The 99,576-nt window shown below is 69.8% G+C and carries 90 protein-coding genes and 1 tRNA gene (1 of these 91 cut by a window edge); 51 read left to right on the top strand and 40 right to left on the bottom strand.

The window, feature by feature from the left end:
• From FDA94_RS20570 to FDA94_RS20535, 8 genes are all read right to left on the bottom strand, one after another.
• The coding region (locus FDA94_RS20570) for a glycoside hydrolase family 95 protein (protein WP_137248703.1) at positions 1-1,813 on the bottom strand (1,813 nt) is incomplete at its 3' end.
• Positions 1,814-1,817: 4 nt separating this feature from the next.
• Positions 1,818-3,467 carry a glycoside hydrolase family 27 protein gene (locus FDA94_RS20565; protein WP_137248702.1) on the bottom strand — a complete coding sequence of 550 codons (1,650 nt, stop codon included), beginning with the start codon at positions 3,465-3,467 and terminating at the stop codon, positions 1,818-1,820.
• 14 nt (positions 3,468-3,481) lie between these two features.
• Positions 3,482-5,293, bottom strand: coding sequence for a family 43 glycosylhydrolase (locus FDA94_RS20560; RefSeq protein WP_137248701.1), 1,812 nt, complete (start codon positions 5,291-5,293; stop codon positions 3,482-3,484).
• 65 nt (positions 5,294-5,358) lie between these two features.
• A complete protein-coding gene (locus FDA94_RS20555; RefSeq protein WP_137248700.1) occupies positions 5,359-6,837 on the bottom strand; it encodes a non-reducing end alpha-L-arabinofuranosidase family hydrolase in 1,479 nt (492 codons plus the stop codon).
• A gap of 14 nt (positions 6,838-6,851) precedes the next feature.
• Positions 6,852-8,318 (bottom strand): glycoside hydrolase family 10 protein, encoded by a 1,467-nt coding sequence (locus FDA94_RS20550; RefSeq protein ID WP_137248699.1) that lies wholly within the window; start codon positions 8,316-8,318, stop codon positions 6,852-6,854.
• Positions 8,319-8,405: 87 nt separating this feature from the next.
• Positions 8,406-10,457: an RICIN domain-containing protein gene (locus FDA94_RS20545; RefSeq protein WP_212735410.1), complete on the bottom strand. Its 2,052-nt coding sequence runs from the start codon at positions 10,455-10,457 to the stop codon at positions 8,406-8,408.
• Positions 10,454-13,150, bottom strand: coding sequence for a beta-L-arabinofuranosidase domain-containing protein (locus FDA94_RS20540; protein WP_137248698.1), 2,697 nt, complete (start codon positions 13,148-13,150; stop codon positions 10,454-10,456). The genes FDA94_RS20545 and FDA94_RS20540 overlap by 4 nt, the downstream gene beginning before the upstream one ends.
• A gap of 164 nt (positions 13,151-13,314) precedes the next feature.
• Complete coding sequence (locus FDA94_RS20535; RefSeq protein WP_137248697.1) at positions 13,315-13,602, bottom strand: hypothetical protein; 288 nt, start codon at positions 13,600-13,602, stop codon at positions 13,315-13,317.
• Positions 13,603-14,074: 472 nt separating this feature from the next.
• On the opposite strand from FDA94_RS20535, the gene FDA94_RS20530 reads away from it, so the two are divergent.
• Positions 14,075-15,118, top strand: coding sequence for a LacI family DNA-binding transcriptional regulator (locus FDA94_RS20530; protein WP_137248696.1), 1,044 nt, complete (start codon positions 14,075-14,077; stop codon positions 15,116-15,118).
• 7 nt (positions 15,119-15,125) lie between these two features.
• On the opposite strand, the gene FDA94_RS20525 is transcribed toward FDA94_RS20530, so the two are convergent.
• Positions 15,126-15,938 (bottom strand): MBL fold metallo-hydrolase, encoded by an 813-nt coding sequence (locus FDA94_RS20525; protein ID WP_246060055.1) that lies wholly within the window; start codon positions 15,936-15,938, stop codon positions 15,126-15,128.
• A gap of 329 nt (positions 15,939-16,267) precedes the next feature.
• Here FDA94_RS20525 and FDA94_RS20520 point away from each other — a divergent pair, with 329 nt between their 5' ends.
• From FDA94_RS20520 to FDA94_RS20500, 5 genes are all read left to right on the top strand, one after another.
• On the top strand, positions 16,268-19,582 hold the full coding sequence (locus FDA94_RS20520; protein WP_246060054.1) for a S8 family serine peptidase: 3,315 nt from the start codon (positions 16,268-16,270) through the stop codon (positions 19,580-19,582).
• Positions 19,583-19,757: 175 nt separating this feature from the next.
• Positions 19,758-21,245, top strand: a complete 1,488-nt coding sequence (locus FDA94_RS20515) for a gamma-glutamyltransferase family protein (RefSeq protein ID WP_246060053.1) — start codon at positions 19,758-19,760, stop codon at positions 21,243-21,245.
• 86 nt (positions 21,246-21,331) lie between these two features.
• Positions 21,332-22,111 carry a maleylpyruvate isomerase family mycothiol-dependent enzyme gene (locus FDA94_RS20510; RefSeq protein WP_137248694.1) on the top strand — a complete coding sequence of 260 codons (780 nt, stop codon included), beginning with the start codon at positions 21,332-21,334 and terminating at the stop codon, positions 22,109-22,111.
• A gap of 60 nt (positions 22,112-22,171) precedes the next feature.
• Positions 22,172-23,158 (top strand): right-handed parallel beta-helix repeat-containing protein, encoded by a 987-nt coding sequence (locus FDA94_RS20505; RefSeq protein ID WP_170991038.1) that lies wholly within the window; start codon positions 22,172-22,174, stop codon positions 23,156-23,158.
• Between the two features lie 31 nt (positions 23,159-23,189).
• Entirely contained in the window at positions 23,190-23,483 is a 294-nt protein-coding gene (locus FDA94_RS20500) for a PASTA domain-containing protein (RefSeq protein ID WP_137248692.1), read from the top strand.
• A 37-nt stretch (positions 23,484-23,520) separates the two neighbouring features.
• On the opposite strand, the gene FDA94_RS20495 is transcribed toward FDA94_RS20500, so the two are convergent.
• A complete protein-coding gene (locus tag FDA94_RS20495) occupies positions 23,521-23,994 on the bottom strand; it encodes an SRPBCC family protein (protein WP_137248691.1) in 474 nt (157 codons plus the stop codon).
• The gene (locus FDA94_RS20490) at positions 23,991-24,323 is read right to left on the bottom strand and encodes a metalloregulator ArsR/SmtB family transcription factor (RefSeq protein ID WP_137248690.1); all 333 of its coding nucleotides are present in this window, start codon (positions 24,321-24,323) and stop codon (positions 23,991-23,993) included. Before FDA94_RS20490 ends, FDA94_RS20495 begins: the two co-directional genes overlap by 4 nt.
• A 65-nt stretch (positions 24,324-24,388) precedes the next feature.
• Here FDA94_RS20490 and FDA94_RS20485 point away from each other — a divergent pair, with 65 nt between their 5' ends.
• Complete coding sequence (locus FDA94_RS20485) at positions 24,389-25,489, top strand: carboxylate-amine ligase (protein WP_137248689.1); 1,101 nt, start codon at positions 24,389-24,391, stop codon at positions 25,487-25,489.
• On the opposite strand, the gene FDA94_RS20480 is transcribed toward FDA94_RS20485, so the two are convergent.
• Both FDA94_RS20480 and FDA94_RS20475 read right to left on the bottom strand, forming a co-directional pair.
• The gene (locus tag FDA94_RS20480; RefSeq protein WP_137248688.1) at positions 25,467-25,781 is read right to left on the bottom strand and encodes a nucleotide pyrophosphohydrolase; all 315 of its coding nucleotides are present in this window, start codon (positions 25,779-25,781) and stop codon (positions 25,467-25,469) included. The genes FDA94_RS20485 and FDA94_RS20480 overlap by 23 nt on opposite strands.
• 9 nt (positions 25,782-25,790) lie before the next feature.
• Positions 25,791-26,255 (bottom strand): MSMEG_6728 family protein, encoded by a 465-nt coding sequence (locus tag FDA94_RS20475; protein WP_137248687.1) that lies wholly within the window; start codon positions 26,253-26,255, stop codon positions 25,791-25,793.
• 74 nt (positions 26,256-26,329) lie between these two features.
• Between FDA94_RS20475 and FDA94_RS20470 the strand changes: the two genes are divergently transcribed.
• Both FDA94_RS20470 and FDA94_RS20465 read left to right on the top strand, forming a co-directional pair.
• Entirely contained in the window at positions 26,330-26,863 is a 534-nt protein-coding gene (locus FDA94_RS20470; RefSeq protein ID WP_137248686.1) for a DUF6232 family protein, read from the top strand.
• A gap of 9 nt (positions 26,864-26,872) precedes the next feature.
• Entirely contained in the window at positions 26,873-27,205 is a 333-nt protein-coding gene (locus FDA94_RS20465; protein ID WP_137248685.1) for a hypothetical protein, read from the top strand.
• Here the strand turns inward: FDA94_RS20465 and FDA94_RS20460 are convergent.
• The gene (locus tag FDA94_RS20460) at positions 27,195-28,079 is read right to left on the bottom strand and encodes a helix-turn-helix transcriptional regulator (RefSeq protein ID WP_137248684.1); all 885 of its coding nucleotides are present in this window, start codon (positions 28,077-28,079) and stop codon (positions 27,195-27,197) included. The two genes, FDA94_RS20465 and FDA94_RS20460, sit on opposite strands and share 11 nt — an antisense overlap.
• A 39-nt stretch (positions 28,080-28,118) precedes the next feature.
• On the opposite strand from FDA94_RS20460, the gene FDA94_RS20455 reads away from it, so the two are divergent.
• Genes FDA94_RS20455 through FDA94_RS20435 form a run of 5 tightly spaced genes read left to right on the top strand, consistent with a single transcriptional unit; the run spans position 28,119 to position 31,524 of the window.
• Complete coding sequence (locus tag FDA94_RS20455; RefSeq protein ID WP_137248683.1) at positions 28,119-28,577, top strand: hypothetical protein; 459 nt, start codon at positions 28,119-28,121, stop codon at positions 28,575-28,577.
• Positions 28,574-29,017, top strand: coding sequence for a hypothetical protein (locus FDA94_RS20450; protein ID WP_137248682.1), 444 nt, complete (start codon positions 28,574-28,576; stop codon positions 29,015-29,017). Before FDA94_RS20455 ends, FDA94_RS20450 begins: the two co-directional genes overlap by 4 nt.
• Before the next feature lie 25 nt (positions 29,018-29,042).
• The gene (locus FDA94_RS20445) at positions 29,043-29,435 is read left to right on the top strand and encodes a VOC family protein (protein ID WP_137248681.1); all 393 of its coding nucleotides are present in this window, start codon (positions 29,043-29,045) and stop codon (positions 29,433-29,435) included.
• Positions 29,432-30,367, top strand: a complete 936-nt coding sequence (locus tag FDA94_RS20440; protein WP_137248680.1) for an NADP-dependent oxidoreductase — start codon at positions 29,432-29,434, stop codon at positions 30,365-30,367. Before FDA94_RS20445 ends, FDA94_RS20440 begins: the two co-directional genes overlap by 4 nt.
• A 38-nt stretch (positions 30,368-30,405) precedes the next feature.
• Positions 30,406-31,524 carry an acyltransferase family protein gene (locus FDA94_RS20435; RefSeq protein ID WP_137248679.1) on the top strand — a complete coding sequence of 373 codons (1,119 nt, stop codon included), beginning with the start codon at positions 30,406-30,408 and terminating at the stop codon, positions 31,522-31,524.
• On the opposite strand, the gene FDA94_RS20430 is transcribed toward FDA94_RS20435, so the two are convergent.
• Positions 31,506-33,845 carry a right-handed parallel beta-helix repeat-containing protein gene (locus FDA94_RS20430; RefSeq protein ID WP_170991037.1) on the bottom strand — a complete coding sequence of 780 codons (2,340 nt, stop codon included), beginning with the start codon at positions 33,843-33,845 and terminating at the stop codon, positions 31,506-31,508. The genes FDA94_RS20435 and FDA94_RS20430 overlap by 19 nt on opposite strands.
• Positions 33,846-34,149: 304 nt before the next feature.
• On the opposite strand from FDA94_RS20430, the gene FDA94_RS39980 reads away from it, so the two are divergent.
• Positions 34,150-34,386, top strand: a complete 237-nt coding sequence (locus FDA94_RS39980) for a hypothetical protein (RefSeq protein WP_212735408.1) — start codon at positions 34,150-34,152, stop codon at positions 34,384-34,386.
• Here the strand turns inward: FDA94_RS39980 and FDA94_RS20420 are convergent.
• The 3 genes from FDA94_RS20420 to FDA94_RS20410 form a co-directional block, all read right to left on the bottom strand.
• Complete coding sequence (locus FDA94_RS20420; protein WP_137248676.1) at positions 34,361-34,702, bottom strand: DUF742 domain-containing protein; 342 nt, start codon at positions 34,700-34,702, stop codon at positions 34,361-34,363. The two genes, FDA94_RS39980 and FDA94_RS20420, sit on opposite strands and share 26 nt — an antisense overlap.
• Complete coding sequence (locus tag FDA94_RS20415) at positions 34,699-36,654, bottom strand: sensor histidine kinase (RefSeq protein ID WP_170991036.1); 1,956 nt, start codon at positions 36,652-36,654, stop codon at positions 34,699-34,701. The genes FDA94_RS20420 and FDA94_RS20415 overlap by 4 nt, the downstream gene beginning before the upstream one ends.
• Before the next feature lie 564 nt (positions 36,655-37,218).
• Positions 37,219-37,593, bottom strand: a complete 375-nt coding sequence (locus tag FDA94_RS20410) for a barstar family protein (protein WP_137248674.1) — start codon at positions 37,591-37,593, stop codon at positions 37,219-37,221.
• Positions 37,594-37,814: 221 nt separating this feature from the next.
• On the opposite strand from FDA94_RS20410, the gene FDA94_RS20405 reads away from it, so the two are divergent.
• The 5 genes from FDA94_RS20405 (at position 37,815) to FDA94_RS20385 (ending at position 41,764) form a co-directional block, all read left to right on the top strand.
• Positions 37,815-38,669: an EamA family transporter gene (locus FDA94_RS20405; protein WP_137248673.1), complete on the top strand. Its 855-nt coding sequence runs from the start codon at positions 37,815-37,817 to the stop codon at positions 38,667-38,669.
• Positions 38,666-39,274, top strand: coding sequence for a GntR family transcriptional regulator (locus tag FDA94_RS20400; protein ID WP_137248672.1), 609 nt, complete (start codon positions 38,666-38,668; stop codon positions 39,272-39,274). Before FDA94_RS20405 ends, FDA94_RS20400 begins: the two co-directional genes overlap by 4 nt.
• 69 nt (positions 39,275-39,343) lie before the next feature.
• Positions 39,344-39,685, top strand: a complete 342-nt coding sequence (locus FDA94_RS20395) for a hypothetical protein (protein ID WP_062338484.1) — start codon at positions 39,344-39,346, stop codon at positions 39,683-39,685.
• Positions 39,686-39,756: 71 nt separating this feature from the next.
• Positions 39,757-40,821: an aminoglycoside phosphotransferase/kinase family protein gene (locus FDA94_RS20390; RefSeq protein WP_137248671.1), complete on the top strand. Its 1,065-nt coding sequence runs from the start codon at positions 39,757-39,759 to the stop codon at positions 40,819-40,821.
• A 40-nt stretch (positions 40,822-40,861) separates the two neighbouring features.
• Positions 40,862-41,764: an NmrA family NAD(P)-binding protein gene (locus tag FDA94_RS20385; protein WP_137248670.1), complete on the top strand. Its 903-nt coding sequence runs from the start codon at positions 40,862-40,864 to the stop codon at positions 41,762-41,764.
• Here the strand turns inward: FDA94_RS20385 and FDA94_RS20380 are convergent.
• Positions 41,757-42,689: an LCP family protein gene (locus tag FDA94_RS20380; RefSeq protein ID WP_137248669.1), complete on the bottom strand. Its 933-nt coding sequence runs from the start codon at positions 42,687-42,689 to the stop codon at positions 41,757-41,759. The two genes, FDA94_RS20385 and FDA94_RS20380, sit on opposite strands and share 8 nt — an antisense overlap.
• Before the next feature lie 353 nt (positions 42,690-43,042).
• Between FDA94_RS20380 and FDA94_RS20375 the strand changes: the two genes are divergently transcribed.
• From FDA94_RS20375 to rfbD, 4 genes are read left to right on the top strand one after another with little or no spacing between them, the layout of a single operon-like run.
• On the top strand, positions 43,043-44,488 hold the full coding sequence (locus FDA94_RS20375; protein ID WP_137248668.1) for a sugar transferase: 1,446 nt from the start codon (positions 43,043-43,045) through the stop codon (positions 44,486-44,488).
• A gap of 4 nt (positions 44,489-44,492) precedes the next feature.
• Positions 44,493-45,560: a glucose-1-phosphate thymidylyltransferase gene (locus tag FDA94_RS20370; RefSeq protein ID WP_137248667.1), complete on the top strand. Its 1,068-nt coding sequence runs from the start codon at positions 44,493-44,495 to the stop codon at positions 45,558-45,560.
• Entirely contained in the window at positions 45,557-46,498 is a 942-nt protein-coding gene (rfbB, locus tag FDA94_RS20365; RefSeq protein WP_137248666.1) for a dTDP-glucose 4,6-dehydratase, read from the top strand. The genes FDA94_RS20370 and rfbB overlap by 4 nt, the downstream gene beginning before the upstream one ends.
• Complete coding sequence (gene rfbD, locus FDA94_RS20360) at positions 46,495-47,307, top strand: dTDP-4-dehydrorhamnose reductase (protein ID WP_137248665.1); 813 nt, start codon at positions 46,495-46,497, stop codon at positions 47,305-47,307. Before rfbB ends, rfbD begins: the two co-directional genes overlap by 4 nt.
• Here the strand turns inward: rfbD and FDA94_RS20355 are convergent.
• From FDA94_RS20355 to FDA94_RS20330, 6 genes are all read right to left on the bottom strand, one after another.
• Positions 47,304-48,269 (bottom strand): FkbM family methyltransferase, encoded by a 966-nt coding sequence (locus FDA94_RS20355; protein ID WP_137248664.1) that lies wholly within the window; start codon positions 48,267-48,269, stop codon positions 47,304-47,306. The two genes, rfbD and FDA94_RS20355, sit on opposite strands and share 4 nt — an antisense overlap.
• A gap of 105 nt (positions 48,270-48,374) precedes the next feature.
• Complete coding sequence (locus FDA94_RS20350) at positions 48,375-49,973, bottom strand: PQQ-binding-like beta-propeller repeat protein (RefSeq protein ID WP_246060058.1); 1,599 nt, start codon at positions 49,971-49,973, stop codon at positions 48,375-48,377.
• Between the two features lie 97 nt (positions 49,974-50,070).
• Positions 50,071-51,084: a YncE family protein gene (locus FDA94_RS20345; protein WP_137248662.1), complete on the bottom strand. Its 1,014-nt coding sequence runs from the start codon at positions 51,082-51,084 to the stop codon at positions 50,071-50,073.
• Positions 51,062-52,330 carry an MATE family efflux transporter gene (locus FDA94_RS20340; protein ID WP_137248661.1) on the bottom strand — a complete coding sequence of 423 codons (1,269 nt, stop codon included), beginning with the start codon at positions 52,328-52,330 and terminating at the stop codon, positions 51,062-51,064. Before FDA94_RS20340 ends, FDA94_RS20345 begins: the two co-directional genes overlap by 23 nt.
• Complete coding sequence (locus FDA94_RS20335; RefSeq protein ID WP_137248660.1) at positions 52,330-53,517, bottom strand: GumC domain-containing protein; 1,188 nt, start codon at positions 53,515-53,517, stop codon at positions 52,330-52,332. The genes FDA94_RS20340 and FDA94_RS20335 overlap by 1 nt, the downstream gene beginning before the upstream one ends.
• Positions 53,518-53,593: 76 nt before the next feature.
• On the bottom strand, positions 53,594-54,712 hold the full coding sequence (locus FDA94_RS20330) for a glycosyltransferase family 4 protein (protein WP_137248659.1): 1,119 nt from the start codon (positions 54,710-54,712) through the stop codon (positions 53,594-53,596).
• 72 nt (positions 54,713-54,784) lie between these two features.
• Between FDA94_RS20330 and FDA94_RS20325 the strand changes: the two genes are divergently transcribed.
• Both FDA94_RS20325 and FDA94_RS20320 read left to right on the top strand, forming a co-directional pair.
• The gene (locus FDA94_RS20325) at positions 54,785-55,876 is read left to right on the top strand and encodes a DUF1972 domain-containing protein (protein ID WP_137248658.1); all 1,092 of its coding nucleotides are present in this window, start codon (positions 54,785-54,787) and stop codon (positions 55,874-55,876) included.
• On the top strand, positions 55,873-56,730 hold the full coding sequence (locus tag FDA94_RS20320) for a phosphotransferase (RefSeq protein ID WP_137248657.1): 858 nt from the start codon (positions 55,873-55,875) through the stop codon (positions 56,728-56,730). The genes FDA94_RS20325 and FDA94_RS20320 overlap by 4 nt, the downstream gene beginning before the upstream one ends.
• Here FDA94_RS20320 and FDA94_RS20315 read toward each other — a convergent pair.
• A complete protein-coding gene (locus FDA94_RS20315; protein WP_137248656.1) occupies positions 56,708-57,604 on the bottom strand; it encodes a sulfotransferase domain-containing protein in 897 nt (298 codons plus the stop codon). The genes FDA94_RS20320 and FDA94_RS20315 overlap by 23 nt on opposite strands.
• A gap of 97 nt (positions 57,605-57,701) precedes the next feature.
• Between FDA94_RS20315 and FDA94_RS20310 the strand changes: the two genes are divergently transcribed.
• The 5 genes from FDA94_RS20310 to rfbC all read left to right on the top strand — a co-directional run bounded on the left by FDA94_RS20310 (position 57,702) and on the right by rfbC (position 67,227).
• On the top strand, positions 57,702-58,976 hold the full coding sequence (locus FDA94_RS20310; protein ID WP_137248655.1) for an O-antigen ligase family protein: 1,275 nt from the start codon (positions 57,702-57,704) through the stop codon (positions 58,974-58,976).
• A gap of 10 nt (positions 58,977-58,986) precedes the next feature.
• A complete protein-coding gene (locus tag FDA94_RS20305) occupies positions 58,987-60,618 on the top strand; it encodes a delta-60 repeat domain-containing protein (RefSeq protein WP_137248654.1) in 1,632 nt (543 codons plus the stop codon).
• The gene (locus FDA94_RS20300) at positions 60,615-62,288 is read left to right on the top strand and encodes a right-handed parallel beta-helix repeat-containing protein (RefSeq protein WP_137248653.1); all 1,674 of its coding nucleotides are present in this window, start codon (positions 60,615-60,617) and stop codon (positions 62,286-62,288) included. The genes FDA94_RS20305 and FDA94_RS20300 overlap by 4 nt, the downstream gene beginning before the upstream one ends.
• 118 nt (positions 62,289-62,406) lie before the next feature.
• Entirely contained in the window at positions 62,407-66,579 is a 4,173-nt protein-coding gene (locus FDA94_RS40585) for a LamG-like jellyroll fold domain-containing protein (RefSeq protein WP_246060052.1), read from the top strand.
• Between the two features lie 60 nt (positions 66,580-66,639).
• Positions 66,640-67,227 carry a dTDP-4-dehydrorhamnose 3,5-epimerase gene (rfbC, locus tag FDA94_RS20290; RefSeq protein WP_137248651.1) on the top strand — a complete coding sequence of 196 codons (588 nt, stop codon included), beginning with the start codon at positions 66,640-66,642 and terminating at the stop codon, positions 67,225-67,227.
• Here rfbC and FDA94_RS20285 read toward each other — a convergent pair.
• From FDA94_RS20285 to FDA94_RS20275, 4 genes are all read right to left on the bottom strand, one after another.
• Positions 67,220-68,266 (bottom strand): 2-oxoacid:ferredoxin oxidoreductase subunit beta, encoded by a 1,047-nt coding sequence (locus FDA94_RS20285; protein ID WP_062353843.1) that lies wholly within the window; start codon positions 68,264-68,266, stop codon positions 67,220-67,222. The two genes, rfbC and FDA94_RS20285, sit on opposite strands and share 8 nt — an antisense overlap.
• Complete coding sequence (locus FDA94_RS20280) at positions 68,259-70,106, bottom strand: 2-oxoacid:acceptor oxidoreductase subunit alpha (protein WP_137248650.1); 1,848 nt, start codon at positions 70,104-70,106, stop codon at positions 68,259-68,261. Before FDA94_RS20280 ends, FDA94_RS20285 begins: the two co-directional genes overlap by 8 nt.
• Positions 70,107-70,244: 138 nt before the next feature.
• On the bottom strand, positions 70,245-70,328 hold the full coding sequence (locus FDA94_RS41585; protein WP_353051406.1) for a putative leader peptide: 84 nt from the start codon (positions 70,326-70,328) through the stop codon (positions 70,245-70,247).
• A gap of 28 nt (positions 70,329-70,356) precedes the next feature.
• A complete protein-coding gene (locus FDA94_RS20275) occupies positions 70,357-71,802 on the bottom strand; it encodes a polysaccharide deacetylase family protein (protein WP_137248649.1) in 1,446 nt (481 codons plus the stop codon).
• A gap of 97 nt (positions 71,803-71,899) precedes the next feature.
• Between FDA94_RS20275 and FDA94_RS20270 the strand changes: the two genes are divergently transcribed.
• Genes FDA94_RS20270 through nuoH form a run of 4 tightly spaced genes read left to right on the top strand, consistent with a single transcriptional unit; the run spans position 71,900 to position 74,218 of the window.
• On the top strand, positions 71,900-72,271 hold the full coding sequence (locus FDA94_RS20270) for an NADH-quinone oxidoreductase subunit A (RefSeq protein ID WP_137248648.1): 372 nt from the start codon (positions 71,900-71,902) through the stop codon (positions 72,269-72,271).
• 3 nt (positions 72,272-72,274) lie between these two features.
• Entirely contained in the window at positions 72,275-72,760 is a 486-nt protein-coding gene (locus FDA94_RS20265; protein ID WP_137248647.1) for an NADH-quinone oxidoreductase subunit B, read from the top strand.
• Positions 72,757-73,278 (top strand): NADH-quinone oxidoreductase subunit C, encoded by a 522-nt coding sequence (locus FDA94_RS20260; RefSeq protein ID WP_137248646.1) that lies wholly within the window; start codon positions 72,757-72,759, stop codon positions 73,276-73,278. Before FDA94_RS20265 ends, FDA94_RS20260 begins: the two co-directional genes overlap by 4 nt.
• Positions 73,271-74,218 carry an NADH-quinone oxidoreductase subunit NuoH gene (gene nuoH, locus FDA94_RS20255; protein ID WP_137248645.1) on the top strand — a complete coding sequence of 316 codons (948 nt, stop codon included), beginning with the start codon at positions 73,271-73,273 and terminating at the stop codon, positions 74,216-74,218. Before FDA94_RS20260 ends, nuoH begins: the two co-directional genes overlap by 8 nt.
• On the opposite strand, the gene FDA94_RS20250 is transcribed toward nuoH, so the two are convergent.
• Both FDA94_RS20250 and FDA94_RS20245 read right to left on the bottom strand, forming a co-directional pair.
• Entirely contained in the window at positions 74,215-75,549 is a 1,335-nt protein-coding gene (locus FDA94_RS20250; RefSeq protein ID WP_137248644.1) for a serine/threonine-protein kinase, read from the bottom strand. The two genes, nuoH and FDA94_RS20250, sit on opposite strands and share 4 nt — an antisense overlap.
• Before the next feature lie 39 nt (positions 75,550-75,588).
• Positions 75,589-76,209 carry a ComEA family DNA-binding protein gene (locus FDA94_RS20245; RefSeq protein ID WP_137248643.1) on the bottom strand — a complete coding sequence of 207 codons (621 nt, stop codon included), beginning with the start codon at positions 76,207-76,209 and terminating at the stop codon, positions 75,589-75,591.
• A 156-nt stretch (positions 76,210-76,365) separates the two neighbouring features.
• Here FDA94_RS20245 and FDA94_RS20240 point away from each other — a divergent pair, with 156 nt between their 5' ends.
• The 7 genes from FDA94_RS20240 (at position 76,366) to FDA94_RS20210 (ending at position 83,774) form a co-directional block, all read left to right on the top strand.
• Positions 76,366-77,181, top strand: coding sequence for a 4Fe-4S binding protein (locus FDA94_RS20240; RefSeq protein WP_137248642.1), 816 nt, complete (start codon positions 76,366-76,368; stop codon positions 77,179-77,181).
• Complete coding sequence (locus FDA94_RS20235; protein ID WP_137248641.1) at positions 77,178-77,711, top strand: NADH-quinone oxidoreductase subunit J family protein; 534 nt, start codon at positions 77,178-77,180, stop codon at positions 77,709-77,711. Before FDA94_RS20240 ends, FDA94_RS20235 begins: the two co-directional genes overlap by 4 nt.
• A complete protein-coding gene (gene nuoK / locus FDA94_RS20230) occupies positions 77,711-78,019 on the top strand; it encodes an NADH-quinone oxidoreductase subunit NuoK (RefSeq protein WP_137248640.1) in 309 nt (102 codons plus the stop codon). Before FDA94_RS20235 ends, nuoK begins: the two co-directional genes overlap by 1 nt.
• Positions 78,016-79,842, top strand: coding sequence for an NADH-quinone oxidoreductase subunit 5 family protein (locus FDA94_RS20225; RefSeq protein WP_137248639.1), 1,827 nt, complete (start codon positions 78,016-78,018; stop codon positions 79,840-79,842). The genes nuoK and FDA94_RS20225 overlap by 4 nt, the downstream gene beginning before the upstream one ends.
• 157 nt (positions 79,843-79,999) lie before the next feature.
• Entirely contained in the window at positions 80,000-81,481 is a 1,482-nt protein-coding gene (locus FDA94_RS20220) for a complex I subunit 4 family protein (RefSeq protein ID WP_137248638.1), read from the top strand.
• Positions 81,478-82,893, top strand: coding sequence for an NADH-quinone oxidoreductase subunit N (locus tag FDA94_RS20215; RefSeq protein ID WP_137248637.1), 1,416 nt, complete (start codon positions 81,478-81,480; stop codon positions 82,891-82,893). Before FDA94_RS20220 ends, FDA94_RS20215 begins: the two co-directional genes overlap by 4 nt.
• 65 nt (positions 82,894-82,958) lie before the next feature.
• Positions 82,959-83,774, top strand: coding sequence for a M48 family metalloprotease (locus tag FDA94_RS20210; protein WP_137248636.1), 816 nt, complete (start codon positions 82,959-82,961; stop codon positions 83,772-83,774).
• On the opposite strand, the gene FDA94_RS20205 is transcribed toward FDA94_RS20210, so the two are convergent.
• Both FDA94_RS20205 and FDA94_RS20200 read right to left on the bottom strand, forming a co-directional pair.
• Positions 83,771-84,346, bottom strand: a complete 576-nt coding sequence (locus FDA94_RS20205) for a pyridoxamine 5'-phosphate oxidase family protein (protein ID WP_137248635.1) — start codon at positions 84,344-84,346, stop codon at positions 83,771-83,773. The two genes, FDA94_RS20210 and FDA94_RS20205, sit on opposite strands and share 4 nt — an antisense overlap.
• 19 nt (positions 84,347-84,365) lie before the next feature.
• Positions 84,366-85,346 (bottom strand): hypothetical protein, encoded by a 981-nt coding sequence (locus FDA94_RS20200; protein WP_137248634.1) that lies wholly within the window; start codon positions 85,344-85,346, stop codon positions 84,366-84,368.
• Between the two features lie 104 nt (positions 85,347-85,450).
• Between FDA94_RS20200 and FDA94_RS20195 the strand changes: the two genes are divergently transcribed.
• Positions 85,451-85,969 carry a hypothetical protein gene (locus FDA94_RS20195; RefSeq protein ID WP_137248633.1) on the top strand — a complete coding sequence of 173 codons (519 nt, stop codon included), beginning with the start codon at positions 85,451-85,453 and terminating at the stop codon, positions 85,967-85,969.
• Positions 85,970-85,974: 5 nt separating this feature from the next.
• Complete coding sequence (locus FDA94_RS20190; protein WP_137248632.1) at positions 85,975-86,436, top strand: hypothetical protein; 462 nt, start codon at positions 85,975-85,977, stop codon at positions 86,434-86,436.
• Here the strand turns inward: FDA94_RS20190 and FDA94_RS39960 are convergent.
• The 3 genes from FDA94_RS39960 to FDA94_RS20175 form a co-directional block, all read right to left on the bottom strand.
• Entirely contained in the window at positions 86,390-86,605 is a 216-nt protein-coding gene (locus tag FDA94_RS39960; RefSeq protein ID WP_212735407.1) for a hypothetical protein, read from the bottom strand. The two genes, FDA94_RS20190 and FDA94_RS39960, sit on opposite strands and share 47 nt — an antisense overlap.
• A gap of 271 nt (positions 86,606-86,876) precedes the next feature.
• Positions 86,877-87,368 carry a YajQ family cyclic di-GMP-binding protein gene (locus tag FDA94_RS20180; RefSeq protein WP_062338397.1) on the bottom strand — a complete coding sequence of 164 codons (492 nt, stop codon included), beginning with the start codon at positions 87,366-87,368 and terminating at the stop codon, positions 86,877-86,879.
• Positions 87,369-87,385: 17 nt separating this feature from the next.
• The gene (locus FDA94_RS20175) at positions 87,386-87,868 is read right to left on the bottom strand and encodes a GNAT family N-acetyltransferase (RefSeq protein ID WP_137248631.1); all 483 of its coding nucleotides are present in this window, start codon (positions 87,866-87,868) and stop codon (positions 87,386-87,388) included.
• 93 nt (positions 87,869-87,961) lie between these two features.
• Here FDA94_RS20175 and FDA94_RS20170 point away from each other — a divergent pair.
• A tRNA-Tyr gene (locus tag FDA94_RS20170) sits at positions 87,962-88,046 on the top strand.
• 52 nt (positions 88,047-88,098) lie between these two features.
• Here FDA94_RS20170 and FDA94_RS20165 read toward each other — a convergent pair.
• Positions 88,099-88,929 carry a GAF domain-containing protein gene (locus tag FDA94_RS20165; protein ID WP_137248630.1) on the bottom strand — a complete coding sequence of 277 codons (831 nt, stop codon included), beginning with the start codon at positions 88,927-88,929 and terminating at the stop codon, positions 88,099-88,101.
• A 34-nt stretch (positions 88,930-88,963) separates the two neighbouring features.
• A complete protein-coding gene (locus FDA94_RS20160) occupies positions 88,964-90,475 on the bottom strand; it encodes a sensor histidine kinase (protein WP_137248629.1) in 1,512 nt (503 codons plus the stop codon).
• 197 nt (positions 90,476-90,672) lie between these two features.
• On the opposite strand from FDA94_RS20160, the gene FDA94_RS20155 reads away from it, so the two are divergent.
• Positions 90,673-91,503: a phosphoribosylaminoimidazolesuccinocarboxamide synthase gene (locus FDA94_RS20155; RefSeq protein ID WP_137248628.1), complete on the top strand. Its 831-nt coding sequence runs from the start codon at positions 90,673-90,675 to the stop codon at positions 91,501-91,503.
• Positions 91,504-91,507: 4 nt separating this feature from the next.
• On the opposite strand, the gene FDA94_RS20150 is transcribed toward FDA94_RS20155, so the two are convergent.
• Positions 91,508-92,047 (bottom strand): DUF302 domain-containing protein, encoded by a 540-nt coding sequence (locus FDA94_RS20150; RefSeq protein ID WP_137248627.1) that lies wholly within the window; start codon positions 92,045-92,047, stop codon positions 91,508-91,510.
• 133 nt (positions 92,048-92,180) lie between these two features.
• Between FDA94_RS20150 and FDA94_RS20145 the strand changes: the two genes are divergently transcribed.
• From FDA94_RS20145 to FDA94_RS20125, 5 genes are all read left to right on the top strand, one after another.
• Complete coding sequence (locus FDA94_RS20145) at positions 92,181-92,519, top strand: VOC family protein (protein ID WP_137248626.1); 339 nt, start codon at positions 92,181-92,183, stop codon at positions 92,517-92,519.
• A gap of 55 nt (positions 92,520-92,574) precedes the next feature.
• On the top strand, positions 92,575-94,932 hold the full coding sequence (locus FDA94_RS20140; protein WP_137248625.1) for an ATP-binding cassette domain-containing protein: 2,358 nt from the start codon (positions 92,575-92,577) through the stop codon (positions 94,930-94,932).
• 91 nt (positions 94,933-95,023) lie between these two features.
• Entirely contained in the window at positions 95,024-96,244 is a 1,221-nt protein-coding gene (locus FDA94_RS20135; protein ID WP_170991034.1) for an FG-GAP repeat domain-containing protein, read from the top strand.
• Positions 96,245-96,615: 371 nt separating this feature from the next.
• Positions 96,616-96,801 carry a hypothetical protein gene (locus FDA94_RS20130; protein WP_137248623.1) on the top strand — a complete coding sequence of 62 codons (186 nt, stop codon included), beginning with the start codon at positions 96,616-96,618 and terminating at the stop codon, positions 96,799-96,801.
• A 7-nt stretch (positions 96,802-96,808) separates the two neighbouring features.
• Positions 96,809-99,576: the 5' portion of an ATP-binding protein gene (locus FDA94_RS20125; RefSeq protein WP_137248622.1), read on the top strand. Its footprint extends 472 nt past the window's final position; only the first 2,768 of its 3,240 coding nucleotides appear in the window; its start codon is at positions 96,809-96,811; its stop codon lies off the right edge, out of view.

The raw sequence follows: 99,576 nt of genomic DNA, 5'->3' as shown, positions 1-99,576 counted from the left end.
CGTGGCGGTGGTTGGTCTCCGGCTCGATCCAGTCATACAGCCATTCCAGGATGTTGCCCCGCGAGCCCGTCTTCATCGGGGGGAGCCGGTCGCGGGCGGCCAGCACCTGGGTGCGGAAGGAGGAGTCGACGCCGAGGGTCTGGCTGGCCTGGGCGCAGCCGTTGAACAGGTCGCGCAGGATCTGGTTGTCCATCGTGGGGCCGGCGCAGACGCTGACGCCGTTGTGGTGCCCCAGCTCGGGGCTGTTGGAGGGGTTGGTGACCAGGTAGCCGAGGCTGGGTTCGGTGACGAGGGTGTCGAGGAAGAACTGGGCGGCGCCCTTCATGGCGGGGTAGTAGGTGCGCAGGAAGTCCACGTCGCCGGTGAACAGGTAGTGCTCCCAGATCAGCGTGGCCAGCCAGGCGCCGCCGGTCTGCCACATGCCCCAGAAGGCGCCGTCGACGACTGAGGTGGCACGCCAGGCGTCGGTGTTGTGGTGGGTGACCCAGCCGCCGGCGTTGTACTGCACCTGCGCGGTCCGCGCGCCGGTGACGGTCAGGTCGCTGATCATCTTGAACACCGGGTCGAAGCATTCGGCCAGGTTCGTGGTGTCGGCGTGCCAGTAGTTCATCGGCAGGTTGGCGTTGATCGTGTACTTCGAATCCCAGGAGGGGGTGAGGGAGTCGTTCCAGATGCCCTGCAGGTTGGCCGGTTGGCTGCCGGGCCGGGAGGAGGAGATGAGCAGGTAGCGGCCGAACTGGAACAGCAGCGCGGCGAACTGGGGGTCGTTGACGCTGTTGTGCTGGGCGATCCGCACGTCGGTGGGCTGGTCGGCGGCCGAGGTCCGGCCCAGGTCCAGGGTGGTGCGGTTGAACAGCGTCTGGTAGTCGGCCACGTGACTGCTGCGCAGCTCGGTCCAGGAGCGGCCCGCGGCGGCGTTCAGGTGGCCCCGGGCGATGCCCTGGTAGTCGCCGCTGACGTCGCGGTAGTTCTTGTAGCTCGACCCGATCGACACCAGCACGGTCACGCTGTTGGCCAACCGGACCTGCACCGTGCCGCCGGAGCTGCTGACGGTCCCGCCGTCGGCCACCACCTTGGCCAGGCCGAGGAAGCGGACCTGCCCCGCGATGCCCTCGAAGTCCCCCGAGATCCCGTCCAGCGCGACGGTGGTGCCGTCGGGGCTGGAGCGGGTGACCCGCTGCGGGCTGTCGAAGGTCGCCGAGAAGCTGATCGAGGCCGACCGGTCGGCCGTCAGCCTGATCGCGATGACCTGGTCGGGGAAGCTGGCGAAGATTTCGCGGCGGTAGCGGATGCCGTTCTGGGCGTAGGTGGTCACGGTGGTGGCCGTGGTCAGGTCCAGATAGCGGTTGTACTCCGACACGCCGCTGGTGTTGCCGATGGACAGACGCAGGTTGCCGACCGTCTGGTAGGCCAGCTGACCGGCCGGGCGGCCGAGCATGTTCTGGTCGATCAGGCTCTGCGCCTGGCTCCACTGGTTCTGGAAGACCAGGTTCCGGATCTGGCTCAGCGAGCCCGAATTACGGCCGTTGCTCTGGTCGTAGGGCCCGCCGGCCCAGACGGTGTCCTCGTTGAGCTGCAGCCGTTCGACGTCGACGTTGCCGTAGACCATCGCGCCCAGGCGGCCGTTGCCGATCGGCAGGGCGCGCAGCCAGTCGGTGCCGGCGCTCTCGTCGTACCACAGGGCCAGGTCGCCCGCCTCGGGCGGCGGGGCGGCGGCGGCCCGGGCGACCGCCGTCCACTGCAGGGGCAGGATCGCCGCTCCGGCGCCCGCGGCGCCGAACTGCAGCACTCTCCTGCGGGAGATGTCGGACATTCCCTTACCCCCTGGTCCAGCGCTGGTTCGAGGCGCCGGTGCAGGACCAGATCTGGATCCTGGCGTTGTTGGCGGTGGAGGCGCCGGACACGTCCAGGCACTTGTTCGCGCCGATGGCGGTGATGCTGCCGTCGCCGTTGAAGCGCCACTTCTGGTTGTTCTGGCCGTTGCAGTCCCAGATGAGGACGCCGGTGCCGTCGGCGGTGCCGTTGTTGTTCACGTCGAGGCACTTGTTGCCGTAGACGCGCAGCTCACCGGCGGCGGTGGAGGTCCACTGCTGGTTGCTCTGGCCGTTGCAGTCCCACAGCACCACGGCGGTGCCGTTGGCCTGGGAGGCGCCGCTCACGTCCACGCAGCGGTTGGAGCCCACACCCCTCAGCGGGCTCGTCGAGGCCGTAGGCGTCGGCGAGGGCGAAGGCGAGGTGGGGGTGCCGCCGCTGACACGGTAGACGACCGTGCCGTGGGCGGGCACGCTGGCCGAAATGGCGCCCGTCGTGCTGGTGACCGCGTTGGTCCAGGCGTCGCGCAGGTTGAACGCGTTGCCCGACAGGCCGATGGCGGAGGCGCTGGTGCTGATCGTGGTGGTGCTGCCGCCCTGGTTGAACAGGGCCACCGCGACGTCGCCGTTGCTGAGGCGCTTGGCCAGGATGCGGCGGGTGCCGTCGTTGCTGATCTGGAGCGCCTGCAGGCCCAGAGGGTCCTGGTTGATGGCGATCAGGTTCTGGTTCTTCATGATCGTGGAGGTGGCGCTGTCCATGTTCCGGACGTCGTTGCCCGCGATCAGCGGCGCGGCCATGATCGCCCACAGCGCGAAGTGGCTGCGCATCTCGGTGTCGCTCATCCCGCCCCGGCCGACCACCATCATGTCGGGGTCGTTGAACGAGCCGGGCGCGGCGTAGCCCGACAGCGGCGCGTTGACGTTGACGATGTTCTGGATGCCCATCGGATAGCCGTTGGTCTGGCCCGAGTTCCAGACGTTGGTGATGTCCTCGGTGGTGCGCCAGATGTTGGCGACGTCGCCCCAGTTGCGGCGCGGCCCCGTCTTGTCGTGGATGCTGTTCGGGTTGATGCTGTACAGGATCGGGCGGCCGGTGGCGGCGAGCGCGTCGCGCATCTTGGCGAAGGCCCTGACCTGGTCGTCCATGGTGCCGGTGGGGGAGCACCAGTCGTACTTGAGGTAGTCGACGCCCCAGGCGGCGAACTGGCGGGCGTCCTGCGCCTCGTGGTTCAGCGCGCCGGTCGAGCCCGGGTAGGCGTTGAAGTACTGGGCGCAGGTCTTGTCGAGCGGGGCCTGGTAGATGCCGAACTTCATGCCGCGGGCGTGGATGTAGTCGCCCAGCGCCTTCATGCCGCTGGGGAACCGCGACAGGTTGGGCTGGAGGTTCCCGGACGAGTCACGGTTGGGGTCCATCCAGCAGTCGTCGACGACGACGTACTGGTAGCCGAGGTCGCGCATGCCGTTGGCGACCATCGCGTCGGTGGTCTGCTTGATCAGCGTCTCGTTGATGTTGCACCCGAAGGTGTTCCAGGTGTTCCACCCCATGGGCGGGGTGCGACCGACTCCGTTGTTCAATGCCTGCGCCTGGGTCAGAGGGGTCAGCGCGACGGCCACTACGGTCAGGGCCAGCAGCGCGCGGGTTCTAGTCCTTTTCATGGAGCTCTCGGTTCCTATCCCTGGAAGGAGGCGTCGTCGACGTAGAGCCCGTCCGTTCCGGCGGCCGTCTCGACGTAGAAGGAGGCGTTGGTCAGCGTGCCGGTCCACGAGACGGTCGCGGTGCCCGTGAGCTGGGTCCAGCCGTTCGCGTTGACCGTCTGCGCGGGGGTGAGCTGGAGGTAGCTCGTGGTGCCGTTCGCGGTGAGCGTCAGCGTGGCCTTCGCGCTCGGGGTCCCGCTCTGCGAGCGGACCCAGACGCTCGTGGTGTAGGTCGAGCCGTTGGTGAGCTGCGCGGTCACGTTCTGGTGCGGGCCCTGCCAGGAGGCGGTACGCCCGGAGTTGAGCAGCGACCGGCTGCCGGCGTGGGCCACGTTGGTGGCGGAGGAGATGGTGCCGCCGGAGGAGGTCCAGCCGGTGGTGCCGTCCTCCATGGCGCCGTTGGTCAGCAGGTTTCCGCCGCTGCTGCCGCCCCCGCCGGTGAACTGCCACCAGTTGAGGTTGAACAGGTAGCCGCTGTTGCCCGCGAAGCGCAGGTAGAGGTCACGGGTCCCGGTCGCGCCGGAGACGGGGCAGGTGACCGTGCTCCAGTTCTGCCAGCCGCCGGTGCCGGGCACGGTGCAGGTGCCCACGAGCGTGCCGGTGGCGGAACCGAGCCGGACCTCGATCCGGCCTCCGCTGGTGCCCGAGGCGACCCGGGCGGTGAAGGAGGACGCCCCGGTGCCGAAGGCCGCACCCTTGACCTTGATGTAGTCGCCGTTCTCGATGAACCCGACGTTCATCCCGCCCTCGCTGGAGGGTTCGGTCTCCACCCCCGAGGACCAGGCGATCGTCTCGCCCTCCTGGCGCACGTAGGGGTTGAGGGTGCCGACCTGGGGAGGCCCGGCGGTGGTCATGTTCATGGTCGGGATGGTGCCGTCGCCGTTGTAGGTGAACTTCTCCACGGCCACCGACCTGGTGTAACCGCTACCGCCCGGCAGCGCGCCGTTGTGGTAGAAGAAGTACGACCCGCCCGCGAAGTCGATGACCCCGGCGTGGTTGGTGAAGCTCGCCCCCTGCCTCGGCATGACCGTTCCCCGGTACGTCCACGGCCCGGTGGCACTCGGAGCCGTCGAATACGCGATGAACTCCGAGCAGCACTCGGCGGCGAACACGTTGTAGTAGAGGCCGTTCCGCTTGTAGACCCAGGGCCCCTCTTCGTACAGGGTCGGCCGCTGGGCGTTGCCGCTGCGCGCGCCGAAGCCGGCGGCGGTGAGCGAGACGTAGTTGATCCCGCCGGAGTAGGAGATCATGTCGCTGTTCAGGCGGACGTACGCCAGTCGCGGGTTGCCCCAGTAGAGATAGGCCTGGCCGTCGTCGTCGATGATGACGTTGGGGTCGATCTCGTTGTTGTCGACGAGCGGGCGGCCCAGCGCGTCGGTGAAGGGCCCGGTGGGGCTGTTGGACACCCCCACGCCGATGACCATGCGGCCGGTGGAGCGCTGGCGGACCGGGACGTACCAGTAGAACTTGTTGTTGCGGTAGGCCACGTGACCGGCCCACGCGTTGGCGTCGGCCCAGGAGAAGGTCGCCAGGCTCATCGGGGAGCCGTGGTCGGTCCAGTTGGCCATGTCGGAGGAGGAGTAGACGCGCCAGTCGCGCATCGTGAAGTAGGTGGAGCCGTCCTCGTCGTGGCCGGTGTAGAGGTACACGCGGCCGTTGTGGACGAGCGGCGCGGGGTCGGCGGTGTAGATCGTCTGCACGATCGGGTTGTCGGCCCTGGCCGACGTGGCGGGTAGCAGGGCCGTCAGGCAGAGCAGGCCCGTGATCCAGGCCAGCCGGGCTCTCATGGTGCTCCTTTCCACGTGGCGGGCGGTGGGCCCGGCCGTGCGCCGGGCCCACCGCGGTCACGTCGTCAGCGCTGGAGGGTCAGCAGGCCCGGCCGGTAGGGCAGGAGGCCGTAGTCGACGCCGTTGGAGCTGGGGCTGCGGCCCTGGTAGAGCAGCTGCAGGTTGCAGGGGTCGACCGTCATGGTCTGGTCGGCGCTGGTGCGGAGCAGTTCGCCGTGGCTGATGTCGTTGGTCCAGGTCGCGCCACTGTTGGCCTTGCCCGCGAACGGGTTGGACTCGGTGGTGGCGTTCGGGGTCCACGAGCCGCCCAGGCTGGTGGCGGTGAAGGACCGGAAGTAGCGGCCCTGCGAGCCGATCGCCTCGACGATCATCAGGTAGCGCTGCTGGCCGGCCAGCTTGTAGACCTGGACGGCCTCGAACAGGTTGTTCGTGGTGTCGGTCATGATGGTCTGGTAGCTGGTGCCGAAGCTGCCGGGGAAGTTGCCGATCGGCATGCTGGCCCGGTAGATGCGGCCGTTGTCACCGGCGAAGAACAGGTACATGTTCTGGTCGTCGCCGATGAGCGCCTGGTCGATCGGGCCGGTTTGCGAGTTGGAGATGCTGCCCGAGAACAGCGTCTGCGGCGACGACCAGCCGTTGGCGTTGGTCGGGTTGGTGGAGGTCCGGTAGGAGAACGCCGGGCCACCCCACTGGTAGGCCAGCACCCAGATGTTCTTGGGCGCGTGGTAGAACAGGGTCGGCGCGACGGTGCCGGAGTTCATCGCGTTCTGGCTGGCCGAGCCCATCTGCGAGTAGTTGGTGAACAGGCCGAAGTTCATCGAGCCCCAGCTGGAGCCGAAGTCGTGGGTGGTGGCGTAGACGAGCTGCTGCCCGTTGTAGGGGGCGACGGTGAAGTCCTTCAGCGACACCCAGCCCGAACGCGGCTGCGCGAGCGCGCCGGTCGAGGTCCACCGGTAGGTCGTGGGCAGGTTGCAGCCGCCGGTCGGCGAGGGCGAGGGCGACGGCGAGGGCGACGGGCTGGGGTTGCCGCCGCCGATCGGGACGAGCTGCCACTGCTGGTTGTTGCCGCCCCAGTCGTCGTACTGGACGATGTTGGCGTTGTCGGCCGTGGACGCGCCCTGCACCTCAAGCGCCTTGTTGCTGTGGCGCGCGATGAAGCGCACGTAGCCGCCCGCGCTGTCGGCCAGGCGCCACTGCTGGTTGGTGCCGTTGCCGTCGCTCCACTGGATGATCGCCGCGCCGTTGGCGGTGGAGACGCCGGAGACGTCCAGCACCTTGCCGCTGTGGCGGGACTTGATCCGGTAGTAGCCGCCGCCGGAGTCGACGAACTGCCACTGCTGCTGGTTCTGGTCGTTACGGGTCCACTGGGTGATGCGGGCGCCGTCGTTGGTCGCCAGGTTGTACACGTCCAGGGCCTTGCCGCTGTTGCGGTTGACCAGGACGTACCAGGCGTTGGTGTCGACGGTGGCGGCGTTGGCCGAAGGTAAGGCCACGAACAGCGCCGCCACCAGAGCGGCGATGACGGCAATGGGTTTGAACTTCACTCTTTACTCCGATTTCATCCGACGCGGACGAGTTGCCACTGCTGGTTGGCGCCGTTCCAGTCGTCGTACTGGACGACGTTGGCGCCGTCTGCCGTGGAGGCTCCCTGAACCTCCAGGACCTTGTTGCTGTGCCGGCTGACGAGGCGGAGGTAACCGCCGCTGTCGGCGACACGCCACTGCTGGTTGGTGCCGTTGAGGTCGGCCCACTGGACGATCGCCCCGCCATTGGCGGTGGAGAATCCGGAGACGTCGAGCACCTTGCCGCTGAGGCGCGACTTGAGCCGGTACCAACCGCTTCCGGAGCTGACGAACTGCCACTGCTGGTTGTTTCCGTTGTTGCGGGTCCACTGGGTGATGCGGGCGCCGTCGGCGGTGGACTGGCCGTAGACGTCGAGCGCCTTGCCACTGGTGCGGTTGAGCAGCACGTACCAGGCGTTGGTGTCGATCCCGCCGCCCGGCGTCGGGGTGGGGGTCGGCGTCGGGGTCGGCGTGCTGCCGTTGTTCAGCGCGCTCAGGACCGAGTTGTACGCCGCCTTCTTGTTGCCCGAGGAGTCGAACAGCAGCGGGTTCTCGCCGGTACGCCAGGAGTCGCTGTCGCGGATGCCCCAGACCGTGATGCCGTTGCAGCGGGCCACGTTCAGGCAGGCGCGGGTGACGCCGGCGAAGATGTTGGCCTGGTTGGAGCCCTGGGCGACGTCGAGTTCGGTGATCTCCACGTCGACGCCCAGGTCGGCGAAGCGCTGCAGGTTGGCCTGGTAGTCGCTGGACAACGAGGTGCCCAGGTGGGACTGGAAGCCGACGCAGTCGATCGGCACGCCGCGCGACTTGAAGTCGCGGACCATGTTGTAGATGCCGGTGCTCTTGGCGTTGATTCCGTCGGTGTTGTAGTCGTTGTAGCAGAGCTTGGCGTTCGGGTCGGCGGCGTCCGCGGCCCGGAAGGCGGCCTCGATCCAGTCGTTGCCGGTGCGCTGGAGGTTGGAGTCGCGGCGTCCGCCGCTGCCGCCGTCGGCGAAGGCCTCGTTGACGACGTCCCAGGAGTGGATCTTGCCCCGGTAGTAGGTGGCGACCCGCGTGACGTGGTTGATCATCGCGCTGCGCAGGTCGGAGCCCTCCATCCCGCGCGCCCAGGTGGGCATCTGCTGGTGCCAGAGCAGGGCGTGGCCGCGGATCTTCATGCCGCGCGAGATGGCGTGGTTGGCGATGCGGTCGCCATTGCCGAAGCTGAAGCTGTTGCGGGACGGCTCGGTGGCGTCCCACTTCATCTCGTTCTCGGCGGTGACCTGATTGAACTCCCGGTTCAGGATGTTCATGTACGTCGAGTCGCCCATCCGGCCGGCGGCGATGGCCGCGCCGAAGTATCGGCCGCCGCGTTCGGCCGCCGAGGCGCCCAGGGTCGAGGCGGCGTCAGCCGGCCCGGTCAGTGTCACCGACAGGCCGGCGCCGAGAAGCGCCGCGGTGACCATGGACAAGATTCGTTTCATGAACGGGGTCGCCTTTCTTGGGTAGGTGGTCGCCCGGTCGCCCGGTCCGGTCGTCCTGCCACGAACGGACCGGGCGGCTGAGAACGGCTAGGGAGTGGTGAGGTCGAAGCGGTTCACGGTGACCGCTCCGCCGAGTGCGCTGGTCGCGTAGTTGAAGATCCCGAATCGGTAGCCCATGAAGAACTGCCAGGCGTTGTTCAACGTGAAGGCCGGGCCGAGGGCGGTGAAGTTCGTCCCGTCGGTGCTGTACGAGAAGCGGGCCTGCCTGCCGGAACCCGGCCGGATGTCGGCGTTCACCCGCAACCAGATCTTGCCGCCCGAGATGTTCGCGCCCGCCTGTTCGCTGCCGGTGCCGGTGGTCGCCCAGCTGCTGTTCATGGTCAGCCCGTTGGTCATCGAGACCCGGTAGGCGCCGTTGTCGCGTCTGACCCCGATCCAGGCCGACTGGTCACGCAGCATCGCCAGGCCGGCCCGGTCGCCGTTGGCCATCTGCGAGTAGTCGAGCTCGATCGTCGCCGTGGACGTCGGTCCCTGGATGCGGTGGGTCAGCGTGTTGCGGGCGTTGTAGAGGTCGCTGGTCACGGTCGCGGTCTGCAGGCGCAGGCCGTTGCCGGTGGAGAAGCGGCTCGTGTCGGGGTTGTGGTTCCACTCCCACCGGTGGCCGAGGCTGCTCCCGGAGAAGGTGTCCGGGCCGATCATCGACGCGACCGTGCGGTTGGTCTGGATGTTCGGCTTGGGGTAGTTCACGCCCCAGCCGCCGTTCACCGTCTGGATCACCGGCCAGTCGTTGACCCAGTTGATCGGCGCGAGCGCCGGCACCCGGCCGCCCGGGTAGGCGTCGACGAAGGACATGTAGTACCAGGCGCCGCTCTGGGTCTGGACCAGCCCGCCCTGGTGCGGCGTGCCGCCGCCGGAGATCGGGCTGGGCATGTTGAGCAGGACCTGCTGCATCGTGTACGGGCCCCACGGCGAGGTGGAGCGCAGCACGTACTGGCCGTTGGCGGGGCGGGTGAGCCAGATGTAGTAGTAGTTGCCGCGCTTGTAGAAGCGCGCGCCCTCCAGGGTGCCCACGCTGCTCGGGGTCTGGAAGACCTGCTGGGCGCGCACCTGGCTGAGGCCGTCGGCCGACAGCTGGGCGACGCTGATCGTCCCGTTGCCGTAGGCGACGTACATGGTGTCGTTGGTGTCGATGAGCAGGCCGGCGTCGTAGTAGCACTGGTTCATCCGGGCACGCTTGGTCCACGTGCCGTCGACGGCCGAGGCGGTGTAGACGTAGGTGCGGTTGAACTCGGTGCAGCCGTACCAGTAATAGGTGCTGTTACTGGGCCGGTAGTTCAGCGTGGAGGCCCAGATGCCCTTCACGTACGCGCGCCCGCCGTTGAGGTCGTAGGCGCCTGAGTCGAAGTCGAGGCGCGGCACCGAGTGGCCCGCGTACTCCCAGTCGACCAGGTTGTAGGAGCGCAGGATCGGCGCGCCCGGCGAGTAGTGCATGGTCGAGGCGGAGTAGTAGTAGGCATCGCCGACCCGGATGATGTCGCCGTCGGCGAAGTCCTGCCAGACCACCGGGTTGGTGTAGTTGCCGCCCGGGTTCGGCGTGGGAGTGGGCGTGGGGGTCGGGGTGGCACCGCCGACCGGCACGAGCTGCCACTGCTGGTTGGTGCCGCCCCAGTCGTCGTACTGGACGATGTTGCCGCCGTCGGCGGTGGAGGCGCTCTGCACCTCAAGGGCCTTGTTGCTGTGGCGCGCGATGAGCCTGACGTAGCCGTCGGGGGAGTCGGCGAGCCGCCACTGCTGGTTGGTGCCGTTGGTGTCGGTCCACTGGACGACCGCCGCGCCGTTGGCGGTGGAGACGCCGGAGACGTCGAGAACCTTGCCGCTGAGGCGCGACTTGACGCGGTAGTAGCCGCTGCCCGAGTCGACGAACTGCCACTGCTGCTGGTTGCCGTTGTTACGGGTCCACTGAGTGATGCGGGCGCCATCGGCGGTGGACAGGTTGTAGACGTCGAGGGCCTTGCCGCTGTTGCGGTTGATCAGGACGTACCAGGCGTTGGTGTCGACCGTCGCGGCCGACGCCTGCTGGGTGGTGATGAACGCCCCCACCAGCAGTAACGAGGAAATTATCGCCAGCAGGCGTCTCACAGGAACCTCCAGAGGTTGTTGGCCGAGCCGTTGTCGTCGGCGAGCACCGCCTGCGCGCCCTGAGCGGTGCCGCTCAGGCCGAGGACGCGGCCGCCGTTGGCGCACTGGATGCGGAAGGCGGCGTTGGACCCGTACCGCAGCCGCCAGCGGTGGTCGCTCGCCCCGTTGTCGGCCCACTGGAGGATGCGGGAGCCGGCGGCGGTGGCGGCGTTCTCCACGCCGAGCACCTTCTGGCTGTTGGAGTTGCGGAAGCGCAGGTAGCCGCCGGTGTCGACGATCGCCGTCCACAGGTGGTCGGCGGTGCCGGTGTCGCCCCACTGCAGGACGAGCGCGCCGTCGGCGGTGGACATGTTCGTCACGCCGAGGACCATGCCGGTGCCGACGTTCTGGATGCGCCGCGCGCCGTTCGGCACGAACCGCCACAGGTTGTCGCCGCTGCCGTTGTCGGAGTCCTGGACGGCCTGCGCGCCGTTGGCCGTCGAGCCGTTCTGGGTGCCGAGCAGCTTGGAGCTGTTGACGTTGCGGATCTTGACCGCGCCGTCGCCGTTGTCGGTGATCGTCCAGCGGTGGTCGGCGGTGCCGTTGTCGGCCCACTGGAGCACGCGGGCGTTGTCGGCCGTCGACATGTTCTCGACGCCCAGCACCTTGTTGCTGTTGACGTTGCGGAAGCGCAGGGCGCTGCCGTCGACGATGGGCACCCAGTCGTGGTCGGCGGTGCCGTTGTCGGTCCACTGCAACGCGAGGCCGCCGTCGGCGGTCGACATGTTCTGGATGCCGAGGGCCAGCCCGCTGGCCGCGTTGATCAGGCGGAAGCTGGTTGCGCCTCCGCCGCCTCCGCCGCTGGTCGCGAAGTAGACGACGTAGTTGTGATTGTGCGCGTCGTAGAACGGGCCGAGGTTGATCGACCCGTTGGCGGTGAAGGCCAGCGACGACGTGCTCGTTCGGGTGATCGTCGAAGGGGTCAGGGCCGGGGCCGCCGACAGGGACGTGTTGCCGTAGTTGCCCGACAGCACGACCGGGCCGTACACGACGGCCTGGAGGTTCGGGTTGTCGTTGGCGGCCTTCATGATCACGCGCATCGGGAGCTGCACGGTCACGGTGTCGCCCGAGGTCCAGGTGCGGGTCAGGGCCGCGTAGGTGCCGGGCGTGGTGGTGATGCTCTGTGGCACGCCGTTGACGCTGATCGTCGCGCCCAGGGTCCAGCCCGGGATGCGGATCTGCATCGTCCACGAGCCGCTCACGTTGCCGGTGACCTGCAACGACGTGGTGTCGCTGACGGGGTAGGAGGTGGTCTGGGTGACCGTGATGCCGCGCTGCGACCAGTTGAGCGTCGAAGGCTGGAAGAGGTTCACGTACAGCGTGGTGCCGTTGTGGAAGTAGATCGAGTCCATCAGCTTGGTGTTGGTCTCGATGCCGGTGCCCTGGCAGCACCACATGGAGTTGTAGTCGGTGCTCCACGTGCCGCCGCCCCAGGCCGGGCCGACGCCGCGCCGCCCCCCGGGGTTGAGCGGGGTGAAGTAGGTGACGTGACCCCTGCCGTCGGCCGGGTTCTGCTGGCCGATCAGGTGGTTCATCAGCGCGTTCTCGTAGAAGTCGAAGTAGTCGGCCCGGGAGGGGTTGAGCTGCCAGAGTTCCCGGGTGAGCTTCAGCATGTTGTAGGTGTTGCACGCCTCCCCGGTGTCGCGGCTCAGGTAGCCGGCGATGGCGTTGGGGGAGCGGAAGTGCTCGGCCTGGCTGTTGGAGCCGTTGACGTAGCTGTGCGCGTTGACGGTCATGGTCCAGGCGTTGGACGCGATGTCGCGGTAGCGCGTCGTGCCGGTGGCCTTGTACTCGCGGGCCGCGCCGATCCACTTGGGCACCTGGGTGTTGGCGTGCAGGCCGTTGAGCTGGTCCTGGTTGTTGGCCAGCGGGTTGAAGACGGCGGCGTGGTCGAACCGCTGGGCGGTGACGAGCCAGCGGGAGTCGCCGGTCATCTGGTAGATGTCGGTCAGCACGGCGTTCATGCCGCCGAACTCGGTGCCGAGCATCGACTGCATCTGGCTCGACGACAGCCGCGAGGTCCGGGTGTCGACCCAGCCGGCCAGGTTCAGCAGCACCGTCCTGGCCTGGGTGTTGCCGATGAGCCGCCACACGTCCAGCAGCCCGGCGAGCGTCTTGTGGATGCAGTAGTAGGGCACGTTGCCGTTCGACAGGGTGCGGTTCTCCACCGCGGTGATGTCCGACTCGGGGAAACCCGACAGGTAGCCGTTGGACGCCTGGCATTTGGCCAGCTCGGCGACCATGTAGTTGGCCTTGTCCCGGCAGGTCGTGTCGCCGAGCACGGCGTAGGCCTGCGCCCAGGCGGTCAGGAAGTGGCCCTGCATGTGCGAGCGGAAGGGGAAGTTCGGGGCGTCCCACCCGCCGTTGGACGCGGCGCCGTTGGTGGACCGGCCGTGGTTGGCGCGGAAGACGTACAGCAGGCGGTCGACGTCGACGAACCGCAGGTAGGCGAGGGTGCGGTTCTGGTTGTCGAGCCAGCGGCCCGAGGTCAGCCGGACCTGGCCGAGATCGAATTCGTAGGCGGACACGCCGATGTCGGCCCGCGCCCAGGGCAGCGCCGCCTGGGCGGCGGAGGCACCGATCAGCTGGCCGGCGGCCGAGAACGCGACGGACGCGCCCGCGGCCTGGAAGAGCTGGCGACGGCTCAAGGACATGAGGGGAGCTCCTTGGGGATGGGGTGTGACGACCGGCGGGTGGTCTGCACGGCCGGTCGCCGTTTTTTCACCTGGTCAGGCCGGGTACCGGCCTGCAGATTCTGTTAGCGATAACATTCAGCGCCCGGAAACGCCCGGCGGAACTGTGATCTTCGCCGCGGTGCTCAGGTGTGGAAGCGCCTGCACCGGTGGGGTGCGAAGGTCGCCCGCGCGGCGAGGTCGCGTTCGGGAACTGTCTGGGGGCCGGTCTCGGTGACGCTCTGGTGTGCGTCCGACGTGTCGGCCCGCCTGTCCGCGGTGGGGGTGGCGCGGATGAAACCGTCGTTCCGGCAGGTGGCAGAGGCGGAAGGCGGTGCGGTCGCCGGGGTGCCGGCTCTGGAGGCGCGGGCGGCGGCGAGGATGAGGGGTGGTCGAGAAGAGGGCGCGATGGTCAGGATCGCGGAGGGGAGCATGCCGGTTCCTTGGGGGGTGAGGAGTCAGCAGGTAGGTCGGGCCGGTCAGCGGGAATGATCACCGAAAATCTGTTATCGCTAACATTCGTGATCTCAGTGATCCATGGTCTGCTCCTGCGAGGGTTCGCGGTTGCCTGAGTACACCCAACTGCCGATTCGGCGTCAACAGTGCCGCCACCCTCGCTGAGCTGGGCATTGCCGCCGAGGCAGCGCCCGGCCTGGTTATTCGCCCTGAGGGGGGCCGCACCTTTCGGTCCGTGCATGTGAAAATTTCATAGAAGTTACCTGTTGGCAACCGTAGATTTCCGGCATGGTTCGGGCGGCTGTCAAAGGCGGTCCGGCCGGCCTTGGAAAGATTTCAGTCAAGTTGCGAAAAGTTTCGGCCCAGCTCTCGGGTCGGGGCGGGAAGTGTTCGCACCAGCAGCGCAAACGGCGCCGCGTAAGGTCCGAAAACACCCATAGAATTCCGCTTATGACCTCGACCGACGATGCCCCCCATGCCGGTCCGGCGTCCTCCGAAGCCCTGACTCTCTCCCAGCTGGCCGAGATGGCGGGGGTCTCGGTCGCCACCGTCTCCAAGGTCGTCAACGGGCGCTCCGAGGTCGGGTCCGACACCCGGGCACTGGTTGAGCGCCTCATCAGGGAACACGGGTTCCGGCGGCAGCGGCGGCGCGTGAAGCCCGCCGGGCTGATCGAGCTCGTCTTCCACGAACTGGCCGGCGACTACCCGATAGAGATCGTCAAGGGCGTCAAGTCGGTGGCTGGGCAGCACGGCCTGAGCGTGGTGGTCTCCGAGCTCGGCGGCCGGCACGTCCCCGGTCAGCAGTGGATCCAGGACGTGCTCAGCCGCCGTCCCGCCGGGGTCATCACGGTCTTCTCCGGGCCCACAGAGGAACAGCGCGTGCTGCTCGCGACCCGCGAGGTCCCGCTGGTCGTGCTCGACCCGGCGGGGGATCCCGGCCGGGGGGTGCCGTCAGTCGGGGCCACCAACTGGAGCGGCGGGCTGGAGGCCACGCGCCACCTGCTCGAACTGGGGCACCGGCGGATCGCCATGATCACCGGCCCCGACTTCGCCCTCTCCAGCCGGGCCCGCCTCGACGGCTACCGCGCCGCCCTCGACGCCGCCGGCGTTCCGATCGATCCCGACCTCATCCGCGTCGGCGCCTTCCAGATGGACGACGGCGTCGTCCACACCCACCGGCTGATGGAGCTGGCGCAGCCGCCCACGGCGATCTTCGCCGCCAACGACGGGCAGGCGATCGGCATCTACCACGCCGCCCACCAGCTGGGCCTGCGCATCCCCGACGACCTCAGCGTGGTCGGCTTCGACGACATGCCTCCGTGGAGATGGGCCATCCCGCCGCTCACGACCGTACGCCAGCCGCTGACCGAGATGGCGGCGACGGCCGCCCTCATGCTGATCAACCTGGCCGAAGGGGAGCCTCTCCTCCAGCGGCGGGTGGAACTCGGGACCGAACTGATGGTCCGGGGGAGCACCGCCCCGCGCCGGGGCTGACCGCGCGTCAGGTCCGCAGCGCCGACCAGGCGCCGTGGTCGGCCACGCGGAGCACGGCCGACAGTCCGGCCTCGTCGAAGGCGGTCTCCACCTCGGCCCGGCCCTCGGAGAAGTGGGTCCAGCCGTCGTAGTGGGCGGGGATCACCGCGCCGACGCCCAGCACCGCGGCCGCCGCCGCGACCCGCCGGCCGTCCATCGACACCGGGCGTTCCCGGAACTTGCCCCGCACCCGCGCCGCCCCCGCGTTCAGCACCGCGGCGTCGATCTCCGGCACCCGGCGGGCGATCTCGCCCACGACGCGCATCGAGGCGTTGTCGCCGCTCACGTACACCGTCGGCAGGCCCCGGCCCGACAGTACGAAACCGGTCACCTCGCAGTTGACGAAGCCGTCGGCGTCGCGTTCGCCGTCCTCCGGACCGTGGACGGCGGGCACCGCCAGCACGAACAGGTCGCCGCCGCCGTCGGGGCGGGGCGCGGTGAAGGTCGTCCAGGGCTCGAGGCCCGTCGCGCCCAGCCGGGCGGCGGCGCCGGGCGTCGTCAGCGTGAGGACCGCCTCGGAGGCGAACGCGCGGCCCCGGTCGTCAAGGTTGTCAGGATGCGCGTCATGGCTGACCAGCACCATGTCGATGAAACCCAGTCCCGTCTCATCGACCACAGGCGGAAGGGTTTTGGTCAGATAGCCGTGCGGGCCGGGAGCGTCGAAAGTGGGATCCACGACTATCCGCAGGCCACCCATGTCGATGACTGTCGTCGGACCGCCCAGAACCGTCGCCGCGCACTCCTGCCTCGGCAGGTTCTGCTCATCAACTCGCTCGCTCACGGTCCAATGCTGCCGGTCGGCAAGTCCCCCCTGTGGCCGACACACCGCCCTGACAGTCCACCGAACTGCAGGTAGAAGGCCATTTATCAGCGAAAGCGCGGGGCGTCCCAATCTGGACAGCCCACTTGGCAATATCTCATCTAGCGGGACAAATAAGAGCTAACTAAACTCCCTGACAGATCGGAACGTTCTAAGGCGAACGGTCCGGTTATCGTCAACCAACCGGGGAGGGTTGCAGCCCTTTTGCGCGTCCAATTTCGGACGCTGCCCGGGGGGTGGCGCGATTCCTCCTTGTGCGGTGACGAATCCCCAGCACCCATGGAGGTTTCGTGTCAAGGTTAAGACTGACCGTCGCCACGGCCGCCGCAGTCGGCCTGGTGGCTGCGTTGGTCCCGGCTGGGTCGGCGATCGCCGATCCCACCCCGACTCCCACGCCCTCGTTCACCGCCGTACCGCTGACCAACCCCGAGGTGGTCACCGGGGCCAAGTCGCTGACCGGCCAGCTTGCCCAGAGCGACGAGGCGCTGCTCAAGGCGACCTCGACCGACCCGGTGAACGTCGTCGTCAAGCTCGACTACGACTCGCTGGCCGCCTACAAGGGCGGGGTCAGCGGCTACGCCGCGACCAGCCCCAGCGCCACCGGCAAGGGGCTCGACCCCGACAGCGCCGCGGCCGAGAAGTACGTCGAGCACATCGAGGGCATCGAGAACAAGTTCCTGGCCGCGCTGCCCGGCGAGGTCGCCGGCGCCAAGGTGGGCCAGAAGCTCCGCACCGTCTACGGCGGCGTCGCGCTGACCGTTCCGGCCAACGAGGCCAAGGACCTGCTGAAGCTGCCCGGTGTGGCGGCCGTGCAGGAGGACGGTCTCGAGAAGCCGCTGACCGACTCCAGCGCCGAGGCCATCGACGCCACGCCCGTCTACAACTCGCTCGGCGGCGCGCCGAACTCGGGCAAGGGCGTCATCGTCGGCATCCTCGACTCGGGCGCGTGGCCCGAGCACCCCTCCCTCGCCGAGAAGCCCAACCTCCCGGCCCCGCCGGCGAAGGCCGACGGCACGCCTCGGACCTGTGACTTCGGAGACAACCCGCTGACCCCGGCGGCCGACGTCTTCGTCTGCAACAACAAGCTGATCGGCGGCCAGCCGTTCCTCGACACGTACAACATCGTCGTCGGCGGGGACGTCTACCCCGACTCGGCGCGTGACTCGAACGGCCACGGCACCCACACCGCCACCACCGCCGCCGGCGGGCCGGTCGAGGACGCCAACCCGCTCGGCATCTCGCGCGGCCCGATCCACGGCATCGCCCCGGCCGCGCACGTGTCCGTGTACAAGGTCTGTGGCGCCGAAGGCTGCTACCAGACCGACTCGGCCGCGGCCGTCGGCCAGGCGATCCTCGACGGCGTCGACGTGATCAACTTCTCGATCTCCGGTGGCGCGAACCCGTACACCGACCCGGTCGAGCTCGCCTTCCTCGACGCCTACGCCGCCGGCGTGTTCGTCGCCGCCTCGGCGGGCAACGCCGGTCCCGGCGCGGCCACGACCGACCACCGCTCCCCGTGGGTGACCACGGTGGCGGCCAACACCCAGAAGCGGACCTTCGAGTCGACCATCACCTTCACCGGTGGCGGCCCGACCCTCAAGGGCGCCTCGATCACCGCCGGCATCTCGACGCCGACCCAGGTGGTGCGCGCCTCGGCGCCGCCGTACAGCGACGCGCTCTGCCTCACCCCCGCTCCTCCCGGCCTCTTCACCGGCAAGATCGTGGCGTGTGAGCGTGGCCCGAACCGCGTGCTCAAGGGCTTCAACGTGAAGCAGGGCGGCGCGGTCGGCATGATCCTGTACAACAGCACGCCGCTCGACATCATGACCGACAACCACTGGCTGCCGACCGTCCACATCGACAAGCCGGCGACCGACGTCCTGCTCGCTCACCTCGCCGCCTCTCCCGGGGCGACGGCGACCTTCACCCAGGGCACCAAGACCAACTGGCAGCGCGACGTCATCACGACGTTCTCCTCGCGCGGCCCCGGCGGCGACTTCCTCAAGCCCGACGTCACCGCTCCCGGTCTGCACATCCTCGCCGGTCACACCCCGACCCCCGAGTCCCCGCTGGAGGGCCCGCCCGGGAACCTGTTCCAGGTGATCGCCGGCACCTCGATGTCGTCTCCGCACGTCGCGGGCGCGGCGGCGCTGGTGTTCGCGGCCAACCCCGGCTGGACCCCCGGCCAGGTCAAGTCGGCCCTGGAGACCACGGCCCGCACCAACGTCACCAAGCAGGACCGGGTCACCCCGGCCGACCCGTTCGACATGGGCGGCGGCCGCATCGACCTGAGCCAGGCGTACAACTCGGTGCTGACCATCGACGAGACCGCGGCCGATTTCGCGATCTCCGCCGACGACCCGCTGAACCGCATCGACCTGAACATCCCGTCGGTGAACGCGCCCACCATGCCGGGCCAGATCACCACCACGCGGACCGTGAAGAACGTCACGGGCGAGGAGGTCGAGTACACCTCGCGCGGCAAGACCACCACCGCCGGCACGCACATCACCGTGACGCCGGAGCGCTTCACCGTCCCGGCCGGCGGGACCAAGGAGCTGACCATCACGATCAGCGCCCCGGACGTCCCGGACGGCCAGTACTTCGGTGAGATCGACCTCCGCCAGGAGGACGGCAACAAGGACCACCGCATCCCGGTGGCGTTCTACCGCCAGGAGGGCGCGATCCCGGTCGACCAGACCTGCGCCCCGACGACCATCCCGAAGAACGCCGAGACGACCTGCACCGTCACCGTCTCCAACGGCACCCTGAACGACACCGAGGTCACCGCCACCAGCGTGCTCGACGGCCGCCTGCGGCTGAACAGCGTCACCGGCGCGACCCAGGTGAGCAGCCAGGAGGCCACGGTCACCACCACGCTCGACGGCCGCCAGCCCGACGCGCCGGTGATCACCCCGGGCGGTCTGTTCGGCTACCTCCCGCTCGACGCGTTCGGCACCACGCCGACGCCGGTGGGCGACGAGCAGGCGGTGAACTACAACGTCCCGGCGTACCGGTTCGCCGGGCAGACGTTCACCCGGATCGGCATCACGTCCAACGGGTACCTCGTGGCGGGCGGCACCAACGGCTCGGCGGACATCCAGTTCACCCCGCAGACGCTGCCCGACGACACCCGCCCGAACGGCGTGCTCGCGCCGTTCTGGACCGACCTCGACGGCACCGGCGCCCCGGGCGTCTACGCGACCACGCTGACCGACGGCGTGTCCGACTGGATCGTCGTCGAGTGGCGACTGCGTCTCTACGGCACCAACACGCTGCGCACGTTCCAGGCGTGGATCGGCGTCAACGGCGTCGAGGACATCAGCTTCGCCTACCCGGGCCCGCTGCCCTACCCGGGCGACGCCTACGGCCTGACCGTGGGCGCGGAGAACTCCGACGGCACCGCCGGCAGCCAGATCCCGGCGGGCACCGGCGTGACCAGCGACTACACCATCACCAGCACGCCCGGCGCGCCGGGCGAGACGCTGACCTACACGATGAAGGTCAAGGGCGCCATCACCGGCGTCGGCTCGGTCACGACCTCGGTCGTCACCGACCAGGTCAAGGGCGTCACCCAGGAAGTCGACAAGATCACCGTCCAGTAGCACGTGAACGGTGAGCGGGCCCGGCGGTTCTCCGCCGGGCCCGTTGTCGTTCACCGACGCCAGGTGTAGGCGGCCCTCCGCCGTGAGGGTGAAGCCGCGGTTCTCGACGAAGCGGGCGATGAAAGCCTCATCGTAGAGTCCTGGTATGACTTCCACCCGGTATGCACCAAACGGCATGGTTTGCACCATTGACCACCTCGCGTCTGCCGCGGGTCTGGTCGTACTGGACAAGGGAGGGAGCGCCGCCGACGCCGCCGTGGCGGCGAACGCGGTGCTGGCGGTCACCGCGCCGCACATGTGCGGCCTGGGGGGTGATCTGTTCGCGCTGGTCCACGACGGGTCGGGCGTCCACGCCCTGAACTCCTCGGGCCGCGCCGGCAGCGGCGCCGACCCCGCCCGGCTGCGGGCGGAGGGACACGACCGGATGCCGCACCTGTACGACATCCGCTCGGTCCCCGTGCCCGGATGCGTCGACGGCTGGCTCGCCCTGCACGGCAGGTTCGGCCGGTTGCCGCTCGCCGAGGTGCTGGCCCCCGCGATCCGCCTGGCGGACGAGGGCTTCCCGGCCTCGCCGCTGCTGGCCCCGGGGGCCGCGTTCATCGGCACGCTGCAGAGTGACTACGCGCACGTGCAGAGCATCGGCGACCCGATCAGGAGGCCGGGCGCGGCCAGGGCGCTGCGGGCCGTCGCCGAGACCGGCCGGGCCGGCTTCTACCAGGGCGAATTCGGCCAGGGGCTGCTCAAGCTCGGCGGCGGCGAGTACACCGAGGACGACCTCGCGAGAGACCAGGCCGACTGGGTCACCCCGTTGTCGGCGAGCGTCTTCGGCCACGGCGTCCACACCATCCCGCCCAACTCCCAGGGCTACCTGCTCCTGCTCGCCCTCAAGATCCTGGAGGGCCTCGACCTCCCCGCCGACCCCGCCGACCCGGCCTGGGCCCATCTGCTGATCGAGGCCGCCGTCGCCGCCGGGCACGACCGTCTCGACGTCCTGTACGAGAACGCGACCGCCCCCCTCGACGCCGCCGAGGCCCGCCGGGCGCTGGTCGGCACCCCGGGCCTGACCGCTCCGGCGAACAAGGGCGACACCACCTATCTCTGCGCCGTCGACGCCGACGGCATGGGCGTCTCGCTGATCCAGTCGAACGCCGCCGGGTTCGGCAGCCTCCTGTTCGAACCGTCGACCGGCATCAACCTGCACAACCGCGGCATCGGCTTCTCCCTGACCGAAGGCCACCCGGCCGAGTACGGCCCCGGCCGCCGCCCGCCGCACACGCTCGCGCCCGCCCTGATCACCCGCCCGGACGGCTCGCTGCGCACCGTCGTCGGCACCATGGGCGGCGACGCCCAGCCGCAGATCCTGCTGCAGCTGGTGACGCGGCTGCTCGTCCACGACCAGACCCCCGGCGAGATCATCGACGCCCCGCGCTGGGTGCTCGGCTCGGCGACCGGCTTCGAGACCTGGCGGAGCGCGGAGCACGTCGTCGAGGTCGAGGACGGCGCCCCCTGGGAGAGCGGGCTGGCCGAACGGGGGCACCGGACCGTCAGGGAGAGCTACGGCGACGGGTTCGGGCACGCCCACCTGATCGACGTGCTGCCCTCCGGCGTGCTGGCGGGGGCGACCGACCCGCGGGCGAGGATCGGCGCCGCCCTCGGGCGGTGATCGGTCACAAACGGGGATGATTCGTGGGATCGGTGGTGTTCGCGTTGTCGACGCCACCGATCCCCCGTACACGGAGAAACCCACCTATGACCGACCAGGCGACCAAGACCCTGCGCTCCACCTTCGACGAACTCGCCGCGCAGGTCCGCGCCTTCGCGCCGGAGGACCTCGTCCGACAGTCGGGGGCCTCCGACTGGGACGTCTCCCAGGTGCTCAGCCACCTCGGCAGCGGCGCCGAGATCAACCTCGCCGCCCTCGAAGGCGCCCTGGACGGCACCGGCGCCCCGGAGGGTGACGCGATCCGCGCCATCTGGGCCCGCTGGGACGCGATGTCCCCCGTGGAGCGCGCGAACGCCTTCCTCGACGCCAACGAGAACCACATCGCCCGCCTTGAGGGCCTCGACCCGGACACCCGCGAGAGCCTGCGGATCGCCCTGTGGTTCCCGACCGACCCGCTCGACGTGGAGACCTTCGCCAAGTTCCGGCTGAGCGAACTCGCCCTGCACACGTGGGACGTCCAGGTCACCTTCGACCGGGCCGCCGGGCTGCGCCCGGACGCCACCGACATCCTGCTCGACCGGATCGGCGGGATGCTCGGCTGGACCGCCAAGCCCGACCGGCTCGGCCGCGCGGCCACCCTGGCCGTGCACGTGACCGCCCCCGAGCGTTCGTTCGGCCTCGCGATCGGGGAGCAGGCCGAGATCGTGGACGTCCCGGCCGAGCCCGACGCGGTGCTGACCGCCCCCGCCGAGTGGTGGCTGCGGCTGGTCACCGGGCGGCACGCGCCCGAGCACACCCCGCCGGTCGTCGAACTCACCGGTTCGATCACATTGGAGGAACTGCGTCGGGTTTTCCCTGGTTTCTGATCATTAGAGCGGGCCGGCGAAACTTGTGACACCTGTGACTCCACTGACAGGATGGTCAAGGTGGAGATCAAATATGTGGTGGGCGCGTTGCTCGTGGCCACCAGTGGAGTTTTAGTCGCCGGCCCCGCTCAGGCCGCCGCGCCCACCGGCCCGGGAATGGTGAAATGCCCACGTGCGACGACGACCGTGGGCACCGCGAGCCAGCTCAAGACCGCGCTGGCCAAGGCCCGCGCGGGTGATGTGATCAGGCTGCGGCCCGGCCTCTACCGGGGGAATTTCGTCGCCCAGAAATCGGGTACGAAGAGCCGTCCCATTTTCGTCTGCGGCACCGCCGGATCGGTCATCGAAGGCGGCGGTCCGAAGGGCGGCTACGGTTTCCACATCAACAAGGGGAACTACTGGCGCCTGGTCGGTTTCACCGTCAGGAACAGCCAGAAAGGCGTGATGGCCGACCGCACCCACGGTTCGGTCATCCAGTCGCTGACCGTGCACTCCATCGGCGACGAGGCCATTCATCTGCGCGATTTCAGCACCAAGAACATCGTCCAGTACAACCGCATCTACAACACCGGTCTGCGTAAGCCGAAATTCGGCGAAGGCGTCTACATCGGCACCGCCGAGTCGAACTGGAAGAAGTACACCGGCGGCCGGATGGACCGCAGCGACGGCAACTGGGTGCGCGGCAACGAGATCAAGTCGACCGCCGAGGCCGTCGACATCAAAGAAGGCACCAGCGGCGGCTGGATCGTCGGCAACACCTTCGACGGCTCCGCCTTGGTGAACGACGGCACCAACGATTCCTGGGTCGACGTCAAGGGCAACGACTACGTCATCGAGGGGAACCGCGGCCGGAAGACCCCGCTCGACGGATTCCAGACCCACGAGATCGTCGACGGATGGGGAACCGGAAACGTCTTCCGCCGGAACGTCATCAATCTTTCCGGTGCAAAGGGCGTCGGGATCAACGACACCGTCGGCGGAAACACCATCACGTGTGACAACAAGGTGACCGGCGGGCCACTCCTCAAAAAGGGTGCATGTTCGTAATTGACACTTACGATCGGGTTCGGGAGGTTGCATGAACCTGATCGAAGTGGAAGTCCCGGACTTCCGGGGCATGCAGGCACTCAACGCATGGCTGGTGGGCCACGACGCGGGCGTTCTCCTGATCGGCCCGTCCCCCGATGGACCCGAATCGGTCATGCACGGCATCGTGACCAGACAGGAACCACTCCCCGGCGCCCGGGTTTCGCGCTGGGACACCGTCAAGGTGTGGATGAGAGACGGCGGTGGCGGCTCGGCGGGAGTCCGTGAACCGCGCACCCCGAAACCGCCGGTCGGCGGACTGGCGGAGGAACTACCGGAACACTGAGGCGAACAAGACGGGGAGCCGCGGCTCCCCGTCTGCTTCAGCCAGCCCCGAGGCCGTCGTAGTAGGGCTTCATCTCCGGGTAGTAGTCGGCGAAGTCCGGCGCGGGCGCCCCTTCGCGGGCCGCCACCAGACAGTCGAGGTAGTACTCCCAGCCCGGCCCGACCTCTCCGGCGCCCGCCGGGTCGATCCGGTGGTGGACGAACAGGAGCTCCGTCACCCCGTCGGTCTCGGTGACGATCAGCTCCACGTGCCAGGCGCCGTGCTCGTCGAGCGACGAGAGCGCCAGCCGCCGGGGCGGCTCGCACGCCTCGACGCGCACGTCGACCCAGGGCGCGCCCTCCTCGGAGGTCAGCTGCACCTGGATCATCGGGTCGGCGTCGCCCCGCCAGGGGCCGAACCAGCGCGCGGTGCGCTCCGATTCGGTGACGCTCGCCCACACGTCGGCGGCGGGGGCCTTGAAAGTGCGGGTCAGATGGAGGTCGGCGCCGAATAGCCGGCCGGTCGGGTTCACGCGGTCTCCCTGTTGTCGCGGCGGGCCCGGTAGACCTCGGTCTCCAGGGCGTCGAGGCGCTGCTCCCAGCCCGCGGGGGTCATGAGGGCCGACAGCCAGTGGTGCAGTTCGGTCAGGCCGTCGGGGTTGAGCGAGTAGTAGCGGTGCCGGCCGGACAGATCGTCGGTGACGAGCCCGCTCTCGCGGAGCACCCGCAGGTGCCGGCTGACGGCGGGCCGGCTGACGGGGAACCGGGCCGCGATCTCACCGGCGGTGAGCCGCTCGTCGCGCACCATGCGCAGAATCGCCCGTCTGATCGGGTCGGCGATCGCCTCCGCGGCCTGGTCCATGGGGTAAAGCGTAACCCATAGGTTACGCGTTCACATAACCTGCGCAGACGGGGTAGGGGACCGGAATGGGCCGGACATTGGGTGTCGAAGAAGAGTTCCTGCTGGTCGACGGGGTGACGGGAGAACCCGCTCCGGAGGTCGAGAAGGTGCTGGCCGACGCCGGTCCGCATCCCGGCTCCGGCGGGGTCTTCAGCGCGGAGCTGTTCCAGACCCAGGTCGAGGCCGCCACGGGCATCTGTACCGACCTCGCCGACCTACGCGACCAGCTGTCGGGCGCTCGCGCCCGCCTGTCCGAGGCCGCTCGGGCCCACGGCCTGCGCCTGGTGTCGGTCGGCACGCCGGTCCTGCCCGGCTCCACCCCGCCCGTCTCCGCCGGTGACCGCTACGCCGACATCGTCCAGACCCACCGGGCGACGATCAGCGACTACCAGTGCTGCGGCTGCCACGTCCACGTGGGCGTCCCCGACCCCGCGACGGGGGTGGCGGTGCTGAACCACGTGCGCCCCTGGTTGCCCACGCTCGTGGCTCTGGGGGCCAACTCCCCGTACGACAAGGGCCGCGACTCCGGTTTCGCGAGCTGGCGGATCGCTGAACAGCTGAGGTTCCCCGGAGCCGGCCTACCGCCCCGCTTCACCGACGTGCCCGACTACGAGGAGACCGTCGGCCAGCTGGTCGACTGCGGCGTCCTGGTCGACACGGCGATGACCTTCTGGCTGGCCCGGCTGGGCGTCCGCACCCCCACGATCGAGATCCGCGCCGCCGACGCGGCCGGCCACGTCGACGACGCCCTCCTCCAGGCCCTGCTGACGAGGGCCCTGGTGTCGACCTCCCTGACCGAACTGGCGGCGGGGCGGGAGGGCCCCGACCTGCCCGAGCCCGTCTGCACGGCGGCCCTGTTCAACGCGGCCCGCAACGGCCTGTCCGGAGTGGGGATCTGCCCGATAGAGGGGCGCGAGGTGCCGGCGACGGCCCTGCTCGACCGGCTGCTGGAGCACGTGGGCGACGCGCTGGAGGAGTCGGGGGACAGGGGCGAGGTACGACGGCTGCTGGAGTGGATCGGCCGGACGGGCACGGGAGCCGACCGGCAGCGGCGGGCGGGCCGGCGGGGGGCGAAGGCGGTCGTGGAAATGCTGGCCGGGCAGACTACGCCTTCGGCGGATACCTGATCTCCACCTCGGTCATCTTCGTGTGGATGGCGTCGATCAGGTCGACGCCCAGGATGTCGGCCAGCCTGATCAGGTACGTCGCCACGTCGGCCATCTCCGACCTCACCCGGCCCAGTTCCTCCTCGCCCAGCGACGCCGACTCCTCCGGGGTCAGCCACTGGAACTCGGCGAGGAGTTCGCCCGCCTCGCCCGCCAGCGCCATCGCCAGGTTCTTCGGCGTGTGGAAGGACTCCCAGTCGCGCGCCGCCGCGAAGGCGCGCAGCCGGGCCGTCACCTGTTCGATCTCCGTCACGCCACCAGGCTAGGGCCGGTCGGAATCGGGCCAAACATAGGGGAGATCGTCGGGTTCGTCGCCGAACAGCGGGCGGTAGAAGTCCGGGTCCTTTCTCAGCAGGGCCGACCGGTGGCTCAGGTGGAAGCCGGGGTCGCCGAGCCACGGCGGCAGTTCGCCGGCCTCGGCCAGGGCGGCCTGGGTGCGGATGGTGGCGATGCCGGTGAAGCGGCCGAGGTCCTGTCGCAGGGTGGCGGCGCAGGTGTCGGCCCGGCCGGTCGAGCACCAGCGGTCGCAGATCGCCAGGCCGTAGCGGACCAGCGCCTCCTCGTAGCCCCGCCACATCTTGGCCGCCGGGTGGTGCCGCCAGCCGTAGTCGTCGATCGACGTCGCGCGCAGCACCTGGATGGCCTCGACCCGCTGTTTGCCCAGGCGGCGGGCGTCCAGGACCTCGGCGGTCGCGGTGAAGTCGGCGTAGGGCAGGAAGGTCTGCACCCCCTTCACGCTAGGGCGAGATGAGTAGGGGGCTACTCAAGCGCGCCGAGGGGAGGCGCGCCGACCATGGCGGCATGGCCAAGAAAAGGGTCGGGGAGATTCGCATCAGCAAGCGGGTCGTGCGGATCGCGCACGAGGTGTATCCGCTGGCGAACATCTCCCGTGTGCGGACGCTGCGGGTCGTCTACAACGGACGCTTCTCCACCTTCTATCCCCTCGGTCAGCTCGTCGTGGTGGCGGCGCTGGCGGCCGCGGCGTCGTTCGTGGCCGAGGAGGTGCTTCCGGAGGCGCGGGAGTACCTGCCCGTCGCGCTGGCCGTCGCCGGGGTCTGGGGCGGGCTGCTGGCGATCCAGTTCCTCTACCGTCTGATCTTCCGGCGGAACAGGTACTCGCTGATGATCGAGACCGCCGGGACGCAGTACACCGCCCTGTGGGGCACCGACCTGGCGGAGATCCGCCACATCGAGGGCCTCATCGTGGACGCCATCGAGGATCCCCCGCCCACGGAGAAGTCCTACACCTTCAACAGTCCCGTCTACGTCGGCAACACCTTCGCGCGGGACACCTTCAACGTCAGCGGCGGCGGCCGCGCGACCGTCAACAACTAGGAGCCGGAGATGGGCGACACCTACTACGGCCGCGACACCTTCAACGTCCGCGACCAGGGCAACGTGACCGTCAACAACCGGGGTGACGACCGGGTCGACGTCGCCGCGGCGGTGGCCGAGCTGCGGGCGCTGATCGCCGAGCTCGGCCGCGAGGGAGCCGTCGCCCCGGACGGGTCGGTCGCCGACCCGGGGGCCGTGGTGGCGGCCGTACAGGAGCAGCCGGGACGGCTCAGAGCGCTCGGGGCGGCGGTCGCGGGCGGGGCGAAGGACGCGGTGCTGTCGATCGTGCAGGGGGGCGTGGCGTCGCTGATCGTGGCGCTGGTGTCGCGGGCTACGGGGTAGGGCGGTAGAGGGCGGCCACCTCGGCCGCCAGCCGGGCCACCTCGTCGCGGAGCTCGCGGGGTTCGAGCACCTCGACCGACGGGCCCTGCGACAGGAAGTGGCGGGCCGCCTTCGCGATCGACTCGATGGGGACGGTCCGCTCGACGCCGTCGGCCCGGATGACGGCCTCGCCCTGCTGCAGGAAGGCGTGGAAGCGTTCCTGGTGATCACGCCAGTAGGACGGGAGGTCGAAGTCGCCGGGCGGCTCGAACTCCTCGGCCGAGGTGCGCAGCGCGAGGATCTGGTCGACCCGGTAGGTGCGCGGGCCCGGCCCCGCCACGAGATACCAGCGGCCGGCCTTCAGCACGAGCCCATAGGGCTCCAGCACCCGGTCGACCTCCTCGGGCGCCTTCCACCTGCGGTAGCGCACGTGGAGCAGCTGCCCGCGCCAGACGGCGTCGGCGACCGCGCCGAGGAACGGGACCGAGGTGTCCTTGGCGTACCAGCCGGGCGCGTCGAGGTGGAAGCGGGCCCGCATGCGGTCGGCCTGGGCGCGCAGGTCGGGCGGCAGGGCCGCGCGCAGTTTGAGCTGGGCCCCGGCCAGCGCGTCGCCCATGCCGAGTTCGCCGGCCGGGCCGGGCAGCCCCGACAGGAACAGCGCCCCGGCCTCCGACGGGTGCAGCCCGGTCAGGTGGGTGCGGTAGCCCGCGACCAGCTGGTAGCCGCCCTGGTGGCCGGCGTCTCCGTAGATGGGGACGCCCGCGGCGTGCAGGGACTCGACGTCGCGGTAGACGGTGCGCACCGAGACGTCGAGCTCCTCGGCGAGCTGGGCGGCGGTGCGGCGGCCCTTCGTCTGGAGCAGCAGGACCATCGCGAGCAGTCGGCTCGACTTCACTGACACACCTTGGCAGTGGATCCTCCTTATCGTCCAGACATGGCTTTCGCGGAGAAGATCCTCACCGTGCCGCCGCCGATCGAGGTCGGTGGCCGGCACGTCAAGCGCTACCACGTGGGCTCGCCGGAACCCCACGTGGAGAAGGCCGCCTACGCGCTGCTGCCCGACCTGCTGCCCGAGCCCGACGGCACCCCGCCGGCCTCGTTCGTGGTGCTGCACCGGGGCGGCGACACCGGCGCCTATCTGAACGTCTACTCCTGGGCCTGGGACAACGCGCTGCGCTTCACCGGCGCGGCCGGGGGCCAGCGGTTCCTCGGCTGCCCCGACGACGACCCGGCCCACTTCGTGCGGCTGGCCCCCGACTTCATCGGCTGCGTGTACGAACTGCCGCCGATCACCCACGAACGCGACGCCTGGGTGCGGCACGTGCTCGCCCCCGAACGGCCCGACCTGGCCGCCTACCTGACCGACTCGCTCCCCGAAGGGATGACCGGATGACCGGCTTCGATTTCCTCATCGGCGACTGGACCGTCGCCAACCGCCGCCGCCTGAACTACGTCGACCCGGACAGCGCGTGGGAGGAGTTCACCGGCCACTCGACCTGCCGGCCGCTGTTCGACGGCGCCGCCAACATCGAGGAGATGGTCTGCCCGACTTTCAGCGGCATCACGCTGCGCCTGTTCGACGTCGAGAAGAAGGAGTGGTCCCTCTACTGGTCGAACTCCAAGTACGGCGTCCTCCAGCCGCCCGTCGTCGGCGCCTTCACCGACGGCGTGGGCACGTTCTACGGCCGCGACCTCTACGCCGACGAGGAGATCCACGCCCGGTTCATCTGGAACGCCATCACCCCCGAGTCGGCCCACTGGGAGCAGGCCTTCTCCCAGGACGGCGGTCAGACCTGGCTGACGAACTGGACCATGGACTTCACCCGCCGCTAGATCATCGGCGGGTAACGTAGATCACGTGACTGAGGTTCGGGAACTGCGGCTGGTCGTGACGGCCGAGAACTACGAGGAGGCCCTCCACTTCTACCGCGACGTGCTCGGCCTCCACGAGATCGCCGACTTCTCCTCCGACGACGGGAGGGTCCGCCTGCTGTCGGCGGGGCGGGCCACCGTCGAGATCGTCGACGTACGCCAGGCGCAGTTCATCGACCGCGTCGAGGTCGGCCGGCGGGTGGCCGGGCACATCAGGGTCGCCCTGGAGGTCCCCGACGCCGAGTCGACGACGGCGCTGCTGGAGGAGCACGGCGCCGACGTGCTCGCACCGCCGACCCGCACCCCATGGAACTCGCTCAATGCCCGGCTGACCGCCCCCGACGGGCTGCAACTCACCCTGTTCGAGGAGCTCGAATGAAGGCCATCAGCCAGGACACCCTGGGCGGACCCGACGTCCTGCACGCGATCGACCTGCCCAAGCCGGCCCCCGGGCCGACCGAGGTGCTGGTCAGAGTGCACGCCGCCGGGCTCAACCCGACCGACTGGAAACACCGTTCGACCGGCTATCTGATCGGTGAACCGCCGTTCGTCCTCGGCTGGGACGTCTCGGGCGTCGTCGAGGCGGTCGGCAGAGGGGTGGCGATCCACAAACCCGGCGACGAGGTCTTCGGCATGCTGCGCTACCCCGTCGGACACGGCGCCTTCGCCGAGTACGTCGCCGCGCCGGCTCGCACCTTCGCTCCCAAACCGGCCGTGTTCGACCACATCCAGGCCGCTGCGGTGCCGCTGGCCGGGCTGACCGCCTGGCAGGCGCTGGTCGACGTCGCCAAGGTCCGTGAGGGCGGCGAGGTGCTGGTGCACGCCGCGGCCGGCGGCGTGGGGCATCTCGCGGTCCAGATCGCCAAGGCCCGCGGCGCTTACGTCTATGGCACCGCGAGCGCCGGCAAACACGACTTCCTGCGCCGGCTCGGGGTCGACGAGGTGATCGACTACCGGTCGACCGACTTCACCGCCGCGTGCGACGGGCTCGACGCCGTGATCGACACCATCGGCGGAGACTACGGGCCGCGTTCGCTCAAGGTGCTGCGGCCCGGCGGTGTCCTCGTCTCCCTCGTCAGCTCCATGGAGGTCGCCGACCTGCCGGAACAGGCGGAGAATCGCGGCGTGCGGGTCGAGTCGATGATCTGCGAACCCGACCTGTCGGCGCTGAAGAGCCTCGCGGCGCTGATCGAGGCCGGGCGGCTGCGGGTCGCGGTCGCGGCGGTCTTCCCGCTCGACGAGCTCGGCAAGGCCATGGAACTCGGCGAATCGGGCCGCACCACCGGGAAGATCGTTCTCACCGTGCCCTGATCTGGCGCGCGGCGGCGCGGGGACGGACACTGGCTGGCATGGTCATCCAGCGGACGTCCACGCGCCGGCCGGAACTCGATCTGATCCGGATCATCGTGGTGTTCGGGCTGATCTTCTTCCACGCGGCCCTGGTGTTCGACGCCGAAGACGACTTCTACGTGAAGAACGCCGAGACCACCTCGATCACGATGATCCTCGCCGGGTTCATGGTCATCTGGGCGATGCCGATGCTCTTCCTCGTCGCCGGGGTGGCGTCATGGCACGTCCTGAGAAGACGCACCGCCGCCGGGTTCGCGGGCGACCGGCTGCTCCGGCTCGGTGTGCCGCTCCTGGTGGCCGTCGTGACGATCATCCCGATCCCGCAGTGGATCAGAGCCGGGACGAGGGAGAGCTACTGGGAGTTCCTGCCGAAGTTCTTCGACGTCCACATCGATCTCGGCAACTTCCCCCTCATCGTGCGCGGCGACCACTTCGAGACCGGCCACCTCTATTTCGTGGTGATGCTGATCGCCTGGTCGCTCATCCTGGCGCTGATCGTCCGATGGATGCCTTCCGACTATGGCTTCTTCGCCCGGCGGGGCCTGATCCTGCTGCCGTTCCTGCCGATCTCGCTGGTGTGCGCGTTCCACGGCCTCGAAGAGGAGTTCGCGGCCTGGAGCCGGTGGGCCTACCTGCTCTTCTTCCTGTACGGCTACATCCTGGCCGCCGACGATCGGCTGAGGGAGGCCATGCGCCGCGACGCGCCACTGGCCGCCGGGATCGGCGCGGTCCTCTTCGCCGTCGGAGCGCCCAGCTTCATGCTGCTCGACGGCGATCCGATGCTCGACATGGGGCCACTCCACATCGTCGTCCGGGCGCTCTACGGCGCGGCCTCCTGGTGCATCTGCGTGGCCCTTCTCGGCTTTCTCGACCGGCGCGAGTGGAGCGCGAAGAACGAGGGCTACCTGGCGCGCGCCGCCCTGTTCGTCTACGTCGTCCACCAGCCGGTCGTGGTGGTGGCCGCCTATTACGTGGTCCGGTGGCAGGCGCCGATCCTCGTCAAGTACGCCGCCATCGTCGCGGTGTCGTTCGCGGTGACGCTGGCGGCGTACGAGGTCGTGCGGCGCATTCCCTACCTGCGGGAACTGTTCGGGGCGCGTCAGGCCGGGCGGGCGTAGAACGCGATGTGCTCGTACGTCCAGCCGTCGGCGACGGCCGCGTCGCGGGCCTGCGGGCCGACGACGTAGTTGTGGTAGGCGCCCTTCCTGAGGCGGTAGACGGCGATCGTGCCCGGGGTGTTCTGGTTGACGGCGTAGAAGGTGACGCCCTCGTAGACGTAACCCGAGCGGTTCACCGCGTTGTCCCGTTCGACCGTGCTGCGGGCGAACAGGCGGTCACCCGAGGTCGGGTGGACCAGCCGGTGGATGGGGACCAGCCCGTTGGCCGCGCGCCCGGAGACGAACAGGGTCACGCCCTGGTCGACGTAGCCGTAGCGGGCCACGGCCTTGTCGGCCTCGCCTCTGCTCAGGGTCAGCAGCGAGTGGCCCTGGGTGGGGTGCGTGACGACGTACAGCTGCCTGCGCAGCAGATCGAGCACCGGCGCGACCGTCTGCGACGGAGAGGGCGTCGGCGTGGGCGACTTCGTGGGCGTGACCGACGGCGTGACCGACGGCGTGACCGACGGCGTGACCGACGGCGTGACCGACGGCGTGACCGACGGGCTGGCGCTCGGTGAGGCCGTGGGCGACTTCGTGGGCGTGACCGACGGCGTGGCGCTCGGTGACACCGTCGGGGTGGGCGGCGGGGGAGTGGTCTCCACGCTCGGGCCGCGCAGGGCGCCCAGGGGGACCTTCTTGCCCGCGTCGACGCCGATCGCCGCTGCGACGTCCTCGGGCAGCGGGGCGCCGGCCGAGGATGCGGGGGAGCCCGACTTCAGCTTGTAGTCGCCGCCGTTGAAGTAGCCCTCCGCGCCCTCCTGGTAGTGGGCGTTGCTCTCGCGGCCGGTCGACTTGAGCTGGGTCAGGCTGGTGAACGCCTGGTCGTTGCCGGCCGGGAGCGCCCACTTGGCCACCTGGGAGGCGGTCGTCGGGCGGTAGTAGCCGTTGTTGTCCATCTGCCCGGCGGGGATCATCTTCGCCGCGCCGACCCGCTTGCCCGACGACGCGCTGTTGGCGTCGACCGTGTCCACGAGGGCGCCGCCGCCGGAGCGGCCGGAGAAGATGTTGTTGATCAGGGTCACGTCGGCGGTGTCCCAGGTGACCCCGCGCGCCACCGCGTCGGGAGCGGGACAGTTGTCGGCGTTGCAGCGATCCAGGTGGGGACGGGGGTCCTCGGCGACCTGGATCGGGGAGGCGTTGTCGGCCATGGTGTTGTTGTAGACGCGGACCTTGTTCGAGCCGCTGATCTTGAGCCCGAACTGCCCGTTCCCGGCGAGCAGGTTCGAGGCGATCAGCCCGCGCGAGGACACCTCGTAGTACATGCCGTGCTTGGCGTTGCCCCTGGCCACGTTCCGGACCAGCCGGACGTTCTCGCACGACAGGTCGCACCAGAACCCCGCGCCCTGGTTGCCGTCGAACACGTTGTCGCGGATGTTGGCGTTGACGAGGAAGGTCGCCTTCATCCCGGCCCCGGCGAGGCTGGAGACCGCGACCAGGCCGATCTTCTCGGTGTTGTTGCCCGAGACGACGTTGCCGTACATGGTGAGGTTGGCGGCCTTGTGGGAGCTGATCCCGGTGAAGCCGTTGGCGGTGATGGTGTTGCCGGCCAGCCGCATGTCGTCGGCCAGGGCCGACACCCCGGCCGCCGCGTTGAGGGTGACCGTGTTGTTCTCCAGGAGCACGCCCCTGGCCTGCGAGATGATCGCGGCCGGCTTCTTGCGGTAGTCCTGGCTGGTCGCGTAGTGGGCGAAGCCGAGGCCCCGGAGCACGGAGTTCTCCGAACCGGGCAGGAAGTGCACGGCGTAGGCGATGGAGGCCAGTTCGACCCGCGCACGGGCGGGGTCGCTGCCGAGGTAGACGGTGCCGCGGCCGTCCCAGAAGAAGGTGCCGGCGGTGACGGCCGCGCGGGAGGTCACCTGCCGGAGCGGCTTGCCGCCGTAGAAGGCCATCTCCGGATCGCCGCCGATGACGTTGCCGGACGTGATGTCGGGCGGGTACACGCAGGCGGTCCGGCAGATGTCCGGGTTCCAGCCGTCGAGGCGCCAGGCGGTTCCGTCGCGGACGAACTTCGCGGGCGCGATCTCGGTGCTGCCCTTGAACCAGGCCTGCTCCCCGGGCGCCGACTGGATCGTCACCGGCTTGGCGATGCTGCCCAGGGACTCCCGGTATTCGCCGCCGCGGAGGACGATCGTCGTCATCACCCCGCCCTTGGCGCGCTTGAGGGCGGCGGCGACGGTACGCAGCGGCGCGCTCTCTGTTCCCGGGTTGGCGTCGTCACCCGAGCTCGCCGACACGTGAACCGCGTCCGACGCGGGCGGGGCCGCGATCGCCTGAGTGGCCACGTCGACTCCGATCGCGCCGCTGACGGCAAGCGAACAGATGACGAATCTTCTATAACGAAGAGGCATAGGCCCTTTCATACCGAGAGGGTCGTGATCGTGTACACAGAAGTTACAAAAACGGCCTGAGTCCCTCAGGTCACAGTGAATGCCTGTATTAACGAGGATTAACCGAGCCGTGCACGACGATCTTCTCCGGGCCGTTATGGCCGCTGCCAGCGCTTTTTCCGAGGCCGGTCGCGACCTTTACCTCGATTTCCATCCCGACATCCGGCGCTGGTCGCCGATCACCGATCTCGTGGGGAAGGTGCGCCTCGGGGTTTCGTACACCCTTCCCGACGGCCGTGAACTGGTCTGTGAGGTGCGGCTCCGCCCCCACGGCCCGGCCTGGACCGTCGACGGGACGGTCGACCTCGACGGCGAGGAGTTACTTCTGTTACCCGAAGGTCCGGAAGACCTGCTCGGCCACTACACCGAGCAGGTGCTCGAACCGGCGCGCCGGCATCTCGACGAGGCCCTCAGAGGGCTCGCAAACCCTGGATGACCTCGCGCAGGATCCGCTCCTCCGGCAGCTGGGCCACGGTGGCCTGCGGCCGGGCGGTGATGATGTTCCGGTCGCGCAGACCGCTCAGCAGGATCCTGACCACGTTCAGCGACAGACGCACGTCGGAGGCGAGGTCGGCGACCGACGCGGGCGACTGGCAGATCCGGACGATCTTGAGCTCCTCCGGTGTGAGGCCCCCGAGCGGCGCGCCCGGCACCGCCCGGATGATCGTCATGAGCTCGAACTCCGGCCCGGTGGGCCGGGTCCGCCCCCGCGTGAGGGTGAACGGGCGCAGCAGAGGTGGTTCGTCACTCACGCTTTGTCATCCTCCGCTCGGCGCCAACCGGCCTGGAAGGAAGAGTACAAGTCGGGCTTGCCCTGCTCCTCCCGCAGTTGCGGCGCCATGTTCGCCTGCCTCACCCGCCGGGGCAGGTTCGTCTCGGCCGTCGGCTTGGGCCCCGCCCCGTGCCGCCCCGATACCGGCGACAGCACCGGCGCCTCGGTCGGCTGGGCCGGCACCAGGCGCTCGGCCGCCGCGATCTCCGCGGGGTCTGGCATGACGACCAGCTCGGCCGGGATCAGCACGATGGCCGCGGTGCCCCCGTACGGCGAGGGCCGCAGGTTGACCGTGATGTCGTGCCGCTTGGCCAGCCGCCCGACGACGAACAGGCCGAGGCGGTCGCTGTCGGCCAGGTCGAACTCCGGCGGGTCGGCCAGCCGCGCGTTGATGGCGGCCATCTCCTCGGAGTTCAGCCCGAGCCCCCGGTCCTCGATCTCCAGGACGAACCCGCGCGCCGCCAGGTCGCCGTGGACGCTGACCCGGGTGTGCGGCGGGGAGAAGATCGTCGCGTTCTCGACGAGCTCGGCGATCAGGTGGATGGCGTCGGTGACGGCCGGGCCGACCAGCTTGGCGTGGTGCGGCACGTTGACGTCGACCCGCAGGTAGTCCTCCACCTCCTCGACCGAGGCGCGGACCACGTCGAACAGGGCGACCGGTTCCCGCCAGCCGCGGCCGGGGACCGCGCCCGACAGGATGATCAGGCCCTCGGCGTGGCGGCGCATGCGGGTGGTCAGGTGGTCGAGGCCGAACAGCTGCTCCAGCAGGTTCGGGTCCTCGGTCTGCCGCTCCAGGCCGTCGAGGATGCCGAGCTGCCGGTGCAACAGCGATTGGTTTCTGCGGGCCAGGTTGAGGAACACCTTGTTGACGCCCTGCCGCAGCTGCGCCTGGCCGACCGCCGCTTGGACGGCGGTCGCCTGCACCGAGGTGAAGGCGTTGGTGACCGTGGCGACCTCGGCGGTGTTGCCGGGCACCTCGACCGGCGGGGTCTCGGCCCTGACGTCGACGTCGTCACCCCGGCTGAGCCGCCGCACGATGTCGGGCAGCCGCCGGTCCGACAGGTCGACGGCGGCGTTCTGCAGCGCGCCCAGCTCGGCGGAGATCCGGCGGCCGAACCTGACCGACACCAGCAGCGTGACCACGAGGGCGATCAACCCGACGACCGCGAGCACGCCGAGCCGGATGAGCACGGTCATGACGGCCGGCTGCATGCGGTTGCCGATCTCGACGCTGGCCTGGCCGCCCAGCTTGTCGAGGGTGATCGAGAGCGCCTCGGCGGTGGCCTGCCAGCGGCCCGCCTCCGGGGGCAGCGCCGCCTCCGGCCTGATCTTGTCGCGGACCGCCCCTTCGAGCTTCACGAAGTCGAGGTAGGCCGCGGAGCCGTTCAGCTTCACGTACGGGTCGCGCATCGACCCTTCGAGGTCGGTGAAGCCGAGGCTGTAGAGCATGGAGCGCTTGGCGGCCATCTCGACGAACACCTCTTGCTCGCGTTCGCTCATCCGGCCGGTGCCCAGGGTGCCGGCGAGGAGCGCCGACTGCTGGCTGACGATCTCGCGGGCCCGGCCGACCATCACGACGGCCCTCGTCTGGCCGATCAGGTCGAGGTCGGGAGCGATCATCATGCGGTCGTAGACCTGCCAGCCGACCTCGGCGATCTCGCTGTACTGGGTGAGCGCGTCGAGGCGCCCGATCTCCCGGTTCTCCACCTGGCTGCGCAGCGAGTCGAGCCGGTCGAGCTGCCGGAGCAGTTCCTGTACGCGGTCCCAGAGGGCCGGCGGCGCGGCCTCGCGGCCGGCGACGGCGTGCCCGGCGAGGCCGGCCGCGATCTCGTCGGTGCGCTTCTGCTGCGCGTCGAGGTCGGCGTGGAAGGAGGAGCTGCCACCGAGGTAGGTGACCGACATCAGGCGCTCGTGCTGTAACTCGGTCAGCACGGCGCGTGAGGGGAGGACGATGTGCTCATAGACCCTCCCGACCCGGAGATATTCCCGTCCGGATGTGAGGGTAATAGCCGCGGTCAACGCCCAGATGACCGCGAGAGCGGTCACGGGCGCGAGCAAGACCGCGAAGATCTTGAACCGGATGGAGCGTTTGCGGCCAGCCATGAGACCTCAGCAGAGGGCGAACACATGCGTTAATAGTGGCGAAACAATAGCAACGCGTGAGCTGTGGAACTAGGTGGCGTTCGCAACAAAATGGGGGCTATTCGGGTTTGACACCGATTCGCGGCTTTCTCTGTCGCGGCGCCGAATGAAGTTCCGGTCGATGATGACGCTCTGTCGCCTTCCAGCCCGCTCTCTACCTGCATCGATGGCCAATCGAGGTGAAACGGGCGTGACGGCGGTCACACTCCGCCGTGTAGCCCCCTGGTTGCGGATGTGAGGTAGGACACCACCCGAAAGCAACGTTTCGGTCAACGTAGTGGACGCATCTGGTCAGCGGTGACCCCCGGATGGCCGTCTGGAGGACGGCCGGAGAATCTGCGGGCTCCGAGGCGTTCAGTTGTCCAGCATGATCACGGTCAACGTCGCCTCGCCCTTGGTGCCGTCGGTGGCGGCGTCGGAGAGGGCGGAGCCGAGGCCGTCATAGGACGTCGCGTCGCTCTTGCGGAGGACCGACGGCTTCGACCAGATCAGGACGTGCTCGCCGGGTGACAGCCACGAGAGGTCCGTCAGGTGGTCGTAGAGGGAATCGAGGCAGTGACCGAAACCTTCCGGAAAATCGAGGGCGCGGGCGATGGCTTCGAAAGCGGCGGCGGAGGTGACCATTTCGGCGCCGTCGAGGAGGTGGGGGGTGGCTCCCCGCTCCTTGACCTCGGCGATGGCGGCGGCGACCCCGACGGTCCGGGGAGCCCGTACAAACCGACTCAACATGGTTGCGGTCTTCCCCGAGAGAGGCACTTCCCACGTCTCCGGGAATCTTCTGGGTAAAAACAACTCTTTTTATTGGCTTATCCGCTGCTTTTTCGCTGCATTGTCATGGGCTCTGGCCTGGCACGTCAATGATTCCTGTCAGATCTTTACTGGGGGTCATAAAGGACAGTCGGCGGTATATGGCTTGCGATCGAGTGTCTAGTTGTCAGACAATCTGACGCATGCGCACCTCCGCTCTCCTCGTCGTGCTCGCCGCCGTGCTCTGGGGGACCGCCGGCACGGCCGGCACCTTCGCCGCCGCCGGGGCGGTCGCGCTGGCCGCCGCCCGCCTCGTCATCGGCGGCTCGGCGCTGGCCGGGTTCGTCCTGCTCCGGCCCGGCGCCAAGGTCCGGCCCAGCCCAACACTGTTGCTCGGCGGCCTGTGTGTGGCCCTCTACCAGCTCTGCTTCTTCGTCGCGGTGAACATGACCGGCGTCGCGATCGGCACCGTCATCCTCATCGGCAGCGGCCCCGTCTTCACCGGCCTGCTGTCGTGGGCGCTCGACCGGCAGGCCCCCAGCCGCCAGTGGATGTGGGGGACCGCCGCCGCGATCGTCGGCTGCGCCGTGCTGCTGCTCCCCGGCGGCGGCACCGTCGACCCGCTCGGTGTCGGCCTGGCGCTGGTCGGCGGCTTCATCTACGCCTCGTACGCCGTCATCGCCGCCCGAGCCATCGTCGCCGGCCACCCCAGCGACGAGGTGATGGCCGTCATGTTCGGCGTCTCGGCCCTGATCATGATCCCGATCCTGCTGGCCGGCGACCTCTCCTGGGTCACCGACCCGGCCAGCCTCGCCACCGTCTTCTACCTGGGCCTGGCCACCACGGCCCTGTCCTATGTCCTGTACGGCCGGGGCCTGCGCGGCACCCCCGTCGCCACCGCCAGCACCCTGGCCCTGGCCGAACCGGCCGTCGCGGCGCTGCTGGGCGTCGCGGTCCTGGGCGAGACCCTGAGCCCGACCTCGTGGGCCGGCCTGGCGATGCTGGCGGTCAGCCTGCTCGTGGTGGCCCGGCCGGAAAAAGTAGGCTCTCCGGCGTGAAGCTGCGCCCCGTCTCCACCGTGGAAGCCCTCGCGGACGCCCTGCGCACCCGCATCCTGTCGGGTGACGTCGCCCCGGGCACCCAGTTCCCCGAACAGGAGATCTCGGCGACCTACGGGGTGGCCCGCCCGACGGTCAGGGAGGCCATCGCGGCGCTCGTCCACGAGGGCATCCTGCGCCGGGAGCGCAACAAGTCGGCGTACGTGCCCGACTTCACCCGAGACGACCTCGACGACCTGCTCTACGTACGCCGCCCGCTGGAAGACCTCGTCGGCGCCGCCGTGGCCGGGCGGCGGATCGAGGAGGCCCGGCGGGCCCTCGACACCATGGCCGCGCTCCCCGACGACGCCCCCTGGGCGGGCATCGTCGCCCAGCACATGGCCCTCCACGAGGCCCTCGCCCGCGCCGCCGGGAGCCCTCGGCTGCTGCGCCTCTATCTGTCGCTGTCGGCCGAGACCCGTCTCGGGGTGGTCCGCCTGCGGGAGGCGTACCCGGATCGAGACGAAATGGTGACGGAGCACCGCGAACTGCTCGAACGACTGGAGGCGGGAACCCCGCAGGACGCGGCGGAGGCCGCCCGCGAACATCTCGTCTGGCGCATCTAGGCAAGACGTGGGCGACCGCGAGAACGGGCCATCTTGCCGGACCACTCAAAGCCCGACACAATCGCGCCCATGCACGTGCCGGATACCTACGTGTACGTCACCGAAGAAGGCGTGACCCGCCACTACGCCGACGGCTCCGTCGAGGCGCTGGCGTGGGAGGACGTCATAGAGGTCAGGGTCGGCGGCGTCACCGAGTCCGACGTGCTCATCGTCCTGGAAGACCGCGCCGGCGACAACTGCGTGGTGCCCCGGTCGGCCACCGACGCGACGTTCCTGGCCCGCCTCCGCTATCTCCCCGACTTCGATCTCGACCGTCTGTCGTGGGCCGTCGAGAACGCCGACGACGGCTTCGTCGTGGTCTGGCGCAGCCCCGATCCGCCACATCCGCTCCCAGATTTGGAATACGACTAGCCAAGATCACCCCTGAATCCGACATAGAGTGACAAAGAGCGTCTGTTGTCACCTGGGTTTGGATTCAGAGCATGAACGCCGATCTGCGCAGTCTCATCGCGCGCGTCTGGGAACCGTCCGGCGACGTCGTCCGCGTGACCACGGGAGAGATCCCACCGGGCTACCGCGAGGCCGAACGCTACTCCTACACCGGCGGTCAGCTCCGTCCACGCGGCGTGTTCGCCCTCCACCCGGTGGTCGTCAGCCTCCGCGCCGACGCCGACCCAGGCGAGAACCTGCTCGTCTCCTGGCTCACCGGCCTCCTGGGCCGCGGCCCCCTGCGGGCCACGTTCTCCCTGCGCCCCGAGCGCCCCTATGTGTGGCTGCACGCCCGGGGCCGCGCCGTCGCCCGCGCGACGGTCGGCTGGAACACCGCGACGAGCGTCCTGGCCGTGAACGAGGCCGTGACCGTGTCGGCCCTCGACGGCCACCGGCTGGCCCCCCGCCTGCTGGCCGAGTCGGAGTGGCAGGGCCACCCCGTGACCGTGACCTCGTGGACCGGCCGCCCTCACCGCCAGGGCGATCCCGCCCCGTCCCCCCAGATCATCAGGGAAGTCGCCTTCAGCGGCCCCCGCAGCCGGGTCATCCTGTGCGAGGCGGCGTACTGGAAGCGCCTGCGCGCCGAGATCGCCGCCCTCCGCGAGGCCCCCCGCCTGGCCGCCGTCGCCGACCGCCTGGCCGAACGCCTGGAACGCTGCTACGGCGACGTGGCCCTGACCTTCGGCCGCTGGCACGGCGACCTGGTCCCGGAGAACGTCCTGTGGACGGGCGGCAGGCCGCGCCTGGACGGCTGGGGCCTCAGCGCCCCCGACGTGCCCCTGGGCTTCGACATCCTCCACTGGCACTTCCACGAGGCCCTGACCGCCCGGGGCGCGTCGCTGCACGAGGCGTCGTCGGCCGCGGGTGACGCGGCGGTCCGGCTGCTGGGCGAACTGGGCGTCCCAATGGAGGCCCGCCCGCTGGTGGCCTGGCTGTTCCTGCTGGAGACGGCCCTGCGCGCCTACCGGGAACGCCTCGACGGCTCGTCGTGGAACCCGGCGATCTACCCCGCGATCATCCACGTCCTGTCGGAGGGCGGCGTCTACGCAGCTCCCTGAGGCTCCGTATGATCACAGAGAGTGACATAGGGGGTTGGCGGTGGCCGGAAAGCTGGTTCTCGTCCCGGGGTCCCGGGGGCTGGGGCGGAAGGTCCTGGAGCGGTTGCACCGCATGGACGTGCCCGTTCGGGCCATGGTCCGCCGCAACGACCAGCGGGCCGAAGACCTGCGGGCCCTCGGTGTCGAGGTCGTGATCGGCGATCTGACCAAGCCAGACACCGTCGCCGCGGCGCTCGACGGCGTCTCGCGGATGTACTTCGGGATGGCCGTCTCGCCCGACCATCTTCTGGCCGCCGCCGTCGTGGCCTCGGTGGCCAAGGACATGCGGGTGCTCGACGGGCTGGTCGACCTGTCGCAAATGACGGTGTCGCAGATGACCGCGACCAGCACCGCCGAGTCCGACCAGCAGCGCCTGCACTACCTGGCCGAGCGGGTCTTCGACTGGTCGGGCCTGCCGGTGACCCACGTCAGGCCGACCGTGTTCCTCGACAATCCGCTGTTCACCACGCTGGCCGCGCGGTCGATCCGCGAGAACGGCACCATCGCGCTGCCGTTCGGGTCCGGCCGGACCTCGCCCATCGCGAGCGACGACGTCGCCCGCGTGGTCGCGATGATCCTGCGCGATCCCTCGCCGCACGTCGGCGAGGTCTACCAGCTGACCGGTCCGCACACCCTCGACATGCACGGCGTGGCCGAGGAGTTCGCCAAGGCGCTCGACCGGTCGGTCACCTACCGCGACGTCCCGCTCGACCGGTGGGTCGCCGAGGTGCTGCCGAAGACGGGTCTGCCGGCGCACACCCAGCAGCACGTCGCGACGATGGCCAGGCTGCACCGCGAGAACCGCTACGACCGCGCCACCGACGACGTCTTCCGCGTCACCCGGCAGCCGGCGCAGACCGTCGAGCAGTTCGTGGCGGCGCACCGGAGCGTCTACCTCAGTTGACCTGCTTGGTGTTCGACGTCCCTCCGTGGTCGTCGAAGTACTGCTCCAGCTTGTCGTCTCTGATGGCGGCGTACATGATCTTCGCGGCCTTCTCGTCGAGGCGGACGATGCTCGCGCCCTTGACCGTGTCGGTCCCGGCCAGCGGCACGGTCGAGGCCACCAGGCTGCCGCCGCGGATGTTGCGCAGTTCGATCGCCAGGTCGCGCAGGGTGCCGATGGAGACGCCCGAGTCGACGCTGATCGACGTGGTCAGGGCGCCGAGGAAGTCGTTGAGGGCGAACGGGTCGGTCAGCACGCCGCCGTTGATGAGTTTGTCGGCGACCGCGCGCAGGAACGCCTGCTGGCGTTTGATGCGGTCGAAGTCGCCGCCCGGCAGGCCGTAGCGCTGGCGGACGAACAGCAAGGCCTTCTCGCCCTCCAGATGCACCGTTCCCTGCGGCCAGGTGATCTTGTTGGCCGAGTCGTACGTCTCCCGCGAGACCTCGACCTCCACCCCGCCGATGGCCTTGCTCATGGCGACGAAACCCTTGAAGTCGAGTGCGGCGAAATGGTCGACGCGCACCCCCGTCAGCTTCTCCACGGTCGAGATGAGGAGTTTGGGGCCGCCGTACGCGTACGCGGAATTGATCTTGTCACTGCCGTGACCGGGGATCGGCACATACGAGTCGCGCGGGATGCCGACGAAGAACACGCGGGCCCGGTCGGCGGGCAGGTGCACCAGCATGATCGAGTCGGCGCGGTTGAAGCCCTTCTCGCCCGGACGGCTGTCCGAGCCGATGAGCAGCCAGTTCTGGGCCTCGCCCACGGGCTTGGCGGGACGTTCCGGCTCGGCCGGGAAGACGTCGTCGATGCGGGTGATGTTGCGGTCGTAGGTGTACTGCCGCTCCATCGCGATCGTGAACAGGGCGGCCAGCGGAAGTGACAAAACCAGTAAGGAAACAATGAAAATGTTACGTCTGCGTGTAGAACGCTTTTTCGGTACTGGCTCGTCTGTGATTTGGGTCACGTCAGGTCGCTCCGGGTGGAGAGCTGCGGGGATGCCGAGAAAATCCAGGTCGAAGCGTGTACGCGCGCAGCTGTCCAGAGCCGCGCCTGAAGTATAAATGGCCTTATGTGGACATTCAGATGAACTTTCCCTCTAAGTTGCGGCGATCTTACGATCGTTCCATCGTTCACAGACTTCAAGGTCAACAAGATCAGTCAGTGATCTAGGTAAACCAACGGTACAGGTGGGGCGTCCGTCAGGTAACAAGTGTGGGGGAAAGGCGCATCTGCGACATGGATGTTGCTCTTGAAGAGGTGGTTCGCTCCGGGGTCAACGATCCCGGCTGGTCACGGCGCTACATCCGCGCCGCTGTCGCCATGGACGCCCTGAGTGGCGCCGCGGCGATCCAGGGGGTCCTGCTGGCGCGGTTCGCGCTCGGGATCGCCCATCCCGTCGAGGTGCCTCTCGGGCTGGCCATCGCCACCGGCTGGCCGCTCACCGTGGCGCTCGTCGGGGGGTACGACCGCCGTCACATCGGTGACGGCGCCGACGAATACCGAAAGATCATCCACTCCGCGGCGATCCTCGCGTCGGTCGTCGCGATCAGCGCGTACGTCACCCAGACGTCGATCGCGCGCTCCTATGTCATGGCCGGCATCCCGATCTGCGCGCTGCTCACGCTCGGCGTCCATTACGCCCTGCGCAAGCGGCTGCACCGCCGCCGCCGCAACGGCGAGTGCCTGCGGCGGGTGGTCGTGGTCGGGCACTGGACCTCGGTGCTCGACCTGCACGCGCAGTTCTCCCGGGAACGCCACCACGGCATGCGGATCGTGGCCGCGTGCGTGCCGCCCGACCAGGCGGGGCAGCTGCCCTCGCAGGTCGACGGCTTCCCGGTGCTGGGCGACTTCGGGAACGTCCCGGAAGTGGTCGTGGCCTCGCAGGCCGACAGCGTGGCCGTGCTCGCCTGCCCCGAACTCGACGGCCACGCGCTGCGGCGGCTGGCCTGGCAGCTGGAGGAACGCGGCACCGAGCTGCTCGTCGCCACGGCGCTCATGGAGGTCGCGGGGCCGCGCATCAACATCCGGCCGGTCGCCGGGCTCGCGCTGCTGCACGTCGAACACCCCGACATCAGGGGCATGCGGCAGGCCGTGAAGAGCGTGTTCGACCGGGTGGTGGCGAGCATGGTCCTGCTGATGCTGCTGCCGTTCATGCTCGTCATCGCGGCGGCGATCAGGGTCAGCAGCCCGGGGCCCGCGCTGTTCCGGCAGGCCCGCGTCGGCAAGGACGGCGAGGTCTTCACCGTCTACAAGTTCCGCACGATGACGGCCGACGCCGAACACCGCAAGATCACGCTTCGAACGTTCGGCGACGACGGCAACGGGGTGCTCTTCAAGCTCAGGAACGATCCAAGGATCACCCCCCTCGGAACGTGGCTCCGGCGCTACTCCATCGACGAGCTCACCCAGCTCATCAACGTCATCAAAGGAGAGATGTCCCTCGTGGGACCACGCCCGCCGCTGCCCGAGGAGGTCGCCCAGTACGGCGACGACGTCCGGCGGCGGCTGCTGGTGAAGCCCGGCATGACGGGCCTGTGGCAGGTCAGCGGACGGTCCGACCTGACGTGGGAGGAGTCCGTGCGGCTCGACCTGCGCTACGTCGAGAACTGGTCGCTCACCCTTGACGTGCTCATTCTCTGGAAGACGTGGTCGGCCGTGTTCGGCGGACGGGGAGCGTACTGAAGACATGAAGGCCCTGGTTCTGGCGGGAGGCTCGGGCACCCGCCTGCGGCCCATCACGCACACGTCGGCCAAGCAGCTCGTACCGGTGGCGAACAAGCCGGTGCTCTTCTACGGCCTTGAGGCCATCGCCGACGCGGGGATCCGCGAGGTCGGCATCGTCGTGGGCGACACCCAGGCCGAGATCGAGGCGGCGGTCGGCGACGGCTCGCGGCTCGGCCTCAACGTCACCTACCTGCGGCAGCAGGCGCCCCTCGGGCTCGCGCACGCGGTGAAGATCGCACGTGACTTCCTGGGCGACGACGACTTCGTCATGTACCTGGGCGACAACTTCATCGTGGGCGGCATCCGCTCGCTGGTGGCCAGGTTCGGGCACGACCGTCCGGCCGCGCAGATCATGCTCACCCAGGTCCCCGACCCGACGCAGTTCGGCGTCGCCGAACTCGACGGGCAGGGCCGCGTCGTCGCGCTGGAGGAGAAGCCGAAGGCCCCCAAGAGCGACCTCGCGCTGGTCGGTGTCTACCTGTTCACCGCCGCCGTGCACGAGGCGGTGGCCGAGCTCAAGCCGTCGGCGCGCGGCGAACTGGAGATCACCGACGCGATCCAGTGGCTCATCGACGACGGCCGCCGCGTCGAGTCGACGGTCATCTCCGGCTACTGGAAGGACACCGGCAACGTCGCCGACATGCTGGAGGTCAACCGGCTGGTGCTGGAGTCGCTGCAGCCGGAGGTGCGCGGCCAGGTCGACGCCGCCTCCGAGCTCATCGGGCGCGTGGTCGTCGAGGAGGGCGCGGTCGTGACCGGGTCGCGCATCGTCGGCCCGGTCGTCATCGGGCCGGGCGCCCTCGTCCGCGACTCCTACGTCGGGCCGTTCACCTCGGTGGCGGCCGGCTGCGTCATCGCCGACAGCGAGATCGAATACTCGATCCTGCTGGCCCGCTCGTCCATCACCGGGGTACGCCGGGTCGAGGCGTCGCTGATCGGCCACGACGTCGAGGTCACTCCGGCTCCCAACACGCCCCGGGCCCACCGGCTGGTGCTCGGCGACCACAGTAAGGTGCAGATCTCCGCATGACACGTGTCCTGGTCACCGGCGGCGCCGGGTTCATCGGCTCCCATTTCGTGCGCACTCTGCCCGACGCGAAGATCACCGTCCTCGACAAGCTGACCTACGCGGGCAACCGCGCCAACATCGAGGGCGTCGACCACCAGTTCGTCCACGGCGACATCTGCGACCCCGATCTGCTGGCGGAGGTCGTGCCGGGCCACGACCTGGTGGTGAACTTCGCCGCCGAGAGCCACGTCGACCGGTCGATCGACGGCGCGGCCGACTTCGTGCGCACCAACGTGCTGGGCGCGCAGACCCTCATGCAGGCCTGCCTCGACGCCGGGATCCCCAGGGTCGTGCAGGTCTCCACCGACGAGGTCTACGGCACCATCGAGACCGGCTCGTGGGACGAGAGCGCCGCGGTGAACCCGCGCTCGCCCTACTCGGCGGCCAAGGCCGGCGGCGACATGATCGCGCGGGCCTACGCGGTCACCCACGGCCTCAACGTCTCGATCACCCGCTGCGGCAACAACTACGGCCCCTACCAGTACCCCGAGAAGGTCATCCCGCTGTTCGTGACCAACCTCCTCGAAGGCCGGCGGGTGCCGCTCTACGGCGACGGCGGAAACGTCCGCGACTGGGTGCACGTCGACGACCACTGCCAGGGCATCCGCCTCGTGGCCGAACACGGGCGGCCCGGCGAGGTCTACCACATCGCCGGCACGGCCGAGATGTCCAACCGCGAGCTCACCGAGCACCTGCTCACCGCGTGCGGCGCGACCTGGGACAGCGTCGACTTCGTCGAAGACCGCAAGGGCCACGACCGCCGCTACAGCCTCGACGACGCCAAGCTCCGGGCGCTCGGCTACGCCCCGCGCTGGACCTTCGACGAGGGCCTGGCCGACACGGTCGCCTGGTACCGCGACCACGCGGCCTGGTGGAAGCCGCTGAGAGGCTGGGCATGACCCGCTGGCTCGTCACCGGCGGCGGGGGCATGCTCGCCTCTGATCTCGTACGCGTCCTCGACGGCGCCGACGTCCGCGCGCCCTCCCGCGCCGAACTCGACATCACCGACGAGGCCGCCGTGGACGAGGCCGTGAACTGGGCCGACGTGGTCGTGAACTGCGCCGCCTGGACCGCGGTCGACGACGCCGAGACCCATGAGGAAGCGGCCCTCAAGGTCAACGCGCCCGTCAGGCTCGCCGAGACGGCGGGCCGCAAGCTCGTCCACCTCTCCACCGACTACGTCTTCTCCGGCGAGGGCGCCGAGCCCTGGCCGGAAGACGCCCCGACCGGCCCGATCAACGCCTACGGCCGCACCAAGCTGGCCGGCGAGCGGGCGGTCCTCGCCCACCACGGCACGGTCGTCAGAACCGCATGGCTGTACGGCGCCCACGGCCCCAGCTTCGTGCGCACGATGACCCGCCTCGAACGGTCCCATGACTTCGTGAACGTCGTCGCCGACCAGCACGGCCAGCCCACCTGGACCCACGACCTGGCCCGCCAGATCGTCGACCTGGTGAACTCGGGCGCGCGGGGGGTCTTCCACGGCACCAACTCCGGCGCCACCACGTGGCACGGCCTGGCCCAGGAGGTCTTCCGCCTGCTGGGGGCCGACCCCGAGAGGGTGCGGCCGGTCACCTCGGAGGCGTTCCCCCGCCCCGCGCCGCGCCCGAAGAACAGCGTCTTAGCGCACGGCGCGTGGGCGTCGGCGGGCCTCAAGCCGATGCGCGACTGGCGAGAGGCCCTGCACCGGGCCTGGCCCGAGCTCTAGAGGGCGCCGGCCTTCTCGGCCGGTACGACGATGACGTCCCGGGAGCCGTAGCGCGGCAGCGGCTCCTCGGACGCCAGCTCGGCGTCGGTGATGACGTGCAGCGCGTCGTGCCCGATGGCGCGGATCTCGTAGTTCTCCGCGCGCAGGTCGCGCAGCACTTGGCGCAGCGCCGGAACGTTCCGGAGCACCTCGACGACGATCGTGGGCCGGGCGGCCAGCAGCTGCGGCCAGACCGCGCGCAGCACGCCGGCCTCGTAGCCCTCGATGTCGAGCTTGATGAGGTCGGCGCCCTCGATCAGGTCCGACATCTTCACCGTCGGGACGGTGATCGTCCGGGACGCCGGGCGGTTGCTGATGCCCTCGCCGCCCTCCGACAGGTAGGCGCCCGTGGGGGCGACGTAGCTCTCCTGGTCGGGCAGCGACAGTTCCAGCGTGGCGGGGGCGTCGTCGGGCACCACGGCGGCCTGGACCACCTTCACGTGGGCGAGCCCGTTGAGGTCGGCGTTGCGCGACACGATGGCCGCCGCCTCGGGGTTGGCCTCCACCGCGACGTAGGGCGTGGTGCCGGCCGCCTCCGCGCCCTGGACGGTGTAGTAGCCGATGTTGGCGCCCAGTTCGAGGATGCCGGTGGCCTTGGCGCACAGGTCCCGCCAGCAGGCCGTCTCCATGCCCTCGTAGCCGCGCTCGCCGTACCAGAACAGGATGCGCACCAGCCGCGACTCGACGGCGGCCAGCCGGATGCGGGGGTTGTCCGGCAGGGCGAAGTCTTCGACGAAGCCCAGCGGGCGGTGCCGCAGCACCTTCACCACCTGGCCGAGCACGGTGCGGGAGAGCCCGGAGGAGGAGTGGAATCCCGAACGGGTCTTCATCGTCACTCCGGGCGGCACCACGACGAGGGCGCGGGAGAGCAATTCTCGGGCCCGCATTCGGGCGCGCAGAACAGGCGAGAGCTTTTCGGCCATGGACTTCTCTCGAATCGGGGCAAAAGGTATCGACCCACAATAAGGCTGACTATGGTCGTTTTTAGAGGCCCAATTCGATCAGAAAAATCCGGATTCGCTCCGCCGTCAGCGCGCCCGCAGGCGCAGGTCGAAACTGATGTCGCTGGAGTCGGGCCGATCCTGGTGGATCTCGACGGTGATGGTGTTCTGGCCCTGCTGGAGCTGGCCGGGCGACAGCGGCACGTCGGTCCACTGCGACTCGGCCGCGCCCGAAATGGTGGACACGGCCCGGCTGGCGGCGGTGATCGTGCCGGTCGGCAGGTTGTCGCGCCAGATCTCGGTCCCGTTCAGGTAGACGACCGCGCCGTCGTCGCGGATCACGCTCATGGTGACCTGGCCGAACGTGGCGGCGACGCCGAAGCTCGTGCGGAAGTAGTAGGTGATCCGGCCCGGCGCGACCTGCTGCCGCTCGTCGCCGTCGCCGAAGCCGAACTGGGCGGCGCCCTGCGGCCAGCCGGAGTCGTCGAACCCGGCCGCCCGCCAGGCCGTGCCCTGGTCGCTGCCGTCGTCGAGGTAGCGCCACGAGGAGCCCGCCGGTACCAGCGTCACGTCGCCCGACGCCGGGAGCAGCGGGAACTCCGTGTAGTTGGGCCGGGAGACCCCGTTGAGCTGGCCGTAGCCGCCGCCCGCGCGCAGCGCGTCGGGTCCGGCGTGCAGCGCGAACACCTGCCCGTTGGCCGTCGGCGCGAAGTCGGTGTCGACCGCGCCGGTCCCGGCGTCGACGGCCACGAAGTCACACCGCTGGAACCCGGAGAAGTCGGGGCAGAAGTGGCCGGCGGCGTACACGTAGGAGCCGCGCACCGCGACCGACTCCACGTCTCCGTCGGCGGTGCGCTCCCAGCGGCGCGACCCGTTGCTCAGGCGGTATGCGGCCAGCCGTCCGCCGACTCCGGCGATGGCGGCGTAGACGTTGTCGGCGTCGGCGGCCAGGTCGAGCACCCAGCACTGGTTGCTCGGCAGGTCGCAACTCGGGGGCGGAGCCCAGCCGGTGACCGTGCCGTTGAGCCCGACCGACCCGAGGAACAGCCGCGTCGCGCCGCCGAGGGTGCGGAACTGCCCGCCGACGATCACGCTGCCGCCGTCGGGCGCGGCCGCCATGGCCATGATCGTGTTGTTGGCGCCCGGGTTCCAGGCGCGCAGCGCGCCGCTGCCGAGGTCGACGGCCGCCAGCCGGGTCCGGTTCTGCCCGGCGACCTGCGTGAACGCCCCTCCGGCGTAGAGCGTGTCGCCGATCACGGCCAGCCCGCGCACCGTGCTGTTGGCGGCGGGCGTCCAGCCGCCGACGACGTTGCCGGTGGCCAGGTCGACGGCCGCCAGCCGCGTGCGGGTCTGCCCGGCGACCGTGGTGAAGTCGCCGCCGAGGTACACCCGGCCGTTCCCGACCGCGAGGACCTGCACCGCGCCGTTCACCGCGGGCGACCACGTGCGGATGAGGTCGCCGCTGGCCGCGTCGAGCAGGGCGACGCGCTGGCGGCCGACGGTCTCGCCGGTCGCGGAGTGCCGCAGGGTGGTGAACTCGCCCGCGATCACCACCCGGTCGCCCGTGTGGGCGATGGCCAGGACCCGGCCGTTCGGCAGCCAGTTGGCGCGCGGCTGGGCCGAGTAGTCGGCCGCCCACGCCGGGGCCGCGAGCAGCCCGGTCAGCAGGAACGAGAGCGATAACACGGCCAGCAAGCGAGACGCGGACGGCCGAAGGCCGGCCGTGGCTCGCGTCGGGAATCTGCCGTGAACAAGCGTGCGCATGGCCGGAGTATGAACCCGATTAACGCCTCAGTCGACGGACGAGCGCGCCGAGCCCGATCAGCGCGGCGATTCCGGTCAGCCCGCCCAGCATGAGCTGCGGCAGCTTCGTCGGCTCCTTGGCCCTGGCGGTCTGCTGGATCGCGTTCGGGTCGGGCTGCGGGCCCGGTTTGCGGATCGGGCCGGTGACCAGATCCTTCGGCAGCTGCCACGCGAACACCGCGCTCTTCTCGCCCTCGCTGCCGACCAGCAGGGTCGTGCCGTCGGCGCTGAGCGCCATCGACTCGCCCTGCGGCTGCTTGGGCGCGTCGATCGTCTGCACCACGTGGCCGGTCACGTCTGAGAAGACGCGGATCTTGTTGAGGCCGCGCAGGTACATGCGGCCGTCGTAGCCGATCAGGCCGTCGGAGATGACGTGGGGGACCGCCACCAGCCGCTCCAGCCGGTTGGCCACGCCCGGTACCAGCGACGCGGGGGCGCCGTAGACGGCTCCGCCGGTCGGGGTTTTGCTGACGAAGTAGAGGTTGCCGTTGGTCGGGTTGACCAGGACGGCCTCGGAGTCCTGCGGGCCGTCGGGGTAGATGATCGGATAGCGCTCGGCGGTCACCGTCGTGTCGGCCAGGACCTTCGGCTCGGGGAAGACGAACAGGGTCACCCCCGCCTGGCGGGTCTTGTCGTTGTCGCCGGTGTCGGCCAGGTAGATGAGGGCGTTGCCGCGCTGGTCGACGTAGCCGCCCACGGCCTCGGTGTCGACGGCCGCCGCGCCCTCGACGGTGACGGTCGCCCGGGTCGAGCCGTCGGGGCCGATGGCGTAGAGGGTGGCCGGTCCGGCGCCGTCGTTGTGGGTCCAGACGACGCCGGGGTGGAGCGGGGAGGCGTACAGGCCGCTGGATTCGGTGATCTTCGGGTTGTCGATGACCCGATCCTGCTTCCAGGTGGCCTTCACCGGCGCCGGAGGGGCCGGCGCGGCGTACGCGGGCGCCGCCGCCGTCAGGGCGAACGCCACGGCGGCGCTACTCAGCAGCGTGCGTCTCATGGGGGATCTCATTCCGTGACGGGACGGGGGCCTTGCGGCGAAGGTGCCACCATAGGAGGAATCCCGAGGCCAGGCCGCCGAATCCGATGCAGTAGGGGGCCAGGTGGGCCAGGTCGGGGGCGACCGCGAGCACGACCAGCATGGCCGTCAGGCCGATGGCGGTCTCGGCCGCCCTGACCATGAACACCAGGCGGGACAGGGTGTAGGCGGCCGCCATCATCGCCAGCGGCAGCGTCGCCGAGAAGCTGACCGTGTAGGCCACCCAGCCGCCCACGGTCACCGCGTCGAGGGTGAACGCGCCGCCGGTGATGAGCGGCCCGACGTGTCCGAGGACCGCGATGGCCGCGACCCCGCAGGCCAGCGTGCCGGCGATGAGCACCAGCGAGGCGGTCAGCGCGTTGCGGGGCCGGATCGGCACCCCGGCGTCACGCCGCCGCACGAACGTCGGCAGCAGATAGGAGCCCGCGCCCTGGACGACCGTCAGCGCCGGCGACATCAGCAGCCGCCCGGCCTCGACGGCCGCCAGCACCGTACGCGACGCGAACGTGTCGATCGCCACCCGCATGATCAGCAGCGCCACCGGCCGCAGTGACGCCTGCGCCGATCGCCACGCGGCGAAGGTGGTGACCTCGCCGAGCCCGGCCAGGCTCGGACGCGGCAGCCGGTATTCCACCGACGGCAGCAGCGCCAGCGTCAGCCCGAGTGACACGAGCTGCCCGGCGCACATCGCGCCCAGGATCCACGTCAGCGTGAACGGCGTGCCGGTCAGCCAGAGCCCGGCCAGGATCGCCAGCGTCACCCCGACGTAGACGAGGTCGTTGAGCACCAGGCGGCCGAACTCCAGCCGCGCGTTGAGCAGCCGCCGCGCGCTCTCCTGCGGCAGCCATAACACCGTGAGCAGGGCGAACGCGGCGACACCCGGCCCGTCGGCCAGGTGGAGCGCCAGCGCGAACGCGACGCCGACGACGGTCCCGGCCGAGGTCAGCCCGAGGATCGAGGCGCACAGCGCGGCCCGCACCCGCGGATTGAAACGGTCCAACACGGTGAGCGAGTCGCCCACCCATGAGGAGAAGACGGTGGTGACCGTGACGAGCACGGCCATCATGATCGCGTAGGCGCCGAACGCCTCGGGGCCGAGGAACCGGACCGCGATGAGCTGTAAGACGACGCTCCCGCCCGCCGTGACGGCCTGGGAGGTGACGGAGCCGCCCGCCCGCGCGACGAGCCTGCGCAGCGAACCGGCCATCAGGAGGTGGCGCCGGTGTCGATGGTCACCACGGGCTCGGAGTCGTCACCCGGGGGTTCCTCGGCGGCCGGTTTCTTCGCCGCGGGCGTCTTGGCGGGCGTCTTGGCGGGCGTCTTGGCCGGCGGCGGTTCGGGCCAGCTCCGGATCGGCGGCGGAGGCGTCGTCCTTTCCGGCCCGGGCTTCCCAGGTGCGGATTTCTCGGATGCGGGTTTCTCGATCGCGGCGGCCGCGGGCTCCGGTGGCCGGGCGGGCAGGCTGATGCGTTCGAAGGCGGCCGTCGGGCGGTCGTCGTATTCGGCCCTGGCCGGCGCCGTGCCGTTGACCTCGGGCCGGGGCAGCAGCGGGCGCCGGGGCTGGGCGGGCTTGTGGCGCTGGCCGGTCGGGGTGGTCACCTCGCGGATCGTGCCGATCGGGTTGGTGGCGCGCAGGAACGCGAGGACGATGGCCAGCAGCGTGCCGACCGCGAGGCCGATCGCGATGTTGGTCGGCACCTTGCTCGGGGTGATCTTCAGCGGGTTGGCCTGGTCGACGAACCGGACACCGCCGCCGAACTGGGCGAGGTCGATCGTCGCCTCCGACTCCTTGAGCTGGAGCTGCACCAGCGCCTCGGTCAGCGACGACTCGGTGGCACTGCCGTCGGGGGCCCGCTTCAGGTCGTCCTGTACGCGGGTGCGGGTGGACCGCACGCTCTTGAGCAGCTTCTCCTGCTCGCGCTGCGCGTCGGCCTCGGTGAGGATCTGGTAGGCCGCCACGACCGAGTTGGCCATCTGCGCGGCCAGTTTGTCGGTCTTGGCCGTCGCGGTGACCACGACGATGCCGCCGGCCGTGCCGGGCGAGGAGGTGACGCTCTGCCGGAGGGTCTCGAGGTCGACGACGACCTTCTGCTCGTTCTCGAGAAGCTGCCGGGCCCGGTCGAGCACGCCCGCCGACTGCGCGAACGCGGCCCGCTGGGCGGTGTAGGCGATGTAGCTGCTGTCGGAGGACACGCCCATGCGCAGGTAGGTGGTGCTGCGCGGGTCGACGACCGCGAACCGGGCGGTCGCCTCGACGTTGCCGAAGACGAAGAAGGTCGCCGCCCCCGCGGCGACCGCGGCGACGAGGATCAGTGCGAGCGACGACCACCGATAGCGCCACACGGCCTCAAGAAGACCGACCTCGGGGGTCTCGTCACGTTGGTCTGTGGCCACGAATGCCTGTTCTCCCCGCTTGTGCAATTCCTCTTCGCGCTGCGAATCTGCCGTAAAGACAGGGTCGATTCACAGTTTAGACATCAGCGTCCGGCCCGAGAATCGCCCGCTCCATCGCCGTCGTGTAACGCATTAGGCCGAACCGGGACGTCGCATCGTCGAAACCCCTGTTCGCGAGGGCTGTCGCGGCGGTCCAGTCGTTAAGCAAGGTTTCGACGGCGTCGGCGAGCGCGACCGGGTCGCCCGGCGCCACGAGCAGGCCGTTCTTCCCGTCGTTGACGATTTCCGCCAACCCCTGCACCTCGCTGGCGACCACCGGACGACGGGCCAGCATGCCCTCGACGGCGACCAGGCCGAAGGGCTCGACCCGCGAGGGGACCAGCACGACGTCGGCCGTGGCCAGAAGTGGCCACACCGGGTCGGTGAACCCGGCGAAGACCACCTCGGGCCCGAGCTCCGCGGCTTTCGCGCGGAGTTCGGCCTCGTACCACTCGTAGCCGGGGAAGATGGTGCCCGCCAGCGTCAGCTTGATCGTGTGACCCCTGCTGACCAGGAGTTTCGCCGCCTCGACGGCGACGTCGTTGCCCTTGCGGGGAGACAGGCGGCCGACCAGGACAAGGTGCCCCTCGTGCTCCGGGCGGGGGTCGGTGGGCGGGGGACCGGCGACGCCGTTGTGGATGACGGTCGTTTTGCCGTCAGGGCCTCCGTCGGCCACGATTCGGTCGCGCACGCTCCGGCTGATCGCGATGATCGTGTGCGCCAGCCGCAGCGGCAGGGCCAGCGCCCGCCTGATCGGACCGGGAACGCCGTCTTCCGCCTCGTGGACGTGACACACCACCTTCGGCACCCGCGCGAGCCGCCCGGCCAGCAGCCACCAGGGGATGGTGACCGTGTTGACGTACAGCACGGCAGGACGTTCGCGCCGCAGGTAGGACACCATGCGGGGGAGTGTGGTGGCCAGCGTCCAGGTCAGCTTCACGAGGCCGGCAGGCTTCAGATAGGCCTTGCGGAGCACCGGCACGGGCAGGATCTCCACCTCGGCCCCGGCCGCGCGAATCAAATCGGACAAAGGGCCGTCGGTGGGCAGTGTGACGGTGATTTCGGCCTTTTCGGCCAGGGCCCGTACCGATTCGACGAGCATGCGGTCGGAGCCGTACAGATCGGGCGACGGGTGGGCCATCACCACTCGAACCATCGTTGCCGCATCCAAATGTTTGATTACCGTTTACGGTTGGATGTTCATCTTGTCATCCATCGAAGGAAACGCATGCGGATCGCCATGATCGGGACTCGCGGGGTGCCGGCCCGTTACGGGGGCTTCGAGACCGCCGTCGAGGAGATCGGGGCTCGCCTGGCCGACGCCGGGCACGACGTCCGGGTCTACTGCCGGGGGGCGGTGGAGAAGCTCCCGGCGTACAAGGGGATGACGCTCGTCCACCTGCCGGCCGTGCAGCACAAGATCATGGAGACGCTCAGCCACACCGCGCTGTCGGTCGGCCATGTGCTGCTGCATCGCACCGACGTCGCGCTGGTGTTCAACGCGGCCAACGCGCCCTTACTCCCGTTCCTCAAGCTGGCGCGCATCCCGGTGGCCACCCACGTCGACGGGCTGGAGTGGAAGCGGGCCAAATGGAACGGTGCAGGGCAGCGCTACTACCTGGCGGTCGAGAAGCTGTCGGTCCGCTGGTCGAAGCAGATCATCGCCGACGCCGTCGCGATCCAGGACTACTACCGCGAGACCTACGCCGCCGGCAGCGTCATGATCCCCTACGGCGCTCCCGTCCAGGAGCGCTGCGACGACGACCTGCTCAGAGCCGAGGGCTATGAGCCCGGCGGCTACCACCTGGTGGTCGCCCGGTTCGAGCCGGAGAACCACGTCGACCTGATCGTCGAGGGCTACTCGCGCAGCGCCGCCCGGCTGCCGCTGGTGGTCGTGGGCTCGGCGCCCTACGCCGAGGAGTACGTGAAAAAGATCAACGACCTGGCCGCCAAGGACGAGCGCGTGAAGCTGGTCGGCGCCGTCTGGAACCAGGACCTGCTCGACGCCCTCTACGCCGGGTCGGCCACCTACCTGCACGGCCACTCCGTCGGCGGCACCAACCCGTCGCTGCTGCGGGCCATGGGGGCGGGCGCCCCGACGATCGCCTACGACGTGGTGTTCAACCGGGAGGTCCTCGCCGAGTCGGGCGCGTTCTTCGCCGGCCCCGAAGACCTCGCGACCGTGATCGAACAGGCCGAAGACGACCCCGCCGCCTGCCGCCGCCGTGGCGACCTGGCCCGCGAGCGCGCCCGCGTCCACTACACGTGGGACGACGTCGCCGCCCGCTACGAGAGACTCTGCCTGGACCTGCGCGGATGAGTTTCGTGCGCTACCCGCCGGGCCGGGCCAACGTCTGGATCCCGGTCGGCGACGCCCGGTCGGCCGCCGCCGGGCTGTCACTGCTGACCTTCTCCAAGCCCCTCCCGCTGCTGGCCCAGCGGATTTTGCACCGGGCGGTGCTGGTCGCCGGGCCGTGGCTGCTGCCGGGCCGGCGTGAACGCTGGGCGCCTCCGGTCGAGCGCTGGGAGCAGATCCTCGCCGAGGTCTCCGAGGTCGTCGGCCCGGTCGACGAGGTCGCCCTCTACCTGCGCCCGCAGGCGTCCCGGCCGGGCGCCGCGGCGCTGCTCATCCAGAAGGGCCGGCCCGTCGGGTTCCTGAAGGTGCGCGAGGGGCTCGACCGCGAGGCCCAGGTGCTGCGGCTGCTCGACGGCGGCGACGGCTTCCGGGTGCCGGTCGTCTTGGGCGAGGGCCCCTCGTGGCTGCTCATCTCGGCGATGGAGCCGGTCCCGGCCCGGCCGGTCCGGAAGATCGACGTCGTCGACCTGACCGGCCGCATCCAGCGCCTGCTCGCCGGGCTGCCCAAACCGGCCGGCACCCCCGGCCACTGGCTGCCGATGCACGGCGACCTCACTCCGTGGAACCTGCGCCGCACCCGGGGCAGGGTGCCGTGGCTGATCGACTGGGAGGACGCCGCGTGGGCGCCTCCCGGCGCCGACGAGGTCTACTACCGGGCCGCCGAGACGACCCTGTTCGGGGTCGACCCGGTGCCCACGGGCTACGCCGAGGCGGCCGCCCACTGGGAGGCCGTCATCTCCAAGCGCCACGACGACCTGCCGCTCAACGGCGGCATGCTCGCGGCGCTGGAGGTGCTCAGCCGGCCGTCCAGTCGCTGAGCCTGCGGCCGAGCATCTCCTCCAGCCGCCGGTTGTGCGGGGCGAAGTGGCGGGCCAGTCTCTTGCGTACGTCGTCGGGGATGTCGCCCGGGGCGGCGGCGTTCCAGACCTTGCCCGCCGCGGGCAGGGGCGCGGGCGGCAGCCCGAGGAACTCCGCCGCCCGGTCGCAGGCGGCCTGCGGGTCGCGGTAGAAGTCCTCGCTGGTCAGGATGTGGAACCGGTCGCGCGGGTAGTGGGCGAACCACCGTTCCAGACAGCGGGCGTACTCGCTCTGGGCGACGTACGACTGCTGTTCGTGGGCGTAGGACAGGTACGCCGGATCGGCGATGATCTTCGCCTCCTCACCGGAGGTCCGGGACTCCTCGGCGGCCAGGGCCTCCTCGAACGTCAGGGTCTCCGCGCCCGCGCGCACCCGCTCGCGGTAGTGGGAGAACGTGCGCTCCACCGGGTCGCGTAACACCAGCAGGATGCGCGCCTTTGGCACGTTCCCGGCGGCGCGTTCGGCGGCCAGGGGATGGTGGAGGTAGTAGGGCGAGCCCTCTCCGGCGACCACCGGGCCGCCCGCCCTGCGCCCGGCCCGCGCTCGGCTCGACCGGCTCGGCAGGTGCGAGCGGTACCACCGCATCCCGCGCGCGTAGTTCGAGTCGAAGTAGTGGACGCCCTTCGTGTGGTTGGCCTTGGGCAGCAGCCCGGCCGCCGGGAACAGCGGGATCACCCTCGGATGCTCCAGCAGGGCGAAGTAGAACGACGTCGACCCGCCGCGCTTGGCCCCGATGAGCAGGAAGTCGGGGTCGGGCCGGAACGCCGCCGTCGCCATGCCCCAGCCCCGGATGGCGGTCCGGCCCGCGTTCATCACGGGTTCAGGGAGCTTCATCTGACTCGTCCTCTCAACCGGTCCATAGTGAAAAGTTATTAACCGCTCGTATGCTGGCACACGTCACCAAGCGGAGCGGCGATTCGGGGGGACCGGCGTGAGAGGTGCGCGCCACCGGCGGCTCCGCACGCAGTGGTGGCCCACGCTGTTGCCTCTCGGCATGATCCTCGCGAGCGACTACAAGTTTCGTTCGCGTGACGTCTCCGAAGCGGTCGGCGGCGGCATCGACGCCACCGTGCTGCTGGAGATCGGCGTCTACGGCCTGTGCGCGCTCTACCTCTACCGCCGGTTCGGCCTCCGGGCGCCCCGGCGGGCGGCTCCGGCCGCGCTGATCCTGGCCTGGCTGTTCGCGGCCTACTGCGCCCTGTCGGTGCTGTGGACCCCGTTCCCCCCGTTCGCCGCCGTGCGGGCGAGCCAGCTCCTGGTCACCGCGATCGTCTGCCACGTGATCGCGACCCGGGCGCGGCGCGAGGACCTCTACCGGCTGGCCCACGTGTTCGTCGGCCTGGTCGTGATCTCGGTGGCGTTCGGGGTGGCGGTGCCGCTCAAACGCACCCCCAACACGCAAGACCGGTTCAACTGGCTCTACGTGCATCCCGTCACGGCCGGCATGTTCCTGGGCGTCGCGCTGCTGCTGTGCCTGGCGTTCCTGCTGCCGAACGGGCTGCCGCGACGCTTCCCCTGGCCGGTCTACGCCGGCTCGGCGGCGGTCTCGGCGGCGGCGCTGGTCGCCACCGGCACGCGGGGCGCGGCGGTCGGCATCCTCGCGGGGGTGGCGGCGTTCCTGCTCACCGCACGGGGCACCCGGGGCCGGGTCGAGGTGATCATGGTCGGCACGCCGATATTGGTGCTGCTGCCGCTGCTGTTCGGCGACAAGCTCCTGGAGTTCGCCACCCGGGGCGAGACCGTCGAACAGCTGGAGAGCCTCAACTCGCGTACCGACCTGTGGACCTTCGCCTACCAGGCGGTGATGAACCGGCCGGTGTTCGGCAACGGCATGTCGTCGGCGCGCGGGCTGTTCCTCGACGCCCTGGGGCTCGGCGGGGGTCACAACATCTTCGTCAACGTGCTCGTCGAAGGCGGCCTCGTCGGCGGGGCGATCTTCTGCCTGCTCCTGATCGTGGTGCTGACGGTGAACCTGGCGTTCACCAGGGTCGGAGAGGTCCGGGTCGAGGCCGCGCTGCTGCTGGGTCTGATGACGTTTCTGGTGATCGACGGCCTGACCGCCGATCAGATGGCGGGTGCGGCGAACGTCGCGTCCATCTGGATGTTTCTCATAGTGGCGTGGACTTGTGTTATCACACGTAAACCTGTGAGACGTGAGGAGCGTCACGATACGCGTGAGGCCGGTGTGGTCTCACCTGTGCCCTGAAGGGGACCAAATGCGCAAGACCCTGATATCGGGCCTGATCGCCGCGTTAGCGGTGACGCCCGTCCCCGCGGCGCTGGCCGACACGGCCCCCGCCGCCGGGGAAGTCGCCACAGTCACGGCCGACGCGCTGCCCACCTGGCAGACCGACGGAGTGGTGCTGACGATCGAGATCGTCAACGGGGTGACCTACGTGGGCGGCAACTTCGACAACGTCCGGCCGCCGGGCGTCCCCAAGGGGGGCGCGGGTGAGGTGCCGCGGGTCGGATTGGCCGCGTTCGACACCGCCACCGGCGACCTGCTGCCGTGGAACCCGGTGGCCTTCTCGCCGACGTTCACCGACGACCAGGCGCAGAACGAGTGCGACAAGATCGCCACCGACACCTACCGCTGTGACGCGGTGTGGGAGATCAAGGCCTCGCCCGACGGCTCGAAGATCTACGTCGCCGGCGACTTCAACAAGATCGACAGCTCGCGGCGCGACCGCATGGCGGCCTTCGACACCGCGACCGGCGCCCTCGACCCCGACTTCAAGCCGGTGTTCAACAACCGGGTGCGCGCCATCGCCGTGTCCGACACCACCGTCTACGCGGGCGGCCACTTCACCACCGTGAGCGGCGAGACCCGCACCCGCCTGGCCGCCTTCGACGCCGCCACCGCCGCCCTCACCTCGTGGGCCCCGACCGCCGACAAGCGCGTCAACGCGATGGCGCTGACCCCGGCAGGCAACCGGCTCATCGTCGGCGGCGACTTCGACCGCATCAACGGCGTACGGCAGCACGGCCTGTCGGCCGTCAACGTGAGCGACGGCTCCAAGGGCACGTTCAACAGCAACGACATCCCGGCCAACAGCTCCACCAGCCGCTCGTGGGTGACCGACATCGTCTCCGACGGCACCCGCATGTACGCCAGCGCCAACGGCGAGGGCACCTTCGACGGCCGCCTGGCCTTCAACCCCGACAACGGCTCGCGCATCTGGATCAACAACTGTCTCGGCGCGACCCAGGCGATCTCGGTGATGGGCGGCGTGCTCTACAGCGGCAGCCACGCCCACCGCTGCAGCATGCAGTCCTACTACGGCGGCGACGGCTTCCCCGAGACCAAGCCCCACCGCCGCTACCTCGCCGAGCCGGCCGGCACGGCCCAGGGCGCCAAGCAGACGATCCTCCACTGGTTCCCCAACTCGGCCCCCGGCACCACCTACCCGTGGGTCCAGGGCCCGTGGGCGATGGCCAACGACGGCACCTACCTGTGGGCCGGCGGTGACTTCACCGAGGTCAACGACGTGGCGCAGCAGGGCCTCACCCGCTGGACCTTCCACGAGACCCGCCCCGACGTCGGCGGCCCGATCCAGGCCGGGTTCGGCGCGCCGACCCTGCAGGCCAACGGCGGCGGCAAGGTGACCGTCCGCTGGGGCGCCACGTGGGACCTCGACAACCGCAAGGTCCGTTACGAGGTGCTGCGCAACGACGGCCAGGTCGCCTGCACCGCCGAGGCGTTCTCGGTGTTCTGGAACCTGCCGAACCTGTCGTGCCAGGACACCGGGCTCACGCCCGGCGCGTCGCACACCTACCGGGTGCGCGCGATCGACCCGTACAACAACCGCGTCTCCAGCCCGACCAGCGCGTCGGTGACGGTTCTGTGAGACGGAGGCTCGCCGCCGCGGGGGCCGTCGCCCTCGCGGTGGCGGGCGTCCTGATCTGGGCCGCGCTGATGCGGCCCGACCCCGGCCGACCGGCCCAGCCGTCGTGGCAGACGGCCGGGCCGGCCCCGCTGGGCACCGCCGACTATCCCGTCCCCGAGGGCGCCTTCTTCGTCGCCACCGACGGCGACGACGACGCGCCGGGCGACGGCGCGAAACCCTGGCGGACCCTCGGCCACGCGGTGAAGACCGCCCCCGAGGGCGCGACGATCGTCCTGCGCGAGGGCGTCTACCACGAGAAGGTCGAGATCTTCCGCAAGCGCCTGGCCATCCAGAACCACCCCGGCGAGGTCGTCTGGTTCGACGGCAGCGAACCGGTCGGCGACTGGGTCCGCGACGGATCGCGCTGGCGCCGCGACGACTGGGACGTGCGCTTCGACAACACCGACTTCACCGCGGGCGGCGGTGAAGACTGGCACATGGTCGACCCCGCCCACCCGATGGCCAACTGGCCCGACCAGGTCTTCGTCGACGGCCGGCCGCTGACCCAGGTCCAGACCGCCGATCAGGTCGGCCCCGGCGCCTTCTTCGTCGACTACCAGGCCGGCCGCCTGTTCATCGGCGACGACCCCACCGGCCGCGACGTCCGCGCCACCACCCTCGACGAGGCCCTCTACTTCGAGGGCGCCGACGGGTCGTCTCTCAAGGGCGTGGGGGTACGCCGCTACGCCACCTCCCTGGCCAGGATCGCCGCCGTGAAGGCCTTCGCCGACGACATGACGATCGAGAACAGCGTCTTCGCCGAGACCTCGGTCACCGGCCTGGCCCTGAAGGGCGCCCGGATCACCGTCAGGAACAACCTGTTCGAGGGCAACGGCCAGGTGGGCATCGGCGGCCACAAGTCCGACGACGCCACGATCATCGGCAACGTCAGCCGGGGCAACAATGTGGAGCGTTTCATGATGGCCCCGGTCTCCGGCGGCCTGAAGATCACCGAGTCGAAGCGCATGACGGTCGTCGGCAACCTCATGGAAGACAACCGAGGCCCCGGCATCTGGCTCGACGAATCGATCGTCGGCGCCGTGGTCGCCCGCAACCTGGCCCGGAACAACGCCCACCACGGCATCCATTTCGAGATCTCGGCCGGCGCGCTCATCGCCGGAAACGTGGTGACCGGCAACGGCACCCACGGCGTCTATGTGAACGAGTCGAGCGATGTACGGGTCTGGAACAACACCGTAACCGACAACAAAGGCCGCCAGATCTATGCGATCGACGGCGCGCGCCAGCAACTCGTGCCGGGAGTGACCTGGAATGTGAGTGGCGTCGAGGTGCGAAACAACGTGCTTTCCTCGGCCGGCGCCGAACCTCTCGTGGCCGTCCGCGATCTGACCCGCCGCAAGGGCGCGGCCGACATGGCCAGCCTCGACCACAACGTCTACCACCGGCGCGGACCAGGGCCGCTCGCCGACTGGGCCGACTGGACGCGAGCGGACGCCGACGTGGCCACGCTCGCCGATCTGCGCCGGATGACCGGTCAGGAAATCCATGGCAGCGAGCCGGAAATTGGCGATTTGCCCGACGGAGCGCCGTTGCCATCCGACGTCGCCGACTTGTTCGGTCTGGAAGCCGGAGCGGTGCTTAAAACCGGCGCTCCAGAAGGTGAACTTTAATCGTTACTTCATGTCCCATCGGTTACTCCTTGCTGGATTAAACCGTTCCATTACTCTGGCATCGATGTGAGAACGATCTCCTGAGATGTAGGTAACCGTGGTAATTCGATCATCGCGAGTGGCCGCCTTCCTGGCCGCGTCATTACTGGGGGCGTCGCTCGCGGCGATCCCCCTTCCCGCCCGGGCCGACATCGACCCGCCGCCGGGAGTCCCCGAGACCGTCACGGCCGACGCCCTGCCCACATGGCAGATCAACGGCGTGGTCTGGAAGATGGCCACCGTCGGCAACACCGTCTACGCGGTCGGCAGCTTCACCCGCGCCCGCCCGCCGGGCACCGCCCCGGGGAACGCGGCCGAGGTGGTGCGGTCGAACATCCTGGCCTTCAACATCACCACGGGTAACGTCACCTCCTTCGCGCCCACGCTCAACGCGCAGGCCCGCACCATCGCCGTCTCGCCCGACCAGACGAAGATCTACATCGGCGGCGACTTCACCCAGGTCAACGGCCAGACCCGCAACCGGGTCGCAGCCTTCGACGTCGCCACGGGCAACCTCGAATCGTGGGCGCCCTCGGTCGGCAACGTGGTCCGCGCGATCACGGTCTCCAACTCGACCGTCTACATCGGCGGCAACTTCTTCAACGTCAACGGCCAGAGCCGCAACCGCCTGGCCGCGGTCAACCGGAGCAACGGCGCCAACCAGCCGTGGGCCCCCGACACCGACGACGAGGTCTTCGCCCTGATCATGTCGCCCGACCAGAGCCGGGTCATCGTGGGCGGCAAGTTCCAGCAGCTCAACAACGCCACCCGGGTCGGCATCGGCGCCCTCGACCCGGCCACGGGAGACTCGCTCCCGTGGAGCAGCAACCCGATCCCGGCCCGGATCGGCAACGACTACTCGATGACCTACGACCTCACCACCGACGGCACCAACATCTACGCCGCCGCCGACGGCGAGGGCTGGCACTGGTTCGACGGCCGGTTCGCGGTCGAGCCCAACACGGGCGACCTGATCTGGCTCGACAACTGCTACGGCGCCAGCTACAGCGTCTTCCCGATCAACCAGGTGCTCTACAGCGTCGGCCACGCCCACGACTGCGAGTCGCTGCGCGGCTTCCCCGAGGTCTCGCCGACCCGCTGGCAGCGCGCCCTGGCCACCACGCTCGTCCCGACCGGCACCGACCCGATGCCGCCGTCGAACAACAGCCAGTACAGCGGTCAGCCCACGCCGACCCTGCTCCACTGGTTCCCGCAGGTCAACGCCGGTTCTTACACCGGCATGAACCAGGGCGGCTGGGCCCTGTCGGGCAACGGCAACTACCTGGTCATGGGCGGCGAGTTCACCACCGTCAACGGCAGCGCGCAGCAGGGCCTCACCCGGTTCGCGGTCAAGGCGAACGCGCCGAAGACCGCCGGGCCGATCCCGACGGCCGACCTGACCCCGACCGCGGTCTCGCTCAACGCGGGCACCGCCCGGCTCAGCTGGAAGACCACCTGGGACCGCGACCACGCGAAGCTGAAGTACCAGATCCTCCGCGACGGCGGCACCACTCCCGTCGGCGAGGTCGAGGTCGACTCCAACTTCTGGACCCTCCCGTCGGCCGGCTTCATCGACGAGGGCCTCGCGCCCGGGTCCGTCCACACCTACCGGGTCCGCGCCGTCGACCCGCAGGGCAACGCCGTCGGCAGCGGCACCTCCGACCCGGTGACGATCTCCTCGGCGGGGGCGCTCAGCGACTACGCCGAAGCCGTCATCGACGACGGAGCCGCCGCCTACTGGCGTCTCGGCGAGGCCTCCGGCACGACCGCCTTCGACTACGCCGCCTTCACCGACGCCACCCGTGACGCGGGCACCTCCCAGGCCAGCCCCGGCGCGATCAACGGCGACGCCGACGCCGCGGCGGCCTTCAACGGCACCGGCACCGGCCTGGTGAAGACCAACAGCACGGTCCCCACCACCCCGGCCTTCTCGATCGAGGCCTGGGTCAAGACCACGTCGAACCAGGGCGGCAAGATCGTCGGCTACGGCAACGCGCCGACCGGCGAGTCGGGCAGCTACGACCGCCACGTCTACATGGACAACGCCGGCCGCATCTACTTCGGCGTCTACCCCAACGCCGTCCGCACGGTGAACAGCGCCCCCGGCTTCAACGACGGCCAGTGGCACCACATCGTGGCCACCCAGGGCAGCGGCGGCATCGCCCTGTACGTCGACGGCCGCCGCGTCGGCCAGGACCCCTCGGTCACCACGGCCCAGGGATACAACGGCTACTGGCGGATCGGCGGCGACAACCTCAACGGGTGGCCGAACCGCCCGACCAGCCTCTACCTGAACGGCCAGATCGACGACGTCGCGATCTACCCGGCGGCCCTGTCGCCGGCCAAGGTCGACGCCCACTTCGTCGCCTCGGGCCGCACCAGCCCGATCCCGCCGCGTCCGGCCGACGACTACGGCCGCGTGGTCTACGACGACGAGCCGGTGACCTACTTCCGGTTCAACGAGGCCAACGGCCCGGCGGCGATCGACGCCAGCACCAGCGGCGTCAACGGCACGTTCAGCAACACCGGCGTGACCTACAACCAGTCCGGCGCGATCGTCGGCCTGGCCAACAACGCGGTCCGGGTGCAGAGCGGCGGCCGGGCCGTCTCGGGCAACGCGACGAGCAACCCGACGACCTACTCGGCCGAGACCTGGTTCCGCACCTCGTCGAACCAGGGCGGCAAGATCGTCGGCTTCGGCAACGCCGCGAGCGGCACCAGCTCCAACTACGACCGCCACGTCTACATGCGCAACGACGGCCGCCTGGTCTTCGGCACGTACACCGGCGCCTTCAACCTGATCACCACGACGGCCGCCTACAACAACAACCAGTGGCACCACCTCGTGGCGACGCAGGGCGCCGACGGCATGAAGCTCTACGTCGACGGCGCGCTCGTGGGCACCCACGCGCAGACCGGCGCCGAGAGCTACTCGGGCTACTGGCGCTTCGGCAGCGACACCCTGAACTCCTGGCCCAACCGCCCGAGCTCCGACAACTTCAACGGGTTCCTCGACGAGGGCGCGATCTACGCCAAGGTGCTGACCCCGGCCGAGGTCGCCCAGCACTACCAGGAGGGCAGCGGCACCGGCCCGGCCAACCAGCCGCCGACGGCGTCGTTCACCTCGACCTGCACCGACCTGGAGTGCTCGTTCGACGCCTCGGCGTCCGCCGACGCCGACGGCTCGGTCGACGGGTACGCCTGGGACTTCGGCGACGGCCAGACCGGCACCGGCGCCACGCCGAGCCACACCTACCCGGCCGCCGGTGACTACCCGGTCACCCTGACGGTCACCGACAACGACGACGCCACCGCCACCAGCGGCGACGTGGTCGTGCCCCGCCCGGCCCCGAACCCCCCGTCGATCATCGCGAACGACACGTTCGGCCGGACCCTCAACGGCTCGCTGGGCACCGCCCAGACCGGCGGCCCCTGGACGCTCGTCGGCGGCGCCGGCAACTTCTCCGTCGACGGCAACGCGGCCAAGCTCGCCCTCCCGGCGACGACGGCCAACCCGCGCGCCTACCTCGACGGGGTGTCCAGCACCACCTCCGACCTGTCGTTCTCGATCGCGTCCGACAAGGTGGGCACCGGCAACGGCACCTACCTGTTCGCCACCGGCCGCCGCGTCGCGGGCGTCGGCGAGTACAAGGTCCGGGCCCGGCTGCTCCCGTCGGGCGTCGGCCTGGCGCTGATCCGCACCACCGGGGCCAGCAGCGACACCCTGATCACCACCGAGACCACCATCCCCGGCCTGACCTACACGCCGGGCCTGGTGCTCAACATGCGGGTGCTGGTCACCGGCACGAACCCGACGACGATCTCCGGCAAGGTCTGGAACGCCGCCGCGACCGAGCCGGCCGCCTGGCAGGCGACCACCACCGACGCCACCGCGAACATGCAGGTCGCGGGCGGCGTGGGCATCGGCGCCTACCTGTCGGGCACCGCGACGAACGCCCCGATCACCCTGACGGTCGACGACCTCGCCGCGAGCAACCTGGCCGCCGCCCCGACGGCCGCGTTCACCCCGACCTGCGCCGGCCTGACCTGCGACGTCGACGCCTCGGCGTCGACGGCCGGGTCGACGGCGATCGCGAGCTACACGTGGAGCTACGGCGACGGCGGTGCGCCCAGCACCGGCCAGACGGCGTCCCACACGTTCGCCGCTCCGGGCACCTACAACATCACCCTGACCGTGACGGGCACCGACGGACGGACCTCTGTCGTGGTCCATCCCGTGACCGTCGCCTGACAATGCGCTGATGCCCCGCCGGTGCAGACCGGCGGGGCATCTGTCATGTAAGGAGTCCGCATGGAAGAACTGCCGATCAAGGGCGCCTACCTCTACACCCCGAGGCTGTTCCGCGACGACCGGGGCACGTTCATGGAGTCGTTCCGGGGCGCCGAGTTCGCCGAGGCCACCGGCCACGGCCTGCGCCTGTCCCAGGCCAACACCTCGATCTCGGCGCGAGGGGTGATCAGGGGCATCCACTACGCCGACGTGCCGCCGAGCCAGGCCAAATACGTGACCTGCCTGTCGGGCCGGATCCTGGACGTGATCGTCGATCTGCGCGTGGGCTCACCCACGTTCGGGCGGCACGAGAAGGTCGTTCTCGACGCGGAGAGCTTCCAGAGCGTCTACATCTCCGAGGGCCTCGGCCACGGCTTCGCCGCGCTGACCGACCACGCGACGGTCTTCTACCTGTGCTCCGAGCCCTACGCCCCGGCCCGGGAGCGGGGGATCAACCCGCTCGACCCGGTGCTCGGCATCGAGTGGCCCTTCGAGCAGCCGCTGCTCTCTGAGAAGGACGTACGGGCGCCGACGATGAAGCAGGCCCTCGACGAGGGCCTGCTTCCCGATTTCGCGACCTGTACGGCCTTCTACAGAACGCTTAGTTGATCTTCCAGGTGTCGCCGCCCTGGAGGAGTTCGTCGAGGTCGCCGGGGCCCCGCTGGGCCACGGCCATCTCGAGCTGCTCGCTCATCAGGTGGTCGTAGGAGGGCCGGTCGACCGACCGGAAGATGCCGATCGGCACGTGCTGGAAGGCCGGCTCGTCGAGCCGGCTCAGCGCGAACGCGAGCGACGGGTCGGGGTTGTGCACGTCGTGGACGAGGATCTCCTCCGGGGAGATCGAGTCGCGCGCCACGACCTCGAGACCACCCGTCGGGGCGAGCCTGACCGCCTGGGTCGCGTTGGCGATCGGCTGCCCGTGCTCCAGGCGCAGCGTGATCACGTCGCGCTTCTCGGGGTCTTTCAGGTCTTCGAACGCGTTGTCGTTGAAGATGTTGCAGTTCTGGTAGATCTCCACCAGCGAGGTGCCCCGGTGGGCGGCGGCCTCGCGGAGCACGCTGTGCAGGTGCTTGCGGTCGGAGTCGATGGTCCGGGCGACGAACCCGGCCTCGGCGCCGACGGCCAGCGAGATCGGGTTGAACGGCTTGTCGAGCGAGCCCATCGGGGTCGACTTGGTGATCTTGCCGACTTCGGAGGTGGGCGAGTACTGGCCCTTGGTCAGACCGTAGATCCGGTTGTTGAACAGCAGGATGTTCAGGTTGACGTTGCGGCGCAGCGCGTGGATCAGGTGGTTGCCGCCGATCGACAGGGCGTCGCCGTCACCGGTGATCACCCACACCGACAGGTCGGGGCGGGAGGCCGCCAGACCGGTCGCGATGGCCGGGGCGCGGCCGTGGATCGAGTGGAACCCGTAGGTGTTCATGTAGTAGGGGAACCGCGAGGAGCAGCCGATGCCCGACACGAACACGGTGTTCTCGCGCTTGATCCCCAGCTCGGGCATGAACGACTGCACGGCCGCCAGGATCGCGTAGTCACCGCACCCGGGGCACCAGCGCACCTCCTGGTCGGACTTGAAGTCCTTCAGGGTCTGCTTGCCCTCGGCCTTCGGCACCAGGGCCAGGCCCTTGCCGTTCAGGGATTCACTCACTGTCGATCACTTCCTGGATCACTCCGGCCAGTTCCTCGGCCTTGAACGGAAGTCCGCGCACGCGGTTGTAGCTGATGATGTCGACCAGGAACTTGGCCCGCAGCAGCAGCGCGAGCTGGCCCAGGTTGATCTCGGGCAGCAGGACCTTGTCGTAGGACTTCAGGACCTCGCCGATGTTCTTCGGGAACGGGTTGAGGTGACGCAGGTGGGCCTGCGCGACCTTGCCGCCGCCCCGGCGCACCCGGCGGGCCGCCGCGGCGATCGGGCCGTAGGTCGAACCCCAGCCGAGCACGAGCACCCGGGCGTCGCCGTCGGGGTCGTCGACCTCGAGATCGGGCACGTCGATGCCGTCGATCTTGGCTTGGCGCAGCCGGACCATCAGGTCGTGGTTGCTCGGGTCGTAGGAGATGTTGCCGGTGCCGTCGGCCTTCTCGATGCCGCCGATGCGGTGTTCGAGCCCCGGAGTGCCGGGGATCGCCCACGGACGGGCCAGCGTCTCGGCGTCGCGCTTGAACGGCAGGAAGGTGGTGCCGTCGTCGCCGTTGGGCTCGGTCGTGTAGGGCACCGAGATGTCGGGCAGCTCGGCCTGCGACGGGACCTTCCACGGCTCGGAGCCGTTGGCGAGGTAGCCGTCGGAGAGCAGCATCACCGGGGTGCGGTATTTGATCGCGATCCGGGCGGCCTCGACGGCGGCGTCGAAGCAGTCGCTCGGCGTCGCCGGGGCGATCACCGGCACCGGCGACTCGCCGTTGCGGCCGAACAGCGCCATCAGCAGGTCGGTCTGCTCGGTCTTGGTCGGCATGCCGGTGGAGGGGCCGGCGCGCTGCACGTCGACCACGATCAGCGGCAGCTCGGTGGTGACCGCGAGGCCCACCGTCTCGGCCTTCAGCGCCACACCCGGGCCCGATGTGGTGGTCACGCCGAGCGCGCCGCCGAACGCCGCGCCCAGCGCCGCGCCGACGCCGGCGATCTCGTCTTCGGCCTGGAAGGTGCGGATGCCGAACCGCTTGTGCTTCGACAGCTCGTGGAGGATGTCGGAGGCCGGGGTGATCGGGTAGGAGCCCAGGAACAGCGGCAGCTTCGACTGGACCGACGCCGCGACCAGCCCGAGGGCCAGCGCCTGGTTGCCGGAGATGTTCCGGTAGACGCCGGCGCTCAGGGGGGCGGGCTTGATCTCGTACGAGACCGAGAACGCCTCGGTCGTCTCGCCGTAGTTGTAGCCGGCGTTGAAGGCGGCCACGTTGGACTTGGCGATCGCGGGCTTCTTGGCGAACTTGGTCTCGATGAACTTGATCGTCGCCTCGACCGGGCGGCCGTAGAGCCACGACAGCAGGCCGAGGGCGAACATGTTCTTCGCGCGCTCGGCGTCCTTCTTCGAGATGTCGAACTCTTCGAGCGCCTTGACCGTCAGCGAGGTCAGCGGCACCGAGTGAAGCCGCCACTCGGCCAGGCTCTCGTCTTCGAGCGGGTTGACGTCGTAGCCGACCTTCTGCAGGTTCCGCTTGGTGAACTCGTCGGCGTTGGCGATGATGTCGGCGCCGCGCGGGAGGTCGGACAGGTTCGCCTTGAGGGCGGCCGGGTTCATCGCGACGAGGACGTTGGGCGCGTCACCCGGGGTGAGGATGTCGTGGTCGGCGAAGTGGAGCTGGAAGCTCGACACTCCGGGGAGGGTGCCTGCCGGGGCGCGGATCTCGGCCGGGAAGTTGGGCAGCGTCGACAGGTCGTTGCCGAACGACGCCGTCTCCGCGGTGAATCGATCGCCGGTGAGCTGCATGCCGTCGCCGGAGTCACCCGCGAACCGGATGATCACGCGGTCGAGTTGCTGCACCTGCTTGGTCACAGCGCTCAGTCCTCCTCGACAGACCAAGGCGCGGTCTGCTCGTGGCACGTGTGTGAATTCAATGCTAGATCCCTTTGTCGCGCTTATACGAATGCGCGTGGGTTGTGACCTTTGTCGCTCGTGTGGGGGGATGGGGCGTCAGTCGGGCAGGGCTTGACACAGTCCCGACGCGATGCGGCACAGGTCGACGTGCCGGCGAGCGAAGAGGATGATTCGGGTCACGGTGCCTAACTATATGTCCCCGCTGGATTCACGGTAGCGGCCGCCCATAGCGCGAGACGGCGACGTCCACGGCCGATTCGTAGGTTCGGCCTGGCTGCATCGGGCGTGTTCCGTACAACTCGGGAACGGTGACAAAAGAGTATCCGCGGTCCTCGAGTGCCTTGAGGATCAGCGGGATGGCCTCGGGGGTGGCGGGGCCCAGGTCGTGCAGGAGCACGATCGAGCCGGGCTTCACGGCCGAGGTGACCCGCCTGCAGATCTCCTGCGCTGTGGCGTCGCCGTCGTCGCCGGCGTCGACGTCCCAGGTGACCAGGCTGAGCTTCAATTCGCCGGCGATCTTGGCGACGTCGGGGTTGGAGGCGCCGTAGGGGGGCCGCATCAGGGCCGGGAGGCTGCCGGTCGACTGGGCGATGACGTCCTGGGTGCGGGCCAGCTGCTCGTATATGCGGTTGTCCGGGAGTGTCGTCAGGTCGCGGTGCGACCAGCCGTGGTTGCCGACCAGGTGGCCGTCGCGGGCCATCCGGCGCAGCAGGTCGGGGCGGGCGGCCGCGTTGGTGCCGGTGAGGAAGAAGGTGGCGCGCGTGGTGCCGAGCGCGGTCAGGATCCGGTCCGTGTACGGCCCCGGCCCCTCGTCGAACGTCAGGGCGACGCAGCGCGCGACCCGGCAGTCGACCTTCCCCGGCACCGCCGGCGCCGTGGCCTCCGGTGGGTTCCGCAGCTCGGGCGGGGTGGTCGGCCGGGCCGACTCGACGGCCTGCTGGGCGGCCTTGCCGAAGTCCGACAGCAGCGGCGCGGCCTCCTGGCGGGGGATCGCCGTGGCCACCCGGCCCATCGCGCCCGGCCCGATCTCGTAGTCGTCGAACTCCACCACCAGGTCGCCCCGCGAGTTGAAGTCGAGCGAGTCGAACAGCGCCCGGTCGGGCTTGATCGCCCCGAGGTGGACGTCGGTGTCGTCGGCCAGCCGGGTCCCGACCACCCGCGCGAGGTCGTTCAGGTTCTTGACCAGCAGGTCGGAGGTGACGACGCGGGCGCCGTCGTACCAGAGGGTCCGGGTCGAGTTGATCCACGACTCGCCCTCGAAGCGGCCCGTGCGGAGGCGGACGCCGGTGACCTTCGGCGACACGGCGGTGAGCTGCCAGTCGACGTTGATCTCGGACTTGGGGAGGGTGGCCTTGCCCTTGGCGTTCTTCTCGTTGAAGGCCTTGGCCTCGGCGACGAGCTCGGCCCGCATCCGCTCGCTGAGCGGCGTCGCGCCGGGTATCTGAGGGTAGGTCAGGTAAGAGTTGGCCTTGCCCGTCTTTTTGATGATGGTCTGCACCTGCAGGCCGGGGACGACGGCAGGGTCGACGAAGGTCAGCACCGTCGGCTCGGACGACGGCGGCACCTCGTCTGCCGGGGAGTTGAAGGCGACGCCGCACGCGCAACACGCGGCGGCGAGCATCGCGATTCCTCCGGTGAATCGCAAAACGGGCATAAATGTCAGATTATTGGCGCTTGGGCGTGGTTTGCTGTGACTTGGCAGTGTCCGTGAGCTTCTTTGGTTCGGCGTTCAGGTGCGCGATTATCAAGGGGTGGACGGATACTTCGGGTCGTACGCGGTGGTCGCCGTGCTGCTGGCCATCGGGGCGGCGATCTTCGCCGGCGCCCTGCTGATCAACCGGCTGCTGCGCCCCGACCGGCCCACCGAGGCCAAGCTGACCACCTACGAGTGCGGCGTCGACCCCGTCGGCGACGGCTGGGCCCAGTCGCAGGTCAGGTACTACGTCTTCACGTATCTTTATGTCGTCTTCGCCGTCGACGCCGTGTTCCTGTTCCCCTGGGCGACCGTGTTCGCCGCCCCGGGCTACGGCATGACCACTCTCGTCGAGATGTTCGTGTTCCTGGCGTTCATCGCGCTCGGCATCGTCTACGCGTGGCGCAAGCGCGTGCTCACTTGGACGTGACCCATGGTTGATCTGCCCACTCCGACGTTCGGCCCCGCCGCGAGGCTGGCGCCCAAGCCGATGAAGTTCGTGCTGAACTGGGGTCGCCGCTACTCGCTGTGGGTCTTCAACTTCGGCCTGGCCTGCTGCGCGATCGAGTTCATCGCCACCTCTATGAGCCGCCACGACTTCATCCGGTTCGGGGTCATCCCGTTCGCCAACGGCCCCCGCCAGGCCGACCTGATGATCGTCTCGGGCACGGTCACCGACAAGATGGCCCCGGCCGTCCTGCGCCTCTACGAGCAGATGCCCGACCCGAAGTACGTCATCTCGTTCGGGGCCTGCTCCAACACCGGCGGCCCCTACTGGGACTCCTACTGCGTCACCAAGGGCGTCGACCAGATCATCCCGGTCGACGTCTACGTGCCCGGCTGCCCGCCCCGCCCCGAGGCGCTGCTCCACGGGATCATGAAGCTCCAGGAGAAGATCGCGGGGGAGTCGCTGACATGATCTTGGACGAGTTCGGCTCCCGGGTCGTGGTCTCCGAGTCCTTCGGCGAGACGACCGCCGACGTCGGCCCCGCCGACTGGATCGAGGTGCTCACCTCCTGCCGCGACCGGGGCTACTCCTTCTTCGACTGGCTCACCGCCGTCGACGACCCGCCCCAGGGCTTCGCCGTCGTCGCCCACCTCGCCGACCAGGAGAACCACCGCCGCCTGCTGGTACGCACCCACGTGCCGCTGGCCGACCCCGTGCTGCCGTCGGCGGTGGGCGTGTTCCGGGGGGCCGACTGGCACGAGCGGGAGACCTTCGAGATGTTCGGCGTGGTCTTCGACGGCCACCCCGACCTGAAGCCCCTGCTGCTCCCCGACGGGTTCGAGGGCCACCCGCTGCGCAAGTCCTTCGTGCTGGCCGCCCGGGTGGCCAAGACCTGGCCCGGCGCGAAGGAGCCGGGCGAGTCGAGCGCGCCCTCGCGCCGCAAGATGCTGCCGCCCGGCGTGCCGACCGACTGGGGGCGCAATGCCTGAGCTGCTGGAAGTCGCGATCAGGGTGATCGTGATCGTCGGGGCGTTCCTGCTGCTGCCGCTGATCGTCGGCCAGCTGGAACACAAGGCCATGGCCCACATGCAGTCGCGCCTCGGCCCCATGTACGCCGGCGGCTTCCACGGCTGGGCCCAGCTCATCGCCGACGGCGTCAAGTTCATGCAGAAGGAGGACGTCATCCCGGCGGCGGCCGACCGGGCCGTCTTCAAGCTGGCCCCCGCGGTCGCGCTGGTGCCCTACCTGGTCGTCATGGTCGTGATCCCGGTGGGGCCCGGCCTGCTCGGGGTCGACCTCGACGCCGGGATCTTCTTCGTGCTGGCCGTGATGGGCGTCGGCGTGCTCGGGTCGATCATGGCCGGGTGGTCGTCCGGCAACAAGTACTCCGTGCTGGGCGGGATGCGCTCGGCGGCGCAGCTGATGTCGTACGAGCTGCCCCTGGTTCTGGCCGCCTCCAGCGTGGCCATGGCGGCCGGGACCCTCTCGCTCCAGGGCATCGTCGAGGCCTGGGAGCCCTGGTGGCTGGCCTGGCAGGCGATCGGCGCGGTGGTGTTCTTCGTCGCCGGGCTGGCCGAGCTCCGCCGTCCGCCGTTCGACATGCCGATCGCCGAGTCGGAGATCATCATGGGCCCGATGACCGAATACACCGGCATCCGGTTCGCCCTGTTCATGCTGACCGAGTACGCCGGGATCGTGGTCCTGTCGGCGCTCACGACGGTCCTCTACCTGGGCGGCTGGCAGGGCCCGCTGCTGCCCGGCCCGGTCTGGACCCTCATCAAGATCTTCGCCCTGGCCTTCGTGGTCATCTGGGTCAGGGTCAGCTTCCCCCGGATGCGGGAAGACCAGCTCCAGCGGCTCGCCTGGGTCGGCCTGGTGCCGCTGGCGCTGGTGCAGCTCGCGCTGACCGGGGTCGTGAAGGTCCTCTAGTGCACGATCCGCAGCATGATGTCCGAGGCGGTGGGCCGGTTCGCCGGGTCCTTGTCCAGGCACGACGCCGCCAGGGCCCGTAACGACACCGGCAGTTCGGTCAGGTCGGGCTGGTGGTTGATGATCCGGTTGAGGATGGCCGGGATCGTGTCCTGCCCGAACGCGTTCTTGCCCGACGCCGCGAACACCATCGTGGCCGCCCACGCGAAGATGTCGGTCTCCGGCCCGACCGGCCGGCCGCCGACCTGCTCCGGCGACATGTAGGCCGGGGTCCCCATGACCTGGCTCGCGGTCGCGTTGACCTGGTCGAGGGCCTTGGCGATGCCGAAGTCGATCACGCGCGGGCCGTCGGAGCCGATCAGCACGTTGCTCGGCTTGAAGTCGCGGTGCACGATCCCCGCCTTGTGGATCGCGGCCAGCGCGCCGGCCGTCGCGAGGGCGAGCCGGGTCAGCCCGTCTTCGGTGCGGGGGCCCTTGTCCTTGACGAGCTGCTCCAGCGACACCCCGTCGACGTACTCGGACACGACGTAGGCCAGGTCGTCGGTGATGTTCACGTCGAGCACCCGGGCCGTGGAGAACGGCGCCACCCGGCGGGCCGCGTCGACCTCACGCAGGAACCGCGCCTGGGCGTCCCGGTCCTTGGCGATGTGGGCGTGCAGCACCTTGATGGCGACCTTCTGCCCGCGCTGGTCGACCCCCAGGTAGACGGCGCCCTGCCCGCCCTGCCCGAGGTCCCCGATCACCCGGTAGGGCCCCAGCCACTGCGGCCCCTGGCTGCGCGGCTGCACCCCCATCGTCGAGGGGTGGGTCGGCTGCGTGAACGGCCGGGGCGGCGGCGGGGTGCTCAGGTGCGGCTGCGGGACGTGGGTCGGCCGCGGGGGCTGCGGCTGCTGCTGCGGGTAGGCCCTCGGCGGCGGCATGGGCATCGGCCGCTGCGGCTGGTACTGCGGCTGCTGCTGCTGGTGGTGGACGGGCTGCTGCTGGACGGGCTGCCAGGCGTACCCCGGCTCGAACACCCCCCGCCGGATGATCAGGGTGTGCGCGAGCCCGCCGAACCAGTTCAGGCACAGGCCGATCGTCGTCGTCGTGTCGAGCCACACGGGCCACGTGTTGACGTCCTCGTAGCTGGCGAGGGCGATGATGAAGACGACGAAGTTCAGGGCGTAGACCCCGGTGGCGACGATCAGCCAGGGGCTGCGCTTCTTCGCCGCCGCATAGCCGATGGCGAACGGCGTGCCGAACCCGCAGGTGAAGAGCGGAACAATCGCCCACAGCCAGGACACCGCCGTGTTCGACGCGGGCTGCTGCGGCGGCTGCCAGTACGGATGCACAGCGCGAACAATACGTACTTCCGACGCCAAGCGCCGCTATTACGGGAGATAGACGCCGTATTCGGAGAGCTCATCCCGGCTCGTGACCGGCAGGTCGAGCAGGTCGGACAGGTCCTCCGCCGAGGTGAAGGTGACCGTCCGGCTGCGCGCCTCCAGCACCCGTTCGACCAGGTCGGGCGTCATCCCGGGAACGGTCCGGAGCACGATCGCGGGCGCGTGGTTCATGTCGACCAGCCCGCCGTCGTCGAACCGCCGCCCCAGGTCGGGCCTGCCGACCCCCAGCCGCCGCGCCCGGCCGGGGTTCCGGGTGGCCAGCGCGCGGGCCTCCTTGCGCAGCAGCCGCGCCCGCTCGAACGGGCAGGCCGGGCCGAACACCCTCCTCCTGACCGCGAAGGCGTGGAGCGTTCCGCCGAGCCACGACACGAAGAGGCCGAGCACCATGACCCCGGCCCAGATCCCTGACGGGGTTCCCGTAGCGTTGCCGATGAGGAGCCAGGCGGCCATCGAGGCGGCGTACAGGACCGAGGAGAGCACCAGCCACCAGCTTCGCCGCTGGAAACCGGCCCACCCGAACGTGAACGGCGTCGCGAAACCAATGGTGACCAGGGGCGCCACCGCCCACAGAAAGCCGCGAGCCGCCGACCGCGGCACCTGGTCCATATGCGAAGGATACGGACTTTCTGTCTCGACCTGGAGAAAACCGATAGGGCCGGGTCGTCACATTCACGAGTGGCCTGTTCTAGGGGATGATGTTGGATCGTGGCGCGCATACCAGGAACGGGCCTGGCCAAGGGCTTGGCCGTAACGCTGCGACACATGCTCAGTCGCTCGGTGACCCAGCAGTACCCGGAGGTCAAGCCCGACCTGCCGCCCCGATCTCGCGGCGTGATCGCGCTGGTCGAGGAGAACTGCACGTCATGCATGCTCTGCGCACGAGAGTGCCCCGACTGGTGCATCTACATCGACTCCCACAAGGAGACGCTGCCCGCCCCCGAGGGCGGCCGTCCCCGGCAACGCAACGTGCTCGACCGCTTCGCCATCGACTTCTCGCTGTGCATGTACTGCGGGATCTGCATCGAGGTCTGCCCGTTCGACGCGCTCTTCTGGGCGCCGGAGTTCGAATACGCCGAGGGCGACATCCGCAACCTCCTCCACGAGAAGGACCGCCTGGGCGAGTGGGTCTCCAGCGTCCCGGCGCCCCCGCGCCACGAGGCCAACGCCGAACCGCCCAAGGAAGTGACGGCGAGCAAGCGCCCGGCGCGAGGCCCGAGCACCGGCGGCGCGGCCAAGCCCGCTCCGGCTGACACGGAGGGTCCCGGCGAGGCCAAACCGCGCCCCGCCCGCGACGTCCGCGCGATCCGGCCCCCGGGCCGGCTGCCCGATCAGGGTGCCGGTGACGAATCGAGCAGCTCGGGCGAGGCCAAGCCGCGTCCGGCGCGTGATGTGCGCTCGATCCGGCCGCCGGGCCGGTTGCCTGACCGGACGCCCGGTGAGGAGACGCCGGCTCCGGCTGACGAGGAACCTCCTGCGAAGCCCCGGGCCCCCCGTGATGTGCGGTCGATCCGGCCGCCGGGCCGGCTGCCCGAGCGGCCTGACGGCGGCGGGGAGCGGCCTGACGAGGAGGGGCCGTGAGTGGCGTCGGCTTCTGGCCGCCGTCCGTGCTTGAGGTCGTCTTCCTGTTGCTCGGGCTGGTGGCCGTCGGGTCGGCGTTGCTGGTGGTGACGACCCGGCAGCTGGTGCACGCCGCGCTGTGGCTGGTGGTGTGCTTCGGGGCGCTCGCCGGGTGTTATCTCGTGCTGACGGCCGAGTTCGTCGCCTGGGTGCAGGTGCTGATCTACGTCGGCGCCGTCGTGGTGCTGCTGCTGTTCGGGATCATGCTGACCCGGGCGCCCATCGGCAGGAGCGACGATCTCGACTCGGGCAACCGGGTGGTCGCGGCCGTCGTCGCCGTCGCCACCGCCGGGGTGCTGGTCAGCGTGGTCGTGGGCGGGTTCCAGCACGCCTACGCCGACCTGCGGCCGGGCGCCGGGTCGGCCGAGGAGCTGGGCGCGAGCATCTTCCGTAACTGGGTGCTGCCGTTCGAGGCGCTCTCGGTGCTGTTGCTGGCCGCGCTCATCGGGGCGATCGTGCTGTCGCGCACCGACATCAAAGGGCGGCGCTGATGCACGTCGTCTATCCCGCCGTCGTGGCCGCGCTGCTCTTCTCCATCGGCGTGTACGGCGTCCTCGCCCGGCGTAACACCATCCTCGTGTTGATGTCGGTCGAGCTCATGCTCAACGCGGTCAACCTGAACCTGGTCGCCTTCGACGTCTGGCTGCGCGACGTGCTCCACTCGGGTCAGGTGCTGACCCTGTTCGTGATCGTCATCGCCGCCGCCGAGGTCGGGATCGGGCTGGCCATCGTGCTGGCCGTCTTCCGCACCCGCAAGGCCATCGAACTCGACCGACTGCGCGAACTGGGGGAGCCGTGATCGCGTCCCTCGTGGTGGTCCTGCCGTTCGCGGGAGCCGTGCTGGGCCTGCTGCTGTCCCGCTACCCCCACGGCCGAAGCCCCGCCGAAGACCTGGTCGCCAACAAACGCGCGGCCTGGTTCGGGGTCGTGCCGACCGCCCTGTCGACGGCCCTCATCGGCTGGCTGGCCTGGGAGGACACGCCGTCGACCAGCGTGCTGACCAAGATCGACACCGGCGGGATCGCGATCACCGTCGGGCTGGAGGTCGCGGAACTGTCGGTGCTGACGGCGATGCTCGTCGGCGTGGTGGCGCTGGCGGTGCAGGTCTACTCGGTCGGATACATGCGGGGCGAGTCCCGCTATCCCTCCTTCAGCGCCTTCATCAGCCTGTTCACCAGCGCGATGCTGCTGGTCGTGTTCGCGGCCGACCTCCTGGTCCTGTACGTCGGCTGGGAGATCATGGGCCTGTGCTCCTACCTCCTGGTGGGCCACTGGTGGGAGGAGCGGGCCAACTCGCGGGCCGCGATCAAGGCCTTCCTGGTGACCCGCCTGGGTGACGTCGGCTTCCTGTTCGGCATCTTCGTCCTGGGCTTCGCGGCCGGCTCCTTCCGCATCGCCGACATCATGGCCGCCGACATCCCCGACTCGACGCTGGTCCTGGCCACGCTGCTGCTCCTCGCGGGGGTGGCCGGCAAGAGCGCGCAGGTCCCGCTGCACACGTGGCTCCCCGACGCGATGGCCGGCCCGACCCCGATCAGCGCCCTGATCCACGCCGCGACGATGGTGGCGGCCGGCATCTTCGTGGTGGCCCGCCTCTACGTGCTGTTCCCGCAGCCCACCCTCGACGTGCTCGGCGTCGCCGCCGCGATCGGCATGCTCGGCGCGGCCCTGGCCGCCTTCGCGCAGAACGACCTGAAACGCGTGCTGGCCTACTCGACGATCAGCCAGCTCGCCTACATGGCCGCCGCCCTCGCCGGCGGGGCCCGCGACGCGGCCGTCTTCCACCTGGTCACCCACGGCGCCTTCAAGGCCCTGCTGTTCCTCTGCGCCGGCGCGGTCATCCACCACGTCGGCTCCAACCTGCTCGGCCACATGGGCGGCCTGCGCCGGTCGACGCCGGTCACGTTCTGGACCATGACCATCGGCTACGCCGCCCTGATCGGCCTGCCCCCGGCCAGCGGCTTCTTCAGCAAAGACGCGATTCTCTACGGCCTGGAGCGCTCGTCGAGCCCGATCCAGCTCCTCCTCTACGGTTCGGCCCTGCTGACCGTCGGCGTGACCGGCGCCTACGCGACCCGGGCGTGGCTGATGACCTTCTTCGGCACCGGCAAGATCCAGGCGCTCCCCGAACCCGCCCCCGGCACCGCCCACGTCTTCGACGGCCGGGAGGCCCCGCTGTCGATGCTGTGGCCGATGGGCGTCCTGGCCGTCCCGGCCCTGCTCCTCGGCTTCACCGACGCCGGTGAGTTCCACCTCGCCCCGGCGGTGACCGCGCTGGTCGTGGCGCTGCTCGGAGCGGCGTTCGTCTACGTGATCTGGCGCGGCGCGCCCGAACGCGACCCGGCCCGGCTGCTGGGGGCCTTCCGCGATCCGTGCGAGCAGGTCTTCTACGTCGACCGGCTCTACGCGGCCGTGTTCGTCCGGCCGGTGCTCGCGCTGGCGCGCGGGGTGGTCCGAGCCGACGACCACGTGGTCGACGGCGCGGTGCGGTCGACCGGGCGGGCCACGGTCGGGCTGTCGGGGCTGGTCCGCCACCTGCAGAACGGCAACGCCCAGCTCTACGTGACGGGCGTGCTCGCCGGGGTGCTGCTGATCGCGGTCGGGGCGGTGGTGCTGGGATGAGCGCGACGACGGCCGGGGTCGCAGTGGTCTCCGGGGCACTTGCGGATGACGGGCGTGCTCGCCGGTGCGCTGCCGGGATGAGCCGGACGACGGCCGCGTCCGTGAGGGTGGGCCTGGACAGGGCTGCGCCCGGCTCCTCTGACGGGGTGGTGGGGCCGTGAACGTGTTGCTGGTCGTGCTGCTCGTCCTGCCGCTGCTGGGGGCCGCCGCGCTGCTCGTTCCCGGGCCGCTGGGCGCCGTGGCCGTGCGGTTCGGGCTGGCGGTCTCCGGGGTGGTGTTCGCGGTCGCCGTCGCGGTGGCGTCCGCGTTCGACTACTCCGCCGCCGGGCGCGTGCAGGGGACCGTCGACCTGGCCTGGATCCCCTGGCTCGGGGTGCGGTTCCACGTGGGAATCGACGGGATCTCGCTGCCGCTCGTCGTGCTGACCGCGCTGCTGACCCTTCTGTGCCTCGTCTACCTGGCCGGGCACCGGCCGCCACGGGTCAGGGAGCTCGTCTTCGCGCTGCTGGTGCTCGAACTCGGCATGATCGGGACCTTCCTCGCGCTCGACCTGCTGCTGTTCTTCGTGTTCTTCGAGGTCGTGCTGATCCCCATGTACTTCGTCATCGCGGTCTGGGGTGGCGAGGGGCGGCGGCGGGCGGCGTACAAGTTCATCCTCTACACGCTGCTCGGGTCGGCGGTGCTGCTGGTCGGGCTGCTCTACGTCTGGGCGCAGACCGGCACCCTCGACATGGTCCGGCTGGCGGCCGAGCATCCGATGAGCCGGACGGCGCAGATCCTCGCGTTCGTGGCCATCGGGCTCGGGCTGGCCGTCAAGACGCCGATGTGGCCGCTGCACACCTGGCTGCCCGACGCGCACACCGAGGCCCCGACCGTGGGATCGGTGCTGCTTGCGGGGGTGCTGCTGAAGATGGGCACCTACGGGTTCGCGCGGGTGGCCATCCCGATCCTGCCCGAGGGGGCCGCGGCCGTCGCGCCGTGGCTGGGGGCGCTGGCCGTCGTCGGCATCGTCTACGGCGCGCTGGCCTGCCTGGCGCAGCGCGACCTGAAACGGCTGATCGCCTATTCGTCCGTGGGCCACATGGGGTTCGTGCTGCTCGGGTTCGCGACCCTCACGCCGGTCGGGATCAACGCCGCCCTCTTCGGGAACGTCGCCCACGGGCTGATCACCGGCCTGCTGTTCTTCCTGGTCGGGGCGTTGAAGGAGCGGCACGGCACGTCCGACCTCGATCAGCTGGGGTCGGGGCTGCTCGGGCGGCTGCCCTATGTCGGGTCGCTGCTGACCTTCGCCTGCGTCGCGTCGCTCGGGCTGCCCGGCCTCGCGGGGTTCTGGGGCGAGATGCTCGCCCTCCAGGGCGCCTACGAACCGGCCGCCGGGCTGCCCCGGGGGCTGTTCGTCACGTTCATGGTGATCGGCGGGCTCGGGGCGGTGCTGACGGCGGCCTACTTCCTGGTCATGCTGTCGCGGCTCACCCACGGGCCGTGGGGCGGGCCGGGCCCCACTCTCCACGACGCCACCCGGGTCGAGCTCACCGCATGGGTGCCGCTCGTCGTGCTCATCCTGGTGTTCGGCCTGTGGCCGTCCGCGCTGCTCAGGCTGACCACACCCGCCGTCCACGCGCTTCTGGGGGTGCCGTGATCCAGTCGATCGACTACTGGGCGATCGCCGCGCCCCTGATCCTGGCGCTGGCCGCCGGGCTCGTCCTGCTGCTCGAGGCCTTCCTGCCCGCCCGGCCAGGGGTCCGGACCGCGCTCGGTTGCCTCACCCTGGCCGCGCTGGCGGCGGCGTTCGCCGTGGTGGTGGCCCAGCGGGGCGTCCGGGAGACGTTCTGCGTGCCGTCGGTCGGGTGCTCTTACGTCGTCGACGCCACCACGGTCGTGTTCGCCGGGCTGGCCCTCGGGGCCGGCGCCGTCGTGGTCCTGCTGTCGATGGGGCAGCTCGCCGAGGGCGACATCCCCGTCGGGGAGTGGTATTTCCTGCTGCTCGCGGCGCTGGCCGGAGCGGTCACCCTGCCCGCCTCACGCGACCTGATCATGCTGGTCGTCGCGCTCGAACTCGTCTCGCTGCCGGTCTTCGCGCTGACCGCGCTGCGCCGCTACGACGGACGCGGCGCCGAGGCGGCGCTCAAGCTGTTCGTCGTCTCCGTCGTCTCCACGGCCGTGATGCTGTTCGGGATCAGTCTTCTCTACGGCATCACCGGCGCCGTCCACCTCGACGCGATCGCGGCGGCGCTGGCGCAGCCCGAACGCCCCGGGGCCGGGCCCGTCGTGGCGGTCGGGGCCGTCATGGTCGTGGCCGGGTTCGGGTTCAAGATCGCCGCCGTGCCGTTCCACTTCTGGGCCGCCGACGTCTACCAGGGCGCGCCGATCCCGGTGGCGGCCCTGCTGTCGGTCGTGTCGAAGGCGGCCGGGTTCGCCGGGCTCATCCTCGTCCTCACCCAGGCCCTGCCGGGCGAGTCGGCCACCTGGACGCCGATCGTGGCGGTGCTGGCCGCGCTGACCATGACCGTCGGCAACGTGCTGGCGCTCCGGCAGACCCATCCGGTCAGGCTGCTGGCGTGGTCGTCGGTGGCCCAGTCGGGATACGTCCTGGCCCCCATCGCCACCACCGACGCCCAGGCCGCCACCGCCTACCTGGTCTTCTACGCCGCCATGAACCTGACCGCCTTCGCCGTGGTGATGGCCGTGCCCCACGACACGCTCGACGGCTACCGGGGCCTGGTCTCCGCCCGGCCGGTCGCCGGGCTGGCGCTGGCGTTCGCGCTGATCTGCCTGGCCGGGCTGCCCCCGGGCCTCGCCGGGCTGTTCGCCAAGGTCGTGGTGTTCCGCGAGGTCGTCGCGGGCGGGCTCGGCTGGCTCGCGGTGGTGATGGCCGTCAACACGGTGATCGGGCTCTACTACTACATCGCCTGGACGGCCCGCCTGTTCACCCCCGCCGACGCCACCCGGCGCGCCGGGTCCGGGCCGGCCTGGATCGCCGTCGGGGTGGCCACGGCGGTGGCGGTGGGCTTCTCGGTCGCGCCCCAGCTCGTCCTCGCCACGCTGGGCTGACGTTCGGGACGGGAACGCCCAAACGTCCGCCCACGTTGGAGGGGAGGAGCGTGAGGAGGTGGACGATGCGGAGAAACGGGACGCGTACGGCGGGGGTGTTGGGCGCGTCCGCCGTGCTGATCGTCGTGGTCGCCGGGTTGCTCGGGGGACTGACCGGCCTGATGGCGGGGGTGCCGCTGGCCGGGGTCACCGTCTGGGTGGCCTATTTCTTCTCCGACCGGTTCGCCCTCGCGGCGCTCCGCGCCCGGCCCGTCGGGGAGGTCGAGCACGCCGCCCTCTACGAGATCGTGCGGGAGCTGTGCACGCAGGCCCGCCGCCCGATGCCCCGCCTCTACGTCTCCCCGCTGGCCCAGCCCAACGCCTACGCCACCGGCCGCACGCCGCGTAAGTCCGCCGTGATCGTCACGCAGGGGTTGCTGACGCTGCTCGACGAGCGGGAACTGCGCGGGGTGATCGGGCACGAGCTGGCCCACGTACACAACCATGACACCCTGCTCGCCTCGGTGGCCGGGGCGCTGGCGACCATGTTCACCACGTCGGGCTATCTCGGCCCGGTGTTCGGGGTGCGCCGCGCCGACGACGAGACGCCGGCCCCGCTGACCCGGTTCGTCGCCGCGCTGCTCGCGCCGATCGCGACCGGGCTGGTCAGGCTCGCGCTGCCGCCCGACCGGGAGTTCGCCGCCGACGAGGCGTCGGCGCGGATGACCGGTGACCCGCTCGCGCTCGCGTCGGCGCTGCGGCGGATCGAGGCCAGCAACCGGGCCCGGCCGCTGCCGCGCAACGGCCGGATCGCCAGCGCCAGCCACATGCTGTTCGCGGGGCCGTTCGCGACCCGGCCGACCACCGCCGAACGGGTCGCCAACCTCGAACGGCTGCGCTAGCTGCGCCGGTGCGCCGGGTCGGTCTCCCCGGCGTGCAGCCCGAACAGGCCGTCGATGCTCTCGCGGGGGGCGCTCGACCGCTGGAACTGCCGCTTCTTCGAGCTGTCGAGCTCGTGGTGCTCGTCGAGGAGGGTGCGGTCGTTCTCGAAGGCCATGAACGGCACCGCGAAGCCGCAGGAGTCCGAGATGCGGTCGCAGCTCACCACGATCACCGACCGGACGGCCGGATGCGGGCCGAAGTTCTTCAGCAACGCCTCGAAGCGGGCGTCGCCCGGGGTCACGACCTCGCCGGTGCCGTACAGGCGGACGATGTTCGGCGGCCCGGAGAAGGACGCGAACATGATGGTGATGCGGCCGTTGTCGCGCAGGTGGGAGATGGTCTCGACGCCGCTGCCGTCGAGGTCGAGGTAGGCGACGGTGGTGTCGTCGAGGACGGCGAAGGTGTCGGGGTAGCCCTTGGGAGACACGTTGACATGCCCGCCGCTCTCGGGGGCGGTGGCGACGAAGTAGACCGGCTGTGAGGTCACGAAGGTCCGCAGCCGGTCGTTGATCACGTCATATTGTTTGCCCATGACCGGACGATAACCCCGATCATTCGCCCGGCAGCCACCATATCCACAGGCCGGACCGCAGGGTCCAGCTGTCGATCTTCTTCAGCTCCCCGGTGTCGACGTCGATCGTCCGCAGCCCGCCGCCGATGACGTCGCCGTTCGCGTTGTTCCGGTACGTCCAGAGCAGCAGCCGATCAGAGCTCTGCCAGGCCAGCTTGTTGGCCCGCTCGCCCTTCGGCATCGTCAGCTTCACCGGCGGCCCGACCGAGTCGGACGCCAGGTCGTACACCCGCAGCGCCGCCTGGCGGCCCTCGATGAACACCGCGATCGAACGCCCGTCGTCGGCCAGGGCCAGCGGATAGTTGCCGTCGACGACCTGCGGCACCTCCTGGCTGCTCACCTCGCCGTCGGCGTCGTACGAGGAGAAGATCGTGGTGTTCTGGTCGGAGGTGGCGGTCACCATCACCTTCGACCCGTCGCCGCTGAACCCCTGGAGCGAGGTGTCGGCGGGCAGCGTGTAGTAGCTCCCGGACGCCACGTCGACCACCTTCGACGGCAGCGTCCCCTGGACGTAGTCGATGGCGAGCCGCTTGCCGTCGTACGACAGCATCGTGTCGAGGTCGTTGATCAGCAGCCCCTTGGGCGGCTTCGCCGCCGCGCCCCGTACCGGATGGACCTTGCCGGTGACGAGGTCGCGCACCACCAGCTTCTTCGCGGTCGTGAAATAGGCGACGCGCCGGCCGTCGCCGCTCAGCGCCGGCTGCAGCGAGCTCTCGCGGTCGACGCCCCCCGACGCCGTGACCTGGTGCACCTGCGCGTCCGGAAGCGACGTGGAGCTGCCGTCCCGGCGATAGATCATCCACTTCCCGCAGGGCACCGAGTAGTCGGCCTTGGCGCACGCCTTCAGCCAGACGTACCGGGCGGGCGAGGAGGCGGCTCCCGTCGACGCCTCCGCGACCGCCACCGGCGACACGACCGCGAGCGCCGTCAACACGGCGGCCGCGTATGCACGCTTCTGCATGTGCGTTCCTTTCGTCACCGGAGTAGATGCCGGAACCGGCGCGGAAGTTGGCAGCGAATCGGTAACCGGCATGAGGAGGACCCACTTGTGATGGAATCTGGCGAATGGAACGCGCACGCCAGTTATTGGGCGATCTCCTGATCGCCATCACACTGGTGGTCATAGCGGGCGGCGCCTATCTCGGCAGCCACTATGCGATCACCGACGAGATGGTGCCCTATTCCGGCACGTACCCGCCGCAACTCGAGGGCGTCGTGGTGCCCGCCGCCTACGAGTCGGTCCTGACGATCAGTCTTGATGTCCCCGGCGGCCTGCTGCTGCGCCAACTCCACGGCCAGTACGGAAACGTCCTGCTCGTCGGCCTGGTGGTCTGGGCGGTGCTCGGCCGCTTCCGCTACGCCCTCCCGGCGTTCGCCCTGGCCGTGGCCGCGGCCTTCTCCGGATGGCAACTGGGCGAGGGCAACCCGCCCGTCCCGCTCTGGTTCGCCGCCCACCTCGCCGCCACTCTGGCCATGGCCGCGATCCTGGTCGTGTCCTCCCGGCGCGAGGCCAAGGAGAGACCCGTTTCGATCGGGTACGTCGCCGGAGTTCTCGGCCTGCTCGTAGTCGCGGCCCTTATCTGATGACCATGACGCGATTGCGGCTTTTCGTGGGCGACCTGCTAATTCTGGTCACCTTCCTGGGCGCCCTCACCGGCGAGTCGTATTTCCTGCCGTTCGGCGGCGAGGTGGTGCACCGGGGGTCGTACGCACCGCTGCAGAACGTTCCCCACGTGGTCGACCACGCGCCGACCGTGTCGGTGGACATCTGGGCGTTCGACCTCGACCGGGGCGGGATCCTGTTCTACGGGCTGATCCTGTGGACCGCGATGGGGCGTTACCTGCACGGCGCGGCGGCCTTCGCCCTGGCCGTGGTCACGACCGTCACCGCGGTCCTGCTTCACGTGGACGGGGTCTGGTACGTCCCGCACCTGCTGGCGACGGCGGGACTCGGGGCCGTGCTGGCCGACGCGTCCCGCCGCGAACGGACCTCGGCCGCGCCCATCAGGTCAGCGGTTCCCCGCCGTCGACCCGCAACGTCACTCCCGTGAAGAACGGATTGGTCATCGCGAAGATGACCGCGTCGGCGATGTCCTTGGGCGCGCCGATCCGCCGTGCCAGCGCGGCGATGCTGTCGTCGTCGGTGACGTCGACGCGCTCGGCGGTGATCCGCTCGTCGTCGTAGGCGTTCCGGAGCGCCTCCTGATCGCGCCCGGCCACGATCCACTGCCAGGGCCGATCACGACGACGGTACGACCGTCGAGTGAAGATGACATGTCGGCACCCGCCCTTTTTCGCTGGTCGCCATCGACGGTAACCAGAGGGGCGAAGGGCGGGGTTGTGGCGTGCGGGGGGATGGGACGGTTTTTAGCGTTCGGGGGCTCGCCCGGCTGACCCGGAAAGGACTCAGGGCACATGGTCGCTTCGGGATCGGCGACCGTGTGCCCTGAATGTGCCCTCTGATCTTCGGCGGGACGCGAAGACGCAGGTGTCAGCGATAGTTCTTGAACTGCAGCGCGATGTCCAGGTCTTTCCCCTTGAGCAGGGTGATGACCTCCTGCAGGTCGTCCTTCTTCTTGGAGCTCACCCGCAGCTCCTCGCCCTGGATCTGGGCCTTCACGCCCTTGGGCCCCTCGTCGCGGATCATCTTGGAGATCTTCTTGGCGTTCTCCTGGTCGATGCCCTCCTTGAGGGCGACCATCAGCCGATATTCCTTGCCGGAAAGCTTCGGCTCACCCGCGTCGAGGACCTTCAGCGACAGCCCGCGCTTGATCAACTTCTCGCGGAACACGTCGAGGACGGCGTTGGCCCGCTCCTCGCTGTTCGCCTTGATCTCGATGTCCTTCTGCCCGGACCAGGAGATCTCCGCGCCCGTGCCCTTGAAGTCGAAGCGGTGCCCGACCTCTTTGACCGTCTGGTTCAGCGCGTTGTCGACCTCCTGCCGGTCGATCTCAGAGACAACGTCGAAACTGCTATCGGCCATCGGTGTCCGTGTCCTCTCTACGTTCCTACCGACCTTAGCCGTCTCATGACCACTCGCGGCGCCACCTCGATCCCGAGCTCCCGTTCATGTGCTACGAGCGCTTCGAGTTCGGGCCCCCACTCAGCGGAGTCGAGGACGTGGAAGCCGCGCCTGGCGTACCAGGGGGCGTTCCACGGCACGTCCCTGAACGTGGTCAGCGTGACGTGGCCCAGCGCGCAGACGGCCTCCAGGAGCGCCGTCCCGAGACCTTTTCTCTCGTGTACGGGGTGCACCGCCAGCTGGTCGAGATGTACGTGGCCGTCGACGCTCCCCACGAGGGCGAAGCCCACCGGGGGCCGGCCGGTCACGTAGACACGCCCGGGATCGGAGACTTCTTCGATCATGGTGGTGCCGGGCGGGAAGACGATGCCCAGCCGGGCGAACTGCGCGTCGGCGGCCAGCTCGATGGCGGCCAGGCCGGGGAGCTCGGCGGGGGTCGGATGTCTGATCACGTTGACCATCCTGGGCGATGGACGTCTGGGACAAACCGATGTCACGTGTACGGCCCGAGTCCGCTATTCTCTTACCTGTCGCCGCCGAGAGGCGGATGACACGGCAGGTTGCCCGAGTGGCCAAAGGGAGCGGACTGTAAATCCGTCGGCTAAGCCTACCCAGGTTCGAACCCTGGACCTGCCACCAGCAGGAAGAACGGCCCCTGACCAGCGCAAAGCTGGTCAGGGGCCGTTCTCGTTCATGAGACCCACGCCTGCACGGCCACGCCGGTCAGGTCCCCCGAACCGGTGACCAGTTCCGCGACGACTCTCGCCGTGCGCCCGTCGGACAGGGCGATCTCCACGACCTCTTCCCGGCCCTGCGCCACCAGCCTCACCGCGGCGTCCTCCAGCGCGATCCGATCCCAGAGCCGCAGGTCCGCGGGCATGGAGGTCGGAGCGACGGCTGCGGCGTCACCTGCCCGCGCCGAGTCGAGGAACCGCTGGAACAGGGCCCGCTCGCGGCTGGCGCTCAGGTCGAGCAGGCGCTGCTCGACCTCGTAGGCCGACCGCCGGACCATGGCCGTCATCTGCGCGTTCGTCCCCTCACTCAGAGAGGCGACGCACACCACCCCCGCCACCTGCCCGCTGAGGGGATCGAGCACGGGGCTGCCCGCGGCCGAGAACCTCTGCAGTTCCTCCCACAGGTGTTCCTCTCCGGAGACCTGGTAGGTGCGCCGCTCCAGCAGCGTGGAGCCGACGGCGTTGGTGCCGATGTCCGACTCCGCGTAGCTGAAGCCGGGAATGACGCCGATGGCGTCGGCCGCTCTGCGCATCGACGTGTCGCCCAAGGCGCGCATGGCCAGCACTCCGGAGGCGTCGCTCAGGAACACCCCTGCCGGGCTGCCGTCGATGACGGTCTGCAGCCGGTTGAGGACGGGCTGGGCCGCGCGCACCAGAATGCTGTCGGAGTCCAGGTCGTCGAGCAGCCGCACTTTGACCGCGCCAGGGTTGAGCCCGGCGTCCTGACAACGCCGCCACGAATTCAGGATCGGATCGCGTACCGCCTTCTCCGCGGAGATTCTGCTCAATTCAACTCCATCATTTCGCCTGTGAGCACCTGGTTCACGACGCGGCCGGCAGGCGAAGGACGAAGCGGGCCCCGTTGGGGGCCGCGTCCTCCACCTGGAGGGTGCCGCGATGGGCTCGGGCGATGTCGCGGGCTATGGCCAGGCCGAGCCCGGTGCCGCCCTTGTCGCGGCTGCGGGCGCTGTCGAGCCGGGTGAAGGGCTGGAAGATGTGCTCGCGGTCCGCCGGGCCGACCCCCGGGCCGTCGTCGGTGACGCTGAGCTCCACCGTGTCGCCGGTGCGGCGCACCCCCACGGTGACATGCCGGGCGGCGTGCCGTTGCGCGTTGTTCAGCAGATTGTGCAGCACCCGGCAGATCTGTATGGGTACGGCGTCGGCCAGCACCCCGGGGGCCAGGTCCAGGCGTGCCGGGCGCGGGTCGCCGATGCGTACCGCGACCTCGGCTTCCACCAGTTCGGCCAGGTCCACGGGCTCCACGGCGGGGAGCGGCGTGGCCTCGCTGCGGGCCAGTGACAGCAGGTCGGTGAGGATGGCCTGCAGCCGGTCGACATCGGTCAGCGCGTGGCTGAGCAGGTCGGCGAGGTCGGTCTCGTCCGGGTGGAGCTGGGCCTCCTCCAGCTGGACCCGCAGTCCGGCCAGCGGAGTGCGCAGTTCGTGGGAGGCGTCGGCGGTGAACCGCCGCTGGTGGTCGAGTGCGTGCCGCAGCGACGTGGTGGCGTCCTCCAGTTCAGCGGTGATCGTGCGTTCGTGGGTGTACCGGCGGGCGTTGTCGACGCACACCCCCGCGCGGTTGACCAACTCCTCGGCCAGGGCGAGGTCGTCCTCCTCGAACGCGTTTCTGGCCCTGGATCGGTAGAAGTTGACCACGCCGAGAGTGCTGCCACGGGCCCGCATCGGGACCGAGACGAGGGAGTGGATGCCGTGGTCGCAGACTCTCCGGCCGCGATCGGGATCTTGTGCCAGCCAGCCGAGGCTGGTGGTCAGCACCGGTTCGAGCACCGGCTGCCCGGTGGCCACGCTGCGGGCCTGCGGCGTGGAGGGCAGCAGCTGCATGATCGCACCGACCGGATGCAGATCCGACTCTTCCTGTACGCCCAAGAGCGCGACCCGGCGGAGTCCCTCGATGACCGTGGGGGGCTCGTCGCCGCGCAGCACCTGGTCGCACAGATCGACGCCGATGTAGTCGGCGAATCTTGGGACGGCGACTTCCGCCAGTTCTTCGGCGGTCCGGGTCACGTCCAGTGAGCTGCCGATGGTCGATCCGGCGGCGCACAGCAGGTTGAGTCGTTCGCGGGCCTGCAGGGCCAGTCGGCCGATTCCGGGCTCGCTCACCGCGAGCAGCCACCTGTCGGTCACGGGAGCCGGCCGCGTCGCCGCCATCGCGTGATCGTCTCTGGCGTGTTCCGAGCTCACCACCTGCGGGATCTCCGTCCTGTGGGCTGGACGCCCGGCGTTGAAGAAGGCCCGCGGCAGCGGGTCGGCCGCTTCGAGGTCAGCGCTTCTGATCGGCTTGCCCACCGGAAGCATCTCGTCCTTCCGGCTTCTCACCCCTCCATCTCTACTCAATTCGGACGACCGACTCCAATACCAATTTGCCAAATCCTTATTCGATTTAAAGCAAAATATGCATTTCTTTGGCGTCCGCGATGACCAGTCTCCCGACCCGCCGAACCCGTCCCGCAGGTCACCTGATGTACTGGTACACCTCGACCCCCGCGCTACGGGCTTGAAAGGCAAGGAACCCCGTGAAGCTCATCCACTCCGGAAAAGTCCGGGACGTCTACGAAGACCGTGGCGACATCATTCTGGTCGCGTCCGACCGGGTTTCCGTCTATGACGTCATCCTGCCGACCCCGATCCCCGACAAGGGCAAGGTCCTGACGCAGCTGTCGTTGTGGTGGTTCGAGCAGTTGACCGACATCGTGCCCAACCACGTGATCTCCGCCACCGACGTCCCCGCCGAGTTCGAGGGCAGGGCGGTCAGGTGCAAGGCGCTCAAGATGGTCCAGGTCGAGTGCATCGCGCGGGGCTACCTGGCCGGTCTCGGGTTGAAGGAGTACGAGCGCGACCAGGCCGTCTCGGGCATCGCGCTCCCCGAGGGCCTGCTCGAAGGCTCCCAGCTGCCCGAGCCGATTTTCACACCCACGACCAAGGCGCAGCTCGGCGAGCACGACGAGTTCATCACCTTCGCCGACGTGGTGAAGCAGGAGGGCGAGGGCGTCGCCGAGGATCTCAAGAAGATCACTCTGGACGTCTACAAGAGGGGCGCCGAGATCGCCCGCGCGCGTGGCGTGGTCATCGCCGACACCAAGCTCGAGTTCGGCTGGGACGCGGAGGGGGTGCTCACCCTCGGCGACGAGGTGCTGACCTCCGACTCCTCGCGGTTCTGGCCGCTCGACGAATGGCAGCCGGGCCGGACGCAGTTCGCGTTCGACAAGCAGTTCGTCCGCGACTGGGCGGCCGGGACGGGATGGGACAAGAAGGCCCCGGCGCCGGAGGTGCCGCAGCACGTCGTCGACGTGACCCGGGCGCGCTACATCGAGGCGTACGAGAAGATCACCGGCCGCAGCTGGTAGGCCGTCACACGCTGTCGAGCAGCTGAGCCGGTACGGGCACCTCCAGGAACCCCAGCAGCGAGGCCACCTTGCGGTCGAGTTCGACCCCGACCTCGGCGATGGCGGGGTTGCCGAACGCGGCGAACTGCCGGCTGGGCTGGTCGATGGCGAAGCGGGCGTTCCCGGCCTCGTCCTCGTAGATGGTCGTGCGGAGCGGCGCGTACTCCATGACGGCCGGGTCGTGGTGGAACATGCGCTGGGCGATCGTGTGGTTGCCCATCAGATATTGGACGCTCCGCCACGAGTCGCCCGAGAGGCCCATGATCTCGGTGTTGTCCAGCGACCAGAAGATGACGAAGCCGTGCGGGGCGTTGCGGTCGGCGGCCCCGAGCACGGTCGCCCAGTCGGCCGACTCCTGGATGAGCCGGTCGAAAACGGCGCGGTCGAGAGCCGGGACGGCGTCCTCGTAGCGCCACCGGAACTCGTCGAACGCGACGCCGGTGTCGACGGTCAGCCGGTGGGCCTCGTACACGACCTCGATCACGCGGTCCTGTTGGATGGTCATGTCTACCCCCTTTCAGGTGGAACGCCGGGCTCTGTGCGGGCAGTCCCGAACCGGTCAGGATCGGAGAAGCGGGATCATCGTGGCCGCCGATAGCGTGAGCTGCGTAAACATCCCCACCGAAAAGGATCCGGCCATGACCGTCCAGGGCATCAAGACCGTTCTGCACCCCGTCACCGACCTCACCGCCGCCAAGGCCGTCTACACCGCCCTCCTCGGCGTCGAGCCGACGGCCGACTCGCCCTACTACGTCGGTTACGAGAGCGAGGGCCAGCAGATCGGCCTGGTCCCCAACAGCGACATGACCTCGCCGCTCGCCCACTGGCACGTCCCGGACATCGAGGCCAAGATCGCCGAGGTCACCGCCGCCGGGGCCACCCTCAAGTCCTCGCCCAAGGACGTCGGCGGCGGCCGTCTCGTCGCCACCGTCGTCGACCCCCACGGGAACGTCCTCGGTCTCATCCAGGACCGGTGAGAAAACGTCGGTCGCGGCACGTACCCTCGAAGCGGTCGAGAGCCAGGGAGACACCATGAGCCAGCACGCCGCCGACAGCCACGACCTGATCCGGGTCCACGGCGCGCGGGTGAACAACCTCAAAGACGTCAGCGTGGAGCTGCCGAAGCGCCGGCTGACGGTGTTCACCGGCGTCTCCGGCTCGGGAAAGAGCTCTCTGGTCTTCGGCACGGTCGCCGCCGAGTCGCAGCGGCTGATCAACGAGACCTACAGCGCCTTCGTGCAGGGGTTCATGCCCTCCCTGGCACGGCCGGAGGTCGACGTCCTCGAAGGGCTGACCACCGCGATCATCGTCGACCAGCAGCGGATGGGGGCCGATCCCCGCTCGACCGTGGGCACGGCCACCGACGCCAACGCGATGCTGCGCATCCTGTTCAGCCGCCTCGGGCAGCCCCACGTCGGGTCGCCCAACGCCTTCTCCTTCAACGTCCCCTCGGTCACCTCGGCCGGGTCGATCACGGTCGCGCGCGGCTCCGGCAAGACCGAGAAGCGCACGTTCAACATGGTCGGCGGCATGTGCCCGCGCTGTGAGGGCCGGGGTTCGGTCTCCGACATCGACCTCAGGGAGATCTACGACGAGACCAAGTCGATCTCCGAGGGCGCGATCACCGTGCCCGGCTACAAGGTCGACAACATCTGGACGGTCAAGATCTTCGCCGAGTCGGGGTTCCTCGACCCCGACAAGCCGATCGGGAAGTACACCCAGAAGGAGCTCCACGACTTCCTCTACAAGGAGCCGACCAAGGTCAAGGTCGAGGGCATCAACCTCACCTACGAGGGCCTGATCCCCAAGATCCAGAAGTCGATGCTGTCGAAAGACAAAGAGGCGATGCAGCCGCACATCCGCGCCTTCGTGGAGCGGGCGGTCACCTTCACCTCCTGTCCCGAGTGCGGCGGCACCCGGCTGGCCGAGCAGGCGAGGTCGTCCAAGATCAAGGGGATCAACATCGCCGACGCGTGCGCGATGGAGATCCGCGACCTGGCTACCTGGGTGAAGAACCTCGACGAGCCGTCGGTCGCGCCGCTGCTCGACAAGCTGTCCCACACCCTCGACTCCTTCGCCGAGATCGGCCTGGGCTACCTCTCCCTCGACCGGCCCTCGGGCACCCTGTCGGGCGGCGAGGCCCAGCGGGTCAAGATGGTCCGCCACCTCGGCTCCGCGCTGACCGACACCACCTATGTCTTCGACGAGCCGACCACCGGCCTCCACCCCCACGACATCCAGCGCATGAACGACCTGCTGCTCCGCCTGCGCGACAAGGGCAACACCGTGCTGGTCGTGGAGCACAAGCCGGAGACGATCGTGATCGCCGACCACGTCGTCGACCTCGGTCCCGGCGCCGGGTCGGCGGGCGGCACCGTCTGCTTCGAGGGCACCGTCGAGGGCCTGCGCTCCAGCGGCACGATCACCGGCCGCCACTTCGACGACCGGGCCTCCCTCAAGGAATCGGTACGCAAGCCGACCGGCCGCCTGGAGATCCGGGGAGCCGACGCCCACAACCTCAAGAAAGTCGACGTCGACATCCCGCTCGGCGTGCTCGTCGTGGTGACCGGCGTGGCCGGGTCGGGCAAGAGCTCGCTCGTCCACGGCTCGATCCCCCGGGGCGCGGGCGTGGTCTCCATCGACCAGGGCGCGATCAAGGGCTCGCGGCGGAGCAACCCGGCGACCTACACGGGCCTGCTCGAACCCATCCGCAAGGTGTTCGCCAAGGCCAACGGCGTCAAGCCCGCCCTGTTCTCCGCCAACTCCGAGGGCGCCTGCCCGGCGTGCAACGGCGCCGGGGTCATCTACACCGACCTCGGCATGATGGCCGGCGTCGCGACCACGTGCGACGAGTGCGAGGGCAAGCGCTTCGACGCGTCGGTCCTCGACTACAAGTTCGGCGGGAAGGACATCAGCGAGGTCCTCGCGATGTCGGTCACCGAGGCCGAGGCGTTCTTCCGCGAGGGCGAGGGCAAGATCCCGGCCGCCCACGCGATCGTCAAGCGCCTGCTCGACGTGGGGCTCGGCTACCTGGGCATCGGGCAGACCCTCACGAGCCTGTCGGGCGGCGAGCGTCAGCGTCTCAAGCTGGCGACCCACATGGCCGAGAAGGGCGGCACCTACGTCCTCGACGAGCCCACGGCCGGTCTTCACCTGGCCGACGTGGAGCAGCTGCTCGGGCTCCTCGACCGGCTGGTCGACTCGGGCAAGTCGGTCATCGTGGTGGAGCACCACCAGGCGGTCATGGCCCACGCCGACTGGATCATCGACCTCGGCCCGGGGGCCGGTCACGACGGCGGGCGCATTGTGTTCGAGGGGACGCCGGCGGAACTGGTGGCGAAGCGGTCGACGCTCACAGGAGAGCATCTGGCGGCTTATGTAGGCGCGTGAAAATGGCGCCAAGTGTGCGCAAATGGCGTTCGATCGAAATCGAGTGGGTCCTGCCGCCAACCATTTTTTCGAATCAGACGTCTTTGTATATATGACGTTGTGGAGAAAAGGCCTGGCCGCCGGTGTCGCCCTCGCGGCCGGGGTCACTCTGGTCGCAGCCCCGGCCGACGCCGCCCCCAAGAAGCGCCCCGCGCTTCCCGGTGACGTCGACGGCGACGGCCGGGCCGACGTCATCGCGGGCGCTCACCTGCTCAGAGCCGGCGGCAAGTCCGACGCCGGCGCCGTCGTCGTCTGGTTCGGCGGCGCCAAGGTGTCGGCCAAGGCCCGGATCGCCACTTCGTCCAAGCCGGTCGCGAAGGAGAATCTCGGCCGGGTCCTCGCGACCGCCGATTTCGACCGTGACGGCTATTCCGACGTCATCGCGTCGGCCCGGAAGAAAGTCGTCGTCTTCCGGGGATCGTCCACCGGCCTGAAATTCAGCAAGTCGTTCGTCTGGCCGATCACCGGCGCAGCCATGAAGGCCGCCGATTTCAACGGCGACGGCTATGGTGACGCCGTCGTCCAGGGAAACAGGGAAATCGTCGTCTTCAAGGGCGGCGGCAAGGGGCTGACGAAATCCGGCACGCTCAAGAACGGCGCGGCGATGTTCGGCGCGGTGCTGGCGGTCGGCGACGTCACCGGTGACAGGCGGCCCGATCTGGTGGCCGCGAACTTCCGGCCCGCCTACCCGGAGCCGACCGGTCCGCAGCGGATCACCGTGATCCCGGGGTCGGCGAGCGGTCTGTCGACAGCGCGGGCCTGGTCGTTCGAACCGGCCCGGCGCGACGTCTTCGACATCGCCGCGGGTGAGCTGACCGGCGACGGCAAGGCCGACGTCGTGCTGGCGACCGGCGAACAGGTGCTCGTCCACCGGAGTCTGGGAAGCGGCGTGAGGGCGCCCCAGACACTGTCCTTCTCCAATTTTCCGGGCAACCTCGCCATCGGTGACCTGGTCGGAGACGGCCGCGCCGATCTGGCCGTCCACGTCGCGGCCGACAACCACGACTGGGTCGAGGTCTACAAGGGGAGCGCCGGGGGAGTCACGACCAAGCCCGCCCGGACTCTGCAGAAGGAGAACTATGAGACCGGGTTCGGCGCGGCGCTGACCGTCGCCGACGTCGTCGGCGACAGGAAGCCCGACCTGGTCGCCGGGGTTCCGGGCGTCTACGCGGTCGGTCAGGTCCACGTGCTCCCGAACGGGAACTACACCGGCCTCCAGCGGCTCAGACTGAGCACGTCCGGCGCCCACGGCCTGGGCTTCGCCCTCCCGTAGCCTCACCACGACTCGGCGAACTCCCTGAGCCGTTTTCGCAGCCGCTTGGCGTCGGTGGCGGCAGGACGGCCAGGGCCGCGTGGAGGATGGCGTTCACTTCCGACATGTCCGGACAGCAGATGATGTAGCCGCAGCCGAAGGCGGGGTCGAACAGGCGTCGGTAAAGGTCGTGGATGAGGTTCTGCCACCCCTGGTAGGCGTCGGAGACCGCTCCCGGATGGAACCGGTCGCGCTCCAGCAGGGCGAGGGCGATGCGGCCACGGTGCGTCAGGCCGGGCAGGTGGGGCGTGGGCTCGTCGAAAAGACGGACACGCGCGGGGCTCCTGCGAGCCATGGGCCTTTCTGTCGGTGGCGGCTCCTAGGGTCCACGTATGCGCGACGGGCTCATCTGGTGGTCGACAGCGAAGGCGACGTTCGGGCTGGTCGTCAGTGACGGCGTGGTCGTCGAGGCGGCCCCTTACGCCCGTCGCTGGGCCCAAGGGCGCCCGGCCGACGAAGTGCTCGAAAAAGCGCGCCGCAGCAGGGGTGTATCCGTCGAGTGGATCCCGCGACAATGACGGCATCATGGTGCGATTGCGGGTTTTGGGGCAGCTGACGGCTTCCGTCGGAGACGCCTCGGTTGAGCTGGGAACGTTCCTTCAGCGGGCGGTGGTGGCCCGGCTGGTCGCCGAGGGCGGGCACATCGTGTCGGCCGATCGGTTCATCGAAGACCTGTGGCGGGAGCAGCCGCCGCCGAAGGCGCTCGGCGCGTTGCAGGTCTACATCTCGAACCTGCGCAGGATCCTCGAACCCGGCCGGGCGCCCCGCACCCCGGCCACGGTCATCGTCTCGGCGCCGCCGGGCTATCGGCTCCAGCTGAAGCCAGAGGCCGTCGACGCCTGGTGGTTTCCCAGGCTGGTCGACGAGGCGGTCGCCAAGAACGACCCGAACGAGCGCATCAGGCTGCTCGACGACGCCCTGGCCCTCTGGACCGGCCCGGCCTTCGCCGAGTTCGCCGACGAGGAGTGGGCGGTCGCCGAGGCGGCGCAGCTCGACGAGCTCCGGCTGGTCGCGGTCGAATACCGCGTCGAGGCGGCCATCGCGCTGGGGCGGCACGCCGAGATCGTGGCCGAGCTCGACCGGCACGTCACGGCCCACCCGCTCAGGGAGAACGCCGTCCGGCTGCTCGCGCTGGCCTACTACCGGGCCGGACGGCAGCCCGAGGCGCTGGCGGTGATCCGGCGTACCCGCGAGACCCTCGCCGAGGAACTCGGCGTCGATCCCGGGCCCGCGCTGCGGACGCTCGAGTCCGACATCCTCCACCAGACCGAGACCCTGCAGTTCACGCCGCCGCCCGAGCCGATCAGGGTCACCCCGGCGCGGGAGGCCGAGAAGGAGATCATCGGCCGGCAGGCCGAGCTCGACCGGCTCACCCGGGCCGCCGAGCAGGCCATGACCGGGTTCCGGGTGGCGTGGCTCGGGGGAGACGCCGGGTCGGGGAAGTCGACCGTGGCCGCCGCCCTCGCCAAGGCGCTCCAGGCGCGCGGCTGGGCGACCGCGGCGGGCCGCTGCCCGGAGACCGTCGGCGGCGTGCCGCCCGCCTGGGCATGGTCGGAGGTGCTGCGGAGCCTCGTGCCGGCCCGGCCGCCGGCGCCCGCCCTGCTGCCCAAGCTCGCGCCGTTGCTGGCCGACGACGCCGAGCCGGTCGGGCAGTTCTGGCTGGCCCGCGCGGTCGGCGACTACCTGGCCGAGCTGACCGCGCCGCTGCTGGTCGTGCTGGAGGACGTGCACCGGGCCGACGACGAGACCCTGCATCTGCTGCGCCATCTGGCCACCCGGCTGGCCGGCACGCCGGTCATGGTGCTGCTCACCCACCGGTCCGACGAGACGACCACCGACCTGATGGCCACCGGCGCCGCGCTGGCCGCGCAGACCGCCGAGCACCTCACCCTCGAAGGGCTGGGGCCCGACGACGTCGCCCGGTTGGTCCTCGACCGTTCGGGCGTCTCCATCGGCCCGGCCACGCTGGCCGTGCTCAGCGAGCGGACCGGCGGGAACCCGCTGTTCGTCTCCGAGACCGCGCGGCTGCTCGCCGCCGAAGGCATGACGGCCGTCTACCGGCTGCCTCCGGGCGTGCGTGACGTCATCCGGCGGCGCATCGCCCGCCTGCCCGCCACCGCGCAGACCACGCTTCGGGACGCCGCCGTCGTCGGCCGCGACGCCGACGCCGACGTGCTGATCGCGATGCGGGACGCCGACGAGGACACCGTGCTCGACGGGCTGGAGGCCGGGGTGCTGTCGGGGCTGCTCACCGAGCCGCACCCGGGCCAGGTCAGGTTCGCCCACGTGCTGGTCAGGGAGACCCTCTACGAGGACATCCCCCGGTTGCGCCGCACCCGGCTGCACGGCAAGGTCGTCGAGGCGCTGGAGGCGACCCGGCCGGGCGACACGGGCGCGCTGGCCCACCACGCGCTGGCCGCCGCGACCGCCGCGACCGCCGCCCGCGCCGTCTCCTACGCGGCCAAGGCCGCGGAGAAGGCCACTTCCCTGTACGCCCACCGCGAGGCCGTCACCCTCCTCAGCGGCGCCGTCGAGATCGCCCCCGAAGACGAACGCCGGCTCGACCTCCAGTGCCGCCTGGTCTCCGCCCTCGCGCACGCAGGCGACGTCAACGCCGCCAAGAGGCTGCGGAGCGAGGCCCTGCCGCTGGCCCGCCGCCTCGGCGACCGGGCCGCCACGATCCGCCTGATCACCGCGATCGACGTGCCGCTGATCTGGAGCATCGTCACCGAGCACGTCCTCGACCACGACATGGTCGAGGCCATCCACGACGTGCTACCCGGCTCGGAGGGCGAGACGCGGTGCCGCCTGCTCGTGGCCCTGTGCAACGAGACCGAGCCCTACGGCGGCGAGCGGCTCGAGCGTGACAGCACGGAGGCGATCGAGATCGCCAAGGGGCTCGGCGATCCGCTGCTGCTGTGCATGGCCTACAACGCGCGCTACTGGGCCTGCGTCCACGCGGGCAAGAGCGCGCGGCTCGACCGGCTGGCCGACGACGTGATCGAGGTGGCCGAGGCCCATGGGCTGCAGGGATACCTCACGCTGGCCCGTTACATGAAGATCATGGTGGCGCTCTCCCGGGGCGACCGGGCCGAGGCCCGCCACTACGCCGCGCTGGCCACCGGCAGCTCGACCAGCGGCCAGTTCACCCACCTGCTGGGCGTCTTCGCCCTGCTCGACTCGATCGACCTCTACATCGAGGGCCGCTTCGACGAGGCAGAACAGGCCGCCGCCGCGCTGGCCGCGCAGCTCGCCGCCATCGGCGACGGCAACGCGCTCGCCTACGGCCTGAT

The organism is Herbidospora galbida (assembly GCF_005233835.1).
GTDB classification, from domain to species: Bacteria; Actinomycetota; Actinomycetes; order Streptosporangiales; family Streptosporangiaceae; genus Herbidospora; species Herbidospora galbida.
Note: the sequence above shows the minus strand (reverse complement) of the source record. Positions and strands in the feature narration are given on the sequence as shown.

What these genes read in the sequence shown, in the direction of transcription:
- FDA94_RS20565 (WP_137248702.1), bottom strand. Translation starts at nt 3,467, where the DNA reads ATGAAAAGGACTAGAACCCGCGCGCTGCTGGCCCTGACCGTAGTGGCC.
- FDA94_RS20560 (WP_137248701.1), bottom strand. Translation starts at nt 5,293, where the DNA reads ATGAGAGCCCGGCTGGCCTGGATCACGGGCCTGCTCTGCCTGACGGCC.
- FDA94_RS20550 (WP_137248699.1), bottom strand. Translation starts at nt 8,318, where the DNA reads ATGAAACGAATCTTGTCCATGGTCACCGCGGCGCTTCTCGGCGCCGGC.
- FDA94_RS20540 (WP_137248698.1), bottom strand. Translation starts at nt 13,150, where the DNA reads ATGTCCTTGAGCCGTCGCCAGCTCTTCCAGGCCGCGGGCGCGTCCGTC.
- FDA94_RS20535 (WP_137248697.1), bottom strand. Translation starts at nt 13,602, where the DNA reads ATGCTCCCCTCCGCGATCCTGACCATCGCGCCCTCTTCTCGACCACCC.
- FDA94_RS20530 (WP_137248696.1), top strand. Translation starts at nt 14,075, where the DNA reads ATGACCTCGACCGACGATGCCCCCCATGCCGGTCCGGCGTCCTCCGAA.
- FDA94_RS20515 (WP_246060053.1), top strand. Translation starts at nt 19,758, where the DNA reads ATGGTTTGCACCATTGACCACCTCGCGTCTGCCGCGGGTCTGGTCGTA.
- FDA94_RS20510 (WP_137248694.1), top strand. Translation starts at nt 21,332, where the DNA reads ATGACCGACCAGGCGACCAAGACCCTGCGCTCCACCTTCGACGAACTC.
- FDA94_RS20500 (WP_137248692.1), top strand. Translation starts at nt 23,190, where the DNA reads ATGAACCTGATCGAAGTGGAAGTCCCGGACTTCCGGGGCATGCAGGCA.
- FDA94_RS20490 (WP_137248690.1), bottom strand. Translation starts at nt 24,323, where the DNA reads ATGGACCAGGCCGCGGAGGCGATCGCCGACCCGATCAGACGGGCGATT.
- FDA94_RS20485 (WP_137248689.1), top strand. Translation starts at nt 24,389, where the DNA reads ATGGGCCGGACATTGGGTGTCGAAGAAGAGTTCCTGCTGGTCGACGGG.
- FDA94_RS20470 (WP_137248686.1), top strand. Translation starts at nt 26,330, where the DNA reads ATGGCCAAGAAAAGGGTCGGGGAGATTCGCATCAGCAAGCGGGTCGTG.
- FDA94_RS20465 (WP_137248685.1), top strand. Translation starts at nt 26,873, where the DNA reads ATGGGCGACACCTACTACGGCCGCGACACCTTCAACGTCCGCGACCAG.
- FDA94_RS20455 (WP_137248683.1), top strand. Translation starts at nt 28,119, where the DNA reads ATGGCTTTCGCGGAGAAGATCCTCACCGTGCCGCCGCCGATCGAGGTC.
- FDA94_RS20450 (WP_137248682.1), top strand. Translation starts at nt 28,574, where the DNA reads ATGACCGGCTTCGATTTCCTCATCGGCGACTGGACCGTCGCCAACCGC.
- FDA94_RS20440 (WP_137248680.1), top strand. Translation starts at nt 29,432, where the DNA reads ATGAAGGCCATCAGCCAGGACACCCTGGGCGGACCCGACGTCCTGCAC.
- FDA94_RS20435 (WP_137248679.1), top strand. Translation starts at nt 30,406, where the DNA reads ATGGTCATCCAGCGGACGTCCACGCGCCGGCCGGAACTCGATCTGATC.
- FDA94_RS20410 (WP_137248674.1), bottom strand. Translation starts at nt 37,593, where the DNA reads ATGTTGAGTCGGTTTGTACGGGCTCCCCGGACCGTCGGGGTCGCCGCC.
- FDA94_RS20405 (WP_137248673.1), top strand. Translation starts at nt 37,815, where the DNA reads ATGCGCACCTCCGCTCTCCTCGTCGTGCTCGCCGCCGTGCTCTGGGGG.
- FDA94_RS20395 (WP_062338484.1), top strand. Translation starts at nt 39,344, where the DNA reads ATGCACGTGCCGGATACCTACGTGTACGTCACCGAAGAAGGCGTGACC.
- FDA94_RS20390 (WP_137248671.1), top strand. Translation starts at nt 39,757, where the DNA reads ATGAACGCCGATCTGCGCAGTCTCATCGCGCGCGTCTGGGAACCGTCC.
- FDA94_RS20375 (WP_137248668.1), top strand. Translation starts at nt 43,043, where the DNA reads ATGGATGTTGCTCTTGAAGAGGTGGTTCGCTCCGGGGTCAACGATCCC.
- FDA94_RS20370 (WP_137248667.1), top strand. Translation starts at nt 44,493, where the DNA reads ATGAAGGCCCTGGTTCTGGCGGGAGGCTCGGGCACCCGCCTGCGGCCC.
- rfbB (WP_137248666.1), top strand. Translation starts at nt 45,557, where the DNA reads ATGACACGTGTCCTGGTCACCGGCGGCGCCGGGTTCATCGGCTCCCAT.
- rfbD (WP_137248665.1), top strand. Translation starts at nt 46,495, where the DNA reads ATGACCCGCTGGCTCGTCACCGGCGGCGGGGGCATGCTCGCCTCTGAT.
- FDA94_RS20355 (WP_137248664.1), bottom strand. Translation starts at nt 48,269, where the DNA reads ATGGCCGAAAAGCTCTCGCCTGTTCTGCGCGCCCGAATGCGGGCCCGA.
- FDA94_RS20345 (WP_137248662.1), bottom strand. Translation starts at nt 51,084, where the DNA reads ATGAGACGCACGCTGCTGAGTAGCGCCGCCGTGGCGTTCGCCCTGACG.
- FDA94_RS20340 (WP_137248661.1), bottom strand. Translation starts at nt 52,330, where the DNA reads ATGGCCGGTTCGCTGCGCAGGCTCGTCGCGCGGGCGGGCGGCTCCGTC.
- FDA94_RS20330 (WP_137248659.1), bottom strand. Translation starts at nt 54,712, where the DNA reads ATGGTTCGAGTGGTGATGGCCCACCCGTCGCCCGATCTGTACGGCTCC.
- FDA94_RS20325 (WP_137248658.1), top strand. Translation starts at nt 54,785, where the DNA reads ATGCGGATCGCCATGATCGGGACTCGCGGGGTGCCGGCCCGTTACGGG.
- FDA94_RS20320 (WP_137248657.1), top strand. Translation starts at nt 55,873, where the DNA reads ATGAGTTTCGTGCGCTACCCGCCGGGCCGGGCCAACGTCTGGATCCCG.
- FDA94_RS20315 (WP_137248656.1), bottom strand. Translation starts at nt 57,604, where the DNA reads ATGAAGCTCCCTGAACCCGTGATGAACGCGGGCCGGACCGCCATCCGG.
- FDA94_RS20305 (WP_137248654.1), top strand. Translation starts at nt 58,987, where the DNA reads ATGCGCAAGACCCTGATATCGGGCCTGATCGCCGCGTTAGCGGTGACG.
- rfbC (WP_137248651.1), top strand. Translation starts at nt 66,640, where the DNA reads ATGGAAGAACTGCCGATCAAGGGCGCCTACCTCTACACCCCGAGGCTG.
- FDA94_RS20275 (WP_137248649.1), bottom strand. Translation starts at nt 71,802, where the DNA reads ATGCCCGTTTTGCGATTCACCGGAGGAATCGCGATGCTCGCCGCCGCG.
- FDA94_RS20265 (WP_137248647.1), top strand. Translation starts at nt 72,275, where the DNA reads ATGGTTGATCTGCCCACTCCGACGTTCGGCCCCGCCGCGAGGCTGGCG.
- FDA94_RS20260 (WP_137248646.1), top strand. Translation starts at nt 72,757, where the DNA reads ATGATCTTGGACGAGTTCGGCTCCCGGGTCGTGGTCTCCGAGTCCTTC.
- nuoH (WP_137248645.1), top strand. Translation starts at nt 73,271, where the DNA reads ATGCCTGAGCTGCTGGAAGTCGCGATCAGGGTGATCGTGATCGTCGGG.
- FDA94_RS20245 (WP_137248643.1), bottom strand. Translation starts at nt 76,209, where the DNA reads ATGGACCAGGTGCCGCGGTCGGCGGCTCGCGGCTTTCTGTGGGCGGTG.
- FDA94_RS20240 (WP_137248642.1), top strand. Translation starts at nt 76,366, where the DNA reads ATGCTCAGTCGCTCGGTGACCCAGCAGTACCCGGAGGTCAAGCCCGAC.
- nuoK (WP_137248640.1), top strand. Translation starts at nt 77,711, where the DNA reads ATGCACGTCGTCTATCCCGCCGTCGTGGCCGCGCTGCTCTTCTCCATC.
- FDA94_RS20210 (WP_137248636.1), top strand. Translation starts at nt 82,959, where the DNA reads ATGCGGAGAAACGGGACGCGTACGGCGGGGGTGTTGGGCGCGTCCGCC.
- FDA94_RS20205 (WP_137248635.1), bottom strand. Translation starts at nt 84,346, where the DNA reads ATGGGCAAACAATATGACGTGATCAACGACCGGCTGCGGACCTTCGTG.
- FDA94_RS20200 (WP_137248634.1), bottom strand. Translation starts at nt 85,346, where the DNA reads ATGCAGAAGCGTGCATACGCGGCCGCCGTGTTGACGGCGCTCGCGGTC.
- FDA94_RS20195 (WP_137248633.1), top strand. Translation starts at nt 85,451, where the DNA reads ATGGAACGCGCACGCCAGTTATTGGGCGATCTCCTGATCGCCATCACA.
- FDA94_RS20190 (WP_137248632.1), top strand. Translation starts at nt 85,975, where the DNA reads ATGACGCGATTGCGGCTTTTCGTGGGCGACCTGCTAATTCTGGTCACC.
- FDA94_RS20180 (WP_062338397.1), bottom strand. Translation starts at nt 87,368, where the DNA reads ATGGCCGATAGCAGTTTCGACGTTGTCTCTGAGATCGACCGGCAGGAG.
- FDA94_RS20175 (WP_137248631.1), bottom strand. Translation starts at nt 87,868, where the DNA reads ATGGTCAACGTGATCAGACATCCGACCCCCGCCGAGCTCCCCGGCCTG.
- FDA94_RS20150 (WP_137248627.1), bottom strand. Translation starts at nt 92,047, where the DNA reads ATGACCATCCAACAGGACCGCGTGATCGAGGTCGTGTACGAGGCCCAC.
- FDA94_RS20145 (WP_137248626.1), top strand. Translation starts at nt 92,181, where the DNA reads ATGACCGTCCAGGGCATCAAGACCGTTCTGCACCCCGTCACCGACCTC.
- FDA94_RS20140 (WP_137248625.1), top strand. Translation starts at nt 92,575, where the DNA reads ATGAGCCAGCACGCCGCCGACAGCCACGACCTGATCCGGGTCCACGGC.
- FDA94_RS20135 (WP_170991034.1), top strand. Translation starts at nt 95,024, where the DNA reads ATGACGTTGTGGAGAAAAGGCCTGGCCGCCGGTGTCGCCCTCGCGGCC.
- FDA94_RS20130 (WP_137248623.1), top strand. Translation starts at nt 96,616, where the DNA reads ATGCGCGACGGGCTCATCTGGTGGTCGACAGCGAAGGCGACGTTCGGG.